This is a genomic window from Nocardia sp. NPDC019323 (assembly GCF_044389845.1).
Classification (GTDB): Bacteria; Actinomycetota; Actinomycetes; order Mycobacteriales; family Mycobacteriaceae; genus Nocardia; species Nocardia implantans.
On sequence record NZ_JBIRYN010000001.1, the window covers coordinates 883,875 to 994,999 of the forward strand.

Genomic DNA, 111,125 nt, shown 5'->3' on the forward strand with positions numbered 1-111,125 from the left:
CGACCACTTCCTGGTGAGGAATTCGACGATGGCGTCGCGGCCGGTGAAGAACTCGTCGCGATTGCGCCACACCGAATCCTCGGTGTAGGCGGCGGCGACCAGCTCCGGATCGCGGGTGTTCCACGCGTTTTCGGCAGCCCGCACTTTGGCCTTGGCGGATTCCGCGTCGAACGGGGGCAGGGGAGGTCGCATGACAGCTACCTTTCTCGAAGTTTCACGGATTCACGGGAGAAAGCTCGGCAGGACCCCATCGCAACGCTCCCCCTGATCGCTCGACCACCTCTTCGATGGCGAAATCGATCGAGCACTGCGCGCCCGCGGTGAATGTTTCGGGCGCCCAGATCAATTCGGCGGTGCCGGTGAGCTGCAACATGGCGCCCGTGGACCAATCCGGGATCAGGATTCCGCAGCGGGGATCGACCGCGATGTTGCCGAGCGTCATGAACATCGAATTGCCCCGATAGTCCGGCCAGCGCAGCCGGGTGGGCGAGAGCACCTGCAGGAAGCCGGGATTCCCACCGCGGTGCGAGGCGTCGGCGTTGCCCTCCTCGTCCGCGGTCGCGACGAAGAACGTGTCGGCCGAGGCGATCGCGGCCCGCTGATCGGCATCCAGTGCGGCGCCGTGACGCACCTTGGGCGCGGCGGCACCGGGTGTGTAGCTCTCGACGTCCCGCCGGGAGATGTACTTGGGGCAGTTCGAGTACACCTGATCGGTGACAATGCGCAAGCCCGCGCCGTCCGGCGCCGATCTTCCGTTGACTCGCATCCGCCTGCGCCGCTGCGGTTGCAGGGCGATCATGCCGACGCGGGAGCGCCGGGTCAGCGCTTCGTGCAGCGGATCGGCGGCGGCCGGACGGGTGCCGATCGAAATGGTCCGCTCGTCCACCGCCCGGACGAATCCCGGCTGCCCGACCAGCTCGCTAGCCCACATCCGGCCCGCCGCGTCGGCGGCGGCGAGCACCACCATCCGCTGGTCGGCCAGGAAACCGGCGGCGACCGCGGGAATATCGGAACGGATCATGCGGCCGACCCGGTCGGCGATGTCGCCCTGCCCCATCCGGCGTTGCACGGCGATCTCCCCGCGATGGAACGCCCCCATCACGATGCTCCCTTCGCTACCCGGCCGGGTCAGAAGAAACCGCAGGTCGGTGCGGCGCCGCTGGGCGCGGGGGCGGATTCGGCGCCGCTGGGCGCGTACACTTCGAGCCGGATGCCGTCGGGATCGGTGAAGAAGATCCCGCCCGACGCGACGCCCTCGCCGTGCGCCACCACGCCGTCGTGGGCGAAGGCGACCGAGAGCTCCCGCAGCACCCGTTCCACCGCGCGCACCTCGTCGATGCTGCCGACCTGGAACGAAAGATGATGCAGCCCCGGCGTTTCGGTGGAGAACGCGCCGTCGCTCTGCTCCCACAGCGTGACGACCAGCTTGCCGTCGCGGCCGAGGAAGGCCCAGCGGCGCCGCTCGTCGGCGCTCGCGGCGATCTGGTCGAAACCGAACGCCCGGCGATAGAAGTCCACGGAGCGATCCAGATCGGAGACGTTCAGGCCGATGTGACCGGTGCTGAGCTGAGGCGCGGCGACCGAGGTCATGGGTTCCTCCTAGGAAGATTAAACCACCTTATGTGGTTTCACTGGTTATAACCTACCCAAATCCGGACGCCAGTGTCAACCATTAAAATAGTTTTACCGGTTAGAAAGGAGGTGGTGGCCGTGGCCGACAACGCGCGCTCGGTACCCTCGGGCATGCCCGATCCACGCCCCCACCTCGGTGAACCCCTGGCGCTCGATCTGCTGAACACCAGATGGATCGAGCACGGACCACAGGACCTGCTCACCGATGTCACCGGCCTGCGCACCTGGCTGGCCTCGGCGAAACTGACCGATCGCGCGACCGCCGACGAGGCCACTTTGCACGCGGTGGTGGCCGCTCGCGCCGCCATCTACGACGCGGTCGTGCACGCCTCCCCGGCCGGGCTCAACGACGTGCTCGACCACGGCCGGGTACGTCGCACGCTCACCGCGACCGGTCCCGCCGACCTGGTGGACGTCCCGGAGCCGGCCTGGCTGCCCGGCTGGCTGGCCGCCGACAACCTGCTGGAGCTGTTGCGCACCGCACCGGACCGGATCCGGCAATGCGCGCATCCGGAATGCGTGCTGTTCTTCTACGACACCTCGAAGAACGGCACCCGCCGCTGGCACTCCATGGCCACCTGCGGCAACCGCACCAAAGCGGCGCGGCACTACGCGCGAAAAGCCTGAGCCTTCAGAACAATTCGTCCAGCAGCCGGTAATACGTCAAGCGACTCTCGTCCGGCTCGGCCAGCCCGTAGGCCGCGAAGAAGGCCGCCACCTCCGCTTCACCGTGATCGGCGCGCAGATCGCGCGCGGCAAGCGCCAGATCGCGGTAGCGGTCGGCCACACCGAGGCCGGAGACATCGAGCAGGACCCCGTTCGTCAGCACGTTCGGCGGAGTGAAATCGCCGTGCGCCACCACCAGGTCCTCTCGATCCGGCCGCTGCGCCAGCAGCCGCGCGAGGATCTCCGCCGGGGTGGCTGCGGTGTTGTCGTCGTCGAAATCGTCCGCGTCCACGAGTCCCTCGACCACGTTGCGGCGCGCCCGCGCCAGCACGACGTCCAGGCTCTCGTCGAACGGGCACTCGGCGACCGGAATGTCGTGCAACCGCCGCAGCAGTCTGCCGAGCACCGTGCCGACCGACGCCGCGCCCGTGTCCGCAGACCAGCTCGGTGCGCCCGCGTCCGCGAGCACCAGCACGTCGTCCTCGAACGCCGCGACCTCCGGCACGGGTATCCCGTGGTCGCGCAGCCAGGTGAGCCGCTGATACTCGGCGACCGCCTTGGGCCCGCGCTCGAGCCAGTAGACGCCGTCGACGCGCACGACCTCACCGCTCATGCCCTCGTGCCGGTCCGACCAGCTCGGCGCCGCGCCGAGCAGCGCCGCGACGGTGGGTGGCAACGGGATCGGCAGCTCGTCGAGCGTGTCCAGCGCCGCGCGGGTGGATTCGATCTCCTCCGGATCGCCCTCGGCGATGCGCAGCCGCATCGCCTCGGCCAGCAGTTCGCGCGCCTCGGGCAGGTGGCCGCGCTCGGCGAGCGCCTTGCCCAGGTGCTGCACGGCGAACGAGAGCACCTCCGGCGCGGCCACCCGCGCGTGTTCCACGGCGCGGCGGTACAAGCGCTCCGCGGTGCCCGCGTCGCCACGGTAGCGGTAGACGTCGCCCAAGTTGATCCACACGGTGATCCGGCGCCGTTCGGTGTCCACCAGTTCGAGCGCGCGATCGAGGTGATCGAGCGCCTCGTCGTAGCGGCCGAGCAGCATCAGCTCGATGCCGGTCTGCCGGTAGCCCGCGAAGTCGTCGGGACGCGCCTGCGCCACCCGGACGGCCAAACGCTCCGGGTCGTGCGGGATCATTCGCTGCCGCTCGTCGAATCGGTACAGCGGCTCGTCGCGCTCCACCTGCCCGGGGGCGCTCACCAGCGCGTCCTCGGCACGTCGAACTCGGCGCACAGGGCGCGCCAGACGTCGCGGGGATCGGTCCCGGCCTCGATGGCTTCGGCGCCCGTGCGCCCGCCCAGCGCGGGAATCACGTGGTCGGCCAGCAGGGCGTCGCCGCGGGCCACACCGAACTCGGTGTGCAACAGTTCCTGAAACTCGGTCAACCGCACCGTCCCGAACTTACTCCGGTCGCACGCGTTCGCTGGTCAGGGGCACACCGGCACCCGCTCCGGTCACGAGTGAACGGCTTGGCGGACCTGGTGGCACAGGGCGACCGGATCCGGGAAATCGGGGGTGGCGGCGGCCTCCTGCGCCGCTCGGGTGTAGCGGGGATCGGCGAGGATCGCACCGACCGCGGCGCGAACGGCCTCGGGCGACAGCGGCCGGACGACAATCGAACTGCCTTGCCGCGCCACGCGATTGGCCAACTCCCACTGGTCGCCGCCGCCGGGAACGGTGACGATCGGCACCCCGGCGGACAACGTCTTGGCCAGCAGTCCGTGACCGCCGCCGCCGACGACGACGGACGCGTGGGTCAGCAGTTCGTCCTGCCGCCCCAGCCCCGCCGTGGCCCACGGCGGCAGATCGGCGGGCGGCGTGTCCAGCATCGAAATGGCCACGCGGACACCGGTTCCCTCCAGCGCCTCCAGGACGGTCTCGACCATGCCCGCCACACCGGTGTGCGCGGTCGATGGGGCGACCATGACCAGCGGTGCGTCCCCGGGCGGGAGATCGAGGATCGCGTCGGTCGGCTCCCACAGCAGCGGGCCGATCACGTGGGCGTTCTCCGGCCAGTCCGGGCGCGGTACCTCGAGCGCGGGCAGGGTGGCGATCAGGCGAGCGGCGGGGCCGGGATCGTCGGCCGGGAGACCGACGCTCTCGCGCGCCCGCCCGCGCTGGCGACGCCCGTTGCGCAGAGCACGCGCGGTCAGGCCGCGCAGCACGCCGTCGCGCACCCGTCCGCGCAGGCCCACACCTGGCGCGAGCCCGCTCCCGATGGGCGGCAACCCCTTCGACGGCAGGTACAGCGGGTGCGGGGACAGTTCCACCCACGGAACGCCGAGCCGCTCGGCGGCCATGCCGCCGCCCGCGGTCAGCACGTCGGAGATCACCAGTTCGGGCAGCATGGCGCCGAGTTCGGGCAGGATCTCGGTGGAGATGTGCGCGGCCCGCTCGTGGATGCGCTGCCCGGCGTCGGCGTCGTCGTCCACCGGTCGCGGCGCAAGGCCTTTGAGTCTGCGCACCCCGATTCCGGCGGCGAGTGCCGCGTCGAACCACCGCGGACCGGTGAACAGGACCGGCTCGTCACCGGCCGCCAGGAATTGGGAGCACAACGCGATAGCGGGGAATGCGTGACCGGGATCGGGCCCTGCGACGACGGCTACTCGCATCCGCCTAGCCTGCCACACCCTCGGGCGGGCCGATCACTCCCGCGTCGCGGCGTCCGCCGCTACAGCTTGCTCACCGTCGAGTTGTCCGACCCCGACACCGCCTTGTACAGCAGGTACAGCCCGAACACGATGGCGCTGATGACCAGGATCGGGAACAGGCCTTTGATCAGCGCGCCGATGACGGCCAGCGCGATCCAGACGACCGCGACGATGCCGATGATCTTCCACAACATTTCGATGCCTCCATGAGTCGGTTTCCGCTTCGAGCATGACACTCGGATCAGCGGGAATCACCAGGTGAGAAGGCATTTCGGGGTTGAAATCAGGGTTCACCCTTACTCCGCGGCCCGGCTGGGCACGCGGCGATCGGGGTTTCGGCGCCGACCGGTCGTTCCCCGTCCGGAACACAGACGCTGGTGCGCGCGTCGGCGGACGCGCGCACCAGCATCGGCAACGTGCCGCTCAGCCTTGACGCTCGGCGTCCGGCAGCTCTCCGGCCAGCGGATCGTCCTGCGGCATGCCATCCGGTTCCCGCATACCCAGATCGGCCGTGTCGATCGCGTAGGGATCGACCGTCGGTTCCCGGCCCACGCGCGACCGGTCGCCGGTCGGCGGCATCGGCAAGGTCTCCTCGTCCGGACCCGCGTGGTTGCGCCTGCGCGCCGTCACGACGTCTTCCGGATCACCGGTCCGCCGCTGCGGCGGACGGGTCATCGCGGGGCGGGCGCGCGGCGGCTGCGGCACCGGCTGCCTGCCGTAGACGTCCCAGGCGGACTGATCCGGATCGATCTGGTAGTGGTCGAACAGTTCCTGCTCGGCCTGCGGGCTGATCTGGCCGTTGTGGTCGAGCTGCGGCGAGGCCTTGACCGCGTCCTTGCCGACTCGCACCTGCAACACCGCCGACTCGGGGCGGTGTTCGGCGCCGGCCAGCGGGACCAACGCGTCGGCGCTGAACAGGCCGGTGGATACCGCGATCCAGGTGGGTGATCCGGAATTGTTGTCGACGTAGACCCGTTTGACCTTGCCGATCTTCTCGCCTTCGGGGCCGTACACCGAGCTGCCGATGAGCGTTTCCAGCATTTCAGTCATGGGTTCCTCCGCAGTTCGTCCGTGCGATGCGCAGCCCGACAGACCGCGGCTGGCCACCGCCCGTGCTGGGAAAAGAGTTCAATCGCTGATGGGTCGATCGGTGGCGTCGGGGGCCGCGGCCACGCGCTGCGCTCTGCGCGACAGCCGCACCGGGTCCTCGGCGCTGTCATACGTCAGATACCGGCTGACGTCCAGCCGCTGCGTGTCCTGGTCGAGCAGCGATCGACGATGGGAAACATCGAGCATGACGTGCTCCTGCCAGTAGTGCATGTGCCCGGCCCCAGACGAGGCCGGAGGTGATCAGCTACAGGGTGGCAACTACCCGTACTTCGGCCGATCAAACCGGACTCGCCTGGCAATTCGACGACACGCCGCAGCAGGAGGATAAAACAGCTATCTGCTAGCTATCAGGATCCGGCGCGCTCTGGACGGGCCTGCGCGCGGCCGCTCTTGATCAGCGTCAGCGCCGACGGGCCGCTGGTGAACCGGAAGTCCGTGCCACGATGGTCCACCTCGCCGTCGGTGGCCAGCGACACCGGCTCGCCGGTGACCCGCACCTCCACGCGGGAGACCCTGCGGTGCCGATAGGTGGGCGAATACTCCAGCGTGCCGGTGAACGTCGCGAAGACCAGCCGCAACCGCGAGAACGGGACGTCGGCACGCAGGTAGCGGACATCGAGCGTGCCGCCGTGCAACTCCGGACGCGACATCGGGATCTGGTCGGCCGGGTGGTAGGCGCCGTTGCCGACGAACAGCATCCACAGCGCGGTGCGCGTGCCATCGACGATGACGTGCAGGGGCTGGGCCCGGAAGAGCACGCGCACCATGGCGATTCCCGCCGCGGGCCATTTGCCGATCCGGCGTTCCCAGCGCTCGCGGACGCGAACGAAATCGGGATAGCCACCGAGACTGGCGGTGTTGACGAAGGTCCGTGGCTCGGCGCCGTCGAAGCGAACCTGCGCCACGTCGACGGCCACCGCTTCGCCCGCTTCCAGCCCGGCGACGGTCACATCGACCTCCGCCACTCCGGCGTCCCTGGCGAAGTGGTTCAGCGTGCCACCGGCGAAGACCGCCAGCGGCAACCGGTGCCGCACCGCGTACTCGGCGACGGCCGACACCGTGCCGTCCCCGCCGACGACGCCGAGAGCACGGATGCCGTCGCGCCGCAGCAGTTCGTCGACCCGCTCCCCGACATCATCGCCGCCGCCGAGTTCGAGCACGTCGGCGGCGGGCAACCGCGTGCGAAGGGCGGCGAGCGTATCGTCGCCGTCGCCCGATCCGGCGTGCGGATTGCCGATCAGCAGCAATCCTGCGCCTTGCGGCAGCGGTTCGATGTGCGCGACCGGACCGAGGACAGCGGGACCCTCGTCGCGCACCGCCCACCACCGCCGGGTGGCCAGCGCGATCGCGCCGCCGAACAGCGCGCCCGCGACCACATCGGAGGGCCAGTGCACACCGATGTGCACCCGCGAATATCCCACCGCGGCGGCCACCGGGGCGACCGCGACGGCCGCACGGGGCGATTCCAGCGCCATGCCCGTCGCGAAGGCCGCGGCGGAGGCCGCGTGCCCCGAGGGAAACGACGAGGAGACCGGCGGAGCCACCAGCCTGCGCACGAATGGAACGGATTCGTCCGGCGGACGGCGGCGCGGGAACAGCGGCTTGGCCACCCCGTTGGCCACGCCGCTGGCGATGCTCAGAGCGAGCAGCCCGCGCACCGCACCGCGGCGGGTCGAGCGATCCCCGGCGACGAACAGCACCGCTCCCAGCCCGATCCACAATCGACTCTTGTCGGCGGCGGTACTCAGAGCCTTCAGCACCCGGTCCGCCGGCGTCGCGCGCACGCGCGCGCTGCGACCGACCAGCCAGCGATCCAGGCTGCTCGTCATTCCGATCACCCCACCGTCGCGTTCGCGAGCCGAGAGAAACCGCATCGCTGCAGCCTACCGGCCGCCTGTGCGCCGCGCCTTGGCCCGCGGCGGGACACATGTGCTCAGGTGTCCACCCGATCCAGCAACGCGGTCGCGACCAAGGCAAGTTCAGTGCACGGATGTACTCTGATCTCGAACGCCAAACGGCGCTGCGCGACAACAGGGAAGGGATGATCGAATGACGCAGACACCCCAATCAGCACACAGTCATGCACTGAATCTCGTCTGACGGCGGGACCTCGATGGAACAGACGAACGAGCTGGCACAAGAACTCGCGGCCGCGGCCCGGCGGCACGGCTCCGCGATCGCGGGCATCGTCGGATCGGCCGCACGCAAGGCGTCGTGGGAGGTGCTCGATCTCATGGCCGAGAGCCGCGAACTCGTCGGCGCGGCGTTTCGCGCCAGGGCCGAGGAATTGCGCCGCCGGGACCGGCCGAGCTGACCGGACCCGATCAGATCGGTGGCCGTTGCGACGCGGGCACCGATTTGTCGGCCACCTCGATGAGGGCCTGCGCCCAGCCGTCCAGCCGGTCGGAGGCGTGGCGCAGGTCCGCCACGATGGTGTCGAAGTTGTGCCGCACCACGGTGTGCTCCGGGACCGCGAGAATCCGGCCCGCCGCGGCAACCACCTGCTCGTACTCCGCGACGCCCGCATCGAGCCTGGCCAGGATCAGCCGCAGGTTCTCGGTGAGCGCCACCGCCGCGGGGGAATCCGCGCTTCCGATGGCGCCGAGCCCCTGTTCCATCGCCGTGATGTCGGCGGCCAGCGCGTGCAGCGCCGCGGCCCCCGAAGCAGCCGTTTCGAGCATGTCGGCCAGTTCGTCCGGAGGCAGCCGATGCGAACGGGCGATCTGGGCGCCCATACCGTGCAACGCCTTCTCCGCGCGCACCAGACGCGCGATCGTCGGCCTGGCCTTCGACCACAACGGGGGGAGCTTGCGCGGAATGAAGGCCGCCTGCGGCAGCGGCGCTCCGCGCAGCCGCAGATAGCGGCGAGTGCTCAGCGCCGCACCGGTCACCAGCGCCACCGCGCCGCCGCCGACCATGACCACGGCCCACACCGGCGCCGAAAGGGCAACCAGGCCAACGGTTCCCACTGTGGTGAGGCCGGACACCGTGCCCAGCTGGAAGCTGCGGCGGCGGGCCCTGCGGCGGCGGCGCAACTCCCGCTCCCGTGGATCGGCCCAGCGGCGCACCGCGACGAGCGCGTGCTCACCGGCTTCGCGCAGACTGTCCGGCAGGCTGCCCGGCTGTGGCGCGAGCGCGGCCTGTGCCCGGATCATCGCCGTCCCGCGCAGGCGCCGCGTCTCGAGGCGCCGCTCGCGAAATGCACTGCCGCTCATACCTTCTCTCCCACCGGTCGCACCCATCGGACAGACCGAGACCCGACTCGGCCGACGGCCGGCCGGTCGGGTCCCCACGCCTTGTCCCCCAGTGAACCAGCCCCCACCGACACGTGTTCGCCGAACACCCGGTCGCGGCTACTGCTGCGCGGCCTGTCCCTTGTTCATCTGCGGCTGCGCCGCCTGTGCCGGGTTGATGGCGGGCTGGGCGCCACCGGCGGGCAGCTGGTCACCGCGCATGGACGCGCGGATCTGCTCCAGCTTGCTGTGCCCGGCCATCTGGATGCTGGCCTGCTGCACCTCTAGCATGCGGCCCTGCACCGAGTTCTGCGCCAGCTCCGCGGCGCCGAGCGCGTTGGCGTAGCGGCGCTCGATCTTCTCGCGCACCGCGTCCAGGCTCGGCGTGCTGCCCGGGGCCGACAGCGTGGAGTCCATCTGCTGCAGCGAGGCGGAGACCTGCTCCTGCATCTTCGCCTGCTCCAGCTGGCTGAGCAGCTTGGTGCGCTCGGCGACCTTCTGCTGCAGCAGCATCGCGTTCTGCTCCACGGCCTTCTTCGCCTGGGCGGCCGCCTGCAGCGACTGGTCGTGCAGGACCTTCAGGTCCTCGACCGACTGCTCGGCGGTGACCAGTTGCGCGGCGAACGCCTCGGCGGCGTTGGTGTACTGGATCGCCTTCTCGGTGTCACCCGCCGCGGTGGCCTGATCGGCCAGCAGGACGGCCTGGCGCGCGTTGGCGTTGAGCTTCTCGACCTCGTCCAGCTGCCGGTTCAGCTTCATCTCCAGCTGACGCTGGTTGCCGATGACCGACGCGGCCTGCTGCGAAAGGGCCTGGTGCTGCCGCTGGGCTTCCTCGATAGCCTGCTGAATCTGGACCTTCGGATCCGCGTGCTCCTCGATCTTGGAATCGAAGAGGGCCATCAGGTATTTCCAGGCCTTGACGAACGGATTAGCCATCGATTGATCCCGCCTCCATCTGACATGCCGCGCTCGGGCGCGACTCCAGTGCGCGACCGTCACGCACTCGATATGTGCCTATCCTCCACCATGTGGCACCCGGGCCGGGCGAACCCGGCCCAACCGACGCCTAACGGAGAATCTATCCGCTTTCCGCGCCGGTCCGCAGCGTTGCCGCCGCTGCCGCCTCTCGCCGCCCGTCACGCACCCTTCACCAGGACCAACATGTCCGATCGCGGAGCGGGGATGACGATCCGGGTGTCCTCCGCCAGCGGCAGCGGCCGCGCGGCGGGCTCGGCCACCGACATGGCGGCCGACGCGGGCGCGGCCTCCGGCTCGGCCTGCGCGGCGGGCTCGGCCGCGGTGCGCTCCGGCTCGGCAGCGGCCGTCGCGGCCTCGTCCGCACCGGCGGTCGCTCCGTCGACGCCCGCCATGATCGTGCTCACATCCCACAGCACCCGCGACAGCGGCACGTCCAGCGCTTCGCAGATGGCGGCCAGCAATTCGCTGGAGGCCTCCTTGCGGCCCCGCTCGACTTCGGAGAGATAGCCGAGGCTCACCCGCGCCGACGTCGACACCTCGCGCAAGGTCCGGTTCTGGGCGAGACGCGCACGCCGCAAACTGTCCCCGATCGCCTCTCGCAGCAGCGTCATCTCGTTCTCCTTCGCTCCCGGTCGCCGGGCCGACGCGATTTTCGACCCCACGCATGCCGTTCTTTCTGGCACAACGTCGGAGCCGGGCCGGATGGTTCCCGCCGGGACATCTCAGCCGCTCCGCCCGTCGCGGTCGGCCGGGTCCGTGCCCGCCTCCCGCACACACCGCAGCAGTTCCGCCACCGCCGTGCGCGTCGCACCGATTCTGATCGTCCACCGGTCGCCGGGGAGTTTCAACCGCACCACCTCGGTATGCCCCGGACCGGCCAGTCCGAGGAAAACCGTGCCCACCGGGTGCCCGTCCTGCGAATCGGGGCCGGCCACGCCGGTCAGCCCCACACCCCAGTCCGCGCCGCAGCGCGTGCGGGCGCCGACGGCCAGCTGTTCGGCGGTGCTCGCCGCGACCGGGCCCTCGGCCGCGAGGACCTCGGCGTCGACGCCCGCGAGGCTCTGCTTGAGGTCGGTGGCGTACACCACCAGTCCGCCGCGCAGCACGGCGCTGGCGCCCGGCACCCCGGCGATGGTCGCGGCGAGCAGGCCCGCGGTCAGCGATTCCGCGGTGGCCACCGTTTGCCGCACCGTCACCAGAGCGCGAACGAGTTCGATGGCGGGCACGTCGGCGAGCAGCGGATCGCTCATACGCCGCGGTTCCGCCCCGAGCCGCCCGCGAACCACACCCGGGCCGCCTGACCGACGTAGTCCAGCCCGGTGGCCACGGTCAGCGCGACCGCCAGGTACATCAGCGGCATGCCGATCCCGGCGGCCCAGCCCGACAGCGGCAGCAGCAGCATCGCGATGGCCAGCGATTGGACCAGCGTCTTGAGCTTGCCGCCGCGCCCGGCCGGGATCACCCCGCGCCGCACGACGACCAGGCGCAGCAGCGTGACGCCGATCTCCCGGCCGCAGATCACCAAAGTGATCCACCAGGCCAGATCGCCGAGCACGGACAGGCCGATCACCGCCGACCCGATCAGCGCCTTGTCCGCGATGGGGTCGGCCAGTTTGCCGAAGTCGGTCACCAAACCATATTTGCGAGCAAGTTGCCCGTCGAACCGATCCGTGATCGCGGCCAGGCCGAACAGGGCCGCGGCGGCGATCCGCCACCCGGTCTGGTGACCGTCTCCGGCGAACAGCGCCACGACGAACAGCGGCACGATCGCGATGCGCAGCATGGTGAGCACGTTCGCGATGTTCAGCAGCGGCGGACCGCTCTCGGCCTGCGCGGGGGCGAAGCCGGGGCGCAGCGGGGCGGGCGCGCTCCAGGGGCGGTCCGTCTCGTCGGGTTGCACGCTCATGCCGTCGCCTCACCGGCGATCGGCTCGCTCACGGCCGCCTCGCCGGACCGCCGCGCCGGGCGGCGCGGTGCGGTGAGCTGAACGAGTGGATCTGCGGCACACGTTCAGACTATCGGTAGCCGGGCCGACTACTGTGCACCCCATGACCTCTCGGGGACCACTAGGTGGTTCGACAAGCGACGCGTATCCGGGCGCGGCTTCGGCCGCGCACAGCTCCCTCCCGGTCGTCCGACGCGCGCGAACCTCCGATGTGCCCGAGATCAAGCGCCTCGTCGACGTCTACGCGGGCCGGATCCTGCTGGAGAAGAACCTGGTCACTCTCTACGAGGCGGTGCAGGAGTTCTGGGTCGCCGAACTCGACGGCCGCGTGGTCGGCTGCGGCGCGCTGCACGTGCTGTGGGCCGATCTCGGGGAAGTGCGCACGGTCGCGGTGCACCCCGATGTCAAAGGCAGCGGTGTGGGCAAACTCATCGTGCGGCGGCTGATCGAAGTGGCACGCGAGCTGGAGTTGGAGCGGCTGTTCGTGCTGACCTTCGAGGTGGAGTTCTTCGGCAGGCACGGGTTCGTCGAGATCGACGGCACGCCGGTCACCGCCGAGGTGTACGCCGAGATGTGCCGGTCTTACGACACCGGTGTGGCCGAATTCCTCGATCTCAGCTATGTGAAGCCGAACACTCTCGGCAATACTCGAATGCTGCTGACGCTCTGAGTCCATCCCCCACAGGAAGCGATACCCGTGCCGATCTTCGCCGTCCATTACGTCTACTCCGAGGCCACCACCGCGGGCCGGGACGTCCATCGCCCCGAGCACCGGGCCTGGCTGGCCGGTCTGCTCGAGGCGGGGACGCTGCTCAGCAGCGGTCCGTACCCGGACGGGTCCGGAGCGCTGCTGCTGTTCCGAGCGCAGGACGCGGGGCAACTGAAGGACCTGCTCGCCCAGGATCCGTTCGCGCGGGAGAACCTCATCGATGACGTCCGCGCGGTGGAGTGGGCCCCGGTCTTCGGAGCCTTCGCCTCCTGAGGGCTACCGGTCGGTTCGGACCCGCGTGCGCAGCAGGCTGGCGACCGTCGCGATCACCAGGATGACCAGGATCACCCCCAGCGAGACGGGTGTGGAGATCTCCGGCGCCGCGACGTGCTCGCCGCCGTTGACGAACGGCAGCGTGTTCTCGTGCAGGGCGTGCAGCACCAGCTTCACGCCGATGAACGCGAGGATCGCCGCCAGCCCGTAGGACAGGTACACCAGCCGGTCGAGCAGCCCGCCGATCAGGAAGTACAGCTGTCGCAGGCCCATGAGCGCGAACGCGTTCGCGGTGAAGACCAGATACGGCTGCTCGGTCAGGCCGTAGATGGCCGGGATGGAGTCCAGCGCGAAGAGCAGGTCGGCGAAGCCGATGGCCAGCAGCGCCAGCAACAGCGGCGTGACCGCCCGGCGGCCGTCGACCCTGGTGACCAGCTTGTCGCCGTCGTATTCGTCGGTCGTGGGCAGCACCCGCTTGGCCAGCGCGACGATTCTGCTGTCTCGTTTCTCCTCGACCTCGACCTCGTGGCCGCTCTCCCGCAACAGCTTGACCGCGGTGTAGACCAGGAACAGCCCGAACAGATAGAACACCCAGCTGAACGCGCTGATGGCGGCCGCGCCGACGGCGATGAACGCGCCGCGCATGACCAGTGCGAGCACGATGCCGATCAGCAGCACCTTCTGCTGGTAGATCCGCGGCACCGCGAAGGTGGCCATGATGATCAGGAAGACGAACAGGTTGTCCACCGAGAGCGCCTTCTCGGTGACGAAACCCGCGTAGTACTCCCCGGCGTAGGTCGAGCCCCACCGCCAGGCGACCACGCCGCCGAACAGCAGCGCCAGCCCGATGTAGACCGCGGACCAGAACCCCGATTCCCGGAAGGTCGGCTCGTGCGGGGTGCGGACATGGGCGAAGAAGTCGAAGACGAACAGGCCGAGGATCACCACGACGGTGATCGCCCATTCGAGTGCGGTTACGTGCATACGGTGTGCCGATCGAAGAACATGATGTCCATAATGCCCGAATTGTCCGTTACTGCGCGATTGCGGGATGATTGCCACCCATAATTCCACACGCGTTCACCAGGCCGGCCGCGCCACAGTCGTCGCGAGTTGTCCGCGATCACCACTCCCGCGACCGGTAGCCGGAAAGGCTGCCGCCTAGCGGATACACCTCGGCCGACCGGGAACTGAACGGGGTAGGGTCGTCGGCGACGCGAAAGCGCTTCCCGGCACCGGCATCCGGTGCTACTTTCTGAGCCGCGAAGATCAGACCACAGGAAGGCGAGACGATGACCGCGACGACTGGGCGACACGGGTTGCCGAGCGGTTTGTCGCATGTCCGCGTCGTGCTATCGGTCTCGTCCGTCTCTTGGCGCACGAGCGCGCGGAGCCGCCCCTGAACGTGTCTTTCGCAGACCCGTACCGAGCAGGGGGTCACTCCGCGGCGACCAGCCTGGAGTGACCCCTTTTTCGTGCGACCGATCCCTCGTAGCCCAATCGGTAGAGGCGCCGGACCTAGATTCCGGGAGATGCGAGTTCGAATCTCGCCGAGGGAACCGATCGGATCATTCCGGCGACTCGGCGGGCTCGCCGTCCCCGCCGCCACGGATCGACCACAGCAAGCCTTCCAGCTCATCGGGTTTCACCAGCACGTCGCGTGCCTTGGAACCCTCGCTCGGGCCGACCACGCCGCGGGTCTCCATGAGGTCCATCAACCGTCCCGCCTTGGCGAAACCGACGCGCAGCTTGCGCTGGAGCATGGAGGTGGACCCGAACTGCGAGGTGACGACGAGTTCCACCGCCTGAAGGAAGACGTCGAGGTCGTCGCCGATATCGGGGTCGACGTCCTTCTTCTCGCCCGCCTTCGCGGCGGTGACGCCCTCTTGGTATTCCGGCTCCGCCTGGTTCTTGGTGAAGTCGACGACGGCGTGGATCTCCTCGTCGCTGATGAACGCGCCCTGCAGCCGGGTCGGCTTACCCGCTCCCATCGGCAGGAAAAGGCCGTCGCCCATGCCGATCAGCTTCTCCGCGCCGGGCTGGTCGAGGATGACGCGCGAGTCGGTCAGCGAGGACGTGGCGAAGGCGAGCCGGGAGGGCACGTTGGTCTTGATCAGGCCGGTCACCACGTCCACCGAGGGCCGCTGCGTGGCCAGTACGAGATGGATGCCGGCCGCGCGGGCCTTCTGGGTGATGCGGACGATGGCGTCCTCCACGTCGCGCGGAGCGGTCATCATGAGGTCGGCCAGCTCGTCGACGATGGCCAGGATGTACGGATAGGGCCGGTACACCCGTTCGCTGCCCAGCGGCGCGGTGATCGCCCCCGACTTCACCTTCTTGTTGAAGTCGTCGATGTGGCGCACCTTGTTGGCCTGCATGTCCTGGTAGCGCTGTTCCATCTCCTCGACCAGCCAGGCCAGCGCGGCCGCGGCCTTCTTCGGCTGGGTGATGATCGGCGTGATCAGGTGCGGAATGCCCTCGTACGGCGTAAGTTCCACCATCTTCGGGTCGATCAGGATCATCCGCACCTCGTCCGGCGTCGCCCGCTGCAGCAGCGACACCAGCATCGAGTTCACGAAGCTCGATTTACCCGAACCGGTGGAACCCGCGACCAGCAGGTGCGGCATCTTGGCCAGGTTCGCCGAGACGAACTCGCCCTCGATGTTCTTGCCGAGACCGATCACCAGCGGATGGTGGTCGTTGCGCGTGGACGGCGCCTTGAGCACGTCGGCCAGCCGGACCAGCTCACGGTCGGCGTTCGGCACCTCGATGCCGACGGCGGACTTGCCCGGGATCGGCGCGAGCAGCCGGACGTTCTCCGTGGCGACGGCGTAGGCGATGTTGCGCGCCAGCGCGGTGATCTTCTCCACCTTCACGCCGGGGCCGAGCTCGACCTCGTAGCGCGTCACCGTCGGGCCGCGGACGAACCCCGTCACCGCCGCGTCGATCTTGAACTGCACCAGCACCTCGGTGATCGCCTCGATCATCGATTCGTTGGCGGCGCTGCGTTTCTTGGGCGGATCGCCATCGGTCAGCAACGACAGCGGCGGCAGCGTGTAGTCGCCCTCGACCTCGCGATCGGTGACGAACTCCAGCTGTTTCGGCGGCGGTGGCGTTTGATCCTCCACGACCGCGGCGGGGCGCTGCTTCTTCGGCTTCGGTTTCGGCGCGGGTTCCTCGGCCGCGATCTGCTTGGCGTCGCGCAGCGGGGGCTCGCCCAGCGACTCGGTGACCGCGTCGGGATCGCCGAACTCGTCGGGCGGGTAGTTCTCCGCGGGCGTGCGACCGCGCCGCCTGGTGGTGGCGCGATGCACCGGGAATCCGTCGGCGTCGTAGTCGGCCGGGTCGTAGTTCCGGTGCTCGCCGTCGAATTCGCCGTATCCGTCGTCGGTCTCGGCGCCGAGGTAGCGCCGCAGCTTGGCCGGCACCTCCCGCACCGTCGTCCCGGTGATGAGCAGCGCACCGAAGACGGTGGCCAGCAACAGGATCGGGACCGAGAGCCAGGCGGTGAGGCCGTCGGTCAGCGGCCCCCCGGTCACGAAGCCGACGAAACCGGCGGCGCGGGAACGCCCGTGCGCGTCGGTGGGGGCGCCCGCGGCGATATGCCACAGCCCGAGGGCGGGCAAGCCGATCAGCAGGCCGCCGAGCACCAGGCGCGGCCGGATCTCCGGGCGCGGTTCGGTGCGCATCAGGACGACGGCGATCCCGGAGGCGACGAACGGTAGAGCGGCGGAGGCCGATCCGGAGATCGCGCGGATCACGTCCTCGACCAGATGGCCGATGGGGCCGCCCGCCGACAACCAGACCGCCGCCGCTATTACGGCGCTCAGCGCGATCAGTGCCAGCGCGATGCCGTCGCGCCGATGCCCGTGTTCGATCTCCCCCGCGCGGCTGAGGGCGCGCGTGGTCGCGCCGAGCCCACGGGCCAGCATGGTCCAGCCGCTGCCGATGCCCCGGGTGATCACCGCGAGCGGAGCCGTGTCGGACGGACGGCGCGCCGGGCGCCGGGCCTGCGTGGCGCGCCGGCGGGGCGTGGTGGCGGTCCGGGGCGTCGCTGTGCGGGGCGTCGCGGTACGGGGCGTGGCCGCGCGAGAGCGCGCCGTGGTGGTCCTCCCCCGCGCAGATCCCGCCCGCGCCCGAGTCGTCGTGGTGCTGCGGGACTTACCTGCCATGGCCCCAGGCTAGCCGCAATCGCCCCATCGAAACCATCCGCAACACTGGTGCCGTTGCGCCTCTAGCGGCTTTTGGCCGGTTCCGGGTTCCCCCGACGGCGCGAGAACACCAAAATCAGACCGATCGGTCTGATTCCAGGACCGTCCGGACGGCCTCGGGGGACCCGGAGGTCTCCAGCCGCACCTCGTCCCGGCCGAAGGCGTGCAACACCAGTTCCGACGGCTTGCCGGTGAGCGTGACGACGTCCTCGGACGCGGACCGTACCACCGTCCGCCTGCCGTCCGGCGTCGCCAACTCGACCGTGACCGGCACCTTGCGGTAGGCCATTCCGGCCATCTTCCGCAGCACCGACCACAGCCGGTCCTCGTCGGCGGCGGGCAGTTCGCGTGGCTGCCAATCGGGCTCGGCGCGGCGCACGTCCTCGTGGTGGACGAACATCTCCGACAGGTTGACCACCGCGTCGACCGGCCGCAGCGGCGACCACCACGGCGGACCGGTACGCACCAGCTCCAGCAGCTCGGGGAACGGCTTGCGCGCCGCCTTCGCCTGCACGCGCTCCAGATACCCCGCGAACGGCCGCAGCAGGATGCCCGGCGCGGCGTCGGGTCGTCGTTCCCGAACCACCAAGTGCGCGGCCAGGTCTCGCACGGTCCACGCACCGCAGAGCGTCCGCGCGTCCGGCCCCGCTGCCCGCATCGCCTCGACGATCCCTCGGCGCTCCCGCTGTGCCATAGTCACACCCCCGAACATACCGACCACCCGGCCACGCCGCCGCGCGGCACGACGCGCCGCGGTCACCGCAACCGCGGCGCCACTCGCCGATCCACTCGGGAGCCTCCCTCGGCGCGCGGCCGATCACGGCGTTCGCCGCTCTCCCTGCCGGGAAATCTCCGGCTAGCGTTATGAGAGTCGGCTCTGTACCTTGTCACTCGGTCCATCGGGTCGTGGGCCAATGACAAGAAGGGGCAAATCCTCGTGAAGAAGTTTGCTACCGGTGTGGCCGCGCTCGCGGCGGTCGGTGCGGCGCTGGCTGTCAGCGCGCCCGCCGCGAATGCCTACACCAACAACTACGGCGCGATCGCGCTGTCCACCTCCACCGGTTTGATCGGGTACTCCTACGACTACCCGAACTCGGCTGCCGCAGAGCAACGCGCCGTGAGCGCCTGCGGCGCGGCGGATTGCGAGTCGGTGGTCTGGTTCCGCAACGGCTGCGGCGCCGTCGCCTATTCCAGTGGCACCGGCACCTGGAGCTGGGGGTACGCCTCGTCACGGCGCAGCGCGCAGGGCCAGGCGCTGGCGCACAACGATTCCGACGCCTACATCGTGCACTGGAACTGCACGTCCAACCACGGCTGACGCCCGGACTTCGAGTCGAAGGAAACAACGTGAAGCACCGCACTTTCCGGACCACCGTGGCCGTCGTCCTCACCGCACTGGCCTGCTCGCTCACCGCCTGCGCCTCCAACGACGACTCCTCGTCCACGAGCACCAGCGCCACCCCCGGCCACGCGGCCGGTGAGTTGGAGGGCGGCTCCGGCAAGGGCGACAAGGAGGCCGGCTCCGCGCCGACCACGCCGTCCTCGCCCGCACTGCCGAAGCCCACCGTGCAGCAGCTCAACGAGCGGCTGCAGAAGGCGTTCGATCCGAACGTGCCGAACACCGAGAAGATCAGCTGGATCCAGGCCGCCGAGCAGGATCCCTATCTGGTCGCCAACCTCGTCGACGCCGCTAAGAAGCAGAAGGTCACCGTCGAGGTCACCAACGTGGGTGATCCGAAGGACGGCAAGCTGAAGGCCGACGCCAAGGTCACCATCGACGGCACCCCGGTGGACGACGCGTTCATCCAGTTCGTGTCCGAGGGCGGCCAGTGGAAGGTCGACCACACCTTCGCCTGCAACATCGTCAAGAGCGCGAAGATCGAGTCGGCGGCCTGCCAGGAGTAGGCATACCGATACGGGAAAAGCGCCGGACAGCGCAGCTGTCCGGCGCTTTCGCTGTCGATGAGGTCAGACCCCGATGACGGTCGGCACGATCATCGGACGGCGACGGTAGGTCTCGGCCACCCAGCGGCCGACCACGCGGCGCACGCCCTGCGCGATGCGATGGGTGTCGGTGACGCCCTCCCCCGCCAGCCGCAGCAGTTCGGCTTCCACCAGTTCCGCCGCGTCGAGCAGGGCGGTGGGGTCGTCGGAGAAGCCGCGTCCGCTCAGTTCCGGAGTGCTCACCGCCTTTCCGGTGGTCTCGTCGATGGCGACGGTGATCGAGATGAATCCGCCCTCGCCGAGCACCAGCCGGTCCGACAGCGTCGACTCCCCGACGTCGCCCACCGACAGTCCGTCGACGTACACATGGCCCACCGGCACCCGGCCGACGACCGAGGCGATGCCGTCGACCAGATCGACCACCACGCCGTCCTCGGCCAGCACCACCCGCTCCTGCGGCACTCCGGTCGCCACCGCCAGCGCCGCGTTCGCGCGCAGGTGGCGCCATTCGCCGTGCACCGGCATCGCATTGGTCGGCCGCACCGCGTTGTACAGGTACAGCAGCTCGCCCGCCGAAGCGTGCCCGGAGACGTGCACCTTGGCGTTCTGCTGGGTGATCACCGTGGCCCCGAGCCGGGCCAGGCCGTTGACCACCGCGAACACCGAGTTCTCGTTGCCGGGGATGAGCGAGGAGGCCAACACCACCAGGTCGTCGGGACGGATGTTGATCTGGCGGTGATCGCCGCGCGCCATGCGCGACAGCGCCGACAGCGGCTCGCCCTGCGAACCCGTGGAGATCAGCACCAGGCGGTGGCTGGGCAAGGTGGCGGCGACATCCAGGTCGACGACCACGCCCTCCGGCACGGTGAGGTAGCCCAGATCCTGGGCGATCTGCATGTTGCGGACCATCGAGCGGCCCACGAAGCACACCCGCCGCCCGTACTTCTGCGCCACGTCGACGACCTGCTGGATGCGGTGCACGTGACTGGCGAAGGAGGCGACGATGACCCGGCCGTTCGCCTTGCCGATGACCGAGTCCAGCACGCCGCCGATCTCCCGCTCCGGCGTGACGAATCCGGGCACCTCGGCGTTGGTGGAGTCCACCAGGAACAGGTCGACGCCCTCGTCACCGAGCCGGGAGAATCCGGCCAGGTCGGTGAGCCGTCCGTCCAGCGGCAGCTGGTCGAGCTTGATGTCACCGGTGTGCAGGGCGACGCCGGCGGGCGTGCGGATGGCGACCGCGAGCGCGTCGGGAATGGAGTGGTTGACGGCGAAGTACTCGCAGCCGAACGGGCCGTGCGTGGTCTGCTGCCCCTCGGTCACTTCGATCAGCTTCGGGTGCAGGCGGTGTTCCCGGCATTTCGCGGCGACCAGCGCGAGGGTGAACTTGGAGCCCACGACCGGGATGTCGGGCCGCAGCCGCAGCAGGAACGGCACCGCGCCGATGTGGTCCTCGTGTCCGTGGGTGAGCACGACGGCCACCACGTCGTCGATCCGGTCCTCGATGGGGCGGAAGTCCGGCAGGATCAGATCGACGCCCGGCTGCTGGTCCTCCGGGAACAGCACGCCGCAGTCGACGACGAGCAGTTTGCCGCCGTACTCGAAAACCGTCATGTTACGGCCGATTTCGCCGATGCCGCCGAGGGCGACCACACGCAGGCCGTTCTCGGGCAGAGCGGGCGGGGCGCCCAGCCGGTCGTGCGCGGCGATCGGATCCGCTTGCGCCGGAGGCTCTTCGGCCCGCCGTGCGCCGGACTGTCCCCGTCCGCGGCCCGCTCGACGGGACCCGGAATCCTGCCCTCTGGCCGCTCGGCGCGTCTGCGCAGGCGCTGCCGGCTGCTCGGCCGGTGCGGCGGAAACCGACGTTTCGGCCAGTGGAGGCTCGGGCAGCGCGACGGGCTCCGGCGGCGCGGCCTGCTGCGCCGGAGCGGGTGCGGGCGCTCCCGCGGGGCGGGACGCGCTGCGGCGGCGACGGGGTAGGGACTCGTTCACGACAGCACTCCGACCGCTCGCAGGTCCGCGGCCAGCGCCTCCAGCTGCTCGCCGGTCGGCATCAGCTGGGGCAGCCGCGGCTCGCCGACCTCCACTCCGAGCAGCCGCAATCCGCCCTTGCTCATCGCGACGCCGCCCAACCTGGCCATCGCGGCGTGCAGCGGCAGCAGCGTGGTGTTGATCTCGCGGGCACGCACGACCTCGCCCGCGGTGTACGCCTCCAGCAGCGCGCGCAGCCGCTCCGGCGCGAGATGCCCGATGACGCTGATGAATCCGGCCGCGCCCACCGACAGCCAGGGCAGGTTGAGCGCGTCGTCGCCGGAGTAGAACGTCAGGCCGGTGCTCGCGATGAGTTCGGCGCCCATGTTCAGGTCGCCCTTGGCGTCCTTGACCGCGACGATGCGCGGATGCTCGGCGAGCTTGCGGATGGTGTCGCTGGCGATCGGCACCACCGATCGTCCGGGGATGTCGTACAGGGTGACCGGCAGGTCGGTGGCATCCGCGACGGCGGTGAAATGCGCGACCAGTCCCTCCTGGGAGGGCCGGGAGTAGTACGGCGTCACCACGAGCAAACCGTGCGCACCCGCCCGCTGCGCGTTGCGCGCGAGTTCGATCGAATGTGCGGTGTCGTAGGTGCCCGCGCCCGCGATCACCGTCGCGCGCGTGCCGACGGCATCGACGACGGCACGCAGCAGATCCGCCTTCTCCGATTCGGTGGTGGTCGGCGATTCACCGGTGGTCCCCGAGATCGCGAGCAGGTCGACGCCGCGGTCGACCAGGCGGGCCGCCAGCGCGACCCCGGCATCGACGTCGAGCTTGCCGTCGGCACTGAAGGGGGTCACCATCGCGACACCTACCGTGCCGGACGCACGCAGCTCCGTTGGCGTCGATTCACCGTTCGTCATGGTCAGAAAGGCTACCCGGTCCGGGACACGCCCTCGACACCGTCGTCGGCGATCAGGCCGCAACAAGGACGCGAATCCATATCACCGGCAGCCGGCATGATGTCATTTTGCCGCTTGCCTGATGTCATATATGACGTCAGACTGACATCATGGATTTGAACAAGTACACCAGCAGGCTCGGCGAGAACCTGCTCGCCGCCGCCGCACTCGGCGACGAGAAGACGCAGGCCACGGCCGCCGCACTGGCGGCGGCCACCGAAGGGCCGGCCCGCTTGGTGCTGCTGGCCGCACTGTCGGAGCTCGCGGCCGAGGTCAGCGCCGCGCTCGGCGACCGAACGGTGCACGTCTCGGTCGACGGCACCGACGCCTCCATCGATGTGCGCAAGAGCACGACGGGCGAGGAAGCCCCCAGCTTCGAGGAGATGACCGGAGACATCAGCAGGGTCACGCTGCGGCTGGTGGAGCAGATGAAGGCGCGTGCGGAAGAGGCTGCCGCACAGAGCGGTCAGTCCCTGAACTCGTGGCTGTCGAGCGCCGTCCACGGAGCCTTGCGCGACCAGATGCGCGGGTACGGGCCCAAACGAGACACCTGACCCGAACGCGCTACAGCAGCGCCGCGAGATTGCCGCGATCGCCGACGACGACCTCGTCCAGTTCCAGCCAGTCGGCCATCTCGCGCAGCGCGCCGCCGAGTGCGTGCGCGGTGGCGGCGGTGTCGTATCCGGGCTCGGCGAACGCGGCGGGCACCCACAACCGGCCGCTCGCGCGTTCCGCCCGCAGATCGACGCGGCCGACGAGTTCGCCGTCGAGCAGGAACGGGAAGACGTAATACCCGTGCACCCGCTTGTGTTCGGGGGTGTAGATCTCGATGCGGTAGTGGAAGTCGAATATTCGCTCGGTGCGGGCGCGGAAGAAGATGAGCGGGTCGAACGGGCACAGCAGCGCCGCGCCTTCGATGCGGCGCGGCGTGGGAGCGCCCGCCCGCAGATAAGCCGGTTTCCCCCAGCCCGCCACCTCCACCGGGATCAGCTCACCCGCGTCCACCAGATCGGCGATGGCCGGTTCGGTCTGAGTGCGCTGGAGCCGGTAGTAGTCCCGCAGGTCCGCTTCGGTGCCGATGCCGTGCGCGGTGGCGGCGCGCAGCACGAGTTCACGCACGGCGTCCGGCTCGGCCACGTCGCGGGCCAGCACCTCCGCAGGCAGCACCCGCTCGGTCAGGTCGTAGTGCCTGGCGAAGCCCACGCGCGTGGCCACCGACAACGCGCCCGCCGCGAAGAGTTGCTCGCAGATCATCTTGGTATCGCTCAGATTCCACCAGGAGCCCTTCGGGCGCGGCTTGTCCAGCTCCAGGTGGCGCTCTACCTCGCCCGCGGTGGCCGGGCCCACCGCGGTGATCACGTCCAGGATGTCCTTGCCCAGGGTGGGGTTGCGCTCGACCACCTTGCGCATGCCCGACCAACGCCCGTGCTCGTATCGCCGCATTCGCCAGCGCAGCAACGGCCAGTCCTCGACCGGGATGAGCGCTGCCTCGTGCGCCCAATACTCGACGAGCGACCGGGGCTGCCGCGAGCCGTTGCTCCATGCGGCCTGATCCAGGATCGTGCGATCGTAGGGGCCGATCCGGCTGAACACCGGCGCGTAATGCGCCCGCACCACCGCCGACACCGAATCCAGCTGCAGCAGTTGCGTGCGGTCCAGCACTCCCAGCACCGTCCGCCGCATGATCCGGCCGGGCCTGCGCGCCCCGAAACCCTGGGCCGCCAATGCCGTTCGCCGCGCCGCCGCAGCACCCATCTTCCGCATGACAGGCAACGATGCCACGAGGCACCGACAGTGTCTGATTTCCAGCGCCTGCGGCGCTGGGTGTTCGCGGCCCTCTTGTGGCTCGCGTTTGCGCGACCGCCGCTTGCTCCTTCGTCGCGTATGCGGCGGCCGCGCAAACGCGAGCCGGGCCGCGAACGGCGCATGCTCGGTCTCGCTTCGCTCGAAACCGGTGGTTGAGGTGGTGTGGTCACGTGACGTGGCAACGGCGCGGCCCGGGAAGCATCCGTTGGCAATAGCTGGGGACCGGGTCGGACGATCAACGTACTCGGAGGGGCCGATGCTCGGTCTCGCTCGGCTCGGCTCGGCTCGGCTCGGCTCGGCTCGGAAGACATGGTTGAGCCGGTGTGGTCACGTGACGTGATAACGGCCTGAGGCCAGGTCTGCCGTTGGGAGTGGCTGAGAACCGGGTTGGAGCGGTCAACCTACGCGGAATGGAGCGACTCCGATGTCGCAGATGGGCCGTGGAAGCGCGCGGCAAGTTTCGTCGCGGTGGGAGCCGCGTCGGCAGGTCAGGTGGATACCGTGATCGTGCCGGTGGCGTCTATCTCGGTGCGGCGGTCGCGGTCGGACGCGGTGGCCAGGACGGTGGCCAGGATGCGGCGGCCGGTCGGGAGGATGCGGACGGTGACCGAGCCGTCGTTGGCGGCGTCCAGTTCCCTGGTGGCCGCGTCGATCACCTGCTGGCGCACCTGATGCGGGACGCCGGTGAAACCGCCGTCGTCGAGCAGGATCACCTCCACGCCGCGGGAGCGGGCGCCGCGGGCGGCGCTGCTGAGCTGGTCGGTGGCCAGCTGCGGGGCCCGCAGCCCGTCGCGGAGTTCGGCTTCCAGGAGCCTGCACTGTTCGCGCTCGGCGGCGGTGAGTTCGTCGCCATCGGCAATGCGTTCCAGGATCGGGCGAGCGACCGCGTCCAGCCGCGCCAGCTGACGGGTGCGTTCGGAGTTCTCCGCGGCCATCGCGGCCTCCGCGGCGGCGCGCATGGCCGCTTCCTCGCGCAGCAGCCGCAGCGATCGCTGGGTGGGCCGCATGATCGCCGCGAACAGGGAAACCCCGGCCACCGTGGCGACCGGCACGATCGAGCCGACGGCGACACCCACCCGCAGACCGGCCACCATGCCGACCACGGCGATCACCACGCCGATGCCGGCGACGCCGAGCCAGGCCGCGGCCAAGCGTCCGCGCAGCACCAGCACGGCCAGCACATAGGAGGCGGCGAACGCCGTCCACACCTGCTTGGACCAACCGTGCTCGACGTCGAACGACGTCAGGGCGGTGGCCAGCGGACCGGAGGCGGCCACGAATACGGTCGCCTGCCACGGCAGCGGATCGGTCGGCGCCGCCACCACCACGACTCCGGCCAGCGCCAGCACGACCAGCGCCGCGATGGCGGCTGCCACCGGCGATTCGGAGAAGTTCCTGATCATGTACAGCGCGATGGTCGCTTCGAGCACGGTCAGGAACAGCCAGGCCGCGCGGTCGCGGAGCCCGAGCAGATCGCGCAACCCGAATTCGGTTTCCTGCTCAGCCATTTCCGCCCCACACCAGCGTCACGGTCGTCCCCTCGCCCGGCTCCGACTCCACGAACCCGGCGCCACCGGCGAGCTGACGCATGCGGCCCAGGATGCTCACCGAGATGCCGAGCCGATCCACGGGCACTTCACTCAGATCGAAACCCGCGCCGTCGTCGCGGAACACCACCCGGATACCACCGGCGCTGATCGTCACCGTGACGGTCCGGCGCACCTCGCGCCCGGGGACGGTGGCGTGCCGCAGACTGTTGCGCGCGGCTTCGGCCAGCGCGGCCGCGATCGTGCTCGCGGCGTCCACCGGCAGGTGCAGATCGTCGAATCCGGCCCAGCGCCGTGTGGTGAACCGGATGCCGGGGTTCACCTCGTGCACGGCCGAACGCAGGAATCCGATGGCGGATTGCGCGTCCAAGCGGTCGGGTTCGGTCTCCGCGACCCGGCACTCGTCGAGTTGTTCCAGGGTTCGTTCCGCCTGGCGGCGCAGCACCGGGGATTCGGTCCCGGCCCGGGACGCGTCCAGCAGCGTGGACAGCACCGCGTCGTGGATCAGCGCGGCGAATCGCGCGCGTTCCCGTTCCCTGGCTGCCGCACCGGCGACCGCCGCGGCGCGGCTGCTCTCGATCGCCGACTCACGATCCACTCGGGCCGCCGCCGCCCTGGCATAGATCACGCACCACAGGAACAGCGCGCTCAACCCGGCCGCCCTGGCGAAATCGCCGAGCAGCGCCAGGGCGGTGGTCTCCCGCAGCACGATCAGATTGACCAGTGCGCTGAACGCCGCGCCCACCACCAGGTAGGTCACGGCCAGCGGCGGCCGCCAAGCGAGCACGGCCGCGAGAACGCCCAACGCCAGCACGCGGTACAGCCACACCGAAGCCGCCTCTTCGGCATTCGGCACCGCGTACGCCAGCGGAACCACCGCCATGGCCCCGAGGAAGCTCACCGCCGCCGCACCGGCCACCCGCTGGATCACGCGCGTGCTCATCCCGACCGAGACGACCGCGAGCGCCGGGAAGAGCCCGAACGCCAGCGCCACCTCGACGGCCGTCCACCGGACGGGCAGGAAACGACTCTGATCGGCGATCTCGGGCAGTTCCACGATCGCGGCGATCACGCCAGCGATGCCGATGGCGAAGCCGAACCGGCGCAGGATCCGATCGGCGGCGCCCTCGGAGGCCTTCTCCCTGGACAACGCGAGGACGCCGCGACGCCAACGGCTCGCACGTGGCCGTTCGCGTGGGAGGGAGCGAGGGTGCGACGGGGTGTCCAGCATGCTGGACGCGGTCATCCGCGCGGCTGCCGCTCTGGCACCGGGAGCCACCCGTCCTCCACCGCCCGCTTGTACAGGTCGGTCTTGGTCGGCGCCGGCCGACCGGCGTCGGCGTACTTCTGGCGGATCCGGCCGAGATAGTCGTTGACCGTCTGCTCGGACAGACCGGTCAGCCGCGCGACCCGGGAGGCCTTCTCCCCGGACGCGTACAGCGTGAGCACTTCCTCTTGGCGCGGGCTCAGGCCCACGTTCGACAATTGCGGATCGCCGTCGATGGCGGCGGCCCAGTCGGTGGTGACCACCTGTTCGCCGCTGGCCGCACGACGCACGGCGGCGACGACGGTCGGCACGTCCTCGGACTTGCGCACCACGCCGAGCACCCCGGCGCGCGCGGCGGAGCGCACCAGGAACGCGTTGTCCGCGCCGGTGAAGACCAGTACCTCGATGCCGCGGTCACGCAGGGCGCGCACGTTGTCCTCGGGCGAGGACCCGTCGGCCAGCCGCAGGTCCAGCACCACCAGATCGAGCTTCGGCGCGCCGTCGGCGGCGGCCAGCAGTTCCGGCACGGTGCCCGCGGTCAGCACCAGATCGAGATCCCTTTCCGGCGCAAGCATCGCGGCGAGACCGATCGCGACCGACTCGTGGTCCTCGACCAATCCGATCCGGCGCGGGGCGTTCTCGCTACCTTCGGCCCAGGTCACCTGGTTCTCCCATCCCGAGCTACTCGTCCACATCCCCACCGCGACAACATCGCAGACAGTATGCCGGGCAATGGCGTGCCGTGGTCAGACACCAGAATTCGGGGGATTCACGGCATGAGCCCGGCCGCGAGCGTGGCGCCCAGTTCCCAGCACCGCCGCAGGTCCTCCTTGGCGGGCGGGCCGGAGTCACGACCACGGCGGCCTGCTCCCAGCCGTCGCGGTGCCGCCCACCCCCGCTCCGCGCACCCTCGTCTACACCGGTCTCAGCTCGACGGCGCAGGCGGCCGGTGCGTCGAGGAGCGGAATGCCGAAGTACCGCGCGGCCCGGCGGCGCTGCGAGTCAGCCGCCTTCGTCCTCGATGCGCTGCCGGATCGCCTCCACCGTCCGGTCCTTCGGGAGGCGCTCTGGCCAGCAGACGACCGCGACCAGCACGGCGCCGGGCAGCGCGAAGACCAGCACCCATCCGAGCATGATCCACATCCTCAGACCTCCGAGTCTCGCACCGAGATCGGCTCCACGCCGATGGTTTCCAGGAGGCCACGACGTGCGGCGAGCAGCAGGTCTTCGTCCACCGGGACATATGACACGGCGGCGAAGGCATTCGCCCTGTGGGCGTGAAGTTTCGCGTAATCGTCCGGGTCCATCGGCCATCCGTCCGGGTGGACGAATGACCATGACCCGTCGTCGTGCTGGAGATGGCGCGGGCCCTCGCCTTCCGGTGCGAGCCCAAGTTTCCGAGCATCTTCGTCGTCGCGTCGCGCGGATAGGTCCACGGCCGCCCCTTCCGTCGTCTAGTGGCACCCGCCGCCGGGGAGTAGTCACCGACCCCAGCACCACAGCGGGGGCAGCGTGCCGAGACTGTCGCCTCGGCATCGACCCGGCGGCGGGGCTTGAAAATGCACGCTAAGCGTGGGAAGCCCCCTTCGGATAGAAAAGTGCGCGTGAGTGCGCAAGTGTTGTCAAAGACCGAGCAACACAGAAGAATCAGCGCACAGTTGCACACTTCGGCCCGCACACGCGCCACGAGAGGACAGCACCATGAAGGTTCGATTCATCGGCGGTGAATCCGGTGGCGACGGATCGCCCCGGCTCTACGTCACCGAGACCGATCCGCCGCGCTACGCGGCGCAGGGTTGGCTGACCGACGATCCGGGCACCGTCGAGATCCCGCACAAGTTGCTGTGGTTCACCGAGCCGGGCACCTGCATATCGGGTGTGCGCGACACCGGGCACGGGACATTCCTGCTGACGGGCGAGCCTGTCACCGACCCGGAAGCGCTGGCGATCATGCAGATTCCGACCCACGAGACGGCCGTGTTGGTGCCGATCAGTCAGGAGGTGCGCCCGGATGCGCCTGCTTCACGGCGCTGCTGAGCTGCGACCGGTGTTCGCCACCGCCCAGCGTTCCGCCTTCCACCTGGAAACGCACGACGACTACGCCAGCGAGTCGGAAGCCGAGTCGCTGTCCGCCTTCCGCGCCGACGAGACCACCGACCCCGGAGGGGAATGGTTCTCGGGCTGGACCAACCACGTTGCCGCCACGGTGGCGCGCGGGGTGGAGGTGCGGCGTGCCCGTATCGTCACCGAGCCACACACGCTCTACACGCGGTATCTGCTCGCGCTGAGCCGCCACAATGTCGCGGCCGGTGAGGACATCCGCTATCTGGCACGGCACTACGCCGATCCATCCGACTCGGCCACGGAGGATTTCTGGTTGTTCGATGAGCGGGCGGTGGCGTTCTCCCTGTTCGATGCCCGCGGGTTCTGGGTGGGGGCGGCTCTGACCGACGAGCCCGTGATCGTCGCGCACGCGGTCGCGATCCGCGACCGGGTGTGGTCGGCGGCGACTCCGTTCGAGGAGTACGCGGACCGATGAATGGGGCGGCACGGGCGAAAGTGGCTCTTGGAGCACGACTTCGAGAGCTGCGCAAAGATGCGGGGCTGGACGGGCGGCAGTTGTCCACCGCTGCCGGGTGGCACTGGTCCAAGACATCCCGCATCGAGCACGGCAAGCAGATGCCGAGCGAATCGGACCTGGCGGTGTGGTGCCGGGTGTGTGACGCGAAGCTAGCGCTACCCGATCTGGTCGCGGCGTTGCGCAACGTCCGGGCGCAGTGGGCCGAGTGGCGGCGTATCACCGCGACCGGGCACACCCGCCGACAACAGCGCGGTCAAGAACTCGAATCCGAAACACGGCAGCTTCGCATCTACAACCCCACCATCGTGCCCGGCCTGCTCCAGACCGAGCCGTACGCCCGTGCGGTGCTGGCGCAGTGCATCGGATTTCTCGGCACCCTCGATGATCTGGACACCGCCGTTGCGGCACGAATGGCACGGCAGGACATCTTGCGCAGCGGCGGCACGCGGGTGGTCGTGCTGGTCCACGAGGCGGCGCTACACACCACCCTCGGAGACGACAAGGTGACCGCCGGGCAACTGCGGCACCTGCTCGACGTGGCCTTCGGGAATCCGCGCCTGGGCTTCGGCGTCGTCCCGCTGCGAGCCGGGTTCGTCTACCTCTCCGGCAGCTTCCACCTGTTCGATCGTCGGCAAGCGCTGATCGAAACCGCCAGCGCCGAACTCACCATCACCGCACCGAGTGAGCTAGAGCTATACGAACGGCTCTGGGACGGGCTACACAGCCAGGCCGTCTACGGCGACGCCGCCCGAGCGCTCATCGTGCGAGCCCTGGAGCGGCGTACGGGGGCTGCGTGAGATCTGGCGGAGCATAGAGGCGGCCTCCGACAGTTTCGGCGCGCTGCCCAGGCACAATGTGAGCCCAACTCGGCTGAAGCGACACCACTGCTCATTCCATGAGCTGGGCCGCCACTGTCGCCCCGAGCTCCCAGCACGCTTCCAGGTCGGCCTTCGATGGCTGACCCGAGACCACCACGTACTCAGCGGCTTTCACCCACCCCAGGCCGGTGGTGATCGAGGTGACGCCCTTCTCCGCACCCTCGGTGCCCTCGTTGCCGTGAAAGTACGCGCCGAACGGGCGGCCACGGGTGGAATCGAGACAGGGGTAGTAGATGACATCCAGCCCGTGTTTGAGGGCGCCGCTCATGTACCCGAGGTTGGCCGGGGTGCCGAGCAGGTACCCGTCGGCCTCCAGCACGTCGGTCGGCGACAGGGACAGGGCCGCGCGGCGCACGACCTCCACGCCTTCGATTTCCGGATCGGTCGCGCCGGATACCACGGCCTCGAACATCGCCTGGCAGTGCGGCGAGGGCGTGTGATGGATGATCAGCAACCGGGCCACCTTGCGATGGTATCGGCCCGCGCGAGCGTCAGTCGGCGCCGCGCTCGTGCCGTTCCAGCGCGACCGCGCGGCGCATGGTCTCGCGGGCTCGGGTGCGGTCGCCCGCGTAGTCGTAGGCGCGGGCGAGGCGATAGGAGACGCGCCAGTTGTCCGGGTCGGCCTCCCACTCCGCCTTGACCGTCGCGAACAGCTCGTCGGCGGCCGCGCGTTCGATGCGGCCGGACGGCATGCGCGGCAGCGCGGAGGTGTCGAGTTCGAGCCCCTCGTCGTGGATGCGCCGCGCCAGGTGCTGATGCGCCAGCGCCGCACGCACCGTGGCCACCACGATCCACACGCCGAGCAACGGCAGGATCAGCACGCCGACGCCGATCACGATCGCGGCCACCTCGCCGGAACCGATCAGGCTGAACGCGATCCGGCCCAGCAGCAGGAAGTAGAAGACGAGCACCAGGACGAGCGCCGCGATCGGCGCCACTACCTTGACGACCTCCCCGCCGCCCTTCCGGTCGTCCGGCTCCGAGCCGCTCACGGTCGCGCTCCGGCGCGGCCCGGCTGCCGGGCGCTCACAGGTCGAGGAACGGGTCGAGTCCGACGGTGAGACCGGGGCGGTTCGCGATCTCCCGCACGCCGAGCAGCACACCGGGGGCGAAGGATGAGCGGTCGATGGAGTCGTGCCGGATGGTGAGCGTCTCACCTTGCGTGCCGAACAGCACCTCCTGGTGGGCGACCAGACCGGCGAGGCGCACCGAGTGCACGCGCACGCCGTCCACGTCGGCGCCGCGCGCACCCTCCAGCTCGGTCGTCGTCGCGTCGGGGCTGCGGTCGAGGCCCGCCTTGTCCCTGGCGGCGGCGATCAGCCCCGCGGTGCGGTAGGCGGTGCCCGACGGTGCGTCCGCCTTGTTGGGGTGGTGCAGCTCGATGACCTCCACCGATTCGAAGAATCGGGCGGCCTGCTCGGCGAAACGCATGGACAGCACCGCGCCGATGGCGAAGTTGGGCGCGATCAGCACGCCGACCTCCGGGCGACCCGTCAGCCAGCCGCGTACCTCCGCCAGCCGGGCCTCATCGAAACCGGTGGTGCCGACCACCGCGTGGATGCCGTGCTCGACCAGGAACTTCAGGTTCCCCATCACCACGTTCGGGTGGGTGAAGTCGACGACCACCTGGGTATCCGCCGCGGTGAACTGGTCGAGCGGATCGTCCTTGTCGACGGCCGCGACGAGTTCCAGATCGTCCGCCGCCGTCACCGCCGCGCAGATCGCCTGTCCGACTTTGCCCCGCGCTCCGAGCACTCCGACCCGAATGGTCACCGCACCTCCTCGTTCCGTTCCCGGTCGGGAATCAGCCTAATGGGCCGGGCCGACCGCGATCCCGCCGCCCGACGGTGACCGGCGAAGGGGCGGCAACCCGACTTCACCCCTCGACCCACGCCGGTCCGAACACAGCCGAGGCGGCCGCTCGATGAACACCGCCGGACGCAGTCCGCCTTTGATCCGCGCCGGGCCGAGCGAAGGCGAGGCAGCCGCTCGATGAACACCGCCGGACGCAGTCCGTCTTCGATCCGCGCCGGGCCGAGCGAAGGCGAGGCAGCCGCTCGATGAACACCGCCGGACGCAGTCCGTCTTCGATCCGCGCCGGGCCGAGCAAAGGCGAGGCAGCCGCCTATTGCGCCGCCCCCCGCGGCTCCCCGACCTCCGCGTCGGGAACGCCGCCGAGGTTCGCGACCATTCGTTGCAGGATCCGCATGGTCTCGGCGAACTGCTCATCGCTGATCCCTTCCGCCAATTGCTTTCTGCGCCGGGCGATCCGGACGAAGGCCTCGTCGTGGGTGCGGCGGCCCCGCTCGGTCAGCGACAGCAGGCCGGCGTCGTCGCGGACCAGTCCGTCGGCGACGAGTGCGGCCAGTTCGGCGGGCCATTCGGAGTCGTCGGTCCAGAAGGTGTCGAGCGCGTCGCGGATGTCGTCGGCGCGCTGCGGCACGTCGGCCAGCGAGTGCGTGACCTGCCAGCGCCTGCGGCTGAACCCGCCGGAGGCGAGGTCTTCATCGAAGCGCTCGTTGATCAGTCGATCGAGTTCCACCAGCCAGTACCCGATGCCACGGTGGATGGCCATCAGCACTCCTATACATGTTGAGCAACAATTACATGTATTTTTACATATAAATCCACGGCATGACAGAGTGAGCACATGGACGAGCACGACGCGATCACCGTCGCCGTCGAAGCGGCGATGGTCCGGATCCGGCGCAGGCAGACGCGCGGTGCGCTGAGCGACGGCGCGATTCCCGTCGCCGTGTTCCGCGCGCTGGACGCCGTGGCCGACGGCGCGGCCGACACGGTCGGGGCACTCGCTCCCGCACTCGGCGTCGATCAGCCGAGGGCCAGTCGCCTTGTCGCCCAAGCGGTGTCGGCCGGCCTGCTGGAACGCGTCGCCGATCAGCGCGACGGACGGCGGTCGGTCCTGCGCCTGACCGCAGCGGGAAACCGGGCGGTGGCCGCGGCAAGAGCGGGCAGGCGCACCGCCATGGCCGCCGCGATGGCGGACTGGACCCCCGCCGAGCGCGCGGAGTTCGCCCGCCTGCTCGAACGATTCGTCGACCGGATGGACCGGCCCGCCGACTGAGCCGCTCGCGCCGGACGCGGAGTCCGGCGGCGGACCGGGTCAGTCGAAGACGATGACCTGGCGCAAGGCGTGGCCCGCGGCGAGTTCGTCCATGGCGCGGTTGATCTCGTCGAGCCCGACGTGCGCCGAGACGAGCCGCTCCACCGGCAGGCGTCCCGCCCGCCACATGCGGACGTACTCGGGAATGTCGCGCGACGGCACCGCGGAGCCGAGGTAGCTGCCGACGATGGAACGCCCCTGGGCGACCAGGGCCAGCGGCGAAATGCTCGCGCGCGCATCGGGAGCGGGCAGTCCGACCGTGACGGTGGTGCCGCCGGGAGCCGTCGCGGCGACAGCGGTCTCGAAGGCGCGGACGTTGCCCGCGGCCTCGACCACCACCTCGGCCTGCACACCGAGCTCGGCGACCTCGGCCGGGGTGTAGGCCGCGTGCGCGCCCAGTTCCCTGGCCAGCGCCAGCTTCTCCGGCACGGTGTCGACCGCGATCACCTCGTGCCCCTCGGCGGCGAGCGACACCGCGACCAGCACCGCCGCCATACCGACGCCGCCGAGGCCGACGACCATCACCCGGTCGCCTGCGCCCGGCCGCGCCGAATTCAACAGCGCCCCACCGCCGGTCAGCACGGCGCAACCCAGCACGGCGGCCACCTCCGGAGGCACGTCGTCCTCGACCGGCACCACCGACCTGCGATCCACCACCGCGTGCGTGGCGAAAGCGGAGACACCCAGGTGGTGGTGCACGTCGGCGCCGGCACGGGACAACCGCCGCCCGCCGTTGAGCAATTCGCCCGCGTTGTTGGCGACGCTTCCAGGCACGCAGGGCGTGCGGCCGTCGGTCGCGCACCCCGCGCACTCGCCGCACCGCGGCAGGAACGTCATGACCACGCGCTGCCCGACCGCGATGTCGCCGTCGCCGGGACCGACCGCTTCCACCCGGCCCGCTGCCTCGTGGCCGAGCAGCATCGGCACCGGCCGCACCCGGTTGCCGTCCACCACGGACAGGTCCGAATGGCAGATCCCCGCCGCCTCGATCCGCACCAGCAGCTCTCCCGGCCCCGGCTCGCGCAGCTCCAGGTCGCATACGGTGATCGGCGCCGACTCGGCGAACGGCGCCGGCGCCGCGATCCGCTCCAGGACCGCTCCACGAATCTTCATGCCGCCGACGCTACCGCGCCCGGTGGTGCGAGCACATCGGACGGTGGCCGCCGCCGGACGCGGCCCGCGTACGATGCCGCGCATGGCGGTGGATCTGGTCGACGCGGTCGTGCGATTGCACGCCGACCTCGCTACGTGGCTCGGATCGCAGGCGCCCGCGGAGGTGTTCGAGCGGTTCGCGGCGGCGCAGCACGAGCGGTTCAGCATGGTGACGATCGGTGGCGAAGTGCTGGGGCGCGGCGCGTTGCTCGCGGGGCTGCGCGGTGCGCGCAATTCCTCGCCCGGGTTGGCGATCGACGTGTCCGAGATCGAGGAACTCCTGCGGGCCGGCGGCACCGCGGTGGTGCGGTTCCTGGAGACGCATCGAACGGACGCGAGCGTCACCCGTCGCCGGGTGACCGCCGTGCTGACGACCGACGAACCCGGCGGACCACGCTGGCTGACGGTGCACGAAACCGACTCCGCACCGGCCTGATCCTTCCCAGCCCCGGGATGTTCGCGGTGCGGCCGCGTCCTGCGTGCCGCACAATTCCTGCCGCGTTCCCGGACGCGATTCGGTGGCCGGGAACGACGTGGACTCGAGGAGGTCGGTGCCGGTGGACCGGTGGGAACGCGACGGCCTGCGCTCCGCCAACAGCGGAATCCGCAACCAGGTCGACCACATCCTGGACGCGCTCGCCGAGCAGCGCCCCCACGTGGCGGAGCTGCGCGACAAGCTGTCCGCCGTGCGGTGCACGGCCGAGTCGGCGGACAAACTGGTGGAGGTGACCGTGGACGCGGCGGGGGTCATCGTCGACGTGCGGTTCGCGCCGACCGCCCTGCGCGGCACACCGGAACAACTGGGCCGTTCGGTCACCGAAGCGGGCAGGCAGGCGGCTCGGCTGGCCCGTGAGCGGCACGCGGCGATCATCGCGCCGCTGGTCGCCGAAGCCGACGCGATACCCGACCTGCCCGATCTGGTTCCCGGCGCTCCGAGCTTGCGCGCGGTGTGGGACCCCGCGCGCGAGGAGCCGAAGGGCTCGAACCCAGAGCCGTGATTCCTCGCCGGACGGGACGACCCGGCCGGTCCGGGCAGACTCGACCGGCGAGGAATCACGACCACCCCGAGTTCGGTTCCAACGACTCGGGGTGGCTCGTTCGTGCGGTTGTCGAATGTCGGCACATGGCATCTACCTCCGTTCTGGCGGGCAGCGCAGCGGCTGCGGTGGATGGGCGAAGGCGATCAGGCGTAGAGCTTCGCCAGGAAAGTGTTCAGGTTGTCGCGCACCCGCTCGATCTTCTCTTCGGGCGTGAGGTCCTCGCGGTACCGACTGCCGAGCGCGGGCCGTTTCTTGTTGCGCGCGTACAGCGAGCAGGCGAGATCGGTGCACATGTAGGTGCCCACCGAGTTGCCCCTGCGCCCTGATTCGCCCGCCTTGTGCGCGGTCATCAGCGAGACGCCGCCGCCGGTGTGGGTGGTCAGGCAGATCGTGCACATCTGCGCCCGGCCGGTGCCGCCGGTGGCATAGCGCAGCGCCACGCCGACCAAGCGGTCGTCCTGCGGGACGACCAGGTAGCCACGCCCCGGCAAGGACGGATCGCTCCAGCCGAGGAAGTCCAGGTCCGCCCAGGGCCGGTCGTCCAGGTCCTTGGGCACCGGCAGCCGCTTGGCATCGCCTTTCGAACAATTGACGAACGACGACCTGATGTCGCGTTCGGTGACGGGTTCCACGAGGGTTCTCCTTCGTATCGATCGGTGGACAAACCCGAGAGACCTTACGGTTCCGCGGTGGGAGAAACAACGGATTTTCTGCCCTCCGCGCACCGTGCGCAGCACCAGCCAGAGGACCCGGCGGTACCGAATGGCCTTGCCCGCGAAGGTGTTTCGCGGCCGTCCCGGCGGGTATCCACCGCGTGCTGGAGGTGTGAGGGTGGCGCAAGAGATGCAGAAGACATTCGCGGCGCGGCACCGGCTGCGCGGGCCGGCGGATCTGCCGTGGCGATCGTGGTGGGGCGCGGTGAGACGGTCGGTCGGCGAGTTCCAACGGGACAATCTCACCGACTGGGCCGCGGCACTGACCTACTACAGCGTGCTGTCGCTGTTTCCCGGGTTGATCGTGCTGACCGCAGGGCTCGGCATGCTGGGACGTGACGACACCAGGGCGCTGGTGGACACCATGCGCGAGATCGCGCCCGGCAGCGGCACCGACCTGCTCGTCGACGCGGTGAACAACATCGAGGAAGCGCAAACCCCGGCCGGACCGCTGGCGCTGCTGGGTCTGGCATCGGCGCTGTGGACCGCCTCCGCCTACATCGGCGCCTTCATGCGCGCGACCAACGCCATCTACGACATCGCGGAGGGGCGGCCGGTCTGGAAGACCGTTCCGGTGCGGGTCGCCCTGACCGCCGCGGTGGTGGTCCTGCTGGGCGTCTGCACCGTAGGCGTCGTCGTCAGCGGTTCGCTGGCCGAGCAGATCGGCCGGTGGCTGGGGCTCGGGCAGGCCACGATCACGGTCTGGGGCATCGTCAAATGGCCCGTGATGATGGTGTTGATCGCTCTGGTCTTCGCCCTGCTGTACTGGGCGGCGCCGAACGTGCGGCAACCGGGATTCCGCTGGCTGACTCCCGGCAGCGCGCTGGCCGTCCTGGTGTGGGCCGGCGCGTCGTGGGGGTTCGCGTTCTACGTCGGCCACTTCGGCTCCTACAACCGGGTCTACGGCTCCCTGGGTGGCGTCGTCGTGTTCCTCGTGTGGCTGTGGATCTCGAACATCGCGGTACTGCTCGGCGCGGAACTCGACGCCGAACTCGCGCGAGCGCGCAGCATGGCCCACGGCCACCCCGAGGATGACGAGCCCTACTTGCCGCCGCGCGACGAGCCCGACGAATGACCGGCGACGGCAACGGTTCCGCGAGCGGCACCGGGGCTACGGCACCCCCTCGAAGGGCCGCGGCGTTTCGGCGGGACCGCTCGCGGTAACTCGAAACCCGTCTGGATCGGCATTTTCGAGAGGACTCCTATGGCTCAGCACACGGAAAACCCCGCCGCCGCAAGGCCCGCGACCATGCCGTCGGACATCAAAGGAAAATTATCGGTGTTCGACCGCTTCGCGACAGCGGCCAGCGCGCTGGCCTCGAAGGCGGGATTCTTCGTCTTCTGCGTGATCCTGGTCCTGGTGTGGGCGCCGACGATTTTCGTCCTGCCGAGCGTCGACACCTGGCAACTGGTCATCAACACCGCGACGACCATCATCACGTTCCTGCTCGTCGCGTTGCTGCAGAACACCCAGAGCCGCTCCGACGCCGCCGTCCAGCAGAAACTCAACGCCATCGCCGACGGACTGGCCGATCTGATGCGAGAGATGAGTTCGGAGCATCCCGAACTGCTGCGTCACCGCCGCGAACTCGCCGACGCCGTCGGACTCGAGAACCGCGAGAGCGCAGGATGATCGGCGCGCAGGCCGGTGGCGCCGGCCCGCGCGTCCGCCGACCGGTCACCGCCGCTCGGTCTCGCCGCTCTCCTCGGCTTCCCGGATCGCTTCGGCGAGTTCACGGCGCAGGCGCTCGGCGTTCGCCTCGTCACCCGCGTCCGCGGCGGTGGTGATGTCCTGGCGCAATTGCGCGATCGTGTCCTGCGAGACCATAGGACCTCCCTCGTCTTTCCGACGGTTCCAGTAGAAGGGCGGCGCTTCGCCCCTCGTGCTCAGGGTGGCCGCTGGCGTGCGGACGAAACACCCGAGGCCTGTTCGGCCCCGCCAGCACGCCCGTCCGAACCGCTCCACCGGTCCCGTCGCGCGGTAGAGTAGGAATCCCCCGACGGTTGAACCCGAGCCGAAGCGGGTATCCCCTTTTGCAGTGTGCGCCGGATCGATCTCGTCGCACCATGTGGTACCAACCGCGCCTCCCTGTCTGCATGACAACGGTTGTGACCAGTCCGTACGCCGAGCAGAGCGGCTCGACAGTTCCTCTACGACGTGCTGGGCGGGATGCCGTATGCGAAAAAGCAGGAGTGCCGCAGGATGAAGTCATTGGCCTTCCACAGCGACAGCTTGGGCGACACGGAGGATTTCCTCAATCTCAATTACACCAGGATGCGGATCGCGAACAGCACTGGTGTACCGGTGCGAGCGGACATCACCCGCACCATGCTCGGTCCGGTGAGCCTCGATGATCTCCACTTGAGCTTCGACATGAACTACGTCGCCCAGCCGCTGGGCAAGATCTGCCTGTGCGAAGTGGACTCGGGGTCGATCGAAGAGAACTACGCCGACGGCACCGACTTCTTCCAGCCCGGCGAGCTGGGGCTGCTCACTCCACCGGATGTGCCGTATTCGGGTGTGATCCACCACGCCCGCTACCGCATCACGATGTTCGACCCCGAGCTGCTGACCAGGGTCGCCGCCGCGAGTCCCGGTCACGACCTGGAACCGGTGCGCCTGACGGGACATCGCCCGGTCTCCGCGGTGGCGGCGCGGCAGTTGTCCGGTGTGCTCGAGCACATGCGCGGTCTCGCCGCGGACAGCGTCGCCAGCGAGGCGCCGCTGATCGCGTCCACCGCCGCGCAGTACCTCGCCGCCACCGTGCTGCACACCCTGCCGAGCACCGCGCACCTGGAACCGACGGCGAGCGACCGCAACGACGCCCACCCCGACACCGTGCGGCGCGCGCTGGCGTACCTCGAGGCACACGTGCGCGACGACATCAGCGTGGCCGACATCGCCGCCGCCTCCTACGTCACCGTCCGCGCGCTGCAACTGGCGTTCCGCCGCCATCTGGACACCACGCCCATGGCGTATCTGCGGCGGCTTCGCCTGCGCGGGGCACACGAACAGCTGCGCGACTGCTCGCCCGACGACGGTCACACCGTGACCTCGATCGCCGCGGCATGGGGCTTCGCGCACCCGGGACGGTTCGCGACCGCCTACCGCGGCGCGTACGGACGATCCCCCCATACAACGCTCAGCGCGTAACGCCGAGGCGTCCGCGCGGCGGGTCCGCTCGAGCGCGCTCGCGGTCAGTCCCGCATGGCGCGCTCACGCAGCTCCGCGAGTGTCCGCGACAGGACCCGGGAGATGTGCATCTGCGAGACGCCGAGCACCGCGGCGATCTGCGCCTGCGTCCGCCCTTGGAAGAAGCGCATGTGCAGCACGCGCCGCTCCCGCTCGGGCAGTTCGGCGAGCAGTGGAGCGATCGCCAATGCCTCGTCGGTCAGCTCGTAGGACGGGTCCTCCGCGCCGAAAGTCTCCGCGACCGCCACCGAGGTGCCTCCGGTGTCGTCGTCCTCGACGACCGCGTCGATCGAGTTCGCGGAGTAGGCGTTGCCCGCCAGAAGCGCCTGCGTGACCTCGGTCAGGTCCAGGTTCAGCTCGACGGCGATCTCCATGGCGGTGGGCATCCGTTCCAAGCGCTGGGAGAGCCTTTCCACGGCGGGGCCGATGGTCAGCTGGATCTCCTTGATCCGGCGCGGAACCCGCACCGCCCAGCTGTGATCGCGGAAGTGGCGGCGCACCTCGCCCATGATCGTGGGGACCGCGAAGGACAGGAACGACGGTCCCCGCGCCGGATCGAACCGGTCCACCGCGAGCACCAGCCCCACCGCGGCGATCTGGTACAGATCGTCGTAGTTCTCTCCCCGGCCGACGAAGCGACGGGCGATGTGCTCGGCCAGCGGCAGGCACCGCCGCAGGATCGCTTCGCGCAACCGCGGGCGTTCGGGATCGTTGTCCTGCATCGCGGACAATCTCTCCAGCCACGGCTCGATGCCGTCGTAGCTGTCTGTTCCGCGTCGCGTCCGTCGGGGCGTGGCGGTCCTGTGGTTCGCGGTCGCCAATGACATGAGCTTCCTCGATTCCCGTTCTCCGCGATCGGCGCGCTCACCGGCAGGTGAACGAGGCGATGATCGCCGGGTAGCCGCCTGACGGCTGCCTCAAGCGCTCGTGGGCGGTCTTGTTCGTATTTCGGACGGCCGGCGGCTGGAATGTGCGTTCTCGGCACCCCGCGTCTCGGCGAGACGCCGCCGCGGCGCGACCCCGCCCGACCGGCACCCGGGTGCCCGCACCGCGCGACCGTGCGCCGCGGGCGCCGGACAAGCGACGACCGGCACACTCCGTCCGATATCGAGGACGTCCACGATGCGCCGCACCGGGCCGTCGTCGGGCACGGTCACGCCCAGCGTGACGTCCGCTCTCGCGCCCCATCGCGCCAGCCGCAGCAGCATGCGCACGCCCGCGCAGGAAAGGAAACGCACCCCGCACAGGTCGATGACGACCGACGTGAGTTTCGGTGTTGTGTCGCAGTAGTTTTCGACGACATCGGTGATCGCGGTGAAGTACTCGTCGGCGGTCGCCGCATCCAGTTCACCGTGCGTGAGGAGAAGGAGGCCGTCCGCGGTTCGGATGCCTTCCACGCCGTTCTGACAGGTCATGCGCACCTCCGGCGGCCGGTGTCGGCACAAGATCGCATGCTCGAGCCTGACAGCCATCACCGTGGATGTCAGCGCGACAGACGAAGTCCGACCGGCCGGATATCCGGAAAACGAAGTGCGCCCGGGCCGCCACGCACGCTCACTCGTGCGGTATGCGGTGGTGGACGGTGAGCAGGATGTGGTCGAACGCCGCAACCAGGTCCGCGGGTGGCGGCGGCACGAGCGGGAGTTCGGCGATCAATTGCTGGGCGAGCGCGCGCAACTTGGTGTTGGTCTCCTGGGAACGCCAGCGCAAGACCTGGAACGCCTGATCGGCGCTGATCTGGTAGATGCGCATGAGCACGCCCTTGGCCTGCTCGATCACCGCGCGATTCTCGTAGAGCCCCGGCAGGGTGGCGGCGAGCATGGCTTGGTGTGCCTCGGCGATGGTGCCGGAAAGGTCTACGTAGAAGCCGGAGGTACCGACCGCGGCGCCGGTGTCGTCCAGGATGCGGTCGGCGACGACGAGCACGGTGTGTTCCTGGCCGGACAGGTCGATGAACCGATGCCTGCTCGAGAAGGTCTCCCCGTGCTCGACGGCGCGCTCGATGATCTCGGCGACGTGCGTGCGGTCGTCCGGGTGTTTGTGCGCGAGCAACAACTCCGTCGTCGGCTCGATCTCGCCGGGCCGGTAGCCGTGCATGCGATACACCTCGGCCGACCATTCCCAGCGACGATTGGCAAACCAGAACCGGAAACTTCCCACCGAGGGCTGATCGGGCAGTACGGAGCCGTCGGCGGGCACGTCGGACACGCGGGGCTGCATGTGTTGAGTCATGAGTGCAATGCCTCTCCGAGGTACAAGGGGCTTGCGGCCGCGACGCCACCCGGATCACCGCCATCCCTTCGACGGGATCGCACGTACGTGGGCGTGTTCGGCCGAGAATCCGCTGTTGACTCAACGGCCGGCGCGCGCACATCGTGGCGGTAACCGGTGACCTGCGACCCAGTATGTCATCCGGGTCCGACTCGGAGATGACGAGGCTCGGTTACCACGGGAACATCGAGGTAGCGCCAGGTTTTCGAACTTCGAGGTGATCGTCTGGCACACAAGGGTTTTCTTCGCGAACCGCCACCGGTTCGCTCTCCGAGTACGCCGCGGCGCCGCCCGACCCGACGAACTCGGCTGCCGCGAGCACCGCACGGCGCACCGCGCTCTCCGGTCCGCGCCCCTCGGCCAAGCGAACTGCGGCGGCGACGGCGAAGCTGTCGCCCGCGCCGCAGGCATCACCGCCACCCGGCACCCTTTCCACGGACGCAAGCGGGATGCGCAGCCGCTTGCCCGACGCACGCAGGCAGAGCAGGGCGCCTTCCGTTCCGAGGGTCACCGCGATGGCATCGACGGCCCACCCTTTGGCGAGCTTCCACAGGTCGGGTCCGTCGTCGAGCCGCCCGGACAGCAGGGTGAGCGCTGCCGCGTGATCGGGGGTGACCAGGGCCGCGCCCGGGACCGGGACGGGACCGCGCGGAGAGGGATCCCAGACGATCGGGATGTGTTCGGCGCGGGCGCGCAGCACCTTACGGATCTGCGGATGGGCCGCGGCTGCGCCACCGTGATCCGAGACCAGGACGGCGCGCGCCGCCGCCAGCACGGCGACCGCCTCTTCGGGAAGCGGGTCGGCGCCGACCCGCCCCGCACCGGAGTCGATTCTGGTGATCAGGACGGGCCTGCCGGACTGCCGGGCCCGGCCGTGGCCGTTCGGGGCGGCCCACGGGCCGATCGCCCGCACCCGCTGCTTGCAGACCGTCGCACCGCGCAGCGGGAGGGCGACGACCCGCACATGCCGGTCGAGCAGCCCGCGCAGCCGGGCGCCCGCCTCGTCGGCGGCGAAGCCGGCGATCAGCACGACTTCCGCACCGTCGGCCGCGGCCAGCCGGGCCGCCAATCCCGCTCCACCGGGGCGGAAGGTCCGGTGCGCGACGTCGACGACGGGAGCGGCCGACCCCGCGCTGCATCGGTCCGCGCGGCCGTCGAGGTCGATGTCGAGCAGCGCGTCGCCGATCACGACCAGCGGACCGCCCGCGGCCATCACCGTGGTGCCGATGCCCGGTAAGGCATGAGCATCGGATGGGTCTGCCGTCCCGGCGCGACGGCACCGGGCCGGATGCCGATCGCGTCGTGGCACGGCAACACGGGCGAACTCGGCGACGGCCCGGTCATCGCCCTCGCGCCGGCCGGTATTTGTCGCCCGGGACGCGGGCCGTCGTACCCGCACCGGGGCCTGGCAGCCGCCCACGCGGCGGCGTGACGATTCCGGCCACAGGCGGCCACACAGCGCTCGACCAGCGGACTCGCGTGCACGGACACCGTGGCGATCTGCACTGCTGGCTCCGTTCGCCGAGGACGATTGGATCGAACGCAGTAACGATCCGGGCCTCGCGGCGAAGCCCGCACGTGCGGACATGCCCGGACCGACCGTGCCGAAACATCCGATCCTGGACGGGGCGCGGTTTGTGCCGTCGGCTCCCGGGTAGAACGACGGCATTCGTTCCGGGCCGTCGGCTCGTCCCCGCAGGAGGTCGCATGGCACAGGCGAGCGGCGCGATGGCCGGCGCGGAACTCGCTTCTGGTCCGGCGCTCGGCCCGCTCGGCGAGGTCTTTCCCGATGTGCGGCGCATCGCGGTACTGCGCGGCGGCGGTCTCGGCGATCTGCTGTTCGCCCTTCCCGCGATCCACGCGCTGGCGGCGACGTATCCCGGCGCCCGCATCGTCCTGCTCGGGTCGGCTGAGCACGCGGAACTCCTGCGCGACCGGCCGGGCCCTGTGCACGAGGTGGTGGTCGTCGCCGAGCAGGGCAGGGCATGCGGCGAGGTCGATCGACAGCTGGGGCGAATCGATCTGGGTGTGCAGCTGCACGGCGGGGGCGCGTGGTCGAATCCGTTCCTCACCAGCCTGCGGCCACGGTGGACGGTGGGTTCCCGCGCCGCGGGGGCGGCTCCCCTGTCCCGCATGCTGCCGTTCCGCTACTACCAGCACGAGACCTTGCGCGCGCTCGAGGTGGTCGGTCTGGCCGGCGCGGCGCCCGTGCTGCTCGAACCCCGCCTCGAGTCGACGCCGTCGGATCGGTCCGCCGCCGACCAGGCCCTACGCGGTCTGCGCGGGCCGATCGCCGCCATTCATCCCGGGGCCAGAGATCCGCGCCGTCGCTGGCCGCCGGATCGCTTCGCCGAGATCGCCGCCCACTGCCTGGACCGGGACCTGGCGGTCGTGATCCTGGGCTCACAGTCCGACCGCGACCTCGTGGCCGACCTCCGCTCGCGCATCGGCGCGCGATCACCCGGCGCGGGGATCCGGCAGGTCCGCGCATTGGTCGGCGCGCCGCTACCCGCGCTGTGCGGCGTCCTGGCCCGCAGCGCGATCTTCGTCGGCAACGACAGCGGTCCCCGTCATCTGGCCAGGGCGTTCGGTACCCCGACCGTCGGCATCTTCTGGATCGGCAATGTGATCAACGCCGGGCCGCTCGGTCGGGCCCGTGATCGCGTGCTGATGTCGTGGACCACGGCCTGCCCGGTCTGCCACCGCGACTGCACCGACGAAGAACTGCCCCGCTGCCCGCACGACGTGTCGTTCGTCGCGGGCGTGCGGACCGCGGACGTCCGCCGCGATATCGATGACCTACTCGAGCACCGCTGACCACGGCCCGGCACTGCACCTCCGAGCGACGGAATCCGCGCTCGATCGCCCCAGAAGAAGTTCACGGAGAAAGTCGAGGGGTGTAACGGGGGTGACCTGGAAACGCTTGTCGGAGCAGGCGCCTCGGCGCGACCGGCGCGGCGGCCGGATGATTTCGTGGAGCGGATGACGGGATTCGAACCCGCGACCCTCACCTTGGCAAGGTGATGCGCTACCAGCTGCGCTACATCCGCATGCGCATCGCGGTGACCGCGATGCGACACAGAACATTAGCGGACACGCGTGGCAAAAAGCCAATCACCGCTCATACCCGCCCGGCCGCCCGCCGGTCGCCGCGCAGGCCGAGACCGGCCGCGATCAGGCAGGCGACGGCCACGACACCGACGAACCACGGGAACACGGCGCTAAGCCCCCAGGTGGTGGCCGCCCACCCGGCGAGGATGGTGGGCAGCGCCATGGCCGAGTAGGCGAGCAAGTAGTACGCCGACATGGTCTCGCCGCGCTTGTGTTGCGGCACGACCTCCGACAGGTGGCGCAGCGATCCGCCGAAACCGAGACCGAAGGTCGCGCCGAGCGCGACGCCCGCGGCGAGCACCGCCACCCAGTTGTGCGTGGCCAGCGCGGGCACCGTCAGCACCAGCGACAGCGCCATGCCGGTGTCGCCGAGAATGGCCGCGCGCCGGGCGGGCACTCCGGTCGCGAACAATTGCGCGGTGGCGCCGGAGAGCGCGGTCGAGGCGACGACGGCCCCGCCGAAGACCAGATTGTGGATGCCGGTCTGCTGGGTGGCCAGCGAGGGGTACAGCGACAGCAGCACGCCCAGCACCGACCAGGCCGCCATCACGCCGATGGCAGAGAACCAGAAATCGGCCCGGATCTCCGGCGGCACGGCGGGTTTCGCGATCCGGATGCGTCCGGCCACCCGGGCCGAATGCGGTTCGCGCAGGGCGAGCACGCCGGCGCCGATCGCGAGGCAGACGACGGTGATCACCACGTACGGCGTGCGCAGCGGATGCGGCGCGTACTGCGCGAGCAGCGCCGAGCCGAGGATCGCCACCGCCATGCCCACGTTGAACGCGACACCGCTGAGCTGGCCGGACCGCGCGCCGCGGTGCGGACGAAGATCCAGCAGCGCGGCCGCGCCCGCGACCACGGTCGAGCCGACCGCGACGCCGTGCAACGCCCGGGCCAGCAGCAGCATGGGCACACTGTCGGCGAGGACGAACACCAGCAAGCCTGCGACCATGGTGGCGAAGGCGCCGAGCAGCACCGGTTTCCGGCCGACCACGTCGGAGATCCGTCCCGACACCAGCACCGCCCCGAGGGCGGCCACCGCGTACACCGCGAACACGATGGTCGTGGTGAGCGGGGACAGATGCCATTGCTTCTGATAGATGCCGTAGAGCGGCGCGGGAACGCCCGAAACCCCCAGCGCCACACCGCTGGCCGCCAGCACCAGGGCGTAGGCCCAGCGCTGCGCGGTCTGCTCCTCGACGGCCACCGCCATCGTCGCTGCCATCGGAACTCCGATCGGGTAAGTTTGATGATGATCGAACAGCATTCGACGATACATCCGGTACGACAATCATCAAACCCGAGAGTGAGCCAGATCATGGCCGATGTCCGAGACGCGGACCAGCAGGCGCCCCCGGTCGCCGCGCTGCCCGTGGTGCTCAGCGCCCTGCAGGACCCGGTGCGCTTGGAGATGGTGCGCAGGCTCAGCAACGCGGGAACGGCGGTGCGCTGCGGCGCGCTCTACGAGGTGATCAACAAGTCGACCGCCACCCACCATTTCAAGATTTTGCGCGAGGCGGGCGTGATCGAGCGGCTGACCATCGACGGCCAGACCTGCCAGCGTCTGCGCGCCGACGATCTGGAGTCCGCCCTGCCCGGGCTGGTTGCGACGATCGTCGCGGCCGCCAACCGCGCCTGCCGGGATTGACCCCGGCCGAGCGGGTTTGGTCGACAGGTATCGAAGGCCGCTCGCGCCCGGTAATGATCGGCCGAGCGGGTCCCTGGTCGACAGGCGTCGAAGCGCCACTGCCCGTCCGGCAGCGACCCGGTCGGGCAGCTCCCCCGGTCAGCAGGCGTCGAAGCGCCACTGCCCGTCGACGAAGGTCCAGGTCTTGGGCTTCGTGTCGTCCTCGGACGCGCGAGTGTCGAAATTCTTGACCGTGACCGTCCCGGTCGATCCGGAGACGGTGACGGTGATCTCCGACGGCTTCGACTTCAGGTCCCTGCCGTCGTAGAGCTGCGCCATGGATGCCGCGAAGTCGTCCTCGTTGAGCGTGAGCCTGCAACGCGCGGAACGGAACTGATACGCGGCGGCGTAGTCGTGATCGGCCAGCGCGTCGTTCATCTTCCTGGCGTCCGCGCGCAGCGCCGCCTCGGTCGGCTCGCCCGGCTTGCCTGCGTCCGCGTCCGTCCCGCCGCACCCGGCCAGCACGAGGACGGGCAGCGCCACCGCGCCCAGCAGGCGAAGGGCACGACTCGTTCGGTTCATCTCGACTCCTTGCCAGAGATCGCCGGATCCGGCACCCGGACAATCGCGTTCAACGCCCTCCGGCGAAGACCGACGGCCGGGCGGCCGAAACAGTATCGCGGCGGCGGACGCTCCGCCAAGCCGCGACACCGCCCGCGCTCGGATCAGCTCGGCACCAGCCGCCGGACGGCGGCGGGCAGGTCACGGGTGCGCTTGTACGGTCCGGCGACCGACGCGGCGAACGGCCGCGCCAGCAATGTGCGCGCGACGGCCGACACTTCCTCGGTCGTGACGGCGTCGATGCGCGCCAAGGTCTCCGACACAGTGCGATGGTTGCCGTAACTGAGTTCGCTGCGCCCCAGCCGGTTCATGCGCGAGGCGGAGTCCTCCAGGCCGAGCACCAGCCCACCGCGCAACGAGCCCTTGGCGCGGGCGCACTCGGCGTCGCTGATGCCGTCGGCGGCGACTTCCTCCAGGACGCCGCGCGCCAGCGCCGCCACCTGCCCGAGATTCTCCGGCTGACAGCCGATGTACACCGAGAACGCGCCGGTGTCTGCGAAGGTGTCGACGCTGGAATACACCGAGTAGGCCAGCCCGCGCTCCTCCCGGATGCGCTGGAACAGCCGGGAACTCAGGCCGCCGCCGACCACGGTGTTCAGCACCGACAGCGGCCAGCGCCGGTCGCCTTCGTGCCGCCCGAAGGCGCGCACGCCGAACACGAGATGCGCCTGTTCGCTGTCGCGGTGGCTCCAGTGCAGCCGGGGGTCGCCGTGGGGGCGGAACCGGCCCTCGCGCCGCGGGGCGGGCGTGGCCGCCGGATCGAGCCGGTTCTCGAAGGCGCGATGCACCAATTCCACGGTGTGGTCGTGCTCCACGTTGCCCGCGACCGCGACCACCATCCGGTCCGGCCGGTAGCGCCGCAGGTGGAACGACCGCAGCTGCGCGGCCCGCATGCCCTCGATGGATTCGATCGAGCCGATCACCGGACGCCCGATCGGATGATCGCCGAACAGCGCGGCCAGGAAGGAATCGCCGACCAGGTCCTCGGGGTCGTCGTCGCGCATCGCGATCTCCTCGAGCACCACCTGCCGCTCCACGTCCACGTCCGACGCCCGGCACAAACCGTTGAGCACGACGTCGGAAACCATGTCGACCGCCAAGGGCAGGTCGTCGTCGATGACGTGCGCGTAGTAGCAGGTCTGCTCCTTCGCGGTGAACGCGTTGAGTTCGCCGCCGACCGCGTCCATCGCCTCGGCGATGTCGAGGGCCGACCGCGTCGGCGTCGCCTTGAACAGCAAGTGCTCCAGGAAGTGCGCGGCCCCCGCGACGGTGGGGCCTTCATCGCGCGACCCGACACCCACCCACACGCCGACGGACGCCGAACGCACTCCGGGCAGATGCTCGGTGACCACGCGCAACCCACCGGGCAGTACGGTGCGCCGCACGCCGCTGTCCGAGTCCGCCCGCAGCTCGAGTGACGAACCCCCCTGCCCGGTGCTGAGCAGAGGGGTTGTCGTCTTCTTCTTCGTCACAGAGACAAGTACTACTCGGTCCCGGCCGAACCCGCATCGGCCGCGTCGTCGCCGGGCTCCTCGGCGTTCTCCTCGACCGGCACGAGCGAGATCTTGCCCCGGTTGTCGATGTCGGCGATCTCCACCCGCAGCTTGTCGCCGACGTTCACCACGTCCTCGACCTTGGCCACGCGCTTGCCGTTGCCCAGCTTGGAGATGTGCACCAGACCGTCGCGGCCCGGCAGCAGCGAGACGAACGCGCCGAAGGCGGTGGTCTTGACGACCGTGCCGAGGAAGCGCTCGCCGACCTTCGGCAGCTGCGGGTTCGCGATGGCGTTGATCGCGTCGATCGCGGCCTGCGCGGACGGGCCGTCGGTCGCGCCGACGAACACGGTGCCGTCGTCCTCGATGGAGATGTTGGCGCCGGTGTCCTCGGTGATCTGGTTGATCACCTTGCCCTTGGGGCCGATCACCTCGCCGATCTTGTCGACCGGGATCTTGATCGCGGTGACGCGCGGCGCGTACGGGCTCATCTCGTCCGGGGTGGCGATGGCCTCGGCCATCACGTCCAGGATCGTGGTGCGCGCGTCGTGCGCCTGGCTGAGCGCACCGGCCAGCACCTGCGACGGGATGCCGTCGAGCTTGGTGTCCAGCTGCAACGCCGTGACGAACTCGCGGGTGCCCGCGACCTTGAAGTCCATGTCGCCGAAGGCGTCCTCGGCGCCGAGGATGTCGGTCAGCGCGACGTAGCGGACCTCTTCCTCACCCTGATCGTTGGTGACGGTGTCCGACACCAGGCCCATCGCGATACCGGCCACCGGCGCCTTCAGCGGCACACCGGCGTTCAGCAGCGACAGGGTGGAGGCGCACACCGAACCCATCGAGGTGGAGCCGTTGGAACCCAGCGCCTCCGACACCTGACGGATGGCGTAGGGGAACTCCTCCTGGCTGGGCAGCACCGGGATCAGCGCCCGCTCGGCCAGCGCGCCGTGGCCGATCTCGCGGCGCTTGGGCGACCCGACGCGGCCGGTCTCGCCGGTGGAGAACGGCGGGAAGTTGTAGTGGTGCATGTAGCGCTTGCTGGTCTCCGGGCCGAGCGAGTCGACCTGCTGGGCCATCTTCACCATGTCCAGGGTGGTGACGCCCAGGATCTGGGTCTCGCCCCGCTCGAACAGCGCCGAGCCGTGCGCCCGCGGCACCACGGCCACCTCGGCGGACAGCGCGCGGATGTCGGCCAGCCCACGGCCGTCGATGCGGAAACCGTCGGACAGGATGCGCTGGCGGACCAGCTTCTTGGTGACGGAGCGGAACGCCGCGCCCAGCTCCTTCTCCCGCCCGGTGTAGTCGTCGGCGAGGCGGTCGAGCACGGCGAGCTTGATCTGGTCGATCTTCTCCTCGCGCTCCTGCTTGCCTGCGATGCTCAGCGCCTCGCTCAGCTCGCGCTTCGCGGTGCCCTCGACGGCCTCGTACACGTCCTGGCCGTACGGCGGGAAGAGCGGGAACTCCTCGGTGGGCTTGGCGGCCAGCTCCGCGAGGTCCTGCTGCGCGCGGCACAGGCGAGCGATGAACGGCTTGGCGGCCTCGAGCCCTTCCGCGACCACGGCCTCGGTCGGCGCCTGCGCGCCGCCGTCGACCAGCGCGATGACGTTCTCGGTGGCCTCCGCCTCGACCATCATGATCGCGACGTCCCCGGAGTCGACCACGCGGCCGGCGACGACCATGTCGAAGACCGCGCCCTCGAGCTGCTCGGTGGTCGGGAAGGCCACCCACTGGCCCTCGATCAGCGCGACGCGAACGCCGCCGACCGGGCCGGAGAACGGCAGGCCCGCGAACTGGGTGGACGCGGACGCGGCGTTGATCGCCACCACGTCGTAGAGGTCCTTCGGGTCCAGGCTCAGCACGGTGACCACGACCTGGATCTCGTTGCGCAGGCCGTCGACGAACGACGGACGCAGCGGACGGTCGATCAGGCGGCAGGTCAGGATGGCGTCGGTGGAGGGGCGGCCCTCGCGGCGGAAGAACGAACCGGGGATGCGGCCCGCGGCGTACATCCGCTCCTCGACGTCCACCGTCAGCGGGAAGAAGTCGAACTGGTCCTTGGGCTGCTTGCCCGCGGTGGTGGCCGACAGCAGCATGGTCTCGTCGTCCAGGTAGGCGACGACCGAACCGGCGGCCTGCCGGGCGAGGCGTCCGGTCTCGAACCGGATGGTGCGGGTGCCGTAGCTGCCGTTGTCGATCAGCGCGACGGATTCGAACACGCCCGGCTCGACCTCGACGGCAGAGCTCTTGCGTTCGGTTGTTTCGGTCATTTCTTCTTTCTCAACCTCTCGTCTTCGCCGGCTCGAGCGCACGGTGGCGCGATCCGGCTGTCGTCAGCCGTACCGGGTACGGACGCGCGGCAACCCTCCTGGCTGCGACGCGCACACCCGGCCGAATCCCCTTGGATACGGCGACGCGGAGGCGGTCATCGATCGAAGCCCGACGGCGCAACTCGCTGCCGATAGGCCACTACCGAAGACCGACGCCACGCGACGGGTGCATACGGCTGTGCAATGTTGTCGTGCGACGGGGGCGATCCGCTCCCCTGTCCACATATAGCCAACGGTGCGATTGTACGTCTCCCCATTGGCCGAACCAGCGACCGCCTCGGACACCCCCGTGTCGAGCGGCCACCTACCACTCCGTCCGCAGGCGCACCAAGGCCGCAAACCGCGCAACTCACGGCCGAACCAAGATATCGCCGATTACTTGACGCGGCAGGCGCCGGAACGACCACCTAGCGCACGTCGAGTCCATGTGAAACCGCAATCCACGGCGAATCCGCCGTGACGATCAGCAGAAGCACATCGGTCCGGCAGACCGGAATCGTCACGAGCGACGGCCACCGGCGGCGACCCGAACGTCCAGGGCAGACCTCCCTGTCGACCAACTACCAATCGATGCGGGCCGGACAGTGAACAAACGGAAGTCGCGGCCCCGCCGACGAGCAGTTCCCGCACAAACCCCGGACTACACGGCTCGACCGAACGGATAGTTCCGGAACACCCCGGACAACGCGGCCTCACCGAACGACCAGCCCCGACCACCGCGACCCCGCTACGACAGCGTGCACAAATCGGTCATGGTGCGCGGGCACAAGGCGTCCGCACCCGGCGACACCGCGGCAGCCGCCTCGAATCTTCTGGCGCTCGGTCCAGCGGCGTACACGGTCAGCCACCGCGACCCCGCTACGCCAGGCATACACCCGATAGCGCCATCACAACAAAGCGCGCCCAGCCCACCTCGACCATGTCTTTCGAGCGAAGCGAGACCGAGCATCCGCCGTTCGCGGCCCGGCTCGCGTCCGAGCGACCGCTGCGTCCGCGACGAAGTCGCCAGCAGCGGTCGCTCGGACGCGAGCCACAAAGGGGCCGCGAACACCCAGCGCCGCAGGCGCTGGAAAAAATTACCGCCTGAGCCCGAGCCGCTCGATCAGCGAACGGTAGCGGTTGATGTCCTTGTCCTGCAGGTACTTCGACAGCCGCTTGCGACGACCGATCAGCGCCATCAGTCCGTGGCGGGTGTGGTGGTCGTGCTTGTGCTTCTTCAGGTGCTCGGTGATGTCGGCGATGCGCTTGGACAGCAGCGCGATCTGCGCCTCCGGCGAGCCGGTGTCCTTCTCGTGCAGGCCGTACTCGGCGAGGATCGCCGATTTCTGCTCGGTGGTCAGTGCCATGGGGCATCCACTCCTGTTTCTCAGTTCCGCGCTCGAATCTCCGGTCACCCGGGTGTGGGCGCCACCGCGGACCGCAGCAAACCCGAGGGAACACCCTACCGGACCGGGAGCGGTCCGCCGAAATCGCGGGCCCGCCGAGCCGGTTCCGGTTCCGGTTCCGGCGCGCAGGGAAGCAACGGCATTACCTCACGGGTAATCGACTCGCCGCATTTCGGCTGCGAATCTTCTTGTCGTACCGCCGAATACGAGGAGACGACGATGCCTTACCTGGAGACGACCGACGGCACCCGCCTGGCCTACGAGGACTACGGCACCGGAGCGCCGATCGTGTTCCTGGCCGGGTGGTCGCTGCACGCGGAGATGTGGGAGTACCAAGTCCCCTTCTTCGTCGAACAGGGTTACCGCTGTGTGCTGCTGGACCGGCGCGGGCACGGCCGTTCGGACCGCCCGTCGACCGGATACGACTTGGACACCCGCGCCGATGACGTGGCCGAGCTGATCGAACGGCTGGATCTGCGCGAACTCACCTTGGTCGCCCACTCCGCGGGCGGTGCGGAAGTAGCGCGCTATCTGGCCAGGCACGGCACCGCGCGGGTCGCGCGCATCGCGCTGCTGGCCACGACGCTGCCGTTCCTGCGGCAGACCGAGGACAATCCCGAGGGCCTTCCGGAGGAGCTGAGCCGGGCGTCGGTCGCGCAGTGGCGCACCGACCGGCCCAAGTGGTTCGCCGACCGGGCGCAGGGATACTTCGCCACCCACCTGGGCAACGACGTCTCTCCCGCGCTGATCGAGCACGAGACCCGCCGCTGCCTGTCCGCTTCGCCGTGGGCCACCATCGCGGTCTGGGAGTCGACCTTCCCGTCCGATCACCGCGAGACGCTGCGGAATCTGTCGATTCCCGCCCTGGTCGTACACGGGGTCCCTGATCAGTCCATCCCGATCGACGCCAGCAGCAGGCACACCGCGAAACTCATCCCGAACTGCGTCTACAAGGAATACCCGACCGCGGGGCACGGCCTGTACGTCACGCACGCCGAGCAGCTCAACGAGGACCTGCTCGAGTTCATGAAGTCCTGACCGTTCAGCGGGCGTCGGCGGCGGTGAGGATTTTGCGCGCGGTCTCCACGTCGCGGCCCATGCACTCGATGAGCTCGTCCACCGACTCGAACTTGCGCTGGCCGCGGATGTGCTCGACGAAGTCCACCGCGACGTGCTGACCGTACAGATCGGCCTCGCCGTCGAGCACGTACGCCTCCACGGTGCGGGCGCGTCCGGAGAAGGTCGGGTTGGTGCCCACCGAGACGGCGGCCATGGCCCGCTCGCCGGGGGTGACGGTGCCGATGGTGGGGCCGGGGCCGAGCACGGTGAACCATCCGGCGTACACGCCGTCGGCCGGGATCGCGGCGTGCATCGGCGGCGCGACGTTGGCGGTGGGGAAACCGAGCTGCTTGCCGCGGCCGTCGCCGTGCACGACGACGCCTTCCACGCGGTGCGGGCGCCCGAGCGCCTCGGCCGCGGCCGCCATGTCCCCCGCGTCCACGCACGCGCGGATGTAGGTGGAGGAGAAGGTCACGGCGTGTTCGGCGAGCAGGCTCACTCCGTCGACCTCGAAGCCGAATCGCCTGCCGAGTTCGCGCATGGTCTCGACGGTGCCCGCGGCCTTCTTGCCGAAGGTGAAGTTGTCGCCGACCACCACCTCCACCACGTGCAGCCGCTCCACCAGCAGATCGTGGACATAGCGCGCCGGAGTCAGCTTCATGAACTCCTGGGTGAAGGGCATGACGCAGAACACGTCGACGCCCAGTTCCTCGGCCAGCTCGGCGCGACGGGTGAGGGTGGTCAACTGCGCGGGATGTGAGCCCGGGCGGACCACTTCCATCGGGTGCGGATCGAACGTCATCAGCACCGCGGGCACGCCGCGCGCGGCGGCGGACTTCACGGCCCGGCTGATCAACTGCGCGTGGCCGCGGTGCACACCGTCGAACACACCGATCGTGAGGACACAGCGCCCCCAGTCCGCGGGCACCTCGTCGAGACTTCGCCATCTCTGCACAGTGCGCAGCCTACGCAAATCAGGTGCCGAACAGTATTCGGGCGTGCTGATCTCACACAACGGTTCCGCCGCCGTGAGCCGACGCGGAGGTCCGAGCCGCATCAGGGGCATACGGCTGTCCGTCATCCGGCCGGATGACGACGCGACCGCGCTCGGCTGCGCGCGCTCCCGGCATCCATCCGCCCACTTCTCGGCGGTGAACGGCGAATAGCGATTCGTTGTCGATCAGAGCACGGCAGGCCGAGGATGTGTGTATCGCGACGCCAGTGCCTAAGCTCGGTTGTGTGCCAGGTAAACGAGATATCGCCACTCGACGCGAGTTGGCCGACGCCCCGGCGCCGGGCGATGCGCACGGCGGTACCGCGACGATCGCGCCTGTGCTGTCCTCGGTCGCGCAGGACTACCTGAAGGTCATCTGGACCGCGCAGGAGTGGTCTCAGGAGAAGGTGACCACCAAATTGCTCGCCGAACGGATCGGCGTCTCGGCCTCGACCGTGTCCGAAGCCGTCCGCAAACTCGCCGACCAGGGATTGGTCGAGCACGCTCGCTACGGCGCGATCGCCCTCACGCCGGAGGGCCGCAGGGCCGCCGTCGCGATGGTGCGCAGGCATCGGCTCATCGAGACCTTCCTGGTGAACGAACTCGGCTACGGCTGGGACGAGGTGCACGACGAGGCCGAGGTGCTCGAGCACGCGGTCTCCGAGTTGCTGATGGCCCGCATCGACGCCAAACTCGGATACCCCGATCGCGATCCGCACGGCGACCCGATCCCCTCGGTGGACGGCGCGGTGCCCACCCCGCCCGCGCGCCAGCTCAGCGACTTCCGCGCCGGTGAATCCGGCCGGGTCGCGCGCATCTCCGACGCCGACCCCGACATGCTGCGCTACTTCGACTCCGTCGGCATCGCCTTGGACACCGCCATCACGGTCGTCGAACGGCGCGACTTCGCGGGCACCATCGCCATCCGCATCGGCGCCACCGAGTCACCGACCGACCTCGGCCGCCCCGCCGCCGACGCCATCTGGCTCACCGCCTGACCGGTCGCCTCCGTACCGGCCGCACAGGCGTCTCCGCTGCCCCCGAGCGGCGACGCGGCCGGGCAGAACATACGGCAGGCCCCGTGTCCGCCGTGCGGCGCTCGTCTCGGTCGATTGCGCTTGCGGGCGGCCAGCCCACGGCGTAGGCGTCTGGCCGCACGCCGCATCCGGCAATCGCCGCGACCCTGCCGCAGGTTATGCATAGAGTTGACAATCCGGCAATAGACATCCGCACCCGTACCGGGAGGCGATTCACCATGACGGAGCTCTCGCCCATCCTGAAACAAGCCACGCCGGTGATCGTCGACCACGGCGAGGGGTGCTACCTCTACGGCACCGACGGCCGCCGCTATCTGGACTTCACCGCGGGCATCGGCGTGACCAGCACCGGCCACTGCCACCCGAGGGTGGTCGCCGCCGCCCAAGCGCAGGTGGCCTCGCTGATCCACGGCCAGTACACGACGGTGCTGCACCGGCCGCTGCTGGAGCTGACCGAGCGGCTCGGCGTCGTGCTTCCGGAAGGACTGGACACGCTGTTCTTCGCGAACTCCGGCAGTGAGGCGGTCGAGGCCGCGCTGCGCCTGGCGCGCCAGGCCACGGGGCGGCCGAATGTCGTCGTCTTCCACGGCGGTTTCCACGGCCGCACCCTGGCGGCCGCGACCATGACGACCTCCGGTACCCGTTTCTCCGCCGGGTTCGGCCCGCTCATGCCGGGCGTGCACGTCGCGCCTTTCCCCACCGCCTACCGCTACGGCTGGAGCGAGCGCGAAGCGACCGTCTTCGCGCTGCGCGAACTGGACTACCTGTTCGCCACGCTCACCTCGCCCGCCGAGACCGCCGCGTTCATCGTGGAGCCGATGCTCGGTGAGGGCGGTTACGTGCCCGGCAACGCCGAGTTCTTCCAAGGGCTGCGCGAACGCGCGGACCGGCACGGCATCCTGCTGGTCTTCGACGAGATCCAGACCGGCTTCGGTCGCACCGGAAAGTTCTTCGGGCATCAGCACTTCGGCGTCCGGCCCGATGTCATCACCATCGCGAAGGGTCTGGCCAGCGGGTTCCCGCTGTCGGGCATCGCGGCGCCGCGCGAACTGATGGCGCGGGCGTGGCCGGGCTCGCAGGGCGGCACCTACGGCGGTAACGCGGTGGCGTGCGCGGCGGCGATCGCCACGCTGGACGTCATCGAATCCGAGGGGCTGGTGGACAACGCGGCTGCCCGCGGGGAGCAACTGCTGCGCGGTCTGCGCGCCTGCGCCACCAAGGCGATCGGCGATGTCCGCGGCCTCGGACTGCTCGTGGGCGCCGAGTTCACCACGGCCACCGGCGAGCCCGGCACCGCCACCGCCGCGGCCGCTCAGCGCGCCGCGGTGGACAAGGGCCTGCTCCTGCTGACCTGCGGCGCGCACATGAACGTCGTGCGGATGATTCCGCCGCTGATCGTGACCGACACGCAGATCGAGGACGCTCTGGCGATCTGGTCGGAGGTGCTCGCCGAGCTGTAGCGCGCATCCACCGCTGTCTGCCCACCCGGCGGCCCGATCAGGAAGCAGGGCCGCGTGGCGCCGCAACATCACCCTCACCCTCACCAAGGCCGCCATCTCCGGCCACGCACGTCTGCTGGACGAACAAGCGCCGCAGACCTGCGCCGCGGCTGGCACGCGCGGTGCGCTGGAATTGCGACGCCTTCCACGCCGAGGCCCGGCCTCCTCACCCCGGCCCAGGCGCTGCGGCTGGCGGCGGACAACGACCATCCCGGCGCGCAGGCGCTGCTCGTTCCGACACCGCGAGGCACATCATGACGGTGCTGCCGGACCTGGAGGCTACTTCGGGCAATCCGGTGCTGACGGCCAACCAGGTGACGGTCTGGGCGGGGCTACAGCTGGCCGGCGCCGAACCGGTCGTTCCCCGATTCGGAAGCTTGTTCGGCCCGGCGCGCCGGAGCCTTCGCGATATCAGCAGACGAGGCCAGGGTCCTGCGGCACGGGCAGGTGCAGGCATTGCAAAGTGTCGAGCAAGTGGTCAGGGGGCCGCACAGCCACGACTTGGTCGAGCAAGTCCGGTTCACCGGGCGGCCGGATCTCGATTCGATGTGCCCCCGCGGGGAGGTCGTAGGCCAACGAGTAGGCGTGTCCCTGTGCGACCTTGCACGGATTGCCGTCACAGCTCACGTTCCGGCCATCGATCCACACTTCCACATCGAGCACCCGCACATCGTCGGAGTCGGGCAGGGTCACCAGTATCCGCCCGCGGCCTTCCAGCACCGATGCCTGCGTGGCTGCGCGCGCCTCGCCGGCATTGCCGACCAGCGCCGCGCCACCGACCAGGACCGCGACGATCGTCGCGACGACTCGCATCATCGGCATTCACTCCTCGGCGCAAGGTGGTCCGCCATTATCGCCCGCTGGATCAGAGATTGGCAGGGCGGACGACCATCACCGAGGACGCGCGATTGCCCGACTCACGCAGCAGGGCGATAGCGCGTTCTTCCGGATCGATGGCGGCGTAGACGCCGGGGATTCCGGCCGGGGCGAGCCAACGTCCGTTGCGCAGGTCGTCGGCCTGCTTCGCATCGATGTCGCGGCGCGGGAACGCCGTTCGCACCGCGGCGTCGATATCGAGGCTCAGCTGCGGCGTGCCGGACTCGGCGGCGGCGGCCAAGTCGTCCAGGGTACGGGCGCGCTCGAGCGTGAAGGGGCCGACTCTCGTGCGGCGCAACGCGGTCAGGTGGCCGCCGACGCCGAGCGCGGCGCCGAGGTCACGGGCGAGCGCCCGCACGTAGGTGCCCGAGGAGCACTCGACCACCACCTCCAGGTCGACGAAATCGCCGACGTCGCGCCGGGCGAGCACGTCGAAGCGCGACACCGTGACCGGGCGGGCGGCCAGCTGCACGTCCTTGCCGGCACGGTGGCGGGCATAGGCGCGTTCGCCGTCGACCTTGATCGCGCTCACCGTGGCGGGCACCTGCTCGATGTCGCCGGTCAGTTCCGTTGTGCGCGCGGCGATCTCGTCGTCGGCGAGGTGGCCGGCCGGAGTCGTGGCCAGCACTTCGCCCTCGGCGTCGTCGGTGTTGGTCGCCTGCCCGAGCCGGATGGTCGCGGTGTACGCCTTGGTGGTCAGGGTGAGCAGGCCGAGGAGTTTGGTCGCGCGCTCCACGCCGAGCACGAGCACGCCGGTCGCCATCGGGTCGAGCGTGCCCGCGTGACCGATCTTCTTGGTGCGCAGCAGTTTGCGGCATTTCGCGACGACGTCGTGGCTGGTCCAGCCACCGGCCTTGTCGATGACGAGCAGCCCGCCGAGTCCGTCCATCAGACGTGCGCGATCGCGGTCAGGATGTACCCGTCGGTGATCAGCCAACGGCCGTCGAACGACAGCAGCGGCGTGCCGCCGTCGGTGGTCTGCCCCGGCACCAGCAGTTCGGTGTGGAAGCTGCCGCGCCCGGAATCGGCGGAGCTGTCCTCGATGTCGAAGGTGATGTGCGCGTCCTCGAAGCCGAGCCAGCGCAGCGTCAGCGGGAACCACGCCTTGTAGGTGGCCTCTTTGGCGCAGAACAGCAGCCGGTCCAGGTGCAGTCCGGAATCGGTGGTCTTCAGCCAATCCCGCTCCGGCGGCAGGCTGACCGAGTCCAGTACGCCGTCGGGCAGCGTGGCGTGCGGCTCGGCGTCGATGCCGATGGAACGGAACCTCAGCTTGTGGCCGAGCGCGGCGGCCTGATAGCCGTCGCAGTGGGTCAGGCTGCCGACGATTCCGCGCGGCCACACCGGAGCGCCGCGTTCGCCCTTGCCGATCGCGACCGGCTGTTCGCCGAGCTGCGTGAGCGCCAGCCGGGCGCAATGCCGCGCGCCGATGAAATCACGGCGCCGCTTCTCCACCGACTTGGCGATGAGATGCTCCTCCGCCGGATGCGGTCGCAGATCCTCCGGGTACGCCAGCAACTCGGCCGAGGCCACACCCGCGGGCAGAATGTTCTCGATCATCACCGACGAGCGTAGTCGAGCCGCGCGGGATCGGATCGCAGCGCCATGTGCCCCCGGACTACGCCAGCCCGCGCCGCTGCTGCGCCTTGCTGCGCATCTCCGCGGCTGCGGCCTCCATCTCGGGGGTCACCTGGAAATGCCCGCCCCACTTGTTCAGCGTGCCCGGCGGGTACTCCGGGGCGGGCAGGATCTGGCGCAGCAATCGCTCGGGCAGGCCGCGGCGCTGCCATTCGCGCGGGTAGCCCAGCGACACCTCCTCGAACCGGACGCCGTCGTAGTGCGAGGTCCGCGGGATGTGCAGGTGACCGTAGACCGAACAGACCACGTTGTAGCGGGTGTGCCAGTCCGCGGTCAGCTCGGTGCCGCACCACAGCGCGAACTCCGGGTAGAACAGCACGTCGGTCGGCTGCCGCACCAGCGGGAAGTGGTTGATCAGGACGACCGGTGTGCCGGGAGCGAGCGCGTCGAGCTTGCGCTTGGTCGCCTGCACCCTGGCGTGACACCAGGCGTCCCTGGTCAGGTACGGATCCGGCGAGAGCAGGAATTCGTCGGTGGCCACCACGTTGCGCTCGCGGGCGATCGCCAGGCCCTCCGCCTTGGTGGTGGCTCCCTCCGGCAGGAACGAGTAGTCGTACAGCAGGAACATCGGCACCAGCGTGACCGCTCCGCCGTGCTCCTCGGCGCCCGCGCCCTGCCACACCGGAAAGGGGTCCTCCGGCGTCAGCACGTCCAGGTCGCGGCACATCGACACCAGGTAGTCGTAGCGCGCCGCGCCGACCATCTGCACCGGGTCCTTCGCCGTCGTCCACAGCTCGTGATTGCCCGGCACCCAGATCACCTTGGCGAACCGGCCGCGCAGCAGTTGCAGCGCCCAGCGGATGTCCTCGGTCTTCTCCCCCACGTCGCCGGCCACGATGAGCCAGTCCTCCGGCGAGTCCGCCTTGATCTGCTCGACGACCGGCCGATTCCCCTGGTGCCCGACATGAATGTCGCTCACCGCCATCAACTTGGGTATCACCACACCTACCTTGGCACATCGATTCGGATTCGCACGCACCGGCCGAGCCGGGTGTCGGTCACCTCGGCAACTCGGCGCCGACCAGGGCCCACCGGCCCGACAGCGCCCGGCCCGCGACGGCGACCAGCCGCAACAGCATGAACGCGGCGAGGCCGGACCAGATTCCGGCGACGCCCCAGTCGAAGATCAGCGACAGCCAGATGGCGGGCAGGAAACCGAGCAGCGCCGCACCGAGCGTGGTGGTGCGCAGATACGCCGCGTCGCCCGCCCCGAGCAGCACGCCGTCGAGCGCGAACACGATGCCGGCCACGGGGATGAGCGCGACGAAGAACCACCACACCACATGCGCGCGCTCGAGCACGTCCGGATCGTCGGTGAACAGCGCGGGCATCGCCACCGCCCCCGCCGCGAAGCAGGCGGCCAGCCCGAGGCTGAAGATCTCCGACCAGCGGGTGACGCGCCGGGCGATGGCGCGGGCGCCGGTGGCATCGCCCGCGCCGAGCGCCGCACCGGTGAGCGTCTGCGCGGCGATGGCCAGCGCGTCCAGCGCGAGCGCCAGGAAGTTCCACAGTTGCAGCACCAACTGGTGGGCCGCTACCGACGCGGCGCCGAAACGCGCGGCGACCGCCGCCGCCGAGACGAAGCAGGCCTGGAAGGCGAAGCTGCGGACGATCAGGTCGCGCCCGAGTACGAGCTGCGCGCGCATCACCGACCAGTGCGGGGCGAGGGAAACGCCCTCGCGCAGCAGCGCGCGCAGGAACAGGACCGCGGTGACGATCTGACCCGCCACGTTCGCCACGGCGGAGCCGGGCAGGCCGAGATGCGGTGCGCCCAGCACTCCGTGCACCAGCACCGGGCAGAGGATCGCCGACGCGGCGAGTCCGGCGACGACGTAGACCAGCGGCCTGCGCGTCTCCTGAACGCCGCGCAGCCACCCGTTGCCCGCCATGGAGATCAGGATCAGCGGCACGCCGAACAGCGCGATCCGCACCCAGTCCAGCGCCTGCTGAGCGATGTCCCCGCCGCCGGCGATGGCGCTGGTCACCGGCACGGCGAACGCTTGGACCAGCAGCAGGATCGCGAGGCCGACGGCCACCGCGATCCACGTCGCCTGTACGCCCTCGGCGACGGCTCCGCGGTGGTCGCCCGCGCCGTGGCGACGCGCCGAGCGCGCGGTGGTGCCGTAGGACAGGAAGGTCAGCTGCGAACTGGTCTGCGCCAGGATCAACCCGCCGACGGCGAGACCGGCCAGCGCGAGCGCGCCGAGCCTGCCGACCACGGCCAGATCGAACAACAGGTAGATCGGTTCGGCGACCAGCACGCCGAGGGTGGGCAACGCGAGGCCGAGAATGCGCCCGGGACCGGCAGCGGCAGCCCGGTCGACGGGCGCCGGTTCGCTCGCTGGCAGGGCCGGGTCGCCGATATCCGCGTCGCCGGGACTCTGCGCGCTCACGAACACCTTCCCCGCACGTCGCTCCTTCCGAGACCACCGTCGTTCCGACCTCGACACGGCTCACCGACGAACACGGATGCGCCAGGTCGAGACATACGGTTATCCGAGCGCGGTCAGCAGCGCGCCGATCAAGTCCTCGGGCGCGCCGTGCGCGGTGTAGCCGGCGGCGAAGCGGTGCCCGCCGCCGCCCAGTGATGTGGCGACCTCGGCGACGTCCACCCCGTCACCCGCGGAGGCTCCGCTGTCGCGCGAGCGCAGCGACACCGTCCACCGATCCGGCACCACACGCGATTGCTTGAACACCGCGGCGATTCCGGCTTCGGCGGTCGTGCGCACGATATCGATGACGCTCTCGATTTCCTCCGATCGCACGTCATCGATGTCGTCGCGCCGCACGAACGCGTACACCAACCCCACGCCGCCGCGCGCCTCCGGGACGAGCTGCGCCGTCCCGAGCACGCGGGAGAGCATGGGCAGCCATCCGAACGGGTGCGTGTCCATCAACGTGCGGGCGATGTGCGCACCATCGATGCCGGTGGCAAGCAGCCGCTCCGCCAGTTCGTGCGTGCCCGGCCGCACCCACCGGAACGAACCCGTGTCGGTGACCAGACCGGCGTACAGGCAATGCGCCACGTCCGCATCGATCGGCACACCCCACGCGTCGAGCAACCGGGCGATCAGGCTCGTGGTGGACTCCGCGGCGGGATCGACCACATTGATCGCTCCGAAGCACGTGTTCGACCGATGGTGATCGATCACCAATGTCGTTGCGGCACCGGGCAATCGATCGGCCAGCGCCCCCAGCCGCCCCGCACTGCCGCAATCGACCGCGATGAGCAGGTCGACCTCGGCGCGCACCTCGGCCGGGGCCACCAGGTGCCGCACGCCAGGCAACGATCGCATCGACATGGGCAGCTCCGCGGGCTCGGCGAAGGACACCTGCACCGCGACGCCGCGCCGATGCAGCACCAACGCCAGCGCCAGACCACTTCCTATGGTGTCCGCATCGGGCTGCACATGGCAGACGATGGTCACCGAGCGCGCGGCGTCCAGCGCCGCCACGGCCGTGTCCAAGCCGGCCGTTTCCCGCATCGTCGTCATCGACTACCGCATGTCACTCGTCGGCGTCGCGTTCGACCTTGTAGGGGTCGGCGTCGCCCGCGTGCCTGGCGGTGGCCGCCACCTTGGCGACCTCGTCGTCCGCGGCCCGCGCCCTGGCGAGCAGTTCCTCCATCTGCCGTGCCGCGTCGGGCACGGTGTCCAGTACGAATGCCAGCGTGGGGGTGAACTTCACCCCCGTTCCCGCACCCACTTTCGAGCGCAGAACACCCTTGGCCTTCTCCAGTCCGGCCGCCGCGCCTTCGTAATCCGGTTCGGCGTCGAGGGTTTCACCCATCACGGTGTAGTACACCGTCGCCTCCCTGAGATCGCCGGTGACCTTGGCGTCGGTGATGGTCACGAAACGCAGCCGCGGGTCCTTCACCTCGTATTCGATCGCGGTCGCGACGATCGAGGAGATCCGCTTGGCGAGTCGGCGTGCCCTGGCTTGGTCCACCATGGCCGTTTCCTCCTCACTATCAACTCTGTTCGGTGGCGGTCGTCGCGTGGCCCGGTGCCGCCACCCGAGCTCCGTCGCTACGCCGCGTCAGTCCTCGGGCCCGAAGATTCGGCGGCGCACCGCCAGCAACTGTAACTCCGGACGGGCCGCGACGTGCCGTTCACATTTGTCCAGCACCTCGGTCAGGTGATCCATGCCCGCACTGACCATGGCCACGCCCAGCAGCGAGCGACGGTATAGATCGTGTTCCCCGCCTTCGGCCGCACTCACACCGAAACGCTGTAATTCGGCCAGAATCGGCCGGATCACCGAGCGCTTCTGTTTCAGTGAATGCACATCACCCAGCAGCAGGTCGAACTCCAGTGCACCCAGGTACACCCTTACCCTCCCCAGTTCAGGAAGACCGGCCGGACGCCGCGCTCATCGCGCGGCGTCCGGTCTCGTCTCGGTCTATCAGTCGCGCGGCTTCTCGCGCAGCTCGTAGGCCTCGATGATGTCGCCTTCCTTGATGTCGGAGTAGGTGACCGTCATACCGCACTCGAAGCCCTCGCGGACCTCGGTGACGTCGTCCTTCTCCCGGCGCAGCGACGAGATCGTCATCGTCTCGGCGACCACCACGTTGTCCCGGAGCAGGCGCGCCTTGGCGTTGCGCTTGACCGAACCCGACGTGACCATGCAACCGGCGATGTTGCCGACCTTCGACGAACGGAAGATCGCCCTGATCTCGGCGCGACCCAGCTCGACCTCTTCGTAGATCGGCTTGAGCATGCCCTTGAGGGCCTTCTCGATCTCGTCGATGGCCTGGTAGATCACCGAGTAGTACCGGATGTCGACGCCCTCGCGGTTGGCCAGCTCGGTGGCCTTGCCCTCGGCGCGGACGTTGAAGCCGATGATGATCGCGTTCGAGGCCGACGCCAGGTTGACGTTGGTCTCGGTGACGCCACCGACGCCACGGTCGATCACCCGCAGACGCACCTCGTCGCCCACCTGGATCCCGAGCAGCGCCTCTTCGAGGGCTTCGACCGTACCGGAGTTGTCGCCCTTGAGGATCAGGTTCAGCTCGCTGGTCTCCTTCAGCGCGGCATCCAGATCTTCCAGGCTGATCCGCTTGCGGCTGCGTGCGGCCAGCGCGTTGCGCTTGCGCGCGTTGCGCCGGTCGGCGATCTGCCGCGCGATCCGGTCTTCGTCGACCACGAGCAGGTTGTCACCGGCGCCCGGCACCGACGTGAAGCCGATGACCTGGACCGGCCGCGACGGCAACGCCGCCTCGACGTCCTCGCCGTGCTCGTCCACCATCCGGCGCACCCGGCCGTAGGCGTCTCCCGCCACGATCGAGTCGCCGACCCGCAGGGTGCCGCGCTGGATGAGCACGGTCGCCACCGGGCCGCGGCCGCGGTCGAGGTGCGCCTCGATGGCCACGCCCTGCGCGTCCATGTCCGGGTTGGCACGCAGGTCCAGCGCCGCGTCCGCGGTCAGCAGGACCGCCTCGAGCAGCGCGTCGATGTTGATGTTCTGCCTGGCGGAGATGTCGACGAACATGGTGTCGCCGCCGTATTCCTCGGCGACCAAGCCGTACTCGGTGAGCTGCTGACGAACCTTCTGCGGGTTCGCGCCCTCCTTGTCGATCTTGTTGACCGCCACGACGATCGGCACGTCGGCCGCCTGCGCGTGGTTGATCGCCTCCACCGTCTGCGGCATGACGCCGTCGTCGGCGGCGACCACCAGGATCGCGATGTCGGTGGCCTTCGCACCGCGGGCACGCATGGCGGTGAACGCCTCGTGACCAGGGGTGTCGATGAAGGTGATCAGCCGGTCCTCGTCGCCGAGGTGGGTGAGCACCTGGTAGGCGCCGATGTGCTGGGTGATGCCACCCGCCTCGCCCTCGCGGACGTTCGCCTTGCGGATGGTGTCCAGCAAGCGGGTCTTACCGTGGTCGACGTGACCCATGACGGTCACCACCGGCGGACGCTGTTCGAGGTCTTCCTCGCCGCCTTCGTCCTCGCCGTAGGTGAGGTCGAACGACTCCAGCAGCTCGCGGTCCTCGTCCTCGGGGCTGACCACGTGCACGACGTAGTTCATCTCGCTGCCGAGCAGCTCGAGGGTCTCGTCGTTCACCGACTGGGTCGCGGTGACCATCTCGCCGAGGTTGAACAGGGCCTGCACCAGCGCGGCCGGGTTCGCGTCGATCTTCTCCGCGAAGTCCGACAGCGACGCGCCGCGGGCGAGCCGGATGATCTCGCCGTTGCCGCGCGGCAGCCGCACGCCGCCGACGGCGGGCGCCTGCATCGAGTCGTACTCTTGCCGCTTCTGCCGCTTGGACTTGCGGCCACGCCGTGGCGCGCCACCGGGACGGCCGAACGCGCCGGCCGCACCACCGCGGCCACCGGGACCACCCGGACGGCCGCCGCCACCGCCGCCACCGGGACGACCGCGGAAGCCACCGGCCGCACCACCGGCGCCGGGCGCACCCGCGCCCGCTCCGGGAGCGCCGCCGCCACCGCCGCGGTAGCCGCCACCGCCACCGCCACCGGGACGACCGGCACCGGCGCCGCCGGGACGACCGGGACGACCCGCGCCGGGGCCGCCCGCGCCGCCGGGACGCGCCGCACGCGACGGCATCGCGCCGGGATTGGGACGAGGCGGCATCGAGCCGGGGCTCGGCCGCGGACCGCCGGGACGCGGCCCACCGGGGCCCGGCGTCGGACGCGGGCCACCCTGGGCCGGGCCGGGACGCGGACCACCCTGCGACGGACCCGGACGCGGGCCGCCCTGGGCCGGGCCGGGACGCGGGCCACCCTGCGAAGGACCGGGACGCGGACCACCCTGACCGGGGGCCGGACGCGGCGCGGGACGCTCGGGAGCCGACGAGTACGGGTTGTTACCGACGCGCGGGGTCTTCGGCCCCGGACGCGGGCCGGGCGCCGCGCCACCCGGGCGCTGACCGCCCGGGGCGGGGGCGCCGGGACGCTGCTGCTGTCCGGGACGCGGACCGCCAGGAGTCGGACGCGGACCGGCCGGGGCGGGCGCGGAACTCGCGCTCGCGCCGGAAGCCGCGGCGGCCTGCGGGGTGACCGTTTCCCTTGCGGCGGGCTTGGGCGCGGGCGCCGGTCCCGGACGCGCGGCGGGGCCGGGCTTCACGGCGGGCGATTCGCCGGTGCGCGCGGCGGGAGCGGCGGTCTCCTGCGCGGTGGGCGCCGGAGTGGGCGCCGGAGGACGGGGACCGGGACGCGGGCCTGCGCCCGCTGGCTTGGGGGCCGGACGGCCGGACGGTCCGGGGCGTGCACCCGGCTTGTTGCCGTTGGACGGGGCGGATTTCGCCGCGAACGACTCACGCAGCCTGCGCGCGACGGGAGCTTCCACCGTCGAGGACGCCGACTTCACGAACTCGCCCTGCTCCTTGAGCGTTGCGAGTAGTTCCTTGCTCGTGACACCGAGTTCTTTTGCCAACTCGTGCACGCGGGCCTTGCCTGCCACTGCTCTCCTCACTGAGAGGTCGAGCAGCCCCACCGTTCTGGGGACGGCGGCCCGCACGACCTCGGGTTATCTCCGATGGACGTTCATCGTTGGTACTTCACGGTGTGCTCATGAGTGCTCGTGCCTGTTCTCGAGGTAATGCTCCAGGGCTGAGATATCCAGATATCCGGACACTCGTAGTGCTCTGCCGATCGCTCGGCGCCGCTCTGCCGCGCGCAGACAAGCCGAAAGGGGGTGCAGCCAGGCACCCCGTCCGGGAAGTCTGCGCCGCGGATCGGGAACGATCTCGATGACGTGGGCGCCGTCTCCGGTCTCACGGTCCCGAGCCACGATCCGCAACAGATCGACGGCCAGCTCGCGCTTCCGGCATCCGATACACGTTCGCACCGGAGCCGCGGGGCGCTGGGGCGCCGGGTGCTGCTCGGTGGTGCGATCGCGCAGTGGAACCGAAGGCTCGGACTGAACCTTGGACCACTCTACCGCTGCCACGCGCCGAACGCCGAACCCCTCCCCTTCGGAAGTTACGAACCTGTCATCCCGAGCACTGCGCCCGCGGACTCCCGTCAACTCCGATGCGCCTCCGTTCGCACGGATCCGCCCAGGTCACCGGGGGCGGCGTCGCTGCGGATATCGATGCGCCACCCGGTCAGCCGCGCGGCGAGGCGGGCGTTCTGCCCTTCCTTGCCGATCGCCAGCGAAAGCTGGAAATCGGGGACGACGACGCGGGCCGCCCGAGCGTCCGGGTCGACGATGGTGACCGAAACCACTTTCGACGGCGACAGCGCATTACCGACGAAGGTCGCCGGATCGTCGGCGTAGTCGATGATGTCGATCTTCTCGCCGGCCAGCTCGCTCATCACGTTGCGCACGCGCTGTCCCATGGGCCCGATACAGGCGCCCTTGGCGTTGACGCCGGGCACCGTGGTGCGCACGGCGATCTTGGAGCGGTGCCCCGCCTCGCGCGCCACGGCGACGATCTCCACCGAACCGTCCGCGATCTCCGGCACCTCGAGTGCGAACAGGCGCCGCACCAGGTTCGGGTGGGTGCGCGACAGCGTGATCTGCGGCCCGCGCGGCCCACGCGAGACGCCGACGACGTAGCACTTGATCCGGTCGCCGTGCTCGTAGGTCTCGCCCGGCACCTGCTCGGCGGGCGGGATCAAGCCCTCCGCGCCGTGCAGCTCGCTGCCGATGCGCACGACGACGGTGCCGCGGGCGTTGGCGCGCGCGTCGCGCTGCACCACACCGCCGACGATGTCGCCCTCGTGGGTGGAGAATTCGCCGAAGGACTTCTCGTTCTCCGCGTCGCGCAGCCGCTGCAGCACGACCTGCCTGGCGGTGGTCGCCGCGATCCGGCCGAAACCCTCCGGGGTGTCGTCCCATTCGGAGATCACGTTGCCGTCGGCGTCCACCTCGCGCGCCATCACCCTGACCACGCCGGTCCGCTGGTTGATGTCGATGCGCGCGTTGGGCTGGTGCCCCTCGGTGTGGCGGTACGCGGTGAGCAGCGCCGACTCGATCGCGGAGATCACGGTCTCGATCGAGATCCCCTTGTCGGCGACGATCGCGCGCAGGGCTTCGATTTCGATGTTCATTCCACGATCCCTTCGGTCGGCGAATCGGACGCTGTTACGGATTCGGACAATGCATTCGGTGTTCCTCGGAGCTTCGCGGCGTCGTCCACCGCCACCGCGTCTTCCGCACCCGGAGCGGGCCGCCCCGGGACGACTCCGCCCGCGAGTTCCAGCTCGCGCGCGCCGGGCGGGGAGAACTCGACCTGGACGACGGCCGTGGCGATGTCGGCGAGCGGCACCGTCACCAGGCGCGGGTCGCGTTTGCCGCCGAGCACCAGCGCCACCGCGTCGCCGGTGAGCGCGCCGACCCTGGCCTCGAAGGTCGCCACCCCCTCCGGTGGCTGCGCGCCTTCCCGCAGCCGCACTCGCACCTTCCGGCCGCGCGCCCGCCGCCAGTGCCTGGCGGCGGTCAACGGGCGGTCGATCCCAGGGGTCGTGACCTCCAGCAGGTAGGGCGTCTCGCCGAACTCCCCCGCGTCGTCGAGCAGCGCCGACAGCTCCGTGCTCAGACTCGCCAGGGCGTCCAGATCGGAGGTGTCGCGGTCCACGGTCACCTGCACCCGAGCCTGCGCGTCGACGTGCTTGCCCGCCGTCGCGATCTCGACGCCCTCCAGATCGAATCCTCGGCGTTCGACGAGACCAGCTACGAGCTGGCTCACCCTTTCCTCGGTCGGCATCGGCATATGGGCGGCTCCTGGTTCAGTTGTGACGCGGCGGGAAAATTCTCTACCGAAGGTCTAGCGTAACGCGCCACGAGAGTGTAAAGGACCAGTGGTCGAGGAGTCCGCACGCCACGGCCGACGCTGGTCCGCACAGCGTCGCGAGTCTGGCACGATAGTGCCGTGCCCATCCGCCTTCCCGCCCCGCCGCGTGCCGGGCGCACTACCGGCATGCCCTCCGACCGGCACGAGCCCCGCCACACCGTCCTGGATCGTCGCAGCGCGCTACGACTCGCGGGCGGGGGGACGGCCGGGGTGCTCGCCCTGGGCGCCTTGGCCGGCTGCACCGGTGACGACGTGGTCCACGAGCCGGATCCGCTTGCCGCACAGGAGGTCGCGGCCCGCGCCGACGCCGCGGCGGCGAGCGCGGCCATCGCCGTCGCGCCCGACCGGCACGCCGCGTTGGCGGCGATCGCGGCCGAGCGCACCGCCCACGCCGACGCCTTGCGCACCGAGATCGACCGCGCCATCGGCGTCTACGCCGACGGCACCACACCGGCGCACCGCACCCGCGCGGGCGCGTCCGGCCCGTCGGTCGTGGCGTCGGGCAGCGCCGTGCCGCCCACCACTCCGCCGAGCGTCGAGACGCTGCGCACGCAGCTCACCGCGTCCCAGAAATCGGCGGCCGAGCTCGCTCGCGCCCTGACCGGCTACCGGGCCGGTCTGCTCGCTTCGATCAGCGCGGCCTGCGCGGTGCAGACAGGGGTGTTGCTGGCATGACCGAAGCCGAGCGCCGAGCGCTCATCGACGCGCTGAACGCCGAATACGGCGCGGTGTACGCCTACGGGGTGATCGCGGCCTACGCCTCCTCCGAGCGCACCAGGCTGGTCGCCGAGCACACCGCGGCGCACCGCGCCCGCCGCGACACCACCGTGGACGTCCTCGCGCTGGGCGGCGGGACGGTGCCGCCGCCGGACGCGGCCTACACGACGCCGTTCGCGGTGACCGATCCGATCTCCGCCGCCCGGCTGGCCGTGACGGTCGAGTCCGACACCGCCGTCGCCTGGCGGTCGGTGGTCGAGCGCGGCGATTCCATCGCCATCCGGCGCACCGGCGTGGAAGCGCTCACCGAGGCCGCCGTCCGGCTGGCCGCGTGGCAGTCGATCCTCGGCGCGAATCCGCCCACGGTCGCGTTTCCCGGCAAGGCCTGACCCCGGCTACCCGCGACCCTGTGCGCCGCAAGAAACGGCGCGAACGGCGGCCGCGGACAGCGCGGGCCGTCGTTCGCTCGACATGTGACCGCTACGGCCGCATCTCGTAGGCGCCGTCGTAGGACGCCACCTCGGCCCACACCCGGTCGAAACGCGGGCGGTCGGCGACCGGCGGCCGCAGCGCGGACGCGGCCCAGCCCTGCTGCTCCGGCGTGGCCGACGGCTTGCCGTACAGCGCGGTGGCGTGGGCGTTGAAGTCGCGGATCTGGAAGTCGAAGATCTGGTCGATCAGGTCGCGGTCCAAGCCGGTGATCTCGGCCTGCTCCAGGATCAGCTGGCCGTAGACCACCAGGGAGAACAGGTGGCCGATGGTCAGCATGAAGTCCAGGTCCTTCTGCTGCGCGGCGTCCGGAGCCGCCGTGGTCAGCAGCGTGCGCAGCGCTCGGGCCTGCTCGTAGAAGCGGCTCACGTTCGGGATGTCGGCGTGCTTGTCGTAGATCGGCGTCCAGTCGGCGAAGCGCACCTTGCCCGCGCCGCGCGCCGGGCCCTGGCGCCAGAAGAACGCGTCGTCGGCCGGGTCCTGGCGGGTGCCGATCTCCGGGTAGTCCTGCGGGTCGAACAGATAGTTGGGCATGAACTTCAGGATCTGCCCCACGTTCACGTGCACCGTGCCCTCCAGCCTGGGCAGCGTGCTGATCAGCCGCTGCACCTCGGCGAAGTAGGTGTTCTTCTCGAATCCCTTGGCGGCCAGCACATCCAGCAGCAGTGTCATGACGGTCTCGCCCTCGGAGGTCACCTTGGACTTCGTCATCGGGTTGAACAGCAGGTACCGGCGATCCTCCAGGCTCGCGCTGCGGAAGTAGTCGATCGCGCGGTCGCTGAACAGTTTCATCGCGATGATGCGCGCGTACGCGTCGACGAAATTCGCGCGCACGTGCGGGAATTCGGTGACCGGGTTGCCGTAGAGGACGCGGTTGTTCGCGTGCGTGATCGCCTCGTAGAAGGAGTGCTCGACCATGCCGATGCCGCCGTGGCAGAGGTTGAACTTGCCCACGTTCACGGTGTTCAGCGCCGCGGAGAACGCTTCGGGGCCGGTGTGCAGGATGTCCTCGGCGCGCACCGGGTAGTTCTCCAGCCGGAAGGTGCTCACGTACATCTGCTGGTGCACGACGTTGCCGAGCAGGTGATAGTTCTCGTGCCTGGAGTCGGCGGCGAACCATACGTACGCGTCGGCACCTTCGAGGTCGGCGCGGCGGGAGAACACCGACACCATGCTGGCCACGTTGCCGTTGCCGATGTAGTACTTCTCGCCGTTGGCCCGGAAGAGGATTCCGGCTTCGGCGTCCTCGCTGCCCGGCTCGGTCGGGGTGAGCACCAGATCGGTGTTGTAGATGTCGGCGCCGTGGGTCTGCTCGGACAGGCCGAACGCCATCACTTCGCCCGCGGCCAGGTCGGCGGCCGCGCGCTTCTTGGCCGCCTCGTTGTCGCTCTGCCAGATCGGACCCAAACCGAGGATCGTGACCTGCTCGGCGTACCAGTACGCCAGGCCGTAGAAGCCGAAGATCTCCGACAACGCGGCGTTGCGCGCCGCGTCCCAGCGGCGGTCAGGGTCGCCGTCGGCGTACGCCGCCGGGGTCAGGAAGGTGGCGAACAACTTCTCCTTCTTCACGAAGTCGAGGAAGTCCGCGGTCCACACCGCGTTCGCGTCGTCGGCGAGCAGACGCTGCTTGCCCCGCCCCTCGAACCACTCGATCGTGGCGCGCAACAGGCGCCGCGTCTCGGCGTCGAACTGCTGCGGGTCATAGGTGGCGGGGTTGAACAACCGCACGTCGGTGTTTGTCATGCCGGTTAACTTACCAGCGGGTAACAGCAGCGTGGATGAGGTCCGCGGATCTGTGACCAGCGAATTCAGGTTACGGTCGCGTAGGTCCGCCGCGATCGCGAGCACAGCCGACGCCGTGCCCCCTCTCGCGTCGATGTGAACGGCTCCCGGCAGATTCCGCCGGGGGCCGTTCGGGGAAACAGGTCAGCCGCGCACCTTGGCCACCACCGCGTCCACCGCGGAGGCGGCGGGAAGTTCCTCGGTCTCGCCGGTGAAGCGGTCGCGCAGTTCGACCTTGCCCTCGGACCAGCCGCGGCCGATCACCAGCACCAGCGGCATACCGAGCAGCTCGGCGTCCTTGAACTTCACCCCTGGCGAGGCGGTGCGGTCGTCGAAGAGCACGTCCAAGCCCTGCGCGTGCAGGCCGGACACCACCTCTTCGGCGCCGGCGCGGGCCGCGTCGTCCTTGTTCGCGATGACGACGTGCACGTCGTAGGGCGCGACCGCCGCGGGCCAGCGCAGCCCCTTGTCGTCGTGCTGCTGCTCGGCGATCACCGCGACCATGCGCGAGACGCCGATGCCGTAGGAGCCCATGGTCAGCCGCACCGGCTTGCCGTTCTCGCCGAGCACGTCCACCTCGAACGCGTCGGTGTACTTGTTGCCGAGCTGGAAGATGTGGCCGATCTCGATGCCGCGCGCCGCCACCAGGGCGCCGCGCCCGTCGGGCGAGGGATCGCCGTCGCGGACCTCGGCCGCCTCGATGGTGCCGTCGGGGGTGAAGTCGCGGCCCGCGACCAGGCCGACGACGTGCTTGCCAGGCTCGTCGGCGCCGGTGATCCAGCTGGTGCCGGTGCCGACACGGGGATCGACCAGGTAGCGAACGCCGTTGGCCTGCAGTGCCTTCGGGCCGATATAGCCCTTGACCAGGAACGGGTTCTCGGCGAAGTCGGCGTCGGTGAGCAGTTCCACCTCGGCCGGTTCGACCGAGGCGCCGAGGCGCTTGTCGTCGACCTCGCGGTCACCGGGGACGCCGATGCCGACGATCTCGGTCTTGCCGTCCGGGTGGCGCAGTTTGACCATCACGTTCTTCAACGTGTCGGCCGCGGTGACCGGGCGGCCGTAGCGCTCGGCGATGCCCGCGCTGTTGGCCCAGTCCACCAGCGTCGCGATGGTCGGGGTGTCGGGGGTATCGTGCACGACGGCCTCGGGCTGCCCTTCGATCGGCAGCGGTTCGGGCGCGGGCGTGACCACCGCCTCCACATTGGCCGCGTAGCCGGACTCCGGGCAGCGCACGTAGGTGTCCTCGCCGACGGGGCTGTCGGCCAGGAACTCCTCCGAGGCGCTGCCGCCCATCGCGCCCGAGGTGGCGGCCACGATGACGTACTTGACCCGCAGCCGGTCGAAGATGCGCTGGTAGGCCTGGCGGTGCGCGTGGTAGCTGGCCTTCAGGCCGTCCTCGTCCAGGTCGAAGGAGTAGGAGTCCTTCATCACGAACTCGCGCCCGCGCAGGATGCCCGCGCGGGGACGTTCCTCGTCGCGGTACTTGGTCTGGATCTGGTAGAGCGTGACCGGCAGGTCCTTGTAGGAGCTGTACTCGCCCTTCACGGTGAGCGCGAACAGCTCCTCGTGGGTGGGGCCGAGCAGGTAATCCGCGCCCTTGCGGTCGCGCAGCCGGAACAGGCCGTCGCCGTACTCGGTCCACCGGTTGGTGGTCTCGTACGGTTCGCGTGGCAGCAGCGCGGGCAGGGAGATCTCCTGCGCGCCGATCGCGTCCATCTCCGCGCGCACCACGTCCTCCACCTTGCGCAGCACGCGCAGGCCCAGCGGCAGCCACGAGTAGACACCCGGGGCGACGCGGCGCACATAGCCGGCACGGACCAAGAGTTTGTGGCTGGGCACCTCCGCATCGGCGGGATCGTCGCGGAGAGTGCGCAGGAACAGGCGGGAGAGGCGGGTGATCACGGATGCACAGGGTAGTCGCTGGCCGAACGCTGGTCCCAGCGCATTACCGTATTCGTTCGTGCTGGTGCTGCTGCCTCCCTCCGAAACCAAGTCCGACGGCGGCTCCGGGGCGCCGCTCGCGCTGGACGCACTGGCGATGCCGCAGCTCACGGCGGTGCGTGCCCGGCTGATCGAGGAAGTCGTTCGGTTGGCGGCCGACCCGGAACGCTCCCGCGCCGCGCTCGGCCTCGGCAAGGGCGCCGACGGCGAGATCGCCCGCAACGCCGCGCTGCGCACCGCTCCGACGCGTCCCGCGCTGGAGCGCTACACCGGCGTCCTCTACGACGCGCTCGACGCGCGCTCGTTCACCAAGGCGCAGCGGGCCAAGGCGTACGCCCGGCTCGGCATCGGCTCCGCGCTGTTCGGCGCGGTCCGCGCGAGTGACCCGATTCCCGCCTACCGCCTGTCCGGCGGCTCGAAACTGCCCGGACTGCCGACGCTTTCGGCCGTCTGGCGCGACGAGTTGCCCGCGGCGCTGCACGCTGAGGCGTCGGGCGAACTCGTCGTCGACCTGCGCTCGGGCACCTATCAGCAGCTCGGGCGGGTGCCCGGCGCGATCACCGCCAACGTGCTGACCGAACATCCGGACGGGTCACGGACGGTGGTGAGTCATTTCAACAAGCACCACAAGGGTCTGCTGGCGCGCGCGCTCGTGCTCAGCAGAGCCGAACCGGCCGATGTGCGCGGCGTCGCGCGGGTGGCGGCCAAAGCGGGGTTGCGAGCCGAGATCGCTTCGCCGACGGAGCTTTTGATCATCACCTGAGCGCATCCGGCTGTTCCGTGGTGCGGGGCGAGTTCGGCCCGATTCGTGCCTTCGGCTCACGAGCACCTGGCGCCGTCGAGCCGTGTCAGTTGTCGTGCGCGGTCAACAGGACAAGAGGGATACGGCGGGTCGTTCGCTTCTGGTAGGTCTCGTAGCCGGGGTAGGCCGCGACAACCTCCGCCCACCGCCGCCCGCGTTCGGCCGCGGTGAGGACGTGCCGGGGGGCCCGGCTGATCAACACGGTCGCGGGCGCGCGTGGCGACATGGTCGTCGTGCACAACACCTTCCGCAGGCACTTCCGCGCTCTGCCCGAACGCGCGCACCGCGAGGCGGCCGGATTCGCCGCCGCCCGATCCTTCGGTCCGCGACCGGCTCGACAGAGTTCTTCGGCGGCGTGCGCGGAGCCGACGGGAATGCCGTGCGGCGCCGCGTTGTTCGCTCAGAACGTGACCAGCATCGCAGAGCTCTCCGACGACCTGAAGAAGTACCTGGACGAAGAAAAGGTCTTCGCCACCGCGGCCACGATCGGCCCCAACGGGCAACCGCATCTGACGGTGATCTGGCTGAAGCGCGACGGCGACGACCTGCTCTTCTCCACCACTACCGATCGCCAGCAGGGCAAGAACCTGGCGCGCGACCCGCGCATCACCGTGCTGATCAACCCGCCGGACAACCCGTACGTCTACGCGGAGATCCGGGGCAGCGCGACCATCACGCCCGACCCGGAGAAGACGCTGCCCGACGAGCTCTCGGCGAAGTACACCGGACAGAAGTACGCGGACTTCAACCCCGCGTCGGTCAACGACGGGCCACGCGTCATCGTGCGGGTGACACCCCGGCGCGTAGTCGGGCGATTCTGAGTCCGCCTCGGCGACCTCGACCCCGTCTTCCAATCCATGAGGAGGCCGCGAACACGCCGCGACGAACAAGCGGCGAATCAAACGCTCCCTTGCTGCGCTTCCTCTTGGGCGTGCTGGGCCATGGCCAGTTGCTGGGGGGTGAAGCGCAGGGTCAGGGCGACCAGTCCGGCCGCGAACGCGACGAGGGCGCAGACGAACAGCACCAGGGTGTAGCCGTTGCCGAGCGCGGCGATCTCCGCGGGCGTCATCCCGGCCACCTTCTCGGTGCGGCCCCCGAGCGAAAGGGTCCGTGAGGCCGCGATCGGGGTGAGCAGGCCGATGGCCACCGGCGTGGCCAGGTTCATGAACATCTGCCCGACCGCGGCCAGCGGCCCGATATTGGCCGGTGGCACGCCGACCAGCACGCACAATGGTGCGAGCACCATGGCGATGCCGACGCCGAGGCCGATCACCACCAGCAGCGGCAGCAGCGTGGCGAAGTACATGACCTCGCCGTCGAGAGTCGAGCCGAACAGCAGTCCGACGCCGAGCACCACGGCCGCGCCCGCGAGCAGCCAGCGCGGCGCGATGTACAGCGCCGCCTTGGAGGCCACCGCGCCGCCGATGCCGATGCCGACGGTGAACGGGATCGCCGCGACGCCCGCCTTGAGCGGCCCGTACCCGATGACGTTCTGCATGAACTGCGCGACGAAGAAGGTCATCGCGCCCAGCACGCCGCCGGCCAGGAAGATCAGCAGGAAGGTGGCGACGCGGTCGCGGCTGTCGAACAGCGACCACGGCAGCAGCGGGTCGTCCACCCGCCGCTCCAGCGCCACGAAGACGATCAGCAGCACCACGCCCGCGATCAGCGAACCGATGATCGCCGGGTGCCCCCATCCCATCTCCGGCCCTTCGGTGGCGCCGAACACGATCGAGGCGCAGGCGATGGTGCCGAGCACCGCGCCGGGCAGGTCGAGGGCCGAACGGTGATGTTCGGTGTCGGCCAGCTTGTAGGCCGCGCCGAGGATGATCAGCGCGCCGATCGGGACGTTGATCAGGAAGATCCACCGCCAGGACAGCTGGGTCAGCGCGCCGCCGACCACGAGTCCGCCGACGGAGCCGATGCCGACCATCGAGCCGACGATCGCGATCGCCTGATTGCGTGCCTTGCCCGGCGCGAAGGTCGTCGCCACCAGCGCGAACGCGGTGGGCGCTGCGACAGCGGCGCCGGCGCCCTGGAACGCGCGCGCCGCGAGCAGCATCGCCTGGTTCTGCGCCAAGCCGCACAACAGCGAGGCCAGGGTGAACAGCGCGACGCCGACCACGAGCATGCGCTTGCGGCCGAACGCGTCGCCGAGCCTGCCGCCGAGCAGCATCAGGCCCGCGAAGGTGAGCCCGTAGGACGTCACCGTCCACGCGCTGCCCGCGCTGGACAACCCCATCTCCTCCTGCAGCCGCGGCAGCGCGAAGATCACGACCGTGCCGTCGAGCACGACCATGAGCTGCAGTCCGCTCAGGACTAGGATCGCGAGCCCGAAGGCCCGCTGCGTCACTGGATACTGCATCGTCGCAGCGGGGTTCCGAAGCACAGTGAGTCACTGTAATTGATGCCGCTGCCGCATTTGTCCACCCACCGGCCCGGTCGGACCGGTGACGGGGAGCTGTCCCGACCATCCGGCCGGGTCAGGCCGGCGCCGGCTGCTCACCGCGTGGGGCGCCTCCGAGACGTCCGCCCCACCCTGCCCGGCGGTCGAGGCGGAAAGGCATGACGCGGCGCGGACGACGCGGCGGAGGTCGGCGATGCTGCCTGGTCCGACGCCGACAGCCGACCGTCCGTGACACGCGGGCCGAAGGGCGGGCGACTCGCCCGCTCCGCTCCCCACTCGTCGGCTGAGCGATCTGCTGCGAAGTCGAATGCCAACGGCCCGCGCACTCGGCGAACGGCCACCGTCACGGGTGCCGAGGCGACCTGACAGGCGGGGTTGCGTGCACCACCGTCCGCTCGGATTCGGATCACGCGGCAGCGGCAGCGGCAGCGGCAGCGGCAGCGGCAGCGGCAGCGGCAGCGGCAGCGGCAGCGGCAGCGGCAGCGGCAGCGGCAGCGGCAGCGGCAGCGGTGAGGCTAACCCGCCGCGGAGTCGGCGTGCGGAACGATCGCGTCGGCGGAGAATCCGGCGGTCGGGCCGATCACCACGATCGCGGGTGGGCGGATACCCTCGGCGCGCACCCTGGCGGCCACCGTGCCGAGATCGGCGCGCAGCACGCGCTGCGTGCGCAGCGTGCCCTCCTGGATGACGGTGGCGGGCGTTCCCGCCGGGCGGCCGCCCTCCAGCAGCGCCGTGGCGAACTGCTCGATCCGCTCCACCGCCATCATCAGCACCAACGTGCCGCGCAGCCGGGCCAGCGCGGGCCAGTCCACCAGCGAGTCCGGGTGGTCCGGCGCGACATGCCCGCTCACCACCACGAACTCGTGGGTGACGCCGCGGTGGGTCACCGGGATACCCGCGGCCGCGGGCACCGAGATGGGACTGGTGACGCCGGGCACCACCGTCACCGGAACCCCGGCGGCCACGCACGCCTCCAGTTCCTCGTAGCCGCGCCCGAACACGTACGGGTCGCCGCCCTTGAGCCGCACCACGAACTTGCCCGCTTTCGCGCCTTCGATCAGCGCGTTGTTGATCGCTTCCTGCGCCATCGCCCGCCCGTACGGGATCTTGGCGGCGTCGACCACCTCGACCTCGGGCCCGAGTTCGGCGAGCAGTTCCGGCGGCGCGAGCCGGTCGGCCACCACCAGATCCGCCCTGGCCAGCAGCCGTCGTCCGCGCACGGTGATCAGGTCGGGATCACCCGGTCCGCCGCCGACCAAGGCGACGCCTGGCGCGATCGGCGTCGAGTCGTCACTCACCACTCCGGATTGCAGAGCTTCCAGCACCGCGTTGCGCACGGCCGCCGAGCGCCGGTGCTGTCCGCTCGCGAGCACGCCGAGGGTCAGCCCGTCGTAGCGCGCGGTGGCGGGGGTGACCGCGGTGCCCAGCCGAGCCGTATCGGCACGCACGCAGAAGATCCGCCGCCGGGTCGCCTCGGCCACCACCGCCGCGTTGGTCTCCGGCTCGTCGGTGCACGCGATCGCGTACCAGGCGCCGTCGAGGTCGCCGTCGGCGTAATCGCGCAGCGTGACGGTGATCTGCCCGGAACTCGCCATCCCCTCGACCGCGGGCGTGACGGCACGACTCACCACGTGGACGTCCGCGCCGGAGGCGATCAGCAGGCCCAGCCTGCGCTGCGCCACCGACCCGCCGCCGACCACGACGACACGCCGGCCGTGCAGATCGAGCCCGACCAGGTAGTTCGGGTCGCCGGTGGGCTGGTCTTGCGTTGCGTCTGACGTGTTCGGCACAAGTTTCGAGCCTACGGCGTGACCGCCGGACCCCGGCAATCGACCGGCGCGGGCGGGGCCTACGGCGCGAGTGGCGAGCGATCCGGCAGCTCACGGCGGTAGGTTGCGGTGGAGTCGTCCAGCTCGGAAAGGCGGAGCGATGAAGCAGCTGACACCGGCACGACTGCTCGACGTGGCCTACGACGAAGCGCTGCGCGGACTCGCCGAAGGTGGGATCCCGATCGGCGCCGCCCTCTTCGACGCGAACGGCGCGGTGCTCGGCCGCGGCCGCAACCGCCGGGTGCAGTCCGGCGATCCCAGCGTGCACGCCGAGACCGACGCCTTCCGCGCGGCGGGACGACGGCGCGACTACCGCGACACCATCATGGTCACCACGCTCTCGCCGTGCTGGTATTGCAGCGGCCTGGTGCGCCAGTTCGGCATCGGCTCGGTGGTGGTCGGTGAGTCGCTGACCTTCTCCGGCGGGCACGAGTGGCTCGCCGGCCACGGCGTCGCCGTCACCGTCCTGGAGGACCGGCGCTGCATCGACCTGATGACCCGCTTCATCGCCGAGCATCCCGCGCTGTGGCACGAGGACATCGGGTTCGCCGACGACCTCGAGGCTTGACCGGGCGGCTCAGCGGAAATACGGGTATTCCTGCACCCAATGGAACCCGCGGCCGCGCACGGGGAAATCATCGAGCGCGACCGAGGTCAGTGCCACCGAGACCGGCTGCCCGGCGAGGGTGCCCGTCAGAGTCAGCCGGTCGGGTGCCGGCCGGTCGAAGCCGAAACTGCCCAGCGGTTGCGGCCCCGCGCCTGCGGCTGCGGGCGGCGCGGCCATGACCACGGTGCGCGCGCCGGGATCGACCATGGCGAGCACCGGTACCAGCTGGCCGTCCATTCGTTGCACCGTGACGCCGTCCCGATCGAAAACTATTCTCTGCCAACGGAATCCGTCGGTTGTCAACGGGGGCAGCGTTTTGCCGTCCACGCTGAAGTCGGTGACCGCCCAGATGCCGTACAGCGGAGGTTCCGGCCGCCCCGCGCCCTGCTCGTTCCACCTCTCCCAGCCGGTGTAGGCGTTCGAGAACACCAGCCACACACCGAGCGCGATCTGCATCACGGCCGCGATGCGGTCGGCCCGGGGCGAGCGCAGCAACGGCGGCGCCGTGGACGGTCCGGTGGGCCGGTCGAGTACGAGCACGTTCGCCAGACGGCCCGCCTCCGGGGCGAGCAGCACCAGGCACAGCAGCATCAGGTGGAACGACAGGATCTTGGCGGGCACGTCGTAGGTCATGTCCAGCACGAACACCTGCGTCGTGCACACCAAGGCGAGCAGCGCGCCCACCAGTGCGGTGCGCGGCACGAACAGCAGTACGCCCGCGAGCAGTTCCGCGCACCCCAGCAGGATCTCGTACTGCGGCGACACCCCGATGTGGTTCCAGAGCACCGCCATCGGACTGAAATTCCCGTAAGGCTCGAGCAGCCGGCTCAGCGGGGTCGGCGGCATCTGGGTCGGGATGGCTTTGGCCATGCCGTAGGCGATCATCTGCCCGGCCAGGCACAAGCGCACGAACAGCAGCAACCACGGCTGCAAGGCCCGGTAGTGCGGCCGCCGCCGGTCCAGCGCACTCCAGACGACGGTGCCGAGCACCGCCACTACCAGGACGACGAACACCAGCACCCAGAAGTAGGCCTGGTCGCCGCTGATCGAGGCCGTGTTCGCCGCGACGGACGCCCCGAACACCCGCGTCCCGGTCCCTTCGATCACCGGGCGCAGCGCACGGGCGGCACCGGAGTTCACCCAGTCCGGCAGCCCTTCGCGCGCCGATCCGAGGAACTCCGGGACGATCGACGGATAGACCAGGCAGAACAGCCCGAAATACAGGAAACCGAAGCGGAACGCCACCCGCGTCGTCGCGCGCCAGGGCCGGGGTTGCGGCGCTTCCTCGTCCTCGGCGTCTGTCCGTTCGAGGATCGCTTCGGTCACGGCGGTCCCTCCAGTCCCAGTCGATGCAGACCGAAGGTATCCAAAAGCACCGTTGGCGTTGGCGATTTCAGCGGAAGTACGGATATTCCTGCACGAAGTGGAAGCCTCGGCCGCGCAGCGGGAAGGAGTTCAGGTCCATCCGGTCGAGCGACAAGGTCACCGGTGTTCCGTTCAGCTCGCCCGTCAGCGCCAGCGCCTCGGGTCCGGGCTGGGTGAAGGTGAAAGCTCCGAGACGGGCGGGTGGTGCGCCCGCCGACGGCGCGGCCTCCGACAGCACGATGGTGTGCGCCGCCTCGTCGACCACCGCGACGACGGGCACGAAGGAGTCGTCCATCGTCTGCACCGTCGTCCCGCTGCGATCGATGATCAGCCGCTGCCAGCGGCCCTCGTCGGTGCGCAGCGGCGGAGCCGGATGCCCGTCCCTGGTGAACTCGCCGACGGTCCAGATGCCGTAGAGCGGCGGCTTCGGCGCGCCGTCACCCGACTCCTGCCAGGCTTGCCAGCCGATGTACACCCCACCGATCAGCACCCACAGACCCAGCGCCACTTGCGCCCCTGCCGCGATCCGGTTCGCGCGGCGGGAACCGAACAGCGGCGGCTGCGCGGCGGGTTCGGACGGACGTTCCAGCACCAGGACGTTCGCCAGCCGCCCGGCCTGCGGCGCCAGCACCACCAGCGACAGCAGCAGCAAGTGGAACGAGAGGATCTTCACCGGCACGTCGTAGGTCATGTTCAGCACGAAGACCTGCGCCATGCTCACCAGGCTGAGCAACGCGCCCGCCGTCGCGGTGCGCGGCAGGAACAGCAGCAGGCCGCCGAGCACTTCGGCCGTGCCGAGCAGGATCTCGTACGCCGGGGCGGCGCCGACCTGGTTCCACAGCACCGACGCCGGGCTCATCGTCCCGTACGGTTGCAGCAGCGCGGTCAGCGACGGCGCGGGCATCTGCGACGGAATCGCCTTGGCCAGGCCGTAGAAGAGCATCTGGCCGCCCAGGCACAGCCGGACGAACACCAGGAACCAGCTGAGCAGTGCCGCGTAGTCGCGGCGACGGCGATCGAGGACCGACCACACGATCGTGATCAGCGCCGCCGCGACCAGTTCACAGAAGATCAGCACCCAGATCGCGGCCTGATCGCCGCTGCCGGAATCCTCGTGCAGGACGGCTTCGACCCCGAAGAGATGGTCGCCGACCCAGCCGACCAGCGGGCCCGTCGCGCGCATCTGCCAGATGACCGCGTCCTCCGGCAGCCACTTGCTCAGTATTCCGGTGAAAACGAAGAGGATCTGCGCGAACAGCAGGCAGAACAGGCCGAAATAGGCGAAGGCGAAGCGGAACGCGATCCGGGCCGGCAGGCCCCACGGCCGCCGCTCGGCGCCGTCCCGCGCCTCACCGCTGGCCACCACATCCATTTCGACGGTATTCACACCGCTCCCCTCGCCGGCCGACACATTGGTCAGCCGAACGTATCCGACCAGGTCATGGGATGACCTCCGGGAAAACCCTGGCTTTCCGGGTCCTTCTTTCGGCCTATGTGTCCGCCCGACCGGGCCGCACGGGATTCGTTCCCGGTTCCGGCCCGCCAATAACTAGAACGCGTTACAGTCGCGTATCCCGGGCGAACCCCGGCCGCACGTGTCAGGAGGACAACGATGACCGACGATCCGGACCCGGCACAGCGACATCAGCTGACCGTCAGCGAACGCGACCTCGACACGCTCGCCGGGGACCTGACGCGCTGGCTGCACACCAAAGTCGCCGCGGACGAACCGCCGCGCATCCACGATCTGTCGCGTCCGCAGTCCGGCGGCATGTCCAGCACCTCGATCCTGTTCGACGCCGAGTGGACCGCGGGCGGGCGGGCCGAGCGCGGGTCGTTCGTCGCGCGGATGGCGCCCGAGGCCGGATCGTTCCCTGTCTTCGAGACCTACGACCTGGCCACTCAGTACCAGGTGATGGCGGGTGTCGCCGCGGCCACCGACGTTCCGGTGCCGGGCCTGTGCTGGCTGGAGAACGACGAGAAGCCGCTCGGCGCACCGTTCTTCGTCATGCGCCGGGTGGACGGACGGGTGCCGACGGACAACCCGCCGTACGTGTTCATCGGCTGGCTGTTCGACGCCGATCCCGCCGAACGCCTCCGGCTCGCCCACAACACCGTCGAGGTGATCGCCAAGATCCACGGCATACCCGACCCCGCGGCGCTGTTCCCGATGCTGGACGGGCCGGGCGAATCGCTGCGCAGGCACGTCGCCGCGCAGCGCTCGTGGTACCGATGGGGGCTCGCCGACGACGGCTTCGAAATCCCCCTCATCGAGCGAAGTTTCGCGTGGCTGGAGCAGCACTGGCCCGCCGACCCCGGCCCGGACGTGCTCACCTGGGGCGACGCCCGTCCCGGCAACATCATCTACCGCGAATTCGACCCGGTGGCGGTGCTGGACTGGGAGATGGCCGCGCTCGGTCCGCGGGAACTCGACCTGGGCTGGGTGATCTTCATCCACCGGTTCTTCCAGGATCTGGCCACCCGCTTCGGTCAGCCCGGACTGCCCGACTTCCTGCGCCGCGACGACGTGGTGTCCGAATACGAAGAGCTGACCGGCCATGCGGTGCGCGATCTCGATTTCTACATCGTGTACGCCGCGCTGCGCCACGCGATCGTGATGGCGCGGGTGAAGCGCAGGATGATCCACTTCGGCGAGGACACCGACACGCCGGATCGCGACGACTACGTCATGCACCGGGCAAGCCTGGAAGCGCTGCTCGACGGAACCTACGAATGGGACTGATCATGCCTGTGCCCTTGGACGAATACCCGATCCACCAGACCCCGTTGTCACTGGCCCGGGTGGCCAGTAGTGATCGGAACTTCTACGACCGCAGCTACTTCAACGCCCACGACCGCGACGGCGGAACGTTCCTGATCACCGGACTCGGCGTGTACCCGAATCTCGGGGTGACCGACGCCTACGCCGCGGTCCGTCGCAGCGACACGGTGCGCGCGGTGCGCTTCTCCGACGCGCTCGGCGACCGCAGCCTGGACCAGCGCGTCGGCGGCTACCGCGTCGAGGTGCTGGAGCCGCTGCACCGCATCCGAGTGGTCTGCGAGCACGACGATCTGGGCTTCGATCTGACCTGGACCGGGGCGTTTCCCGCCGTGCAGGAACAACCGCACCTCATCCTCGCGGGCAACCGGCCGATCATCGACGCGTCCCGCTTCGCGCAGGTCGGCTCGTGGGCCGGAACGCTGCGCGTGGACGGCGACGACGTCGCGGTCGACCCGGCGGTGTGGACCGGAACCAGGGACCGGTCGTGGGGCATCCGCCCGGTCGGCGAGACCGAACCGCCCGGCCGCGCGGCCGCCGAACCCTCGGGCGGATTCTGGTGGCTGTACGTGCCGCTGCGGTTCGACGATTTCGCCGTCGTCGTCATCGTGCAGGAGGAGCCGGACGGCAGGCGCACGCTCAACGACGCGACCAGGATCTGGCCCGACGGACGCACCGAACAGCTCGGCTGGCCCCGCATCTCCATCGACTACCGTTCCGGCACAAGAGTTCCCGTCGGTGCGCGACTCGAGCTGACCACGCCGGACGGCAAGCCCCTGGAGATCGAGATCACGCCGGGCACTGGCGTTCCCCTGCACGTCGGGTGCGGCTACGGCGGCGATCCCGACTGGCAGCACGGCCAGTGGAAGGGGCGCGACTGGTCGTCCTCGAGCCGCTACGACCTCACCGATCCCGGGATCGTCGCCCGCATCCCCTACGGGGTGACCGATCACGTCGCCCGCGCCCGCTGCGGCGACGCCGAAGGCTGGGGCCTGTTCGAGCACGCCAGCCTCGGCCGCCACGACCCGACCGGCTTCGCCGACTGGGGCTCGGTCGCGCCCTGAGACAACCACCGTCGCGTTCCCCGGGTGGTCACTGCCGGTTGTTGGTGGGGGAATACCTGGTGGCGAAGAGCAGGCGGTGGGGCGCCGCACAGTCGCGTCGCAGTAGGCCCGCAACGACGCCCAGGCGGGCGTGGCAGGCGGGCAGCGACACCCACGCGGTCGCAGCGATCGGGAACGGCACCCACGCGGTCGCGGCGATCGGGCGAATGTCCTCGGCAACCGGGCGCTACGGCGCGAACAACGCCGCCGCGAGCACCACGCCGTGCACGACGCGTTTGGGCAGCACCAGCGGCCCGCCGTCGGCGGCGAGCAGGGCAGCGGCCTCCGCGACGCTTGCCGTGCCGACGGCCGAGCGCGTCCGGTCGCCGGGGTTGGGGACGGTGACCGACGCCAGTTCGTCGGCGGAGTAGGCGCGCAGCGGTACCTGGAGGTCGGCGGCGACGGCGCGCAGGCCGGGTTCCGTGGCGCGCTGCGCGATGGTGGCCAGGCACACGATCCGGTGGTCGCCCACACCCTCGCGCAAGGCGGCGCTGATCGTGCGGGCCGAGGTGCGTGGTCGCAGGCCGATGCCGACGACGACCTCAGCCGACGGCACGGGAACTCGCGAACCGCGTCGCGGCGGCGACGAATCGCCGCACCGCCGCGGGATTCCCCGCCGGATGGGTGTGCAAGTACGACGCGTGCACGTTGCCGCTCGACGCCCCTTCCTGGACTCGCTCCCCCGCGCTGCCACGCCATCCCCACACCGGATCGCGCGGCGGCGCCGACACCAGACGGGTGCGGTGGAACTCGTGCCCGCGGACCCGCTCGCCGACGCGCCACAGCGGCGAGTCGGTCAGCGCGACGGCGTCCCGGTAGCCGAGGGTCAAGCGCGAGCCGAACTCCGCGTCGGCGTCCACCACTCCGGCCATCGGGTGCCCGTCCAGTGATCGGGTCAGATACAGCAACCCGGCGCACTCGGCGTGCATCGGCATCCCGTGCCGGGCGGCTTCGGCCACCGCCCGCAACAGGCCGGAATTGGCGGCCAGTTCTGCGGCATGCTCCTCAGGGAAACCACCGGGCAACACCAATGCCGCTGTTCCGGTAGGCAATCCGTCGTGCAGCGGATCGAACACGGCCACCCGCGCCCCTGCGGCAACCAGTAGCTCGCGATGCTCGGCATAGCCGAACGTGAACGCTGGGCCACCGGCCATGGCGACCAGGGGACCCTGCCCATCGGCGGGCTCGACGGCAATCGCGCCGTCCGCGCTTCCGCCGGCGCTCGAGGCGTCGCCGGGCTCGGTCGAGACGCACAAGTCCTCATCACCGTCGACCGTCGAGGTACCCGAGTCACCGACTCCGCCAACAGAACTCGCAGCAGATGCTCCTTCGAGCCCACGCACGGCCGCGTCGGGATCCCACGCCGGTCCCGTCACCGACGAGCGGGCGAGTGCCGCGACGGCATGCAGGTCCACATGCGCGGCCACGAGGTCCGTCATCGCCGCGACCGCCGCCGTGGCGGCCGGACCGTGTTCCACGGCCGGGATCAGACCGAGATGCCGGGACGGCACCTCCAGTTCGGCCAAGCGCGGCAACGACCCGAGCACCGGCAACCCGACGCGATCGCAGGCGGCGCGCAGCACCTGCTCGTGCCGTTCGCTGCCCACCCGGTTGAGGATCACCCCGCCGAGCCGGACCCCGCTGTCGAAGGTGGCGAATCCGTGCAGCAGCGCCGCCAAACTCTGGCTGTGCCCCCGCGCGTCCACCACCAGCACCACCGGAGCCCCGAGCAGAGCCGCGACCTGCGCGGTCGAGCCCTCCGCCACCGGACCCGAATGATGTTCGTCGATCCGCCCGTCGAACAACCCCATCACGCCTTCGACCACGGCGAGATCGCATTCCGCGACACCGTGCCGGTACAGCGGCACCACCCGCTCCGCCCCCACCAGCACCGGATCCAGATTCCGCCCCGGCCGCCCCGCCGCCAACCCGTGATACCCCGGATCGATGTAATCGGGCCCCACCTTGAACGGCGCCACCCGATGCCCCACCCTCCGCAATGCCCCCACCAACCCGGTCGCCACCGTCGTCTTCCCGCTTCCCGACGCCGGCGCCGCCACCACAACGGCCCTCATCCGCGCCCCCGCGTCGCGAGCGGCACACCATCGTGCGGGCCTCTCGCGATTCGCCGCAGCCATGTGCCGCTCGCGGACATCACCATTCGATGCCTCGCTGGCCTTTGCGGCCCGCGTCCATGGGGTGTTTGAGTTTGGTCATCTCGGTGACGAGGTCGGCGGCGTCGAGGAGGGGTTGGGGGGCGTCGCGGCCGGTGATGACGATGTGCTGGTTACCCGGGCGGGTACGGAGGGTTTCGACTACTTCGGCCGTGTCGACCCAGCCCCATTTGAGGGGGTAGGTGAATTCGTCGAGGACGTAGAAGCGGTGCTGTTCGGCTTTCAAGCGGCGGGCGATCTCCTGCCAGCCCGCCAGCGCGGCCGCCGCGTGGTCTTCTTCCGTGCCCTGCTTGCGGGTCCAGGACCAGCCCTCGCCCATCTTGTGCCATTCGACCGGCCCGCCCGCGCCGGTCTGCTCGTGCAGCGCGCCGAGCGCGCGGAAGGCGGCTTCCTCCCCGACCTTCCACTTGGCGCTCTTGACGAATTGGAACACCGCGACGTCGAAACCTTGGTTCCAGGCCCGCAGCGCCATACCGAACGCGGCCGTCGACTTGCCCTTGCCCGGCCCCGTGTGCACCGCCAGCACCGGTTGGTTGCGCCGCTGCCGCGTGGTCAGCCCGTCGTCGGGAACGGTCTCGGGAACACCCTTGGGCATCGAATCTCCTTGCTCGTCTTCGGATCACTCCGACCTATGGCGCGTCCACGCCGACAACCACGACCTTCCGCAACCCGACCTGCGCGGGTCGGCACGGAACGCTCCCACCGGGCGGCCGCCGTATGCTCGCGCCGCCGACCGCACGGGCGCCGTGTGGCCGAGCCGCCAACCAGACGAGCACCGTGTGCTCGCGCCGCCAACCAGACGGGGCCGCACGCCCACGCCGCCAACCACGCGTGTGCCGTAAGTCGTTCTCACGCCGCGCGCGACGTGCCGCTGGGGCCCGCGGCACTCGACCGGACGACGTCGGCGACCGAATCGCCGGTCAGCTCGGCCAGCCGCAGATATCCTCCGCGCAGTTCGCGAGCCAGATCCGCGGCGAGACCGAGCCGGATCATGCCGCGTTCGCAGTCGACGACGATCGAGGTGACCGCGTCCCTGGCCAGCGAGCGGGCCGCGGCACGGGCGCGCGGAACCGGGTCGGCGCCGCCGGTGGCGCGACCGTCGGTGAGCAGCACCAGCATGGGCCTGCGCCGGGGATCACGCACACGCTCGCGCAGCACCACCTCGCGCGCCTTCAGCAGGCCCGCCGCCAGCGGCGTCTTCCCGCCCGTGCGCATCCCGGACAACCGGCGCACCGCGATGTCGACCGACGACGTGGGCGGCAGCACGAGTTCGGCCTCCGCACCGCGCACGCTCACGACGGCGACCTTGTCCCGGCGCTGGTAGGCATCGCGCAGCAGCGTGACCACCGCACCGGTGACCGCGGACAAACGGTCGCGGGCGGCCATGGAACCGGACGCGTCGACGACGAACACCACCAGATTCCCCTCGCGGCCCTCCCGGTACGCCCCGCGGAGGTCCTCGGCGGCCAGCCGCATCGGCCCCGAGTCCCGCCCGCGCGCCCGCTGTTTCGGCGCGGCCGCCAGCACGGTGCCGAGCAGATACAGCCCGGAGGAGGTGTCGGTGCTGGAACGCACCACTCGTCCGTGCCGGGATTCCGCGCGAGAGCGGCGTCCCGGGGCGCCCTCGCCGACACCGGGAACCTCCCAGCGCGGTGTCCGCGCGCCGGCGGAAATCGGTGTGCCGGTGCGCCCTTCGCCCGAACGCCCGCCGCCCGGACCTTCCGGCGGCGACGGGTCTTCGGGGCCGTCGGTCGGCGCGGGATCGGCGGGGCCGTCGTCGGAAGACTCCCGCCTTTCCGCTACCGCATCGTCCGTCTCCAAGGCATCCTGCGGAGGAGACGACGGCTGCTCGCGTTGCGCCTCCGCGGCGGCGTCGCGCATGGCGTCGTCGAGCTGTTGCTCGCTGATGCCCGGCTCGTCGAACGGATCGCGCCTGCGGCGGTGCGGCAGCGCCAGTTCGGCGGCCACCCGCACATCGTCCTCGGTCACCGCGTCGGCGCCGCGCCAGGCGGCATGCGCCGTCGCGGTGCGCGCGACGACCAGATCGGCGCGCATCCCGTCGACGTCGAACGCGGCGCACAGCGCGGCGATCCGGCGCAGCTCCACATCGTCGAGCGCCACCTGCCCCAGCCGGTCACGGGCGGCGAGGATGCGCTCGGCCACCGCGCGGTCGGCCTCGGCGTATCGTGCGGCGAATCCGGACGGGTCGGTCTCGTAGTCCAGCCTGCGGCGCACCACCGCCATGCGCACGTCCACATTCCGCGATGCGGCCACGTCCACGGTCAGGCCGAACCGGTCCAGCAACTGCGGACGCAGCTCGCCCTCCTCCGGATTCATGGTGCCGACCAGCACGAATCGCGCGGGATGCGAGTGCGACACGCCGTCGCGCTCGATGTGCACCCGGCCCATCGCCGCGGCGTCGAGCAGCACGTCCACCAGATGGTCGTGCAGTAGGTTGACCTCGTCGACGTACAGCACACCGTGATGGGCCGCGGCCAGCAGACCGGGACGAAACGCCTGCTCCCCGTCGCGCAGCACCCGCTCCAGGTCCAGCGAGCCGACCACGCGGTCCTCGGTCGCGCCTACCGGCAGCTCCACCAGGCGAGCGGGGCGCGCGCCGGTCTCGTCCACCACCGGCGGCAGCAGCTGTGCCAGCGCGCGCACCACGGTCGACTTCGCGGTGCCCTTCTCGCCGCGCACCAGCACGCCGCCGATACCGGGATGCACCGCGCACAGGATCAGCGCCAGTTGCAGCCGTTCCTGCCCGACCACCGCCGAGAACGGGAATCCCGCCTCACCGTCCGAACCCGGACGAGTACGGCGATGCTGTTCGGACGTCGGCGCTGTTTCGGCACGGGACAAGGACACGCCCCAACTCTAAGCACGCGACCTCACCCGACCGACACGGCCCTTCGATTCAGAACCGATGCGGACACACCCTCGAAGCGCCGCACCCGCCCCGGAGACTCCCGGAGCGGGTGCGATTGGCGGGCAGGAGGGGCTACTCGCCTCCCCTGCGCATGGGCACGTGGGGGATCCCGTCTTCCTCGAACTCCGGACCGTCGACCTTGAAGCCGTGCTTGGTGTACAGGTCGATCAGGTAGCTCTGGGCGCTCAGGCGCACCGTCGCGGAGCCGACCTCGGCCAGCGCCGCCTGCAGCAGTCGCGTGGTGTATCCGTGCCCGCGGGCGGGCGCCGCGGTGCACAGCCTGCCGATGCGGAAACTCTTCACACCGTCGTGGTGCTCCTCGCACAACCGCAGCGTGGCGATGACCTCGCCCTCGTCATCGAGCCAGAAGTGCCTGGTCTCGGGGAGCAGGTCCTTCCCGTCCAGTTCGGGGTACGCGCACTTCTGTTCGACGACGAAGACTTCGACGCGAAGTTTCAACAGCTGGTAGAGCGTCGCGGTATCGAGATCCTGCGCCCAGGAGCGTTTGAGAGCAACCGTTGACATCATCGCGCCTTGCTATCACAACCTAGGCGTTCGCCGCGACCCCTGCACGTCTCGGCGTGTTGTCGCCGCCGTCGACGAGGTTGAGCGCCTTGGAGGTCCACTCCCACACTTCGTGGAACAACGCCGGGTCGTCGGAGAGCTTCACGCCCAGCGAGGGCACCATCTCCTTCAGCTTCGGCGTCCACGCGGCGTACTCCTGCGGGAAGCACCGCTGCAGCACGTCCAGCATGGCGGTGACGCAGGTGGAGGCGCCCGGGGAAGCGCCGAGAAGACCGGCGATCGTGCCGTCCTGCGCGGCGATCACGGCGGTGCCGAACTCGAGCACGCCGCCGACGCCCTTGCGGCGGATCACCTGCACGCGCTGGCCCGCGGTGATCAGCTCCCAGTCCCTTGCCTCGGCGCGCGGGATGAACTCCGACAGCGTGACCACCTTGCCCGCCTGCGACTTCAGCAGCTCGCTGACCAGGTACTTGGTCAGGCCGAGCTCGGTGACGCCGACGCCGAGCAGCGAGAAGATGTTGTTCGGCCGCACCGACTTGAACAGGTCGGTGTTCTTGCCGTCCTTGAGGAACTTCGGCGTCCAGCCCGCGTACGGGCCGAACAGCAGGCCGGGCTTGCCCTTGATGACGCGAGTGTCCAAGTGCGGCACCGACATCGGCGGAGCGCCGACCGCGGCCTTGCCGTACACCTTGGCCTCGTGCTGGTCGATCAGCGCCGGGTTGACGCAGCGGAAGAACTGACCGCTCACCGGGAAGCCGCCGAAGCCCTTCGCCTCCTTGATGCCCGCCTTCTGCAGCAGCGGCAGCGCGCCGCCGCCCGCGCCGACGAAGACGAACCTGCTGATCAGCTTGCGGGTCTCCCGGGTGCGCAGGTTGCGGACCGTGACCACCCAGGATCCGTCGGACTGCTTGGCCAGATCGCGCACCTCGTGCCCGAAGGCCAGGTCGGCCCCGGACGCGCCGAGGTAGGCGAGCAGTTCCTGGGTGAGCGAGCCGAAGTCGATGTCGGTGCCGCCGTCGGTCCAGTTCAGCGCGATCGGGTCGGAGAAGTCGCGGCCGCGCGCCATCAGCGGCAGGCGGCGGGAGAACTCGTCGGGGCTGTCGATGTACTCCATGCCCTCGAACAGCGGGTGCGGCGCCAGCGCCTCGTACCGCTTGCGCAGGTACTCCACGTTGTCGGCGCCGTGCACGAAGCTGACGTGCGGGATGGGGTTGATGAACGCGGACGGATCGCGCAGGATGCCGTTCTCCACGCCGTAGGACCAGAATTGCCGGGAGACCTGGAAACGCTCGTTGATGTCGACGGCCTTGGTGATGTCCACCGAGCCGTCGGGCGCCTGCGGGCTGTAGTTCAGCTCGCACAGCGCGGAGTGTCCGGTGCCCGCGTTGTTCCACGGATCGCTGCTCTCCGCCGCGGCGGCGTCGAGCCGCTCGAACAGGGAGATCGACCAGTCCGGCTGCAGCTGCCGCAGCAGCGCGCCGAGAGTGGCACTCATGATCCCGGCACCGATGAGTACTACATCGGTCTTTTCAGTCATGGCAGCGTTCGGCACGGGTAGATCGACTTCCTTGTCTGCGCGGGCCCACCGGGCGGGTGGACCAGCCTGGGCACGGTGTAGTTGTGGCTCGGTTCCGGCGTTCGCCGGCCCCGAACGGCATGGCGGGAGTTAGGTTACCCGTCGTTCACCTATGCCCAATTGTGCACCTCACCACGCCCCCATCCCGCAACGAACCTGCTGATTGTGCGGAATGCGACAGAGACGATCGTCACTTCGCCGGTCGTGCCGGCGGCTGCCGTCTGCCAGCGTTTGACACCGTCCAATAGATTGGTCGCGTGACGAACGAACAGTCGCTTGCCGAGCCGGTCGGCACCTCGCCGGATGGCGAAGGCTGGCGCCCCGACGTGCTGGGTCCGCACTATCAGCAGCGCACGCTGCCGCTTGGCCCCGATCCCGACGGCGAGGGCGAGGTGGTCGCCACGCTGGTGCGCTACGTGCCCTCCGGCGCCGTCGAGCAGACCGCCGGTGCAGTGCTCTACGTCCACGGTTTCACCGATTACTTCTTCCAGGAGCACCTCGCCGAGCACTTCGCCGCCCGCGGGTTCCAGTTCTACGCTCTCGACCTGCGCAAATGCGGTCGCTCGCTGCGCGAAGGACACACCCCGCACTATGTGACCGATCTCGCTTTCTACGACCGGGAGCTCGAGGAGTCGCTGCGGATCGTCCGCGCGGAGACCGGCGCTCCTGTCGTGCTCACCGCCCACTCCACCGGCGGCCTGGTCGTGCCGCTGTGGCTGGACCGGCTCAACCGCTCCCGGGGGACGGCCGCCGCGGGCATCACCGGCGTGGTGCTCAACAGCCCGTGGTTCGACCTGCAGGGCCCCTCCTACTACCGGACCGTCGGAACGCCGATCATCAAAGCGCTCGGCCGGTTCCGGAGGATGGTGCAACTGCCCGGCGGCAAGGTCAGCACCTACGGCGACAGCCTGCACCGGTCGGTGTCGGGCACGTGGGATTACAACCTGGACTGGAAGCCGTTGCACGGCTTCCCCGTCCGGTTCGGCTGGCTGCGCGCGATCCGCAACGGCCACGCGCGGCTGCACCAGGGCCTCGACATCGGGGTGCCCTCGCTGATCCTGCGCTCCCGGATGACCAAGTTCGCCAGGCGGTACGGTCCCGCCGTCGACGTGGCCGACGCGGTGCTCGACGTCAAGCAGATCCAGCGCTGGTCGGGCTGCCTGGGCGATCGCACCAACATGGTGCCGATCGACGGAGCCAAGCACGACGTGTTCCTGTCCGGCCCCGAAGCGCTGGCCCAGGCGTTCGGCGAGCTCGACAGCTGGCTCGACTGGCTCGCGGGCTACCAGGCCGCGACGTCACCAAAGGCTGGTGCGTAGCACGATCTCGGTGGCCAGCTCGTGGTCGGCTTCGGCGGCCACGTTGGTGACGTCGACCTCGACCACCCTGAATTCGCCGTAGACGAACCGCCCGGAGGTGTCGGCCACCGAGCGCGGCAGATTCTTGGTCACCAGAAGCGTGGTGGGCACCTCGACCGGGCCGGTGGCCGCGTCCGCGACCGTTCCGTCGGCGCCGGGCGTCGCCGGGTGGCCGCGATCGGCCACGACCAGGCTCTGGAAGCGGCCGAAGCCGCGTGCGCACGCCTGCCAGGCCAGCACCGCGCCCGCGCCGCATCCGGCCACGTTCACCCAGGGCAGTTTCAGCGCGTCGAGGATCGCGGTCACCCCGGTCGAGTCGAGGCCCTCGATCGATTCCACCGCGAAGGTGCGCAGATCCGAGGTGTGCAGGCGGGCGCACACCTGGTCGAAGACGTCCGCCGGCTCGCCCGCGTCGGGCAGCAGCAGCACGCTGTGCCGGGATTCCGGTCCGTCGATCCGCACGGTCCACGCCCGGTCACCCACCGTGATCTGCCGAGATTCCATGCCGATTCACGCTACACGGCTCGCGGGGCGGTGGCGGCGGGTCGGGGGCGGATTCAGGCGAGCAGGCGCATCCCGGCCCGCTCACCCGCGTTGTGATCGAAGGTGACGGTCAGCTCACACCCGGCCTCCTGGCCGAGTTGCTGAATCAGCGCGTCGGCGAAGTCCGCGCCGTCGGCGGCCCGGCGCAGCGCCTGGCGCACGGTGTCGGCGCGCTCGACCACGATCTCACTGGAGTCCAGCAGGCCGAGCAGCACGTCGGTGACGGCTTCGGGGTCTTGCTTGTAGCCGCGGCGCAGCACCCAGTGGATCTCGGCGAGCACGATCATGGTGACGTAGCCGGGTTTGCTCTCGCTGAGCCCGTCGATCACCTGATTGGCGCGGGCGGACTGCTCCGGGTCGTCCTGGGTGAGATAGCGGATCAGCACATTCGCGTCAAGGCCGATCATCGCGCCTTCCCTTCCACCACGTTGCCCGCGATGGCCTCGTTCATCTCCGCGAGGCCGATCGGCGAGCCGGACCAGCCGACGATGCCCTTCAGCGACTTGATCGTGCGCGTTTCGGGCACCAGTTCGTAGGTGCCGGTGGGCGTGGGAACGAAGGCGACCCGCACGCCGGTGCGCAGTCCCATCGCCACTCGCACGTCGATCGGGATGGTGATCTGCCCCTTGCTGGTCACCGTCGCCGACACCACATTGCCCCCTCGGCTGTTGGGTCTCTTCTCCGCCGCCATCATCCTCGCACCCGACCGCACTCGCTCGACCCAGCCTTACCTGGAGCCGAATTCCTTACTGCAAGGTAAGGCGCGGGGTGGCTCCCGTCAACCGATACGGTCGCTCGGGGCGAGCACGTCGGTGGCCAGGATCGGCAGACCGGCGGGCGCGCCCTCGGCCAGCAGGCGCTCGAGCGCGGCGAGGTCGAGATGGGCTTCGGTCAGATCGGCCAGCAGATCGAGTTGCGCGGCGCGCACCGCAGCGACCGAGACATCCTCGGCCACAGCGAAACCCGACCGCCGCGCCGCCGCGGCGACAGTGCGCAGCCACCTGCGGCGGAATTCGTCGGATTCCAGCAGCCCGTGCAGGTGCGTGCCCCACACCGCGCCTCGGACGCTGCCCTCCGGCTCGCCGTCGACGGTGAGCCACGCCGGGTCGCCACGGTGCGTGACGCGGCCGTGATGGATCTCGTAGCCGCGCACGGCGACGCCCGCGGCGTGCCCCGCGCTGCGGCGCAACACTTTCGGGTCGGCGAATTCGACGGTCAAGTCCAGCAGCCCGAGCCCTTCCACCTCGCCCGCGCCGGACTCGACCCGGTCGACGATACGAGCGCCGAGCATCTGATATCCGCCGCACACGCCCAGGATGGGATCGCCGGCGGCGGCCCGCGCCACCAGCGCGTCGGCGATGCCGGTACGCCGCAGCCACCCCAGATCCGACACCGTCGCCTTGCTGCCGGGCAGCACCACCAGATCGGCGTCCGCCAGCCGGGACGGCTCGCTCACCCAGCGCACCGCGACGCCGGGTTCGCAGGCCAGCGCCTCGACGTCGGTGGAATTGGAGATGCGCGGCAGCCGGATCGCGGCGACTGTCAGCCATTCGTCGCCCACCGGCGGCCGGGGGCGGCCCACCGGCGCGTCGGCGACGGTGCCCAGCGAGTCCTCCGCATCGATCCAGAGGTCATCTACGTAGGGCAGCACGCCCAGGGTGGGACGGCCGGTGAGTTCGGTGAGACGCTCCAGCCCCGGCCGCAGCAGCTGCACCGAGCCGCGGAACTTGTTGACGACGAAACCCGAGATCAATCGCTGGTCTTCGGGTTCCAGGATGGCCACGGTGCCGAACAGATGGGCGAGCACGCCGCCGCGATCGATGTCCCCGACCAGCAGCACCGGCAGCGCGGCGGCGCGCGCGAGACCCATGTTCGCCAGATCCGTCGCGCGCAGGTTGATCTCGGCGGGTGAACCGGCGCCCTCGCAGACGACCACGTCGAACTCGGCGCGCAGCGCGGCCAGCTCGGCGGCCACCACCTCGCGCAACCGGCGCCGATGCCGGAAATAGTCCTCGGCGCCGACCGTGCCGATCGCCCGGCCCCGCACCACCAGCTGGGAGCGGCGGTCGCTGCCCGGTTTGAGCAGGACGGGATTGAACCGCACGCTCGGCTCCAGCCCGCAGGCCTGGGCCTGCAGCGCCTGGGCCCGCCCGATCTCCCCGCCGTCGAGGGTGACCACGGAGTTGTTCGACATGTTCTGCGCCTTGAACGGCGCGACGCGCACGCCGCGCCGCGCCAGCATCCGGCAGATCCCGGCCACGACGACGCTCTTCCCCGCGTCCGAAGTCGTGCCGGCGACCAGCAACGCGCCCTTCATCGCAGGCCGGTCTTCCGGAGCCCGGCCGCAGCGCCGGTCACGGGAGGGTCAGGATCTCGGCCCCGGACTCGGTGACGACCAAGGTGTGCTCGAACTGGGCGGTCCACTTGCGGTCCTTGGTGACCACGGTCCAGCCGTCGTCCCAGATCTCGTAGTCGATGCCGCCGAGGTTGATCATCGGCTCGATGGTGAACGTCATGCCGGGTTCGATGATCGTCTCCACCGCGGGCTGGTCGTAGTGCAGCACCACCAGCCCGCTGTGGAAGGTCGGGCCGACACCGTGGCCGGTGAAGTCGCGCACCACGCCGTAGCCGAAACGGTTGGCGTAGGACTCGATGACGCGGCCGATCACGTTCAGCGCCCGGCCGGGACGCACCGCTTTGATCGCCCGCATGGTGGCCTCCTCGGTCCGCTCGACCAGCAGGCGCACCTCCTCGTCGACGTCACCGGCGAGGAAGGTCTTGTTGGTGTCGCCGTGCACGCCGTTGATGTAGGCGGTGACGTCGATGTTGACGATGTCGCCGTCCTCGATCACAGTCGAGTCCGGGATGCCGTGGCAGATGACCTCGTTCAGCGAGGTGCAGCACGACTTCGGGAACCCTTTGTAACCGAGGGTGGACGGGTAGGCGCCGTGGTCGCACATGTACTCGTGCGCGATGCGGTCCAGCTCGTCGGTGGTGACGCCCGGCGCGACCGCCTTGCCCGCCTCTTCCAGCGCCTGCGCGGCGATCTTGCCCGCGATGCGCATCTTCTCGATCGTCTCCGCGGTCTGCACCCAGGGCTCGCGCCCCTCGTCGGCGGTCTTCTTCCACGCGTATTCCGGGCGCTCGATGGCGCGCGGGACTTCACGGGTGGGCGACAGCGTGCCCGGGACGAGGGGCTTGCGAGTGCGGACAGACATAGCGAACAGCGTAATCGGCCGACCACGCCGATGCCGAGGGCCAGCGGGAACAGTGCCGGACCGCGGTCCGGTTGACCGGGTCGCCGAGACCTGGTCGAAGTGGGGCCGCGGGGGCTCGCCTGCCCCCGGGCGGACTCGGTGCAGCGCAGGGCAGACTGTCACCCCGTCGCCATACCATGGGCTCGTGTCCGCACTCCCTCTCATCTTCACCGCAGGCTGGGCCAGCGGCGTGAACGCCTACGCGGTGGTGCTGCTGCTCGGCCTCCTCGGCCGGTTCGGATTCACCGATTCGGTGCCGGAAGGGTTGCAGCGCACCGATGTCCTGATCGCGGCGGCGGCGTTGTTCCTGATCGAGGCCGTGGCGGACAAGATCCCGTATCTCGACTCGTTCTGGGACGCGGTGCACACCGTGGTGCGGCCGATCGCGGGCGCCGTGGTCGCGGCTCTGCTGGCGGGACAGGACGGTTCGCTGCCGCAACTCGCCGCGGGCGCGGTCGGCGGTACGGCCGCGCTGGTGAGCCACTTGGTGAAGGCGGGAACCCGCATGGCGGTCAACACCTCCCCCGAGCCCGCCAGCAATATCGTGGTCAGCACCGCCGAGGACGTGACCGTCGCGGGCGTGGTCACCCTGGCCGTGTTCCACCCGCTGGCGGCGGCGGTGATCGCGGCGGTGCTGCTCGTCCTCGGCCTGGCGCTGGTGTACTTCTGCGCCAGCCGGATCCGGCGCTATCTGCGCAGACGCCGCGCCCGCAGGGCAGCGCGCATCGGCGGTCGAGTAACAGTCGCTGAACAGTTGCCACGCAGGTGAATCCGTCACGGGCGTGCCGCGCCAGTCGACCACGCGGCACGCCGGGCGGGGCGCCCCGTTGCGCCCGCCGTCACTGTGCCGGCGACAAGAGCGCCCGGCTGGAGCCACTGGTCGCGAGACTCGGCGCCGGGACGTCGCCATTCGGACGAGTGACGCTGCGGGGCAGTGTCACTACCGCGGACGAGACCACCGTCGCGACGAACTCACTGTTCGGGCAAACGGCGGCGGCCACCGGCCACGTCGGTTACCAGGTCAGTGTACCCGTCAACGAGTTCGGCCAGTTGGTACCAGTGTTTATGGGTGTTGTCGCTGCGCCCGCCCTCGGAGTGGATGACCTGATTGGCGTCCACCCAGCTACGTGCCATCCGGTCGACCACGGCGCCCAGGCTTTCGGTGTGCAACGAAGCCCCGTTGCGATGCTGCGGGATCTCCTGCGCGACCCAGTCGTTGATCTCGTCTACCAGTTCGCGGCGCCGGCAGTCGATCTCGGCGACGAGTGCGGCGTCCACCACCTGCGCGCGGCGCTGGTGCAGCTCGGCGAGTGCGTGCGCGGACCGCAGCAGTTCCCGGTCCTGGAAACGCCGTCCCTGGAAAGCACACAACAATTGCGGCGCGGTCGGTAAGGCGCCGACCGTCGGCGCGCTCACCGCCACACTCCGAGTTGACCCGACCCCAACGCTGTTTCTACCAACATAATTGGCTCTCGATTCGGTTATCCCGGCCATCGGATGGGTTGTCACAACTAGGCTAGCTGGATCATGCACGTACAGATGCAAGAACGCAAGATTGCGTCCGCATTTCTGCGGTCAAGGGCTGCTGACGACGCGCGGACACTCAGAGCAGACCGGTCGCAACCTTTTTCGGCGCATCGACCGTGCACGCCCGGCACCGATCGGCGATGACGAGCGCTACCGGCTGCCCGCCATCCGTACGGCCGTTCACCGGCTCGCGCGTGCGAATTCGCCCACCGCTTCGAACTTTCGGTAGCCGAGAATGCGCTGCCGATTGATCGCGCGGCGTCGAAACCCTCGCCGAAGCAATCGCGCAGTCACACCGATTTCGCACCGCCCCACCGGCGCTCGGCCGCCCGTCGGCTACGCGGACGGGTTACAGCTGGGTCACGGCGGCGAGCAAGGTCAGCGCGGGCAGCGCGCCCTGCACCACCGCACCCCTGGCGAAGCGGCGGTCGTGTGCCACCAGCACCACCGCAGCGGCCAGCATCGACCCGCAACCGGCGAGCACCAGAGCCCACCCCGCCTCCGGCACCGTTCGCAGGATCGCCACGCCGACCAGCGTCGTCACCGCGAGAAACAAGTTGTAGAAACCCTGATTGAACGCCCACGGCCGCGCCGCTGCCAGCTCGGCTCCGGAAACCCGGAAGACCCCCTGGTACACCTTGGGGTCGCCGAACCGCACGGACTCCATGACGAAGATGCCGACATGGAGCAAGGCGGCCGCGACGGCGAACACCTGTACAACCCAGAGCATTCGACCTCCTCACGATGCGCGCCGGGGAATCCTATGGCCCGAACCGCCCATCGTCGCGCAAACGCGCCGCCGACACGCCGCCGCGTAAGTCGGTCAACCGGCCAGTCCGAAAACCCTTCGGGCATTGCCGTCCAGATACAGCTCGCGCGTCTCGTCGTCCAAGCCGAGAGCGGCGAGGCCGTCGAGCGCGTGCTGCGGGAAGATCATCGGATAATTCGTGCCGAACAGCACCTTGCGGCGGCCACTTCCGGACTTCAGGTATGAGACCAATTCCGGCGGAAGTCGTTTGGTCGTGTACGCCGAGGTATCGATGACGACGTTCTCGTGCTTGCGCGCGACCGCGATCATCTCCTCGGTCCACGGATAACCGATGTGCCCGCAGACGATCGTCAACTCGGGGAAGTCGAGCGCGACCTGATCGATGTACGGGATGGGACGCCCGGTTTCCGACGGCCGCAACGGCCCCGTGTGCCCGACTTGCGTGCAGAACGGGATTCCCGAATCGACGCACGCCGCGAACAACGGATAGAAGCGCCGATCGGTCGGCGGCGCCTCCCACAGCCACGGGAGCACCCGCAGCCCCTTGAAGCCCTGGTCGACGCGGCGGCGCAGTTCCCGGACCGCGTCCATCGGCCTGCGCAGGTCCACCGACGCGACCGGAAGCAGGCGCTCCGGCGCCTCGGCCGCCCAGGCCGCGACCTCGTCGTTGGAGATGAGCACGCCTTCCGGCCCGTGCCACGCCGAGATGAACGCTCGTTCGACGCCCGCGGCGTCCATCGCATCGAGGGTGAACGACAGCGGGATCTCGTCGGTGGGTATCACGGCTCCGGTCCACCGCCGCAGCGAGGCGAACATGTCGTCGGCGAGGAACCGCCGGGTCGGATGCTGCGCCCAGACGTCGATGGTCATGCGCGGATTCTGACATACGTCATAGCCACTCGAACACCCCCGCTCATAAAGTTCGCCATAGGCCGATTCCACGGCGAAATCTCTGCGCCCCAGCTCTTTTCACCGCGCTGGAAATGAGATTGCCGAATCGCGGCGACCAGACCGGATCGACAGGCGGGGGCCCGGCGACAATACCCTCCCCACCTCATTGTCTATATCAGGCGTAATAACCAAGGGTGCGGTTCGCTGGGCATAAACTGGGTATCCAACCGCAGGACCACAGACATCCGACACAGAGCAGGGCCATGGCAGGATCGGACCCGTTCGCCACACAGCACGATCGGCCTCCAGGTATCGAGCGGGAACTGGAGGGCGCGGGTCTCGACGATCCCGAAGTGATCGGCAAGGGCGGGTTCGGTGTGGTCTACCGCTGCAGGCAACGGGCGTTGAACCGCAGCGTCGCGGTCAAGGTCCTCACCGCACGCCCCGAACTGGAGCCGGAGAACGTCGAACGTTTCCTGCGCGAGCAGCAGGCCATGGGCGCCCTGTCCGGGCATCCGAACATCGTGCCGATCCTGCAAGTGGGCACCACCCGCAGCGGACGCCCCTACCTGGTGATGCCGTATCACTCGCGCGGTTCGCTGGAGAACCGCATCCGCCGGGAAGGCTTCCTGCCGTTGCCCGAGGCGATCGCGATCACCGTCAAGCTGGCGGGCGCTCTGGAGACCGCGCACCGGGCCGGCATCCTGCACCGCGACATCAAGCCGGGAAATGTGCTGCTCACCGACTACGGCGAGCCGCAACTGACCGATTTCGGGATCGCCCGGGTCGAAGGCGGTTTCGAGACCACCACGGGAGTGGTGACCGGCTCACCCGCGTTCACCGCGCCGGAGGTGCTGCGCTCCGGCGTTCCCTCGGTCGCCTCGGACGTCTACGGGCTCGGCGCGACGCTGTTCGCCATGATCACCGGTCACGCCGCCTACGAGCGGCGTTCCGGCGAGCAGATCGTCGCGCAGTTCCTGCGCATCTCCGCCGACCCGCTGCCGGACCTGCGGCTCGACGGCATCCCCGACGAGGTCGCGGCCGCCATCGAGGCCAGCATGGCGCATAATCCCGCGGATCGGCCGCCCTCGGCCGCCGCGTTCGGCGAGATGCTGCGCGAGTTCCAGCGCGGCAACGACATGCCGGTCGAGCACATGACCCTTCCCGCGGGCGCGCAGCCGGCGCCCGAGGACCTCAGCACCCGGCCGATGACCGCCACCGCGCGTTTTCCCACTCCCCACCCGAAGACGCCGCCGACTCCCGAGACGAAGTTCCGCCCTGCGATGTCCACCCGCCCGCTGGTCCAGCGCGAGCGCCTGATCAACGCGTTGCAGACCGAGCCGCGACCCCGCCTGGCCGTCATCCACGCACCGGCCGGGTTCGGCAAGAGCACACTGGCGGCCCAATGGGCCAAGCGCCTCGCCGACACCGAGAACGTGGCGGTGGCCTGGTTGAACGTCGATCGCGACGACAACAACGTGGTCTGGTTGCTGACCCACCTGACCGAGGCGTTCAACCGTGTGAGCCCCACGCTGGCGCCCGGCCTGGCCCCGGTCCTGGAAGAGGGCGACACCGCCGCCGCGCGCTACGTGCTCACCACGCTGATCAACGCCATCGATGAAGGCGAGCAACGATTCGCCCTGGTGATCGACGACTGGGACCGGATCACCGATCCCGCCGCCGTCGACGCCCTGCTCTACCTGATCGACCAGGGTCCGCGGCACCTGCAGATCATCCTGACCAGCCGGTCGCTGGAGGGCCTTCCGCTCGGCACCCTGCGCGTTCGGCACCAGCTCGTCGAAATCGACGCCGCCGCATTGCGTTTCGACACCGAGGAGGCACAGGCCTTCCTCACCGAGCAGACCGGCCTCACCCTGGCCGACACCGAGAGCGCCGAGTTGCGCGACTACACCGAGGGCTGGGCGGCGGCGTTGCAGCTGGCCTCCCTGTCGTTGCGCGAGCACCCCGATCCGGCCTCGCTCATCGCTCACCTGTCCGGGCGCCATCACGCCATCGCGGAGTACCTGGCCGAGAACGTGCTCGACACCGTCGAGCCCGAACTGCGCGAGGTGTTGCTCGCCACTTCCCTTCCCGACCGGATCTCCGGCAGTCTCGCCACGGCGCTGACCGGGATGCCGCACGGGCAGTCTCTGCTGGAGAACCTCGAACGCCGCAACCTGTTCCTGCGCCGCGTCGACGACAGCGGCGAATGGTTCCGCTACCACCATCTCTTCGCGGAGTTCCTGCGTCAGCGACTCGAGCGCGACAATCCCGAGCGCGTTCGCGAACTGCACTGCAAGGCGGCCACGTGGTTCGGCGACCACGGGATGCTCAGCGAGGCCATCGACCACGCGCTGGCCGCGGACGACGGCGACATGGCCGTCGATCTCCTCGAGGGGAAATCCCGCGCTCTGGTGCAGGACGGGCAGCTCGCCACGTTCCTGGGACTGCTGGCCAAACTCCCGCCCGCCATCGCCGCGACCCGTCCCATGCTCCAGGTCGGCGTCGCCTGGACGCACGTGCTGCTGCGGCGGCCCACCGAATTGCATGCCGCGTTACGGCTGGTGCGGGCGTCGCTGGACAACGATCCGGCCGCCGATCCCGATCTCACGCTCGAGGCCGACCTCATCGAGAGCGTGGAACGCGCGTTCGGCGACCATCCGGAAGGCTTGGACGCCGTGGTCGGCAAATGCCTGGGCCGGGCCGACACGTTGGGACCGTGGGCGCTGTGCGCGGCCGCCAACCTCGCCGCGTTCTCCGCGATCAGCAAGTTCGACTACGAGGGAGCGCGGGAGTGGAACGACTGGGCCACCCCCTTCTACCGGAAGAACCGCAGCACGTTCACCTTGATGTACAGCCACTGCCTGGTCGGCATCGCGGCCAGGGAACAGCTCGACATCGCCACGGCCGAACACAGCTTCCGCACCGCCGTCGAGATATCCACCAGTTCCTCGGGCCCGCGGTCTTATGCCGCCCGGCTGGCCGGCGCGCTGCTCGGCGAACTGCTGTACGAACGCGACCAGCTCGCCGCGGCCGAGCGCCTGCTCGACGAGGCGGGCAGGCTCGGCACCGAGGGCGGTCCGGTGGACTTGCTGATGGCCAACTACGCCACCGGCGCGCGGATCAAAGCCCTGCGCGGTGACCTGGCCGCCGCCGCGCGACGGCTGGACGAAGGCGCCGAGGTGGCGCGGGCCCTGAAATTGCCGCGCCTGGCCACCCGCGTGGCCAACGAGCAGGTGCGGCTCGGCCTGACGGCCACCTACGTCACCGAACCGCCGGCCGGGGAAGGCGGTATCGCCACGATGGCCGCGGAGATGCGCGAGGATTCCGCGATCCGCATGCTGCTGCGTTCGGGAGCCGCCAAGAGAGCCGCCGCCGCTGCCGCGCGCGCCGGTCAGCTGCGGGACTCCATCGACGCCGATCGACGCCCGCGCGCCGCGGCACAGGCATCGCTGCTGCTCGCGTCGTGCCTCGCGGCGTCGGGCAAGACCGAGGCGGCGAAGGACGAACTGGTCCCGGTCGTTCTCCGGTACGCCGACGCCGGTCTCATCCGGCCGCTGCTCGACGAGGGACCGTGGATCATCTCACTGCTGCACAGTCTGAGCTACGACCTGCGCGAAGGCCACTGGGACGAGGAACGGCCGATGGTCCCACCCGCGTTCCTGCACAGGTTGCTGGCCCGCTGAGCAACCATCGGCCTCCTGAACTCCCGCGCCGCGGCCGCTTCCACTCGAATGCGAACGCTCGGACACCACTCGGCCGCCCCTGTGCGCAAAGGATCGCACCGCCGTTCACAACACCGGTTGCGGGCCGAGGGAGGTGTCGGTGTCCAGAATGTGCAACACCCACCGGCCCTTGCCGTCGGCCTTCGCCCGGTAGAGGCCGGTGTCGGCCGCGTCGAGCAGCGACTCGGCATCCGCGCCCGCGACCGCGGTGACCACCGCGCCGATACTGATCGACATGCGTAGTCGCCGGTCACCAGCCGTGATCGGATCTACCAGCGCCTCCAGCAGGCTGTTCGCCACGGTGGCCACCCGGTGATCGCTGGCCGGCGGCGGGATCAGCGCGACGAACTCGTCCCCGCCGATGCGGGCGACCAGACAGCCGGTTCCGCGCACGCTGTCCTGCAGGCGTTCGGCGACCGCGGTCAAGATCTGGTCACCGGTGCCGTGGCCGTAGCGATCGTTGATGTGTTTGAAGCGGTCGATGTCGACGAAACACAATCCCGCTCGATCCCCGTTGCGCGCGTCGGCGATCATCGCGTCGATGCGTTCGATGAGGTGGCGACGGTTCGGCAGGCCGGTGAGCGGATCGTGCCGGGCCTGCCGATGCAGTTCCTCGCGCATCCGGTGCTGCTCGGTGACGTCCTCACCGACCGCGAGCAGGTAATCGCTCTGCCCGTCCGTGCCCTTGACGAAGGTGATGGCGAACGACGCCCACCCGTAGCTGTCGTCGGCGCGCCGGATGCGCTGCTCCAGTTTCACCGTGCCCGCGCCGGCCGGGACCAGCTTCTCGTACACCAGCGTGCGAATCGCCTCGCGGTCGTTGGGGTGGGCGAAGTCGTAGACCGACACCCCGCGCAGGCTCTCCACCGGGACCCCGATCATCTCGGCCAGACCCCGGTTGACATCGAGCAACGTCCCGTCGGTGTCCCCGATGGCGATGGCGATCGCCGCGTTGTCGAACACCACGCGAAAGCGCGCGTCATCGGATCGGCGCGCGTCCTCGTGCGCGCGCGTCTGCGCCTCGTAGCCCTGACCGACCTCGGCGAGCAGCGCCGCCAGTCGTCGCCCGGCCTCCGGGGACGCCGCGTGTTCGGCCAATCCGTACAAGACCTGGGCGGACGTACTCGGCACGGCCGGGTCGGCCAATCCGGTGGAGGCCAGCGCCGCGCCCACGCGCCTGCCCACGCTCGCGTCGAAAGGCTCGGCTTCCACGCCGGAAGCCAGTTCCTCCACCATCCCGAGCAGCACGATCTCGGGGTCCGGTACAGACGCGGACCCACCGGCGACGGCCTGCAGAGCGCGCCACCACAAGTTCGCCATCCTGGCGAGTTCGATCTGTTCCACCGCAACCCCCTCACCATTCAGGCCGGAGATAGCCCCCGACGCATCGTATCCACACATGTTCGAGACCGTCGAGTACTGCCGCCTGGAAGCATTCCCAGGAATGGTGAGGGCGGGGCGCTACTGCAACCCGTTCTCCCGGAAAATAGACGCACCCTTGTACCGCAGGGTCTTCACCTGCCAGACCCAGGTCGCCTGCACGCAGGCGATCAGATCGGTGATGTGGGTGGCGACGGTGGCCGCCAAGGCGGCGTCCTCCGCCGCGAGGCGGTCGCATCGTTCGGTGGCCGCCGCGCACAGTTCCCGGAACTCGGTCAGGCGCGCGCGCACGATCTCGGTGGCGCCAACCACGGCGTCCGCCAGCGACCATCCGGGATGGTTCAGCAGCAGCGCCGGGATCAGGTTGAAATCGGCCAGATCGACGATGCACTCCTTCTCGAAGGAGAACACGTCGTTCATCAGCGCGCCGATCTCCACGGTCAGCACCCGTAGCCGCAGCAGCTCCTCGGCAGGCCCGGCCCGCCGGATCCGCTCCCAGGGCAGGTAGTCGTCCCGGCCGAACTCGCACAGCGCGATCGCCGGATACATGCCCGAGACCTGGGCCCGCAGATCGATGTACTCCGCGACGCTGAGCAACCCGCCGCGGGCGCGGGCGTTCTGATCCTGGATCGCGGGCCGCAGGTGCTCGATGGTGGATTCGACGAATCGGTCGAGCCAGTCCGCGTCCGCGCTGGCGGACAACCTCGTGAGGAACGCCGAGGTCGAGGTTTCCAGCGGGGTGGCGTCACGCGGCGCCGACCGGGTGCGCAGCAGCACGCACAGCCGGTCGATCGCCACCCGCGCCTGTCGCTGTTCCTCGTCGCCGAGGTGCCCGAACTTCTCCCGTCCCACGGTGTCGTTGAGCCAGAACAGGATGGCGTTGTACAGGCCGATGATCGTCATCCGTTCGGCGCTGACGGCGCCGGGATGCAGATAGGGCGTCATGCTGTTGTAGTGCGGGCCCGCGGGCTCGAGCCAGATCCCGTGCTCGCGGCAGAAGCGTTCCACCTCCGCACAGGCTTGTTCCCCGAACCGGCTGGGCCGGAAGTCGCGGCAGTAATCGACGATGTCCCAATCGGGTGTGCCGAACATCGCGCGCAACGACCACTGCCGCCCGGTCCGCAGCAACGTCTCGTGTTGCGCGCGCATGTCGAGGATTTCCCGCTCGAGTGCCGATGTGTACTCACTGACCACAACGACTCCCTCCCACTATGGTTACTTCTAATGAATTGTCTCCGACTTATCGGTAGTGGGACCGGTCGAAGGGCGAAGATCACGCAACCCCCGCGCCCTGGATGACGTTGGCGCAGCGCGCATTCGGCGGCGACGCTGCGGCAAACGGGGAGTTCGCTCCGCGGCGCGCGGAGCCGTGGCACACGGAGGCAAGCGGCCGGTTCAGGACACGGCAGGGCGCTGCAGCGTTGATGTCACGGGAGCCGCGGGCACGGCTGCCTATCGGATCTCGGTCACCGGCGCGGCGCTTATTTCGTCGCCAGGACGTCGTGCATGGTCAGCAGCAGGTGGTCGAAGCGGGCCCGTTGGGCCGTGGGTCCGCCGCCCATCGCGGGGACCTCGCCGACCAGCTGGCGCGCCAGCGTCCGCAACTTGATGTTGGTTTCCTGGGAGCGCCATTGCAGCACCCGGAACGCCTGTTCGGCGTTGATGCCGTAGACGACCATGAGCACGCCCTTGGCCTGCTCGATCACCGCTCGCGATTCCACCAGTTCGGGCAGGGTGTCGTCGAGGATCTCCTGCCGGTTCTCCTCCAGCGTGCCGGACACGTCGATGAAATAACCCGCGGTGCCGATTATCAGACCCTGGTCGTCGAGCATGCGATCGGCGACGACGATGACGTGATGGACGCGCCCGGCGGTGTCGATGACGCGGTGGCGTCCGCAGAACGGCTCACCGGTGTGCACGGCGGTGGCGATGGAATCGGCGACCAGTGCGCGGTCGTCGGGATGCTTGTGCGCCAGCAACAGTTCCGTACTGGGTCGCGTGCTTCCCTCGGTGTAGCCGTATATCGCGGCCGCTTCGTCCGACCATTCCCATCGTTGATCCTCGAACCAGAAGCGGAAGCTACCCACGCTCTGCGGCGTGCCCGCGATGACGCTCTCTACCGCGGAGGCGCTTCTCAGCGCGAGGTCGTCCATCCTCGTCACGCGGTCATTATCCATCGGCGACCCGGGGCGATGGTCGGGAACACGAGATGAAACCAAATTGTGGCAAACTCTTGGCACACTTCAAAATGTGGCATCTACCTCGACATAGTTCCCCGATGGCATATGTATGAATACATTGGCAATTAATCTGCAATAGCTTCGCGACCCGCGGCCAGCGCTATTCCCGACGACCATCGCGAGCCGGAATCCCGTCGGACACCGGAGGCAGAGGTCGGCGACCATCGGGCGCGGGAAATGGCGTTCCCGCCGCCCGGAAAGCGACTCCGGGCAGTTCGGCGAGTCTCCGGAGGCCCGCGTAACCGAGCAGTCGGTCCGATTCACCCCGCGATGTCGCCCACCGGCCGCAACCGCGCGCGAAAACACCGACCATAACGTGGATCACGGGAGGTAGTCTCTGTTGCTGTGCCCACACCAGGCACAGATCCGCTGCACGCAGGCCGCATTCGAGGGCGAACGTCATAACACGTTCCAGCAGGTGCGCAGACCGAAGGGGTTGGACTGATGGCAGGCAAGCGCACCGTACTGACCGTCCGTTTGCGGCGGCTGGCGGCGATGCTGCACGAGATGCGCGAGAACGCCCAGCTGAGCAAGGAAGAGGTCAGCGCGAAGACCGGCATCAACGTCACCACGCTGTACCGGATCGAAACCGCGCAGGCGCGGCCGCAGCGGCGCACGCTGATGGCGATGCTCGACCTCTACCGTATCGGCGACGAACAGCGCGAGGACGCACTGGAGTTGCTGTCCGACGCGCTGAAGCCCGGCATGTCGCGCGCCTACGAGGGCAGTGTGTCGGAGGTATACGCCGCCTACATCAACTTCGAGTCCGAGGCGTTGTCCGCCCGGCACTACCAGACCTCCTTCATCCCGGGCCTTTTGCAGACCTACGAGTACGCGACAGCCGTGATCGATACCTCGATGCCCAAGCTGGAGGCGTCGGTCATGGAGAGCAGGGCGAAGGCGAGGATGGATCGCGCCGTCAACCTGACCAAGGAGGACCCGCTCGAACTGTGGGTCGTCCTGGACGAGGCGGCCATCCGCCGGACCGTCGGCGGGCCCGTGGTGATGCGCGGACAGCTCGAGCGGCTGCTGCAGGAGATCAAACGGAAGAACGTGATCCTGCAGATACTGCCCTTCGACGCGGGCGCGCACCCCGGCATGGCCGGCTCGTTCACCTTGCTGGACTTCCCCGACCCCGCCGATCCGGAACTGGTCTACGTGGAGGGCATGGCGGGTGACGAACTGATCGAGGGGCACACCGAGATCCGGCGTTTCGGCGTGATCTTCGATCAGCTCCGCGCCATGGCGCTGAGCCCGCGCGACTCCGCGGCCATGATCGTGGAGGCCGTGCGCGGGATGGACCGGGAGGATTAGCGGCCCGGCTCGTCCCGGGTGAACATCAAGCCGAATACCGCGCGGTGCCCGACTATTCCGCGCCGGAATGGGTACCCTCGGCCTACTGCCGAGGGGAGGACGCATGTCCGAAGTCACTGCCGATCCGACATCCGATTCCGGGCCCGAACTCAAACGGGTGATGGGGCCGGGATTGCTCCTGCTGTTCGTCGTCGGCGACATCCTCGGCACCGGCATCTACGCGCTCACCGGCAAGGTGGCCAACGAAGTCGGCGGGGCGGTGTGGGTGCCATTCCTGGTGGCGTTCCTGGTCGCGCTCATCACCGGGTTCAGCTATCTGGAGCTGGTCACCAAGTACCCGCACGCCGCGGGCGCGGCCTTGTACACGCATAAGGCTTTCGGCATCCATTTCCTCACGTTCATGGTCGCCTTCGCGGTGATGAGTTCCGGCATCACCTCCGCTTCCACCGCCTCGCGGGCGTTCGCGGCCAACTTCGCCGAGGCTTTCGACCTCGATCTCGGCAGCGGCACCGCGGTGACGGTGATCGCGCTGCTGTTCATGGCCGTGGTGGCGGCGGTCAACCTGCGCGGGGTGAGCGAGGGCGTGAAGCTCAACGTGGTGCTCACCTGCGTGGAGCTGACCGGACTGCTGATCGTCATCGGGATCGGCTGCTGGGCGCTCGGCGTGGGCGACGGCGACTTCTCCCGCGTCGTCGAATTCGACACCGGGGAGCGCAACGCGGTGGGCGGCGTCATCGTGGCCACCACGCTCGCGTTCTACGCGATGGTCGGTTTCGAGGACTCGGTGAACATGGCCGAGGAATGCAAGGAACCCACCCGGATCTTCCCGAAAGTGCTGCTCGCCGGGCTGATCATCACCGGCCTGATCTATGTGCTGGTGTCGATCAGCGCGGTCGCGCTCGTGCCCGCCGATCAGCTCGGCGCGGGCGACACCCCGCTGCTGAAGGTGGTCGAGGCAGGCGCGCCGAGCTTCCCCACCCACATCTTCGCCTACATCACCATGTTCGCCGTCGCCAATTCGGCGCTGATCAACATGCTGATGGCCAGCAGGTTGATCTACGGCATGGCCCGCCAAGGCGTGCTGCCCCGGCCGTTCGGCCGCGTGCACGAGCGCCGCAGGACGCCCTACAACGCCATCGTCTTCACCACGCTGCTCGCACTCGGGTTGATCCTGTTCGTCGGTGAGGTGCCCGAACTCGGTGGCACCACGGCATTGCTGTTGCTCGCGGTGTTCACGGTGGTCAACGTCGCCGTGCTGGTGCTGCGTCGAGACCCGGTGGGGCACAAGCACTTCAAGACGCCGACGCCGCTGCCCTTCGTGGGCGCGCTCAGCTGCGGCTTCCTCGTCACACCGTTCACCGACCGCAATCCGGGGCAGTACGCCATCGCCGGCGTGCTGCTGGCCATCGGAATCGCGCTGTGGGGCTTGAACTATCTGGCCATCCGGGCCATGCGGGCGCAACCTCTGGACAGCGGGCCCGCCGCGGAGTGATCCGATCGCGTTGGCCGGCGGCCGATCACCTTTCGACGGTATGCCCGGATTCCGCGGATGACTAGTCGCCGACCGATAGGTAAGGTGGGCGCCGATGACCAGCATGGAAGCTCGTTTCGGGGATGCCGCCCGGACCGTGCCCCTCCCGAACCCGTGGAACCTGACCGCTTATCTGGCCGCGGTGGCCGCCCACCGCGGACGCTCGATCAGCCTGCACCCGGTACCGAAGGCGATGTTGGCTGACACGGGTTGCGGCGGAGGCGGCCTGTGGGTGGCACGCAAGCACGACGACATCATCGTCTACGACGCCGCGGCGACCGGC

Annotated in this window: 113 protein-coding genes and 2 tRNA genes (2 of these 115 cut by a window edge); 35 read left to right on the plus strand and 80 right to left on the minus strand. The window is 69.8% G+C overall.

The annotated features are described in order from the left end of the window. The 3 genes in view from ACH49X_RS04140 to ACH49X_RS04150 are tightly spaced (at most 29 nt apart) and all read right to left on the minus strand, a layout consistent with a single transcriptional unit that may run on beyond the window. On the minus strand, positions 1–192 hold the 5' end (the start) of the coding sequence (locus ACH49X_RS04140; RefSeq protein ID WP_195078845.1) for a nuclear transport factor 2 family protein. The gene continues 258 nt to the left of window position 1, outside the view; 192 of the gene's 450 nt are visible here — the first part of the coding sequence; its start codon is at positions 190–192; the stop codon falls past the left edge of the window. Between the two features lie 22 nt (positions 193–214). Next, a complete protein-coding gene (locus ACH49X_RS04145; protein ID WP_195078844.1) occupies positions 215–1,099 on the minus strand; it encodes a pyridoxamine 5'-phosphate oxidase family protein in 885 nt (294 codons plus the stop codon). Between the two features lie 29 nt (positions 1,100–1,128). Continuing rightward, positions 1,129–1,590, minus strand: coding sequence for a VOC family protein (locus ACH49X_RS04150; protein ID WP_195078843.1), 462 nt, complete (start codon positions 1,588–1,590; stop codon positions 1,129–1,131). A 153-nt stretch (positions 1,591–1,743) separates the two neighbouring features. Between ACH49X_RS04150 and ACH49X_RS04155 the strand changes: the two genes are divergently transcribed. Then, a complete protein-coding gene (locus ACH49X_RS04155) occupies positions 1,744–2,259 on the plus strand; it encodes a CGNR zinc finger domain-containing protein (protein WP_357206833.1) in 516 nt (171 codons plus the stop codon). A gap of 4 nt (positions 2,260–2,263) precedes the next feature. On the opposite strand, the gene ACH49X_RS04160 is transcribed toward ACH49X_RS04155, so the two are convergent. From ACH49X_RS04160 to ACH49X_RS04190, 7 genes are all read right to left on the minus strand, one after another. Beyond that, positions 2,264–3,493 (minus strand): phosphotransferase, encoded by a 1,230-nt coding sequence (locus ACH49X_RS04160; protein WP_357206799.1) that lies wholly within the window; start codon positions 3,491–3,493, stop codon positions 2,264–2,266. Continuing rightward, positions 3,490–3,684: a DUF3046 domain-containing protein gene (locus tag ACH49X_RS04165; protein ID WP_195078842.1), complete on the minus strand. Its 195-nt coding sequence runs from the start codon at positions 3,682–3,684 to the stop codon at positions 3,490–3,492. Before ACH49X_RS04165 ends, ACH49X_RS04160 begins: the two co-directional genes overlap by 4 nt. A 63-nt stretch (positions 3,685–3,747) precedes the next feature. Continuing rightward, a complete protein-coding gene (locus ACH49X_RS04170) occupies positions 3,748–4,905 on the minus strand; it encodes a nucleotide disphospho-sugar-binding domain-containing protein (protein WP_357206801.1) in 1,158 nt (385 codons plus the stop codon). A 59-nt stretch (positions 4,906–4,964) separates the two neighbouring features. Then, the gene (locus tag ACH49X_RS04175; RefSeq protein WP_039799283.1) at positions 4,965–5,138 is read right to left on the minus strand and encodes a hypothetical protein; all 174 of its coding nucleotides are present in this window, start codon (positions 5,136–5,138) and stop codon (positions 4,965–4,967) included. 229 nt (positions 5,139–5,367) lie between these two features. Further along, complete coding sequence (locus tag ACH49X_RS04180) at positions 5,368–5,994, minus strand: PRC-barrel domain-containing protein (protein WP_357108110.1); 627 nt, start codon at positions 5,992–5,994, stop codon at positions 5,368–5,370. A 78-nt stretch (positions 5,995–6,072) separates the two neighbouring features. Next, positions 6,073–6,240, minus strand: coding sequence for a hypothetical protein (locus ACH49X_RS04185; protein ID WP_357108113.1), 168 nt, complete (start codon positions 6,238–6,240; stop codon positions 6,073–6,075). A 161-nt stretch (positions 6,241–6,401) separates the two neighbouring features. Then, complete coding sequence (locus tag ACH49X_RS04190) at positions 6,402–7,928, minus strand: phosphatase PAP2 family protein (RefSeq protein WP_357206803.1); 1,527 nt, start codon at positions 7,926–7,928, stop codon at positions 6,402–6,404. Between the two features lie 239 nt (positions 7,929–8,167). Here ACH49X_RS04190 and ACH49X_RS04195 point away from each other — a divergent pair, with 239 nt between their 5' ends. Beyond that, positions 8,168–8,368: a hypothetical protein gene (locus ACH49X_RS04195; RefSeq protein WP_067809022.1), complete on the plus strand. Its 201-nt coding sequence runs from the start codon at positions 8,168–8,170 to the stop codon at positions 8,366–8,368. Between the two features lie 10 nt (positions 8,369–8,378). On the opposite strand, the gene ACH49X_RS04200 is transcribed toward ACH49X_RS04195, so the two are convergent. From ACH49X_RS04200 to pgsA, 5 genes are all read right to left on the minus strand, one after another. Continuing rightward, positions 8,379–9,269, minus strand: a complete 891-nt coding sequence (locus ACH49X_RS04200; RefSeq protein WP_357206805.1) for a hypothetical protein — start codon at positions 9,267–9,269, stop codon at positions 8,379–8,381. A 138-nt stretch (positions 9,270–9,407) separates the two neighbouring features. Further along, a complete protein-coding gene (pspA, locus tag ACH49X_RS04205) occupies positions 9,408–10,223 on the minus strand; it encodes a phage shock protein PspA (RefSeq protein ID WP_195078837.1) in 816 nt (271 codons plus the stop codon). Between the two features lie 200 nt (positions 10,224–10,423). Next, a complete protein-coding gene (locus ACH49X_RS04210) occupies positions 10,424–10,876 on the minus strand; it encodes a helix-turn-helix domain-containing protein (RefSeq protein ID WP_195078836.1) in 453 nt (150 codons plus the stop codon). Between the two features lie 111 nt (positions 10,877–10,987). Further along, positions 10,988–11,515 (minus strand): CinA family protein, encoded by a 528-nt coding sequence (locus tag ACH49X_RS04215; RefSeq protein ID WP_195078835.1) that lies wholly within the window; start codon positions 11,513–11,515, stop codon positions 10,988–10,990. Next, complete coding sequence (gene pgsA, locus ACH49X_RS04220; RefSeq protein ID WP_195078834.1) at positions 11,512–12,171, minus strand: CDP-diacylglycerol--glycerol-3-phosphate 3-phosphatidyltransferase; 660 nt, start codon at positions 12,169–12,171, stop codon at positions 11,512–11,514. Before pgsA ends, ACH49X_RS04215 begins: the two co-directional genes overlap by 4 nt. A gap of 142 nt (positions 12,172–12,313) precedes the next feature. Between pgsA and ACH49X_RS04225 the strand changes: the two genes are divergently transcribed. Continuing rightward, positions 12,314–12,880, plus strand: coding sequence for an amino-acid N-acetyltransferase (locus ACH49X_RS04225; RefSeq protein ID WP_195078833.1), 567 nt, complete (start codon positions 12,314–12,316; stop codon positions 12,878–12,880). Positions 12,881–12,907: 27 nt separating this feature from the next. Next, positions 12,908–13,192, plus strand: a complete 285-nt coding sequence (locus ACH49X_RS04230; RefSeq protein ID WP_195078832.1) for a YciI family protein — start codon at positions 12,908–12,910, stop codon at positions 13,190–13,192. 3 nt (positions 13,193–13,195) lie between these two features. Here ACH49X_RS04230 and ACH49X_RS04235 read toward each other — a convergent pair whose 3' ends face one another. Next, entirely contained in the window at positions 13,196–14,176 is a 981-nt protein-coding gene (locus tag ACH49X_RS04235; protein ID WP_195078831.1) for a TerC family protein, read from the minus strand. Between the two features lie 501 nt (positions 14,177–14,677). On the opposite strand from ACH49X_RS04235, the gene ACH49X_RS04240 reads away from it, so the two are divergent. Continuing rightward, positions 14,678–14,751: transfer RNA gene (locus ACH49X_RS04240), tRNA-Leu, on the plus strand. A 9-nt stretch (positions 14,752–14,760) separates the two neighbouring features. On the opposite strand, the gene ACH49X_RS04245 is transcribed toward ACH49X_RS04240, so the two are convergent. Continuing rightward, positions 14,761–17,364 carry a DNA translocase FtsK gene (locus ACH49X_RS04245; RefSeq protein ID WP_195078830.1) on the minus strand — a complete coding sequence of 868 codons (2,604 nt, stop codon included), beginning with the start codon at positions 17,362–17,364 and terminating at the stop codon, positions 14,761–14,763. 115 nt (positions 17,365–17,479) lie between these two features. Further along, on the minus strand, positions 17,480–18,103 hold the full coding sequence (locus ACH49X_RS04250; protein WP_195078829.1) for a TIGR03085 family metal-binding protein: 624 nt from the start codon (positions 18,101–18,103) through the stop codon (positions 17,480–17,482). Between the two features lie 237 nt (positions 18,104–18,340). Here ACH49X_RS04250 and ACH49X_RS04255 point away from each other — a divergent pair, with 237 nt between their 5' ends. After that, positions 18,341–18,721 (plus strand): DUF4189 domain-containing protein, encoded by a 381-nt coding sequence (locus ACH49X_RS04255; RefSeq protein WP_323124732.1) that lies wholly within the window; start codon positions 18,341–18,343, stop codon positions 18,719–18,721. A 29-nt stretch (positions 18,722–18,750) separates the two neighbouring features. Next, entirely contained in the window at positions 18,751–19,308 is a 558-nt protein-coding gene (locus ACH49X_RS04260) for a hypothetical protein (protein WP_195078828.1), read from the plus strand. A 63-nt stretch (positions 19,309–19,371) separates the two neighbouring features. On the opposite strand, the gene ACH49X_RS04265 is transcribed toward ACH49X_RS04260, so the two are convergent. Next, entirely contained in the window at positions 19,372–21,339 is a 1,968-nt protein-coding gene (locus ACH49X_RS04265; RefSeq protein ID WP_323124731.1) for a ribonuclease J, read from the minus strand. Further along, complete coding sequence (gene dapA / locus ACH49X_RS04270; RefSeq protein WP_195078827.1) at positions 21,336–22,244, minus strand: 4-hydroxy-tetrahydrodipicolinate synthase; 909 nt, start codon at positions 22,242–22,244, stop codon at positions 21,336–21,338. Before dapA ends, ACH49X_RS04265 begins: the two co-directional genes overlap by 4 nt. A gap of 149 nt (positions 22,245–22,393) precedes the next feature. Here dapA and ACH49X_RS04275 point away from each other — a divergent pair, with 149 nt between their 5' ends. Beyond that, positions 22,394–22,837, plus strand: a complete 444-nt coding sequence (locus ACH49X_RS04275; RefSeq protein ID WP_195078826.1) for a hypothetical protein — start codon at positions 22,394–22,396, stop codon at positions 22,835–22,837. 10 nt (positions 22,838–22,847) lie between these two features. Here ACH49X_RS04275 and ACH49X_RS04280 read toward each other — a convergent pair whose 3' ends face one another. From ACH49X_RS04280 to ACH49X_RS04305, 6 genes are all read right to left on the minus strand, one after another. Continuing rightward, a complete protein-coding gene (locus tag ACH49X_RS04280) occupies positions 22,848–24,047 on the minus strand; it encodes a DNA glycosylase AlkZ-like family protein (RefSeq protein WP_357206808.1) in 1,200 nt (399 codons plus the stop codon). A gap of 530 nt (positions 24,048–24,577) precedes the next feature. Beyond that, complete coding sequence (locus ACH49X_RS04285; protein WP_195078824.1) at positions 24,578–25,597, minus strand: hypothetical protein; 1,020 nt, start codon at positions 25,595–25,597, stop codon at positions 24,578–24,580. Then, complete coding sequence (locus tag ACH49X_RS04290) at positions 25,590–26,786, minus strand: ATP-binding protein (RefSeq protein WP_357206810.1); 1,197 nt, start codon at positions 26,784–26,786, stop codon at positions 25,590–25,592. The genes ACH49X_RS04285 and ACH49X_RS04290 overlap by 8 nt, the downstream gene beginning before the upstream one ends. Before the next feature lie 92 nt (positions 26,787–26,878). Further along, positions 26,879–27,598, minus strand: a complete 720-nt coding sequence (locus ACH49X_RS04295) for a DNA-binding response regulator (protein ID WP_397069162.1) — start codon at positions 27,596–27,598, stop codon at positions 26,879–26,881. Positions 27,599–27,905: 307 nt separating this feature from the next. Further along, positions 27,906–28,037 carry a hypothetical protein gene (locus tag ACH49X_RS04300; protein ID WP_323124729.1) on the minus strand — a complete coding sequence of 44 codons (132 nt, stop codon included), beginning with the start codon at positions 28,035–28,037 and terminating at the stop codon, positions 27,906–27,908. Positions 28,038–28,048: 11 nt separating this feature from the next. Then, positions 28,049–28,210, minus strand: a complete 162-nt coding sequence (locus ACH49X_RS04305) for a hypothetical protein (RefSeq protein WP_357296665.1) — start codon at positions 28,208–28,210, stop codon at positions 28,049–28,051. 394 nt (positions 28,211–28,604) lie between these two features. On the opposite strand from ACH49X_RS04305, the gene ACH49X_RS04310 reads away from it, so the two are divergent. The 3 genes from ACH49X_RS04310 to ACH49X_RS04320 are packed head-to-tail and all read left to right on the plus strand — an operon-like array spanning position 28,605 to position 30,281. After that, entirely contained in the window at positions 28,605–28,940 is a 336-nt protein-coding gene (locus tag ACH49X_RS04310; RefSeq protein ID WP_195078820.1) for a hypothetical protein, read from the plus strand. Next, positions 28,915–29,442 carry a DUF6879 family protein gene (locus ACH49X_RS04315; RefSeq protein WP_195078819.1) on the plus strand — a complete coding sequence of 176 codons (528 nt, stop codon included), beginning with the start codon at positions 28,915–28,917 and terminating at the stop codon, positions 29,440–29,442. The genes ACH49X_RS04310 and ACH49X_RS04315 overlap by 26 nt, the downstream gene beginning before the upstream one ends. Next, the gene (locus ACH49X_RS04320) at positions 29,439–30,281 is read left to right on the plus strand and encodes a helix-turn-helix transcriptional regulator (protein ID WP_195078818.1); all 843 of its coding nucleotides are present in this window, start codon (positions 29,439–29,441) and stop codon (positions 30,279–30,281) included. The genes ACH49X_RS04315 and ACH49X_RS04320 overlap by 4 nt, the downstream gene beginning before the upstream one ends. Before the next feature lie 91 nt (positions 30,282–30,372). Here ACH49X_RS04320 and ACH49X_RS04325 read toward each other — a convergent pair whose 3' ends face one another. The 4 genes from ACH49X_RS04325 to ACH49X_RS04340 form a co-directional block, all read right to left on the minus strand. After that, on the minus strand, positions 30,373–30,825 hold the full coding sequence (locus ACH49X_RS04325) for a flavodoxin family protein (protein ID WP_195078817.1): 453 nt from the start codon (positions 30,823–30,825) through the stop codon (positions 30,373–30,375). Positions 30,826–30,853: 28 nt separating this feature from the next. After that, positions 30,854–31,354, minus strand: coding sequence for a hypothetical protein (locus tag ACH49X_RS04330; protein WP_195078816.1), 501 nt, complete (start codon positions 31,352–31,354; stop codon positions 30,854–30,856). A gap of 34 nt (positions 31,355–31,388) precedes the next feature. Further along, positions 31,389–32,135, minus strand: coding sequence for a 4-hydroxy-tetrahydrodipicolinate reductase (gene dapB, locus ACH49X_RS04335; RefSeq protein ID WP_357206814.1), 747 nt, complete (start codon positions 32,133–32,135; stop codon positions 31,389–31,391). A gap of 352 nt (positions 32,136–32,487) precedes the next feature. Next, on the minus strand, positions 32,488–32,937 hold the full coding sequence (locus ACH49X_RS04340; protein WP_357112559.1) for a hypothetical protein: 450 nt from the start codon (positions 32,935–32,937) through the stop codon (positions 32,488–32,490). A 75-nt stretch (positions 32,938–33,012) separates the two neighbouring features. Here ACH49X_RS04340 and ACH49X_RS04345 point away from each other — a divergent pair, with 75 nt between their 5' ends. Further along, the gene (locus ACH49X_RS04345) at positions 33,013–33,447 is read left to right on the plus strand and encodes a MarR family winged helix-turn-helix transcriptional regulator (protein WP_195078813.1); all 435 of its coding nucleotides are present in this window, start codon (positions 33,013–33,015) and stop codon (positions 33,445–33,447) included. A 39-nt stretch (positions 33,448–33,486) separates the two neighbouring features. Here ACH49X_RS04345 and ACH49X_RS04350 read toward each other — a convergent pair whose 3' ends face one another. Continuing rightward, the gene (locus ACH49X_RS04350; protein ID WP_067810058.1) at positions 33,487–34,599 is read right to left on the minus strand and encodes an alcohol dehydrogenase catalytic domain-containing protein; all 1,113 of its coding nucleotides are present in this window, start codon (positions 34,597–34,599) and stop codon (positions 33,487–33,489) included. Between the two features lie 82 nt (positions 34,600–34,681). Here ACH49X_RS04350 and ACH49X_RS04355 point away from each other — a divergent pair, with 82 nt between their 5' ends. Both ACH49X_RS04355 and ACH49X_RS04360 read left to right on the plus strand, forming a co-directional pair. After that, positions 34,682–35,074: a DUF4440 domain-containing protein gene (locus ACH49X_RS04355; protein ID WP_195078811.1), complete on the plus strand. Its 393-nt coding sequence runs from the start codon at positions 34,682–34,684 to the stop codon at positions 35,072–35,074. 115 nt (positions 35,075–35,189) lie between these two features. Beyond that, positions 35,190–35,636: a YbaB/EbfC family nucleoid-associated protein gene (locus ACH49X_RS04360; RefSeq protein ID WP_195078810.1), complete on the plus strand. Its 447-nt coding sequence runs from the start codon at positions 35,190–35,192 to the stop codon at positions 35,634–35,636. Between the two features lie 185 nt (positions 35,637–35,821). Here the strand turns inward: ACH49X_RS04360 and ACH49X_RS04365 are convergent, their stop codons facing one another. Next, a complete protein-coding gene (locus ACH49X_RS04365) occupies positions 35,822–36,310 on the minus strand; it encodes an FBP domain-containing protein (protein ID WP_195078809.1) in 489 nt (162 codons plus the stop codon). A gap of 211 nt (positions 36,311–36,521) precedes the next feature. Here ACH49X_RS04365 and ACH49X_RS04370 point away from each other — a divergent pair, with 211 nt between their 5' ends. Both ACH49X_RS04370 and ACH49X_RS04375 read left to right on the plus strand, forming a co-directional pair. Then, complete coding sequence (locus tag ACH49X_RS04370) at positions 36,522–37,466, plus strand: YihY/virulence factor BrkB family protein (RefSeq protein WP_195078808.1); 945 nt, start codon at positions 36,522–36,524, stop codon at positions 37,464–37,466. 129 nt (positions 37,467–37,595) lie between these two features. Continuing rightward, positions 37,596–38,024 carry a low affinity iron permease family protein gene (locus ACH49X_RS04375; protein ID WP_357112548.1) on the plus strand — a complete coding sequence of 143 codons (429 nt, stop codon included), beginning with the start codon at positions 37,596–37,598 and terminating at the stop codon, positions 38,022–38,024. A gap of 45 nt (positions 38,025–38,069) precedes the next feature. Here ACH49X_RS04375 and ACH49X_RS04380 read toward each other — a convergent pair whose 3' ends face one another. Continuing rightward, the gene (locus ACH49X_RS04380) at positions 38,070–38,219 is read right to left on the minus strand and encodes a hypothetical protein (protein WP_195078807.1); all 150 of its coding nucleotides are present in this window, start codon (positions 38,217–38,219) and stop codon (positions 38,070–38,072) included. 375 nt (positions 38,220–38,594) lie between these two features. Here ACH49X_RS04380 and ACH49X_RS04385 point away from each other — a divergent pair, with 375 nt between their 5' ends. Further along, positions 38,595–39,545, plus strand: a complete 951-nt coding sequence (locus tag ACH49X_RS04385) for a helix-turn-helix domain-containing protein (protein ID WP_357112544.1) — start codon at positions 38,595–38,597, stop codon at positions 39,543–39,545. Positions 39,546–39,589: 44 nt separating this feature from the next. On the opposite strand, the gene ACH49X_RS04390 is transcribed toward ACH49X_RS04385, so the two are convergent. The 4 genes from ACH49X_RS04390 to ACH49X_RS04405 form a co-directional block, all read right to left on the minus strand. Then, positions 39,590–40,411, minus strand: a complete 822-nt coding sequence (locus ACH49X_RS04390) for an RNA polymerase sigma factor SigF (RefSeq protein ID WP_195078805.1) — start codon at positions 40,409–40,411, stop codon at positions 39,590–39,592. A gap of 90 nt (positions 40,412–40,501) precedes the next feature. Further along, positions 40,502–41,194, minus strand: a complete 693-nt coding sequence (locus ACH49X_RS04395; protein ID WP_357206816.1) for an STAS domain-containing protein — start codon at positions 41,192–41,194, stop codon at positions 40,502–40,504. Continuing rightward, on the minus strand, positions 41,139–41,816 hold the full coding sequence (locus ACH49X_RS04400) for a PAS and ANTAR domain-containing protein (protein ID WP_397068828.1): 678 nt from the start codon (positions 41,814–41,816) through the stop codon (positions 41,139–41,141). Before ACH49X_RS04400 ends, ACH49X_RS04395 begins: the two co-directional genes overlap by 56 nt. A gap of 211 nt (positions 41,817–42,027) precedes the next feature. After that, entirely contained in the window at positions 42,028–43,068 is a 1,041-nt protein-coding gene (locus tag ACH49X_RS04405; RefSeq protein ID WP_397068830.1) for a PfkB family carbohydrate kinase, read from the minus strand. Between the two features lie 494 nt (positions 43,069–43,562). Here ACH49X_RS04405 and ACH49X_RS04410 point away from each other — a divergent pair, with 494 nt between their 5' ends. Continuing rightward, positions 43,563–44,672, plus strand: a complete 1,110-nt coding sequence (locus ACH49X_RS04410; RefSeq protein WP_323124725.1) for a glycosyltransferase family 9 protein — start codon at positions 43,563–43,565, stop codon at positions 44,670–44,672. Between the two features lie 157 nt (positions 44,673–44,829). Here the strand turns inward: ACH49X_RS04410 and ACH49X_RS04415 are convergent. Both ACH49X_RS04415 and ACH49X_RS04420 read right to left on the minus strand, forming a co-directional pair. After that, positions 44,830–44,905 (minus strand) — tRNA-Gly (locus tag ACH49X_RS04415). A 71-nt stretch (positions 44,906–44,976) separates the two neighbouring features. Next, positions 44,977–46,191: an MFS transporter gene (locus tag ACH49X_RS04420; protein WP_357209332.1), complete on the minus strand. Its 1,215-nt coding sequence runs from the start codon at positions 46,189–46,191 to the stop codon at positions 44,977–44,979. 93 nt (positions 46,192–46,284) lie between these two features. Here ACH49X_RS04420 and ACH49X_RS04425 point away from each other — a divergent pair, with 93 nt between their 5' ends. Beyond that, complete coding sequence (locus ACH49X_RS04425; protein WP_195078802.1) at positions 46,285–46,614, plus strand: helix-turn-helix transcriptional regulator; 330 nt, start codon at positions 46,285–46,287, stop codon at positions 46,612–46,614. A 138-nt stretch (positions 46,615–46,752) separates the two neighbouring features. Here the strand turns inward: ACH49X_RS04425 and ACH49X_RS04430 are convergent, their stop codons facing one another. From ACH49X_RS04430 to rpsO, 4 genes are all read right to left on the minus strand, one after another. Then, positions 46,753–47,175, minus strand: a complete 423-nt coding sequence (locus ACH49X_RS04430; protein WP_357209331.1) for a hypothetical protein — start codon at positions 47,173–47,175, stop codon at positions 46,753–46,755. Positions 47,176–47,318: 143 nt separating this feature from the next. Next, the gene (locus ACH49X_RS04435) at positions 47,319–48,659 is read right to left on the minus strand and encodes a pitrilysin family protein (protein WP_195078951.1); all 1,341 of its coding nucleotides are present in this window, start codon (positions 48,657–48,659) and stop codon (positions 47,319–47,321) included. A gap of 38 nt (positions 48,660–48,697) precedes the next feature. Continuing rightward, positions 48,698–50,974 carry a polyribonucleotide nucleotidyltransferase gene (locus tag ACH49X_RS04440; RefSeq protein ID WP_195078800.1) on the minus strand — a complete coding sequence of 759 codons (2,277 nt, stop codon included), beginning with the start codon at positions 50,972–50,974 and terminating at the stop codon, positions 48,698–48,700. 1,136 nt (positions 50,975–52,110) lie between these two features. Continuing rightward, positions 52,111–52,380 carry a 30S ribosomal protein S15 gene (rpsO, locus tag ACH49X_RS04445; RefSeq protein ID WP_063021162.1) on the minus strand — a complete coding sequence of 90 codons (270 nt, stop codon included), beginning with the start codon at positions 52,378–52,380 and terminating at the stop codon, positions 52,111–52,113. Positions 52,381–52,638: 258 nt separating this feature from the next. Here rpsO and ACH49X_RS04450 point away from each other — a divergent pair, with 258 nt between their 5' ends. Beyond that, positions 52,639–53,457 (plus strand): alpha/beta hydrolase, encoded by an 819-nt coding sequence (locus tag ACH49X_RS04450; protein ID WP_357113096.1) that lies wholly within the window; start codon positions 52,639–52,641, stop codon positions 53,455–53,457. A gap of 4 nt (positions 53,458–53,461) precedes the next feature. Here the strand turns inward: ACH49X_RS04450 and ACH49X_RS04455 are convergent, their stop codons facing one another. Continuing rightward, complete coding sequence (locus tag ACH49X_RS04455; RefSeq protein WP_195078798.1) at positions 53,462–54,433, minus strand: bifunctional riboflavin kinase/FAD synthetase; 972 nt, start codon at positions 54,431–54,433, stop codon at positions 53,462–53,464. Between the two features lie 368 nt (positions 54,434–54,801). On the opposite strand from ACH49X_RS04455, the gene ACH49X_RS04460 reads away from it, so the two are divergent. Together ACH49X_RS04460 and ACH49X_RS04465 are read left to right on the plus strand one after the other, a co-directional pair. Beyond that, complete coding sequence (locus ACH49X_RS04460) at positions 54,802–55,470, plus strand: metal-dependent transcriptional regulator (protein WP_195078950.1); 669 nt, start codon at positions 54,802–54,804, stop codon at positions 55,468–55,470. 257 nt (positions 55,471–55,727) lie between these two features. After that, on the plus strand, positions 55,728–56,969 hold the full coding sequence (locus ACH49X_RS04465) for an aminotransferase class III-fold pyridoxal phosphate-dependent enzyme (protein ID WP_357113092.1): 1,242 nt from the start codon (positions 55,728–55,730) through the stop codon (positions 56,967–56,969). Between the two features lie 450 nt (positions 56,970–57,419). On the opposite strand, the gene ACH49X_RS04470 is transcribed toward ACH49X_RS04465, so the two are convergent. The 12 genes from ACH49X_RS04470 to rimP form a co-directional block, all read right to left on the minus strand. Then, a complete protein-coding gene (locus ACH49X_RS04470) occupies positions 57,420–57,830 on the minus strand; it encodes a hypothetical protein (RefSeq protein ID WP_323124723.1) in 411 nt (136 codons plus the stop codon). A gap of 43 nt (positions 57,831–57,873) precedes the next feature. Further along, a complete protein-coding gene (truB, locus tag ACH49X_RS04475; RefSeq protein ID WP_195078795.1) occupies positions 57,874–58,773 on the minus strand; it encodes a tRNA pseudouridine(55) synthase TruB in 900 nt (299 codons plus the stop codon). Then, positions 58,773–59,441 carry a 4'-phosphopantetheinyl transferase Npt gene (npt, locus tag ACH49X_RS04480; RefSeq protein WP_195078794.1) on the minus strand — a complete coding sequence of 223 codons (669 nt, stop codon included), beginning with the start codon at positions 59,439–59,441 and terminating at the stop codon, positions 58,773–58,775. The genes truB and npt overlap by 1 nt, the downstream gene beginning before the upstream one ends. A gap of 58 nt (positions 59,442–59,499) precedes the next feature. Further along, complete coding sequence (locus ACH49X_RS04485) at positions 59,500–60,459, minus strand: metallophosphoesterase (protein WP_195078793.1); 960 nt, start codon at positions 60,457–60,459, stop codon at positions 59,500–59,502. Between the two features lie 58 nt (positions 60,460–60,517). After that, positions 60,518–61,867 carry an MATE family efflux transporter gene (locus tag ACH49X_RS04490; RefSeq protein WP_397069165.1) on the minus strand — a complete coding sequence of 450 codons (1,350 nt, stop codon included), beginning with the start codon at positions 61,865–61,867 and terminating at the stop codon, positions 60,518–60,520. Between the two features lie 144 nt (positions 61,868–62,011). Next, positions 62,012–63,013 carry a bifunctional oligoribonuclease/PAP phosphatase NrnA gene (locus tag ACH49X_RS04495; RefSeq protein WP_195078792.1) on the minus strand — a complete coding sequence of 334 codons (1,002 nt, stop codon included), beginning with the start codon at positions 63,011–63,013 and terminating at the stop codon, positions 62,012–62,014. A 13-nt stretch (positions 63,014–63,026) separates the two neighbouring features. Beyond that, positions 63,027–63,470, minus strand: coding sequence for a 30S ribosome-binding factor RbfA (gene rbfA, locus ACH49X_RS04500; RefSeq protein WP_195078791.1), 444 nt, complete (start codon positions 63,468–63,470; stop codon positions 63,027–63,029). An 87-nt stretch (positions 63,471–63,557) separates the two neighbouring features. After that, on the minus strand, positions 63,558–63,848 hold the full coding sequence (locus tag ACH49X_RS04505) for a DUF503 domain-containing protein (protein WP_067810001.1): 291 nt from the start codon (positions 63,846–63,848) through the stop codon (positions 63,558–63,560). Positions 63,849–63,923: 75 nt separating this feature from the next. Next, the gene (gene infB / locus ACH49X_RS04510) at positions 63,924–66,944 is read right to left on the minus strand and encodes a translation initiation factor IF-2 (protein ID WP_195078790.1); all 3,021 of its coding nucleotides are present in this window, start codon (positions 66,942–66,944) and stop codon (positions 63,924–63,926) included. A gap of 108 nt (positions 66,945–67,052) precedes the next feature. After that, the gene (locus ACH49X_RS04515; protein WP_323124236.1) at positions 67,053–67,385 is read right to left on the minus strand and encodes a YlxR family protein; all 333 of its coding nucleotides are present in this window, start codon (positions 67,383–67,385) and stop codon (positions 67,053–67,055) included. 122 nt (positions 67,386–67,507) lie between these two features. Continuing rightward, positions 67,508–68,539, minus strand: coding sequence for a transcription termination factor NusA (nusA, locus tag ACH49X_RS04520; protein WP_067808621.1), 1,032 nt, complete (start codon positions 68,537–68,539; stop codon positions 67,508–67,510). Further along, positions 68,536–69,201 (minus strand): ribosome maturation factor RimP, encoded by a 666-nt coding sequence (gene rimP / locus ACH49X_RS04525; RefSeq protein WP_195078789.1) that lies wholly within the window; start codon positions 69,199–69,201, stop codon positions 68,536–68,538. Before rimP ends, nusA begins: the two co-directional genes overlap by 4 nt. Positions 69,202–69,360: 159 nt before the next feature. Between rimP and ACH49X_RS04530 the strand changes: the two genes are divergently transcribed. Together ACH49X_RS04530 and ACH49X_RS04535 are read left to right on the plus strand one after the other, a co-directional pair. Then, on the plus strand, positions 69,361–69,957 hold the full coding sequence (locus ACH49X_RS04530) for a hypothetical protein (protein ID WP_323124227.1): 597 nt from the start codon (positions 69,361–69,363) through the stop codon (positions 69,955–69,957). Further along, positions 69,954–70,388, plus strand: coding sequence for a ferritin-like domain-containing protein (locus ACH49X_RS04535; RefSeq protein WP_195078788.1), 435 nt, complete (start codon positions 69,954–69,956; stop codon positions 70,386–70,388). Before ACH49X_RS04530 ends, ACH49X_RS04535 begins: the two co-directional genes overlap by 4 nt. 91 nt (positions 70,389–70,479) lie before the next feature. Here ACH49X_RS04535 and ACH49X_RS04540 read toward each other — a convergent pair whose 3' ends face one another. Next, on the minus strand, positions 70,480–72,231 hold the full coding sequence (locus ACH49X_RS04540) for an acyl-CoA dehydrogenase family protein (RefSeq protein WP_357206839.1): 1,752 nt from the start codon (positions 72,229–72,231) through the stop codon (positions 70,480–70,482). Positions 72,232–72,414: 183 nt separating this feature from the next. Further along, positions 72,415–74,172, minus strand: coding sequence for a proline--tRNA ligase (locus ACH49X_RS04545; protein WP_357206841.1), 1,758 nt, complete (start codon positions 74,170–74,172; stop codon positions 72,415–72,417). 58 nt (positions 74,173–74,230) lie between these two features. On the opposite strand from ACH49X_RS04545, the gene yaaA reads away from it, so the two are divergent. Then, positions 74,231–74,974: a peroxide stress protein YaaA gene (gene yaaA / locus ACH49X_RS04550; protein ID WP_195078785.1), complete on the plus strand. Its 744-nt coding sequence runs from the start codon at positions 74,231–74,233 to the stop codon at positions 74,972–74,974. 85 nt (positions 74,975–75,059) lie between these two features. On the opposite strand, the gene ACH49X_RS04555 is transcribed toward yaaA, so the two are convergent. Further along, on the minus strand, positions 75,060–75,239 hold the full coding sequence (locus ACH49X_RS04555) for a nitroreductase/quinone reductase family protein (RefSeq protein ID WP_195078784.1): 180 nt from the start codon (positions 75,237–75,239) through the stop codon (positions 75,060–75,062). Here ACH49X_RS04555 and ACH49X_RS04560 point away from each other — a divergent pair. Then, entirely contained in the window at positions 75,238–75,834 is a 597-nt protein-coding gene (locus ACH49X_RS04560; RefSeq protein WP_323124226.1) for a PPOX class F420-dependent oxidoreductase, read from the plus strand. The genes ACH49X_RS04555 and ACH49X_RS04560 overlap by 2 nt on opposite strands. 77 nt (positions 75,835–75,911) lie before the next feature. Here ACH49X_RS04560 and ACH49X_RS04565 read toward each other — a convergent pair whose 3' ends face one another. Both ACH49X_RS04565 and cobA read right to left on the minus strand, forming a co-directional pair. Further along, entirely contained in the window at positions 75,912–77,378 is a 1,467-nt protein-coding gene (locus tag ACH49X_RS04565; protein WP_357107544.1) for an MFS transporter, read from the minus strand. A gap of 557 nt (positions 77,379–77,935) precedes the next feature. Continuing rightward, a complete protein-coding gene (gene cobA / locus ACH49X_RS04570) occupies positions 77,936–79,210 on the minus strand; it encodes a uroporphyrinogen-III C-methyltransferase (RefSeq protein WP_195078782.1) in 1,275 nt (424 codons plus the stop codon). Positions 79,211–79,373: 163 nt separating this feature from the next. Here cobA and ACH49X_RS04575 point away from each other — a divergent pair, with 163 nt between their 5' ends. After that, positions 79,374–79,817 (plus strand): nucleoside deaminase, encoded by a 444-nt coding sequence (locus ACH49X_RS04575; RefSeq protein WP_195078945.1) that lies wholly within the window; start codon positions 79,374–79,376, stop codon positions 79,815–79,817. Positions 79,818–79,826: 9 nt separating this feature from the next. Here the strand turns inward: ACH49X_RS04575 and ACH49X_RS04580 are convergent, their stop codons facing one another. Further along, on the minus strand, positions 79,827–81,182 hold the full coding sequence (locus tag ACH49X_RS04580; protein ID WP_357206842.1) for a DoxX family protein: 1,356 nt from the start codon (positions 81,180–81,182) through the stop codon (positions 79,827–79,829). A gap of 67 nt (positions 81,183–81,249) precedes the next feature. Beyond that, complete coding sequence (locus ACH49X_RS04585) at positions 81,250–82,608, minus strand: DoxX family protein (RefSeq protein WP_323124225.1); 1,359 nt, start codon at positions 82,606–82,608, stop codon at positions 81,250–81,252. A 225-nt stretch (positions 82,609–82,833) separates the two neighbouring features. Between ACH49X_RS04585 and ACH49X_RS04590 the strand changes: the two genes are divergently transcribed. Together ACH49X_RS04590 and ACH49X_RS04595 are read left to right on the plus strand one after the other, a co-directional pair. Next, positions 82,834–83,964 carry a phosphotransferase family protein gene (locus tag ACH49X_RS04590; RefSeq protein ID WP_195078780.1) on the plus strand — a complete coding sequence of 377 codons (1,131 nt, stop codon included), beginning with the start codon at positions 82,834–82,836 and terminating at the stop codon, positions 83,962–83,964. A gap of 2 nt (positions 83,965–83,966) precedes the next feature. After that, a complete protein-coding gene (locus ACH49X_RS04595) occupies positions 83,967–85,064 on the plus strand; it encodes a hypothetical protein (protein ID WP_357107552.1) in 1,098 nt (365 codons plus the stop codon). 226 nt (positions 85,065–85,290) lie between these two features. On the opposite strand, the gene ACH49X_RS04600 is transcribed toward ACH49X_RS04595, so the two are convergent. The 6 genes from ACH49X_RS04600 to mqo all read right to left on the minus strand — a co-directional run bounded on the left by ACH49X_RS04600 (position 85,291) and on the right by mqo (position 92,268). Beyond that, positions 85,291–85,659, minus strand: a complete 369-nt coding sequence (locus tag ACH49X_RS04600) for a cobalamin biosynthesis protein (protein ID WP_195078778.1) — start codon at positions 85,657–85,659, stop codon at positions 85,291–85,293. Continuing rightward, positions 85,646–87,178, minus strand: coding sequence for a cobyrinate a,c-diamide synthase (locus tag ACH49X_RS04605; protein ID WP_195078777.1), 1,533 nt, complete (start codon positions 87,176–87,178; stop codon positions 85,646–85,648). Before ACH49X_RS04605 ends, ACH49X_RS04600 begins: the two co-directional genes overlap by 14 nt. 79 nt (positions 87,179–87,257) lie before the next feature. After that, positions 87,258–87,872 (minus strand): cob(I)yrinic acid a,c-diamide adenosyltransferase, encoded by a 615-nt coding sequence (gene cobO / locus ACH49X_RS04610; RefSeq protein WP_357107555.1) that lies wholly within the window; start codon positions 87,870–87,872, stop codon positions 87,258–87,260. Positions 87,873–88,126: 254 nt separating this feature from the next. Next, positions 88,127–90,139 (minus strand): magnesium chelatase subunit D family protein, encoded by a 2,013-nt coding sequence (locus ACH49X_RS04615; protein WP_397069168.1) that lies wholly within the window; start codon positions 90,137–90,139, stop codon positions 88,127–88,129. 139 nt (positions 90,140–90,278) lie between these two features. Beyond that, positions 90,279–90,734, minus strand: coding sequence for a GNAT family N-acetyltransferase (locus ACH49X_RS04620; RefSeq protein WP_195078775.1), 456 nt, complete (start codon positions 90,732–90,734; stop codon positions 90,279–90,281). A gap of 19 nt (positions 90,735–90,753) precedes the next feature. After that, positions 90,754–92,268, minus strand: a complete 1,515-nt coding sequence (gene mqo / locus ACH49X_RS04625; RefSeq protein ID WP_195078774.1) for a malate dehydrogenase (quinone) — start codon at positions 92,266–92,268, stop codon at positions 90,754–90,756. Between the two features lie 296 nt (positions 92,269–92,564). Here mqo and ACH49X_RS04630 point away from each other — a divergent pair, with 296 nt between their 5' ends. Then, complete coding sequence (locus ACH49X_RS04630) at positions 92,565–93,626, plus strand: alpha/beta hydrolase (protein WP_195078773.1); 1,062 nt, start codon at positions 92,565–92,567, stop codon at positions 93,624–93,626. Here ACH49X_RS04630 and ACH49X_RS04635 read toward each other — a convergent pair. From ACH49X_RS04635 to map, 5 genes are all read right to left on the minus strand, one after another. Then, positions 93,606–94,169: an alpha/beta hydrolase gene (locus ACH49X_RS04635; protein WP_357107560.1), complete on the minus strand. Its 564-nt coding sequence runs from the start codon at positions 94,167–94,169 to the stop codon at positions 93,606–93,608. The genes ACH49X_RS04630 and ACH49X_RS04635 overlap by 21 nt on opposite strands. A gap of 53 nt (positions 94,170–94,222) precedes the next feature. Next, on the minus strand, positions 94,223–94,615 hold the full coding sequence (locus ACH49X_RS04640; RefSeq protein ID WP_039799424.1) for a PIN domain-containing protein: 393 nt from the start codon (positions 94,613–94,615) through the stop codon (positions 94,223–94,225). After that, on the minus strand, positions 94,612–94,899 hold the full coding sequence (locus tag ACH49X_RS04645) for an AbrB/MazE/SpoVT family DNA-binding domain-containing protein (RefSeq protein WP_228826967.1): 288 nt from the start codon (positions 94,897–94,899) through the stop codon (positions 94,612–94,614). The genes ACH49X_RS04640 and ACH49X_RS04645 overlap by 4 nt, the downstream gene beginning before the upstream one ends. Before the next feature lie 87 nt (positions 94,900–94,986). Further along, positions 94,987–96,525: a cobyric acid synthase gene (locus ACH49X_RS04650; protein ID WP_195078771.1), complete on the minus strand. Its 1,539-nt coding sequence runs from the start codon at positions 96,523–96,525 to the stop codon at positions 94,987–94,989. Positions 96,526–96,562: 37 nt separating this feature from the next. Continuing rightward, positions 96,563–97,426 carry a type I methionyl aminopeptidase gene (gene map, locus ACH49X_RS04655; RefSeq protein WP_195078770.1) on the minus strand — a complete coding sequence of 288 codons (864 nt, stop codon included), beginning with the start codon at positions 97,424–97,426 and terminating at the stop codon, positions 96,563–96,565. A gap of 184 nt (positions 97,427–97,610) precedes the next feature. Between map and ACH49X_RS04660 the strand changes: the two genes are divergently transcribed. Next, positions 97,611–98,234 carry a DUF4126 domain-containing protein gene (locus ACH49X_RS04660; RefSeq protein WP_357206844.1) on the plus strand — a complete coding sequence of 208 codons (624 nt, stop codon included), beginning with the start codon at positions 97,611–97,613 and terminating at the stop codon, positions 98,232–98,234. A 203-nt stretch (positions 98,235–98,437) separates the two neighbouring features. Here ACH49X_RS04660 and ACH49X_RS04665 read toward each other — a convergent pair whose 3' ends face one another. From ACH49X_RS04665 to ACH49X_RS04675, 3 genes are all read right to left on the minus strand, one after another. Continuing rightward, the gene (locus tag ACH49X_RS04665; protein ID WP_195078942.1) at positions 98,438–98,797 is read right to left on the minus strand and encodes a DUF4254 domain-containing protein; all 360 of its coding nucleotides are present in this window, start codon (positions 98,795–98,797) and stop codon (positions 98,438–98,440) included. A gap of 544 nt (positions 98,798–99,341) precedes the next feature. Next, on the minus strand, positions 99,342–99,722 hold the full coding sequence (locus ACH49X_RS04670) for a DUF1304 domain-containing protein (protein ID WP_195078768.1): 381 nt from the start codon (positions 99,720–99,722) through the stop codon (positions 99,342–99,344). Between the two features lie 93 nt (positions 99,723–99,815). Next, positions 99,816–100,631 (minus strand): amidohydrolase family protein, encoded by an 816-nt coding sequence (locus ACH49X_RS04675; protein ID WP_357206848.1) that lies wholly within the window; start codon positions 100,629–100,631, stop codon positions 99,816–99,818. A gap of 284 nt (positions 100,632–100,915) precedes the next feature. Between ACH49X_RS04675 and ACH49X_RS04680 the strand changes: the two genes are divergently transcribed. Further along, positions 100,916–104,338, plus strand: a complete 3,423-nt coding sequence (locus ACH49X_RS04680) for a protein kinase (RefSeq protein WP_357206850.1) — start codon at positions 100,916–100,918, stop codon at positions 104,336–104,338. A gap of 105 nt (positions 104,339–104,443) precedes the next feature. Here the strand turns inward: ACH49X_RS04680 and ACH49X_RS04685 are convergent, their stop codons facing one another. From ACH49X_RS04685 to ACH49X_RS04695, 3 genes are all read right to left on the minus strand, one after another. After that, on the minus strand, positions 104,444–105,721 hold the full coding sequence (locus ACH49X_RS04685) for a diguanylate cyclase domain-containing protein (protein WP_323124224.1): 1,278 nt from the start codon (positions 105,719–105,721) through the stop codon (positions 104,444–104,446). A gap of 117 nt (positions 105,722–105,838) precedes the next feature. After that, the gene (locus tag ACH49X_RS04690) at positions 105,839–106,951 is read right to left on the minus strand and encodes a terpene synthase family protein (protein WP_357107575.1); all 1,113 of its coding nucleotides are present in this window, start codon (positions 106,949–106,951) and stop codon (positions 105,839–105,841) included. 287 nt (positions 106,952–107,238) lie between these two features. Then, entirely contained in the window at positions 107,239–107,910 is a 672-nt protein-coding gene (locus ACH49X_RS04695; RefSeq protein ID WP_195078940.1) for a PAS and ANTAR domain-containing protein, read from the minus strand. A gap of 531 nt (positions 107,911–108,441) precedes the next feature. Here ACH49X_RS04695 and ACH49X_RS04700 point away from each other — a divergent pair. The 3 genes from ACH49X_RS04700 to ACH49X_RS04710 all read left to right on the plus strand — a co-directional run. Then, a complete protein-coding gene (locus tag ACH49X_RS04700; protein ID WP_195078764.1) occupies positions 108,442–109,311 on the plus strand; it encodes a helix-turn-helix transcriptional regulator in 870 nt (289 codons plus the stop codon). Between the two features lie 103 nt (positions 109,312–109,414). Continuing rightward, positions 109,415–110,803 carry an APC family permease gene (locus tag ACH49X_RS04705; RefSeq protein ID WP_357206851.1) on the plus strand — a complete coding sequence of 463 codons (1,389 nt, stop codon included), beginning with the start codon at positions 109,415–109,417 and terminating at the stop codon, positions 110,801–110,803. A gap of 94 nt (positions 110,804–110,897) precedes the next feature. Next, positions 110,898–111,125, plus strand: partial view of a hypothetical protein gene (locus ACH49X_RS04710; RefSeq protein ID WP_195078762.1) — the beginning only. The gene runs 270 nt beyond the window's last position; 228 of the gene's 498 nt are visible here — the first part of the coding sequence; it begins with the start codon at positions 110,898–110,900; its stop codon lies off the right edge, out of view.

What these genes read in the sequence shown, in the direction of transcription:
- ACH49X_RS04675 (WP_357206848.1), bottom strand. Translation starts at nt 100,631, where the DNA reads ATGACCATCGACGTCTGGGCGCAGCATCCGACCCGGCGGTTCCTCGCC.
- ACH49X_RS04195 (WP_067809022.1), top strand. Translation starts at nt 8,168, where the DNA reads ATGGAACAGACGAACGAGCTGGCACAAGAACTCGCGGCCGCGGCCCGG.
- ACH49X_RS04650 (WP_195078771.1), bottom strand. Translation starts at nt 96,525, where the DNA reads ATGAAGGGCGCGTTGCTGGTCGCCGGCACGACTTCGGACGCGGGGAAG.
- npt (WP_195078794.1), bottom strand. Translation starts at nt 59,441, where the DNA reads ATGATCGAGAACATTCTGCCCGCGGGTGTGGCCTCGGCCGAGTTGCTG.
- ACH49X_RS04375 (WP_357112548.1), top strand. Translation starts at nt 37,596, where the DNA reads ATGGCTCAGCACACGGAAAACCCCGCCGCCGCAAGGCCCGCGACCATG.
- ACH49X_RS04295 (WP_397069162.1), bottom strand. Translation starts at nt 27,598, where the DNA reads ATGTGGACGAGTAGCTCGGGATGGGAGAACCAGGTGACCTGGGCCGAA.
- ACH49X_RS04560 (WP_323124226.1), top strand. Translation starts at nt 75,238, where the DNA reads ATGGTCGTCGTGCACAACACCTTCCGCAGGCACTTCCGCGCTCTGCCC.
- ACH49X_RS04245 (WP_195078830.1), bottom strand. Translation starts at nt 17,364, where the DNA reads ATGGCAGGTAAGTCCCGCAGCACCACGACGACTCGGGCGCGGGCGGGA.
- ACH49X_RS04305 (WP_357296665.1), bottom strand. Translation starts at nt 28,210, where the DNA reads ATGGACCCGGACGATTACGCGAAACTTCACGCCCACAGGGCGAATGCC.
- ACH49X_RS04440 (WP_195078800.1), bottom strand. Translation starts at nt 50,974, where the DNA reads ATGACCGAAACAACCGAACGCAAGAGCTCTGCCGTCGAGGTCGAGCCG.
- ACH49X_RS04180 (WP_357108110.1), bottom strand. Translation starts at nt 5,994, where the DNA reads ATGACTGAAATGCTGGAAACGCTCATCGGCAGCTCGGTGTACGGCCCC.
- ACH49X_RS04280 (WP_357206808.1), bottom strand. Translation starts at nt 24,047, where the DNA reads ATGCGGAAGATGGGTGCTGCGGCGGCGCGGCGAACGGCATTGGCGGCC.
- ACH49X_RS04390 (WP_195078805.1), bottom strand. Translation starts at nt 40,411, where the DNA reads ATGTCATTGGCGACCGCGAACCACAGGACCGCCACGCCCCGACGGACG.
- ACH49X_RS04470 (WP_323124723.1), bottom strand. Translation starts at nt 57,830, where the DNA reads ATGCCGATGATGCGAGTCGTCGCGACGATCGTCGCGGTCCTGGTCGGT.
- ACH49X_RS04495 (WP_195078792.1), bottom strand. Translation starts at nt 63,013, where the DNA reads ATGACGACGATGCGGGAAACGGCCGGCTTGGACACGGCCGTGGCGGCG.
- rbfA (WP_195078791.1), bottom strand. Translation starts at nt 63,470, where the DNA reads ATGGTGGACCAAGCCAGGGCACGCCGACTCGCCAAGCGGATCTCCTCG.
- ACH49X_RS04705 (WP_357206851.1), top strand. Translation starts at nt 109,415, where the DNA reads ATGTCCGAAGTCACTGCCGATCCGACATCCGATTCCGGGCCCGAACTC.
- ACH49X_RS04670 (WP_195078768.1), bottom strand. Translation starts at nt 99,722, where the DNA reads ATGCTCTGGGTTGTACAGGTGTTCGCCGTCGCGGCCGCCTTGCTCCAT.
- dapA (WP_195078827.1), bottom strand. Translation starts at nt 22,244, where the DNA reads ATGACGAACGGTGAATCGACGCCAACGGAGCTGCGTGCGTCCGGCACG.
- truB (WP_195078795.1), bottom strand. Translation starts at nt 58,773, where the DNA reads ATGGACGGACTCGGCGGGCTGCTCGTCATCGACAAGGCCGGTGGCTGG.
- ACH49X_RS04410 (WP_323124725.1), top strand. Translation starts at nt 43,563, where the DNA reads ATGGCACAGGCGAGCGGCGCGATGGCCGGCGCGGAACTCGCTTCTGGT.
- ACH49X_RS04185 (WP_357108113.1), bottom strand. Translation starts at nt 6,240, where the DNA reads ATGCTCGATGTTTCCCATCGTCGATCGCTGCTCGACCAGGACACGCAG.
- cobO (WP_357107555.1), bottom strand. Translation starts at nt 87,872, where the DNA reads ATGCCCAAGGGTGTTCCCGAGACCGTTCCCGACGACGGGCTGACCACG.
- ACH49X_RS04315 (WP_195078819.1), top strand. Translation starts at nt 28,915, where the DNA reads ATGCGCCTGCTTCACGGCGCTGCTGAGCTGCGACCGGTGTTCGCCACC.
- ACH49X_RS04380 (WP_195078807.1), bottom strand. Translation starts at nt 38,219, where the DNA reads ATGGTCTCGCAGGACACGATCGCGCAATTGCGCCAGGACATCACCACC.
- ACH49X_RS04285 (WP_195078824.1), bottom strand. Translation starts at nt 25,597, where the DNA reads ATGGCTGAGCAGGAAACCGAATTCGGGTTGCGCGATCTGCTCGGGCTC.
- ACH49X_RS04200 (WP_357206805.1), bottom strand. Translation starts at nt 9,269, where the DNA reads ATGAGCGGCAGTGCATTTCGCGAGCGGCGCCTCGAGACGCGGCGCCTG.
- pgsA (WP_195078834.1), bottom strand. Translation starts at nt 12,171, where the DNA reads ATGAGCGTGCAACCCGACGAGACGGACCGCCCCTGGAGCGCGCCCGCC.
- ACH49X_RS04450 (WP_357113096.1), top strand. Translation starts at nt 52,639, where the DNA reads ATGCCTTACCTGGAGACGACCGACGGCACCCGCCTGGCCTACGAGGAC.
- ACH49X_RS04605 (WP_195078777.1), bottom strand. Translation starts at nt 87,178, where the DNA reads ATGAGGGCCGTTGTGGTGGCGGCGCCGGCGTCGGGAAGCGGGAAGACG.
- ACH49X_RS04695 (WP_195078940.1), bottom strand. Translation starts at nt 107,910, where the DNA reads ATGGACGACCTCGCGCTGAGAAGCGCCTCCGCGGTAGAGAGCGTCATC.
- ACH49X_RS04430 (WP_357209331.1), bottom strand. Translation starts at nt 47,175, where the DNA reads ATGAACCGAACGAGTCGTGCCCTTCGCCTGCTGGGCGCGGTGGCGCTG.
- ACH49X_RS04420 (WP_357209332.1), bottom strand. Translation starts at nt 46,191, where the DNA reads ATGGCAGCGACGATGGCGGTGGCCGTCGAGGAGCAGACCGCGCAGCGC.
- rimP (WP_195078789.1), bottom strand. Translation starts at nt 69,201, where the DNA reads ATGCCGATGCCGACCGAGGAAAGGGTGAGCCAGCTCGTAGCTGGTCTC.
- map (WP_195078770.1), bottom strand. Translation starts at nt 97,426, where the DNA reads ATGTCTGTCCGCACTCGCAAGCCCCTCGTCCCGGGCACGCTGTCGCCC.
- ACH49X_RS04645 (WP_228826967.1), bottom strand. Translation starts at nt 94,899, where the DNA reads ATGGCGGCGGAGAAGAGACCCAACAGCCGAGGGGGCAATGTGGTGTCG.
- ACH49X_RS04155 (WP_357206833.1), top strand. Translation starts at nt 1,744, where the DNA reads ATGCCCGATCCACGCCCCCACCTCGGTGAACCCCTGGCGCTCGATCTG.
- rpsO (WP_063021162.1), bottom strand. Translation starts at nt 52,380, where the DNA reads ATGGCACTGACCACCGAGCAGAAATCGGCGATCCTCGCCGAGTACGGC.
- ACH49X_RS04465 (WP_357113092.1), top strand. Translation starts at nt 55,728, where the DNA reads ATGACGGAGCTCTCGCCCATCCTGAAACAAGCCACGCCGGTGATCGTC.
- ACH49X_RS04190 (WP_357206803.1), bottom strand. Translation starts at nt 7,928, where the DNA reads ATGCGGTTTCTCTCGGCTCGCGAACGCGACGGTGGGGTGATCGGAATG.
- ACH49X_RS04680 (WP_357206850.1), top strand. Translation starts at nt 100,916, where the DNA reads ATGGCAGGATCGGACCCGTTCGCCACACAGCACGATCGGCCTCCAGGT.
- ACH49X_RS04425 (WP_195078802.1), top strand. Translation starts at nt 46,285, where the DNA reads ATGGCCGATGTCCGAGACGCGGACCAGCAGGCGCCCCCGGTCGCCGCG.
- ACH49X_RS04215 (WP_195078835.1), bottom strand. Translation starts at nt 11,515, where the DNA reads ATGAGCGATCCGCTGCTCGCCGACGTGCCCGCCATCGAACTCGTTCGC.
- ACH49X_RS04235 (WP_195078831.1), bottom strand. Translation starts at nt 14,176, where the DNA reads ATGCACGTAACCGCACTCGAATGGGCGATCACCGTCGTGGTGATCCTC.
- ACH49X_RS04300 (WP_323124729.1), bottom strand. Translation starts at nt 28,037, where the DNA reads ATGCTCGGATGGGTGCTGGTCTTCGCGCTGCCCGGCGCCGTGCTGGTC.
- ACH49X_RS04275 (WP_195078826.1), top strand. Translation starts at nt 22,394, where the DNA reads ATGGATTTGAACAAGTACACCAGCAGGCTCGGCGAGAACCTGCTCGCC.
- ACH49X_RS04640 (WP_039799424.1), bottom strand. Translation starts at nt 94,615, where the DNA reads ATGATCGGCCTTGACGCGAATGTGCTGATCCGCTATCTCACCCAGGAC.
- nusA (WP_067808621.1), bottom strand. Translation starts at nt 68,539, where the DNA reads ATGAACATCGAAATCGAAGCCCTGCGCGCGATCGTCGCCGACAAGGGG.
- ACH49X_RS04355 (WP_195078811.1), top strand. Translation starts at nt 34,682, where the DNA reads ATGGCGGTGGATCTGGTCGACGCGGTCGTGCGATTGCACGCCGACCTC.
- ACH49X_RS04225 (WP_195078833.1), top strand. Translation starts at nt 12,314, where the DNA reads ATGACCTCTCGGGGACCACTAGGTGGTTCGACAAGCGACGCGTATCCG.
- ACH49X_RS04555 (WP_195078784.1), bottom strand. Translation starts at nt 75,239, where the DNA reads ATGTCGCCACGCGCGCCCGCGACCGTGTTGATCAGCCGGGCCCCCCGG.
- ACH49X_RS04595 (WP_357107552.1), top strand. Translation starts at nt 83,967, where the DNA reads ATGCCTGTGCCCTTGGACGAATACCCGATCCACCAGACCCCGTTGTCA.
- ACH49X_RS04175 (WP_039799283.1), bottom strand. Translation starts at nt 5,138, where the DNA reads ATGTTGTGGAAGATCATCGGCATCGTCGCGGTCGTCTGGATCGCGCTG.
- ACH49X_RS04405 (WP_397068830.1), bottom strand. Translation starts at nt 43,068, where the DNA reads ATGGCCGCGGGCGGTCCGCTGGTCGTGATCGGCGACGCGCTGCTCGAC.
- ACH49X_RS04320 (WP_195078818.1), top strand. Translation starts at nt 29,439, where the DNA reads ATGAATGGGGCGGCACGGGCGAAAGTGGCTCTTGGAGCACGACTTCGA.
- pspA (WP_195078837.1), bottom strand. Translation starts at nt 10,223, where the DNA reads ATGGCTAATCCGTTCGTCAAGGCCTGGAAATACCTGATGGCCCTCTTC.
- ACH49X_RS04350 (WP_067810058.1), bottom strand. Translation starts at nt 34,599, where the DNA reads ATGAAGATTCGTGGAGCGGTCCTGGAGCGGATCGCGGCGCCGGCGCCG.
- ACH49X_RS04565 (WP_357107544.1), bottom strand. Translation starts at nt 77,378, where the DNA reads ATGCAGTATCCAGTGACGCAGCGGGCCTTCGGGCTCGCGATCCTAGTC.
- ACH49X_RS04340 (WP_357112559.1), bottom strand. Translation starts at nt 32,937, where the DNA reads ATGGCCATCCACCGTGGCATCGGGTACTGGCTGGTGGAACTCGATCGA.
- ACH49X_RS04170 (WP_357206801.1), bottom strand. Translation starts at nt 4,905, where the DNA reads ATGCGAGTAGCCGTCGTCGCAGGGCCCGATCCCGGTCACGCATTCCCC.
- ACH49X_RS04620 (WP_195078775.1), bottom strand. Translation starts at nt 90,734, where the DNA reads ATGATGTCAACGGTTGCTCTCAAACGCTCCTGGGCGCAGGATCTCGAT.
- ACH49X_RS04345 (WP_195078813.1), top strand. Translation starts at nt 33,013, where the DNA reads ATGGACGAGCACGACGCGATCACCGTCGCCGTCGAAGCGGCGATGGTC.
- ACH49X_RS04535 (WP_195078788.1), top strand. Translation starts at nt 69,954, where the DNA reads ATGACCGAAGCCGAGCGCCGAGCGCTCATCGACGCGCTGAACGCCGAA.
- ACH49X_RS04310 (WP_195078820.1), top strand. Translation starts at nt 28,605, where the DNA reads ATGAAGGTTCGATTCATCGGCGGTGAATCCGGTGGCGACGGATCGCCC.
- ACH49X_RS04700 (WP_195078764.1), top strand. Translation starts at nt 108,442, where the DNA reads ATGGCAGGCAAGCGCACCGTACTGACCGTCCGTTTGCGGCGGCTGGCG.
- ACH49X_RS04210 (WP_195078836.1), bottom strand. Translation starts at nt 10,876, where the DNA reads ATGACGCTGCTGCGAGAGGCGATCGGGGACAGTTTGCGGCGTGCGCGT.
- mqo (WP_195078774.1), bottom strand. Translation starts at nt 92,268, where the DNA reads ATGACTGAAAAGACCGATGTAGTACTCATCGGTGCCGGGATCATGAGT.
- ACH49X_RS04400 (WP_397068828.1), bottom strand. Translation starts at nt 41,816, where the DNA reads ATGACTCAACACATGCAGCCCCGCGTGTCCGACGTGCCCGCCGACGGC.
- ACH49X_RS04150 (WP_195078843.1), bottom strand. Translation starts at nt 1,590, where the DNA reads ATGACCTCGGTCGCCGCGCCTCAGCTCAGCACCGGTCACATCGGCCTG.
- ACH49X_RS04385 (WP_357112544.1), top strand. Translation starts at nt 38,595, where the DNA reads ATGAAGTCATTGGCCTTCCACAGCGACAGCTTGGGCGACACGGAGGAT.
- ACH49X_RS04540 (WP_357206839.1), bottom strand. Translation starts at nt 72,231, where the DNA reads ATGACAAACACCGACGTGCGGTTGTTCAACCCCGCCACCTATGACCCG.
- ACH49X_RS04370 (WP_195078808.1), top strand. Translation starts at nt 36,522, where the DNA reads ATGCAGAAGACATTCGCGGCGCGGCACCGGCTGCGCGGGCCGGCGGAT.
- ACH49X_RS04145 (WP_195078844.1), bottom strand. Translation starts at nt 1,099, where the DNA reads ATGGGGGCGTTCCATCGCGGGGAGATCGCCGTGCAACGCCGGATGGGG.
- ACH49X_RS04635 (WP_357107560.1), bottom strand. Translation starts at nt 94,169, where the DNA reads ATGGAATCTCGGCAGATCACGGTGGGTGACCGGGCGTGGACCGTGCGG.
- ACH49X_RS04590 (WP_195078780.1), top strand. Translation starts at nt 82,834, where the DNA reads ATGACCGACGATCCGGACCCGGCACAGCGACATCAGCTGACCGTCAGC.